The organism is Candidatus Pelagibacter sp. HIMB109 (assembly GCF_052048155.1).
In the GTDB taxonomy this organism is placed as follows: Bacteria; Pseudomonadota; Alphaproteobacteria; order Pelagibacterales; family Pelagibacteraceae; genus HIMB114.
The window spans coordinates 108686-221897 of the sequence record NZ_JBNAIK010000001.1 but is presented as its reverse complement, the minus strand read 5'-3'; the positions used below and the strand labels follow the sequence as shown (position 1 = coordinate 221897).

At 30.9% G+C, this 113212-nt stretch carries 128 protein-coding genes and 1 tRNA gene (2 of these 129 cut by a window edge); 70 read left to right on the top strand and 59 right to left on the bottom strand.

Features of this window, described 5'->3' with window-relative positions:
- The 3 genes in view from rsmG to mnmE are tightly spaced (at most 45 nt apart) and all read right to left on the bottom strand, a layout consistent with a single transcriptional unit that may run on beyond the window.
- On the bottom strand, window positions 1-57 hold the beginning of the coding sequence (rsmG, locus tag ACTTAQ_RS01375) for a 16S rRNA (guanine(527)-N(7))-methyltransferase RsmG (RefSeq protein ID WP_440694882.1). It extends 561 nt beyond the left edge of the window; 57 of the gene's 618 nt are visible here — the first part of the coding sequence; it begins with the start codon at window positions 55-57; the stop codon falls past the left edge of the window.
- Window positions 58-1917: a tRNA uridine-5-carboxymethylaminomethyl(34) synthesis enzyme MnmG gene (gene mnmG, locus ACTTAQ_RS01370; RefSeq protein WP_440694880.1), complete on the bottom strand. Its 1860-nt coding sequence runs from the start codon at window positions 1915-1917 to the stop codon at window positions 58-60.
- 45 nt (window positions 1918-1962) lie between these two features.
- Entirely contained in the window at window positions 1963-3300 is a 1338-nt protein-coding gene (gene mnmE / locus ACTTAQ_RS01365) for a tRNA uridine-5-carboxymethylaminomethyl(34) synthesis GTPase MnmE (protein ID WP_440694878.1), read from the bottom strand.
- Between the two features lie 18 nt (window positions 3301-3318).
- Between mnmE and ACTTAQ_RS01360 the strand changes: the two genes are divergently transcribed.
- Entirely contained in the window at window positions 3319-3585 is a 267-nt protein-coding gene (locus tag ACTTAQ_RS01360) for a methylated-DNA--[protein]-cysteine S-methyltransferase (protein ID WP_009373087.1), read from the top strand.
- Here the strand turns inward: ACTTAQ_RS01360 and ACTTAQ_RS01355 are convergent.
- Window positions 3574-4665 (bottom strand): hypothetical protein, encoded by a 1092-nt coding sequence (locus ACTTAQ_RS01355; protein WP_440694876.1) that lies wholly within the window; start codon window positions 4663-4665, stop codon window positions 3574-3576. The two genes, ACTTAQ_RS01360 and ACTTAQ_RS01355, sit on opposite strands and share 12 nt — an antisense overlap.
- Window positions 4666-4727: 62 nt before the next feature.
- Between ACTTAQ_RS01355 and ACTTAQ_RS01350 the strand changes: the two genes are divergently transcribed.
- Both ACTTAQ_RS01350 and ACTTAQ_RS01345 read left to right on the top strand, forming a co-directional pair.
- The gene (locus ACTTAQ_RS01350; protein ID WP_440694874.1) at window positions 4728-6860 is read left to right on the top strand and encodes a DNA translocase FtsK 4TM domain-containing protein; all 2133 of its coding nucleotides are present in this window, start codon (window positions 4728-4730) and stop codon (window positions 6858-6860) included.
- The gene (locus tag ACTTAQ_RS01345; protein ID WP_440694872.1) at window positions 6860-7423 is read left to right on the top strand and encodes a LolA family protein; all 564 of its coding nucleotides are present in this window, start codon (window positions 6860-6862) and stop codon (window positions 7421-7423) included. The genes ACTTAQ_RS01350 and ACTTAQ_RS01345 overlap by 1 nt, the downstream gene beginning before the upstream one ends.
- Here the strand turns inward: ACTTAQ_RS01345 and ACTTAQ_RS01340 are convergent.
- The 7 genes from ACTTAQ_RS01340 to hisB are packed head-to-tail and all read right to left on the bottom strand — an operon-like array spanning window position 7420 to window position 11303.
- Window positions 7420-7917: a GNAT family N-acetyltransferase gene (locus ACTTAQ_RS01340; protein WP_440694870.1), complete on the bottom strand. Its 498-nt coding sequence runs from the start codon at window positions 7915-7917 to the stop codon at window positions 7420-7422. The genes ACTTAQ_RS01345 and ACTTAQ_RS01340 overlap by 4 nt on opposite strands.
- A 2-nt stretch (window positions 7918-7919) precedes the next feature.
- On the bottom strand, window positions 7920-8297 hold the full coding sequence (locus ACTTAQ_RS01335) for a histidine triad nucleotide-binding protein (protein ID WP_440694868.1): 378 nt from the start codon (window positions 8295-8297) through the stop codon (window positions 7920-7922).
- Window positions 8294-8605, bottom strand: coding sequence for a phosphoribosyl-ATP diphosphatase (hisE, locus tag ACTTAQ_RS01330; protein ID WP_440694866.1), 312 nt, complete (start codon window positions 8603-8605; stop codon window positions 8294-8296). The genes ACTTAQ_RS01335 and hisE overlap by 4 nt, the downstream gene beginning before the upstream one ends.
- A 1-nt stretch (window position 8606) precedes the next feature.
- Window positions 8607-9365, bottom strand: a complete 759-nt coding sequence (hisF, locus tag ACTTAQ_RS01325) for an imidazole glycerol phosphate synthase subunit HisF (RefSeq protein WP_440694864.1) — start codon at window positions 9363-9365, stop codon at window positions 8607-8609.
- The gene (hisA, locus tag ACTTAQ_RS01320; RefSeq protein ID WP_440694862.1) at window positions 9358-10074 is read right to left on the bottom strand and encodes a 1-(5-phosphoribosyl)-5-[(5-phosphoribosylamino)methylideneamino]imidazole-4-carboxamide isomerase; all 717 of its coding nucleotides are present in this window, start codon (window positions 10072-10074) and stop codon (window positions 9358-9360) included. Before hisA ends, hisF begins: the two co-directional genes overlap by 8 nt.
- Complete coding sequence (gene hisH / locus ACTTAQ_RS01315; RefSeq protein ID WP_440694860.1) at window positions 10074-10709, bottom strand: imidazole glycerol phosphate synthase subunit HisH; 636 nt, start codon at window positions 10707-10709, stop codon at window positions 10074-10076. Before hisH ends, hisA begins: the two co-directional genes overlap by 1 nt.
- Before the next feature lie 6 nt (window positions 10710-10715).
- Entirely contained in the window at window positions 10716-11303 is a 588-nt protein-coding gene (gene hisB, locus ACTTAQ_RS01310) for an imidazoleglycerol-phosphate dehydratase HisB (protein ID WP_440694858.1), read from the bottom strand.
- Window positions 11304-11382: 79 nt separating this feature from the next.
- Between hisB and hslV the strand changes: the two genes are divergently transcribed.
- The gene (hslV, locus tag ACTTAQ_RS01305; RefSeq protein ID WP_440694856.1) at window positions 11383-11934 is read left to right on the top strand and encodes an ATP-dependent protease subunit HslV; all 552 of its coding nucleotides are present in this window, start codon (window positions 11383-11385) and stop codon (window positions 11932-11934) included.
- Between the two features lie 17 nt (window positions 11935-11951).
- Window positions 11952-13253, top strand: coding sequence for an ATP-dependent protease ATPase subunit HslU (gene hslU, locus ACTTAQ_RS01300; RefSeq protein WP_440694987.1), 1302 nt, complete (start codon window positions 11952-11954; stop codon window positions 13251-13253).
- Here hslU and ACTTAQ_RS01295 read toward each other — a convergent pair.
- Together ACTTAQ_RS01295 and ACTTAQ_RS01290 are read right to left on the bottom strand one after the other, a co-directional pair.
- On the bottom strand, window positions 13248-13682 hold the full coding sequence (locus ACTTAQ_RS01295; protein ID WP_440694854.1) for a Smr/MutS family protein: 435 nt from the start codon (window positions 13680-13682) through the stop codon (window positions 13248-13250). The genes hslU and ACTTAQ_RS01295 overlap by 6 nt on opposite strands.
- Window positions 13660-14274 carry a Tim44/TimA family putative adaptor protein gene (locus tag ACTTAQ_RS01290; protein WP_440694852.1) on the bottom strand — a complete coding sequence of 205 codons (615 nt, stop codon included), beginning with the start codon at window positions 14272-14274 and terminating at the stop codon, window positions 13660-13662. Before ACTTAQ_RS01290 ends, ACTTAQ_RS01295 begins: the two co-directional genes overlap by 23 nt.
- 38 nt (window positions 14275-14312) lie before the next feature.
- On the opposite strand from ACTTAQ_RS01290, the gene ACTTAQ_RS01285 reads away from it, so the two are divergent.
- A complete protein-coding gene (locus ACTTAQ_RS01285) occupies window positions 14313-14735 on the top strand; it encodes an FxsA family protein (protein ID WP_440694850.1) in 423 nt (140 codons plus the stop codon).
- Window positions 14719-15162 (top strand): protein-export chaperone SecB, encoded by a 444-nt coding sequence (locus tag ACTTAQ_RS01280; protein ID WP_440694848.1) that lies wholly within the window; start codon window positions 14719-14721, stop codon window positions 15160-15162. The genes ACTTAQ_RS01285 and ACTTAQ_RS01280 overlap by 17 nt, the downstream gene beginning before the upstream one ends.
- On the opposite strand, the gene dnaQ is transcribed toward ACTTAQ_RS01280, so the two are convergent.
- Genes dnaQ through ACTTAQ_RS01255 form a run of 5 tightly spaced genes read right to left on the bottom strand, consistent with a single transcriptional unit; the run spans window position 15155 to window position 18580 of the window.
- Complete coding sequence (gene dnaQ / locus ACTTAQ_RS01275; protein WP_440694846.1) at window positions 15155-15826, bottom strand: DNA polymerase III subunit epsilon; 672 nt, start codon at window positions 15824-15826, stop codon at window positions 15155-15157. The two genes, ACTTAQ_RS01280 and dnaQ, sit on opposite strands and share 8 nt — an antisense overlap.
- Window positions 15823-16395, bottom strand: a complete 573-nt coding sequence (gene coaE, locus ACTTAQ_RS01270) for a dephospho-CoA kinase (protein ID WP_440694844.1) — start codon at window positions 16393-16395, stop codon at window positions 15823-15825. Before coaE ends, dnaQ begins: the two co-directional genes overlap by 4 nt.
- Window positions 16388-17179, bottom strand: coding sequence for a shikimate dehydrogenase (gene aroE / locus ACTTAQ_RS01265; RefSeq protein ID WP_440694842.1), 792 nt, complete (start codon window positions 17177-17179; stop codon window positions 16388-16390). The genes coaE and aroE overlap by 8 nt, the downstream gene beginning before the upstream one ends.
- Window positions 17176-17763 (bottom strand): Maf family protein, encoded by a 588-nt coding sequence (locus tag ACTTAQ_RS01260; protein ID WP_440694840.1) that lies wholly within the window; start codon window positions 17761-17763, stop codon window positions 17176-17178. Before ACTTAQ_RS01260 ends, aroE begins: the two co-directional genes overlap by 4 nt.
- Window positions 17756-18580: a pyruvate, water dikinase regulatory protein gene (locus ACTTAQ_RS01255; RefSeq protein ID WP_440694838.1), complete on the bottom strand. Its 825-nt coding sequence runs from the start codon at window positions 18578-18580 to the stop codon at window positions 17756-17758. The genes ACTTAQ_RS01260 and ACTTAQ_RS01255 overlap by 8 nt, the downstream gene beginning before the upstream one ends.
- Window positions 18581-18932: 352 nt before the next feature.
- Here ACTTAQ_RS01255 and rho point away from each other — a divergent pair, with 352 nt between their 5' ends.
- Entirely contained in the window at window positions 18933-20201 is a 1269-nt protein-coding gene (rho, locus tag ACTTAQ_RS01250) for a transcription termination factor Rho (protein ID WP_009373109.1), read from the top strand.
- Here the strand turns inward: rho and ACTTAQ_RS01245 are convergent.
- Window positions 20198-20368 carry a Trm112 family protein gene (locus ACTTAQ_RS01245; protein WP_440694835.1) on the bottom strand — a complete coding sequence of 57 codons (171 nt, stop codon included), beginning with the start codon at window positions 20366-20368 and terminating at the stop codon, window positions 20198-20200. The two genes, rho and ACTTAQ_RS01245, sit on opposite strands and share 4 nt — an antisense overlap.
- Window positions 20368-21024 (bottom strand): LON peptidase substrate-binding domain-containing protein, encoded by a 657-nt coding sequence (locus ACTTAQ_RS01240; protein WP_440694833.1) that lies wholly within the window; start codon window positions 21022-21024, stop codon window positions 20368-20370. The genes ACTTAQ_RS01245 and ACTTAQ_RS01240 overlap by 1 nt, the downstream gene beginning before the upstream one ends.
- Before the next feature lie 54 nt (window positions 21025-21078).
- On the opposite strand from ACTTAQ_RS01240, the gene ACTTAQ_RS01235 reads away from it, so the two are divergent.
- From ACTTAQ_RS01235 to ACTTAQ_RS01225, 3 genes are all read left to right on the top strand, one after another.
- Window positions 21079-21153, top strand: a tRNA-Gly gene (locus ACTTAQ_RS01235).
- 5 nt (window positions 21154-21158) lie between these two features.
- The gene (locus ACTTAQ_RS01230; RefSeq protein WP_440694831.1) at window positions 21159-22052 is read left to right on the top strand and encodes an alpha/beta hydrolase; all 894 of its coding nucleotides are present in this window, start codon (window positions 21159-21161) and stop codon (window positions 22050-22052) included.
- On the top strand, window positions 22052-22393 hold the full coding sequence (locus tag ACTTAQ_RS01225; RefSeq protein ID WP_440694829.1) for a 4a-hydroxytetrahydrobiopterin dehydratase: 342 nt from the start codon (window positions 22052-22054) through the stop codon (window positions 22391-22393). Before ACTTAQ_RS01230 ends, ACTTAQ_RS01225 begins: the two co-directional genes overlap by 1 nt.
- Here ACTTAQ_RS01225 and purH read toward each other — a convergent pair.
- From purH to ACTTAQ_RS01205, 4 genes are all read right to left on the bottom strand, one after another.
- A complete protein-coding gene (gene purH, locus ACTTAQ_RS01220) occupies window positions 22383-23939 on the bottom strand; it encodes a bifunctional phosphoribosylaminoimidazolecarboxamide formyltransferase/IMP cyclohydrolase (protein ID WP_440694828.1) in 1557 nt (518 codons plus the stop codon). The genes ACTTAQ_RS01225 and purH overlap by 11 nt on opposite strands.
- A gap of 21 nt (window positions 23940-23960) precedes the next feature.
- Window positions 23961-25466, bottom strand: a complete 1506-nt coding sequence (locus ACTTAQ_RS01215) for a heparinase II/III domain-containing protein (RefSeq protein WP_440694826.1) — start codon at window positions 25464-25466, stop codon at window positions 23961-23963.
- 135 nt (window positions 25467-25601) lie between these two features.
- On the bottom strand, window positions 25602-26258 hold the full coding sequence (gene rpe / locus ACTTAQ_RS01210) for a ribulose-phosphate 3-epimerase (RefSeq protein ID WP_440694824.1): 657 nt from the start codon (window positions 26256-26258) through the stop codon (window positions 25602-25604).
- Window positions 26259-26299: 41 nt separating this feature from the next.
- The gene (locus ACTTAQ_RS01205; RefSeq protein WP_009373127.1) at window positions 26300-26590 is read right to left on the bottom strand and encodes a hypothetical protein; all 291 of its coding nucleotides are present in this window, start codon (window positions 26588-26590) and stop codon (window positions 26300-26302) included.
- Window positions 26591-26613: 23 nt separating this feature from the next.
- On the opposite strand from ACTTAQ_RS01205, the gene ACTTAQ_RS01200 reads away from it, so the two are divergent.
- A complete protein-coding gene (locus ACTTAQ_RS01200) occupies window positions 26614-28074 on the top strand; it encodes a DUF294 nucleotidyltransferase-like domain-containing protein (protein WP_440694822.1) in 1461 nt (486 codons plus the stop codon).
- The gene (locus ACTTAQ_RS01195) at window positions 28058-28729 is read left to right on the top strand and encodes a 3'-5' exonuclease (RefSeq protein WP_440694819.1); all 672 of its coding nucleotides are present in this window, start codon (window positions 28058-28060) and stop codon (window positions 28727-28729) included. Before ACTTAQ_RS01200 ends, ACTTAQ_RS01195 begins: the two co-directional genes overlap by 17 nt.
- On the opposite strand, the gene ACTTAQ_RS01190 is transcribed toward ACTTAQ_RS01195, so the two are convergent.
- The 3 genes from ACTTAQ_RS01190 to ACTTAQ_RS01180 all read right to left on the bottom strand — a co-directional run bounded on the left by ACTTAQ_RS01190 (window position 28730) and on the right by ACTTAQ_RS01180 (window position 31212).
- Window positions 28730-29065, bottom strand: coding sequence for a hypothetical protein (locus ACTTAQ_RS01190; RefSeq protein ID WP_440679284.1), 336 nt, complete (start codon window positions 29063-29065; stop codon window positions 28730-28732).
- A gap of 66 nt (window positions 29066-29131) precedes the next feature.
- On the bottom strand, window positions 29132-30958 hold the full coding sequence (locus ACTTAQ_RS01185; RefSeq protein WP_440694817.1) for a sodium:solute symporter family protein: 1827 nt from the start codon (window positions 30956-30958) through the stop codon (window positions 29132-29134).
- Window positions 30958-31212: a DUF4212 domain-containing protein gene (locus ACTTAQ_RS01180; RefSeq protein ID WP_009373137.1), complete on the bottom strand. Its 255-nt coding sequence runs from the start codon at window positions 31210-31212 to the stop codon at window positions 30958-30960. Before ACTTAQ_RS01180 ends, ACTTAQ_RS01185 begins: the two co-directional genes overlap by 1 nt.
- Window positions 31213-31364: 152 nt before the next feature.
- Between ACTTAQ_RS01180 and ACTTAQ_RS01175 the strand changes: the two genes are divergently transcribed.
- The gene (locus ACTTAQ_RS01175; protein ID WP_440694814.1) at window positions 31365-31988 is read left to right on the top strand and encodes an esterase; all 624 of its coding nucleotides are present in this window, start codon (window positions 31365-31367) and stop codon (window positions 31986-31988) included.
- A 1-nt stretch (window position 31989) separates the two neighbouring features.
- On the opposite strand, the gene ACTTAQ_RS01170 is transcribed toward ACTTAQ_RS01175, so the two are convergent.
- Complete coding sequence (locus tag ACTTAQ_RS01170) at window positions 31990-33900, bottom strand: sodium:solute symporter family protein (protein WP_440694813.1); 1911 nt, start codon at window positions 33898-33900, stop codon at window positions 31990-31992.
- Between the two features lie 106 nt (window positions 33901-34006).
- On the opposite strand from ACTTAQ_RS01170, the gene ACTTAQ_RS01165 reads away from it, so the two are divergent.
- Window positions 34007-34309 (top strand): DUF1674 domain-containing protein, encoded by a 303-nt coding sequence (locus tag ACTTAQ_RS01165; protein WP_440694811.1) that lies wholly within the window; start codon window positions 34007-34009, stop codon window positions 34307-34309.
- Here ACTTAQ_RS01165 and acs read toward each other — a convergent pair whose 3' ends face one another.
- From acs to tsaD, 3 genes are read right to left on the bottom strand one after another with little or no spacing between them, the layout of a single operon-like run.
- Window positions 34310-36430: an acetate--CoA ligase gene (gene acs / locus ACTTAQ_RS01160; protein ID WP_440694809.1), complete on the bottom strand. Its 2121-nt coding sequence runs from the start codon at window positions 36428-36430 to the stop codon at window positions 34310-34312. It lies immediately after the preceding gene.
- Between the two features lie 20 nt (window positions 36431-36450).
- Entirely contained in the window at window positions 36451-36867 is a 417-nt protein-coding gene (locus ACTTAQ_RS01155) for an EVE domain-containing protein (RefSeq protein WP_440694807.1), read from the bottom strand.
- On the bottom strand, window positions 36864-37940 hold the full coding sequence (gene tsaD / locus ACTTAQ_RS01150; RefSeq protein ID WP_440694805.1) for a tRNA (adenosine(37)-N6)-threonylcarbamoyltransferase complex transferase subunit TsaD: 1077 nt from the start codon (window positions 37938-37940) through the stop codon (window positions 36864-36866). The genes ACTTAQ_RS01155 and tsaD overlap by 4 nt, the downstream gene beginning before the upstream one ends.
- Window positions 37941-38006: 66 nt before the next feature.
- On the opposite strand from tsaD, the gene ACTTAQ_RS01145 reads away from it, so the two are divergent.
- From ACTTAQ_RS01145 to ACTTAQ_RS01135, 3 genes are read left to right on the top strand one after another with little or no spacing between them, the layout of a single operon-like run.
- Window positions 38007-39104, top strand: coding sequence for a mechanosensitive ion channel family protein (locus tag ACTTAQ_RS01145; protein WP_440694804.1), 1098 nt, complete (start codon window positions 38007-38009; stop codon window positions 39102-39104).
- Entirely contained in the window at window positions 39101-39388 is a 288-nt protein-coding gene (locus ACTTAQ_RS01140; protein ID WP_009373147.1) for a YggT family protein, read from the top strand. Before ACTTAQ_RS01145 ends, ACTTAQ_RS01140 begins: the two co-directional genes overlap by 4 nt.
- Window positions 39385-40245 carry a bifunctional 5,10-methylenetetrahydrofolate dehydrogenase/5,10-methenyltetrahydrofolate cyclohydrolase gene (locus ACTTAQ_RS01135; RefSeq protein ID WP_440694801.1) on the top strand — a complete coding sequence of 287 codons (861 nt, stop codon included), beginning with the start codon at window positions 39385-39387 and terminating at the stop codon, window positions 40243-40245. Before ACTTAQ_RS01140 ends, ACTTAQ_RS01135 begins: the two co-directional genes overlap by 4 nt.
- 387 nt (window positions 40246-40632) lie before the next feature.
- Here ACTTAQ_RS01135 and ACTTAQ_RS01130 read toward each other — a convergent pair whose 3' ends face one another.
- The 4 genes from ACTTAQ_RS01130 to ACTTAQ_RS01115 are packed head-to-tail and all read right to left on the bottom strand — an operon-like array spanning window position 40633 to window position 43751.
- A complete protein-coding gene (locus ACTTAQ_RS01130; RefSeq protein WP_440694799.1) occupies window positions 40633-41016 on the bottom strand; it encodes a phosphate-starvation-inducible protein PsiE in 384 nt (127 codons plus the stop codon).
- A complete protein-coding gene (locus ACTTAQ_RS01125; RefSeq protein ID WP_440694797.1) occupies window positions 41017-42204 on the bottom strand; it encodes an argininosuccinate synthase in 1188 nt (395 codons plus the stop codon).
- A complete protein-coding gene (locus ACTTAQ_RS01120; protein ID WP_440694795.1) occupies window positions 42205-42714 on the bottom strand; it encodes an invasion associated locus B family protein in 510 nt (169 codons plus the stop codon).
- On the bottom strand, window positions 42705-43751 hold the full coding sequence (locus tag ACTTAQ_RS01115; protein WP_440694794.1) for an aldo/keto reductase: 1047 nt from the start codon (window positions 43749-43751) through the stop codon (window positions 42705-42707). The genes ACTTAQ_RS01120 and ACTTAQ_RS01115 overlap by 10 nt, the downstream gene beginning before the upstream one ends.
- 46 nt (window positions 43752-43797) lie before the next feature.
- On the opposite strand from ACTTAQ_RS01115, the gene ACTTAQ_RS01110 reads away from it, so the two are divergent.
- Together ACTTAQ_RS01110 and ACTTAQ_RS01105 are read left to right on the top strand one after the other, a co-directional pair.
- Window positions 43798-44373: a YjbE family putative metal transport protein gene (locus tag ACTTAQ_RS01110; protein WP_440694792.1), complete on the top strand. Its 576-nt coding sequence runs from the start codon at window positions 43798-43800 to the stop codon at window positions 44371-44373.
- A gap of 79 nt (window positions 44374-44452) precedes the next feature.
- Window positions 44453-45211, top strand: coding sequence for a Bax inhibitor-1/YccA family protein (locus tag ACTTAQ_RS01105; RefSeq protein ID WP_440694790.1), 759 nt, complete (start codon window positions 44453-44455; stop codon window positions 45209-45211).
- A 36-nt stretch (window positions 45212-45247) separates the two neighbouring features.
- Here ACTTAQ_RS01105 and ACTTAQ_RS01100 read toward each other — a convergent pair whose 3' ends face one another.
- The 3 genes from ACTTAQ_RS01100 to ACTTAQ_RS01090 are packed head-to-tail and all read right to left on the bottom strand — an operon-like array spanning window position 45248 to window position 46246.
- Window positions 45248-45382, bottom strand: coding sequence for a DUF2256 domain-containing protein (locus tag ACTTAQ_RS01100; protein WP_440694788.1), 135 nt, complete (start codon window positions 45380-45382; stop codon window positions 45248-45250).
- Complete coding sequence (locus tag ACTTAQ_RS01095) at window positions 45379-45708, bottom strand: DUF2794 domain-containing protein (RefSeq protein ID WP_009373163.1); 330 nt, start codon at window positions 45706-45708, stop codon at window positions 45379-45381. Before ACTTAQ_RS01095 ends, ACTTAQ_RS01100 begins: the two co-directional genes overlap by 4 nt.
- Window positions 45701-46246, bottom strand: coding sequence for a septation protein A (locus tag ACTTAQ_RS01090; RefSeq protein WP_440694787.1), 546 nt, complete (start codon window positions 46244-46246; stop codon window positions 45701-45703). The genes ACTTAQ_RS01095 and ACTTAQ_RS01090 overlap by 8 nt, the downstream gene beginning before the upstream one ends.
- On the opposite strand from ACTTAQ_RS01090, the gene ACTTAQ_RS01085 reads away from it, so the two are divergent.
- The 22 genes from ACTTAQ_RS01085 (at window position 46245) to ACTTAQ_RS00980 (ending at window position 66262) form a co-directional block, all read left to right on the top strand.
- Window positions 46245-46973 (top strand): DUF3108 domain-containing protein, encoded by a 729-nt coding sequence (locus ACTTAQ_RS01085; protein WP_440694785.1) that lies wholly within the window; start codon window positions 46245-46247, stop codon window positions 46971-46973. The genes ACTTAQ_RS01090 and ACTTAQ_RS01085 overlap by 2 nt on opposite strands.
- A 34-nt stretch (window positions 46974-47007) precedes the next feature.
- On the top strand, window positions 47008-47340 hold the full coding sequence (gene hspQ / locus ACTTAQ_RS01080; RefSeq protein ID WP_009373166.1) for a heat shock protein HspQ: 333 nt from the start codon (window positions 47008-47010) through the stop codon (window positions 47338-47340).
- A gap of 158 nt (window positions 47341-47498) precedes the next feature.
- Complete coding sequence (locus ACTTAQ_RS01075) at window positions 47499-48200, top strand: heme ABC transporter permease (protein ID WP_440694783.1); 702 nt, start codon at window positions 47499-47501, stop codon at window positions 48198-48200.
- Window positions 48200-48643 (top strand): cytochrome c maturation protein CcmE, encoded by a 444-nt coding sequence (ccmE, locus tag ACTTAQ_RS01070; protein ID WP_440694781.1) that lies wholly within the window; start codon window positions 48200-48202, stop codon window positions 48641-48643. The genes ACTTAQ_RS01075 and ccmE overlap by 1 nt, the downstream gene beginning before the upstream one ends.
- Window positions 48633-50495 (top strand): heme lyase CcmF/NrfE family subunit, encoded by a 1863-nt coding sequence (locus ACTTAQ_RS01065; protein WP_440694779.1) that lies wholly within the window; start codon window positions 48633-48635, stop codon window positions 50493-50495. The genes ccmE and ACTTAQ_RS01065 overlap by 11 nt, the downstream gene beginning before the upstream one ends.
- Complete coding sequence (locus ACTTAQ_RS01060; protein ID WP_440694777.1) at window positions 50473-50991, top strand: redoxin family protein; 519 nt, start codon at window positions 50473-50475, stop codon at window positions 50989-50991. Before ACTTAQ_RS01065 ends, ACTTAQ_RS01060 begins: the two co-directional genes overlap by 23 nt.
- Window positions 50988-51341 (top strand): cytochrome c-type biogenesis protein, encoded by a 354-nt coding sequence (locus tag ACTTAQ_RS01055; RefSeq protein WP_440694775.1) that lies wholly within the window; start codon window positions 50988-50990, stop codon window positions 51339-51341. The genes ACTTAQ_RS01060 and ACTTAQ_RS01055 overlap by 4 nt, the downstream gene beginning before the upstream one ends.
- A complete protein-coding gene (locus tag ACTTAQ_RS01050; protein WP_440694773.1) occupies window positions 51328-51849 on the top strand; it encodes an NUDIX domain-containing protein in 522 nt (173 codons plus the stop codon). The genes ACTTAQ_RS01055 and ACTTAQ_RS01050 overlap by 14 nt, the downstream gene beginning before the upstream one ends.
- Window positions 51850-51888: 39 nt before the next feature.
- Window positions 51889-52371, top strand: a complete 483-nt coding sequence (locus ACTTAQ_RS01045; RefSeq protein WP_440694771.1) for an acyloxyacyl hydrolase — start codon at window positions 51889-51891, stop codon at window positions 52369-52371.
- A 9-nt stretch (window positions 52372-52380) separates the two neighbouring features.
- Window positions 52381-53529: an alpha-hydroxy acid oxidase gene (locus ACTTAQ_RS01040; protein ID WP_440694769.1), complete on the top strand. Its 1149-nt coding sequence runs from the start codon at window positions 52381-52383 to the stop codon at window positions 53527-53529.
- On the top strand, window positions 53529-54689 hold the full coding sequence (locus ACTTAQ_RS01035) for a pyridoxal phosphate-dependent aminotransferase (protein WP_440694768.1): 1161 nt from the start codon (window positions 53529-53531) through the stop codon (window positions 54687-54689). Before ACTTAQ_RS01040 ends, ACTTAQ_RS01035 begins: the two co-directional genes overlap by 1 nt.
- Before the next feature lie 10 nt (window positions 54690-54699).
- Entirely contained in the window at window positions 54700-56187 is a 1488-nt protein-coding gene (locus ACTTAQ_RS01030) for an FAD-linked oxidase C-terminal domain-containing protein (protein WP_440694766.1), read from the top strand.
- Window positions 56187-57389, top strand: coding sequence for an FAD-binding protein (locus tag ACTTAQ_RS01025; RefSeq protein WP_440694764.1), 1203 nt, complete (start codon window positions 56187-56189; stop codon window positions 57387-57389). The genes ACTTAQ_RS01030 and ACTTAQ_RS01025 overlap by 1 nt, the downstream gene beginning before the upstream one ends.
- Entirely contained in the window at window positions 57389-58693 is a 1305-nt protein-coding gene (gene glcF / locus ACTTAQ_RS01020) for a glycolate oxidase subunit GlcF (protein ID WP_440694762.1), read from the top strand. The genes ACTTAQ_RS01025 and glcF overlap by 1 nt, the downstream gene beginning before the upstream one ends.
- On the top strand, window positions 58690-59646 hold the full coding sequence (locus ACTTAQ_RS01015; RefSeq protein WP_440694760.1) for a 2-hydroxyacid dehydrogenase: 957 nt from the start codon (window positions 58690-58692) through the stop codon (window positions 59644-59646). Before glcF ends, ACTTAQ_RS01015 begins: the two co-directional genes overlap by 4 nt.
- A gap of 140 nt (window positions 59647-59786) precedes the next feature.
- A complete protein-coding gene (locus ACTTAQ_RS01010) occupies window positions 59787-60950 on the top strand; it encodes a TRAP transporter substrate-binding protein (protein ID WP_440694985.1) in 1164 nt (387 codons plus the stop codon).
- An 80-nt stretch (window positions 60951-61030) separates the two neighbouring features.
- Entirely contained in the window at window positions 61031-61615 is a 585-nt protein-coding gene (locus tag ACTTAQ_RS01005; protein WP_440694757.1) for a TRAP transporter small permease subunit, read from the top strand.
- A gap of 10 nt (window positions 61616-61625) precedes the next feature.
- Window positions 61626-62978, top strand: a complete 1353-nt coding sequence (locus tag ACTTAQ_RS01000) for a TRAP transporter large permease (RefSeq protein WP_440694984.1) — start codon at window positions 61626-61628, stop codon at window positions 62976-62978.
- Between the two features lie 8 nt (window positions 62979-62986).
- Window positions 62987-64327 (top strand): amidase, encoded by a 1341-nt coding sequence (locus ACTTAQ_RS00995; protein ID WP_440694755.1) that lies wholly within the window; start codon window positions 62987-62989, stop codon window positions 64325-64327.
- Window positions 64320-64544 carry a hypothetical protein gene (locus ACTTAQ_RS00990; RefSeq protein ID WP_440679243.1) on the top strand — a complete coding sequence of 75 codons (225 nt, stop codon included), beginning with the start codon at window positions 64320-64322 and terminating at the stop codon, window positions 64542-64544. Before ACTTAQ_RS00995 ends, ACTTAQ_RS00990 begins: the two co-directional genes overlap by 8 nt.
- Before the next feature lie 9 nt (window positions 64545-64553).
- Window positions 64554-65459 carry a DMT family transporter gene (locus ACTTAQ_RS00985; RefSeq protein WP_440694753.1) on the top strand — a complete coding sequence of 302 codons (906 nt, stop codon included), beginning with the start codon at window positions 64554-64556 and terminating at the stop codon, window positions 65457-65459.
- A gap of 2 nt (window positions 65460-65461) precedes the next feature.
- The gene (locus ACTTAQ_RS00980; protein ID WP_440694751.1) at window positions 65462-66262 is read left to right on the top strand and encodes an alpha/beta hydrolase; all 801 of its coding nucleotides are present in this window, start codon (window positions 65462-65464) and stop codon (window positions 66260-66262) included.
- Here ACTTAQ_RS00980 and ACTTAQ_RS00975 read toward each other — a convergent pair.
- Genes ACTTAQ_RS00975 through dapF form a run of 4 tightly spaced genes read right to left on the bottom strand, consistent with a single transcriptional unit; the run spans window position 66252 to window position 69583 of the window.
- Window positions 66252-66593 carry a tRNA-binding protein gene (locus tag ACTTAQ_RS00975; protein ID WP_009373208.1) on the bottom strand — a complete coding sequence of 114 codons (342 nt, stop codon included), beginning with the start codon at window positions 66591-66593 and terminating at the stop codon, window positions 66252-66254. The two genes, ACTTAQ_RS00980 and ACTTAQ_RS00975, sit on opposite strands and share 11 nt — an antisense overlap.
- A 1-nt stretch (window position 66594) precedes the next feature.
- Window positions 66595-67512 carry a signal recognition particle-docking protein FtsY gene (gene ftsY / locus ACTTAQ_RS00970; protein WP_440679240.1) on the bottom strand — a complete coding sequence of 306 codons (918 nt, stop codon included), beginning with the start codon at window positions 67510-67512 and terminating at the stop codon, window positions 66595-66597.
- Window positions 67513-67517: 5 nt separating this feature from the next.
- Window positions 67518-68771, bottom strand: coding sequence for a tRNA (N(6)-L-threonylcarbamoyladenosine(37)-C(2))-methylthiotransferase MtaB (mtaB, locus tag ACTTAQ_RS00965; RefSeq protein WP_440694748.1), 1254 nt, complete (start codon window positions 68769-68771; stop codon window positions 67518-67520).
- Window positions 68771-69583, bottom strand: coding sequence for a diaminopimelate epimerase (dapF, locus tag ACTTAQ_RS00960; RefSeq protein WP_440694746.1), 813 nt, complete (start codon window positions 69581-69583; stop codon window positions 68771-68773). Before dapF ends, mtaB begins: the two co-directional genes overlap by 1 nt.
- Window positions 69584-69754: 171 nt before the next feature.
- Between dapF and ffh the strand changes: the two genes are divergently transcribed.
- The 19 genes from ffh (at window position 69755) to lpdA (ending at window position 90614) form a co-directional block, all read left to right on the top strand.
- The gene (gene ffh / locus ACTTAQ_RS00955; RefSeq protein ID WP_440694744.1) at window positions 69755-71116 is read left to right on the top strand and encodes a signal recognition particle protein; all 1362 of its coding nucleotides are present in this window, start codon (window positions 69755-69757) and stop codon (window positions 71114-71116) included.
- A gap of 17 nt (window positions 71117-71133) precedes the next feature.
- A complete protein-coding gene (rpsP, locus tag ACTTAQ_RS00950; protein WP_440694742.1) occupies window positions 71134-71619 on the top strand; it encodes a 30S ribosomal protein S16 in 486 nt (161 codons plus the stop codon).
- Window positions 71620-71626: 7 nt separating this feature from the next.
- On the top strand, window positions 71627-72322 hold the full coding sequence (trmD, locus tag ACTTAQ_RS00945) for a tRNA (guanosine(37)-N1)-methyltransferase TrmD (RefSeq protein ID WP_440694740.1): 696 nt from the start codon (window positions 71627-71629) through the stop codon (window positions 72320-72322).
- 3 nt (window positions 72323-72325) lie between these two features.
- The gene (rplS, locus tag ACTTAQ_RS00940) at window positions 72326-72829 is read left to right on the top strand and encodes a 50S ribosomal protein L19 (RefSeq protein WP_440694738.1); all 504 of its coding nucleotides are present in this window, start codon (window positions 72326-72328) and stop codon (window positions 72827-72829) included.
- Between the two features lie 7 nt (window positions 72830-72836).
- On the top strand, window positions 72837-74243 hold the full coding sequence (gene leuC / locus ACTTAQ_RS00935; protein ID WP_440694736.1) for a 3-isopropylmalate dehydratase large subunit: 1407 nt from the start codon (window positions 72837-72839) through the stop codon (window positions 74241-74243).
- A complete protein-coding gene (gene leuD, locus ACTTAQ_RS00930; protein ID WP_440694734.1) occupies window positions 74236-74844 on the top strand; it encodes a 3-isopropylmalate dehydratase small subunit in 609 nt (202 codons plus the stop codon). Before leuC ends, leuD begins: the two co-directional genes overlap by 8 nt.
- On the top strand, window positions 74837-75937 hold the full coding sequence (gene leuB, locus ACTTAQ_RS00925; RefSeq protein WP_440694732.1) for a 3-isopropylmalate dehydrogenase: 1101 nt from the start codon (window positions 74837-74839) through the stop codon (window positions 75935-75937). The genes leuD and leuB overlap by 8 nt, the downstream gene beginning before the upstream one ends.
- Before the next feature lie 64 nt (window positions 75938-76001).
- Window positions 76002-76370 (top strand): succinate dehydrogenase, cytochrome b556 subunit, encoded by a 369-nt coding sequence (gene sdhC, locus ACTTAQ_RS00920; protein ID WP_440694730.1) that lies wholly within the window; start codon window positions 76002-76004, stop codon window positions 76368-76370.
- Window positions 76370-76699 carry a succinate dehydrogenase, hydrophobic membrane anchor protein gene (sdhD, locus tag ACTTAQ_RS00915; protein ID WP_440694729.1) on the top strand — a complete coding sequence of 110 codons (330 nt, stop codon included), beginning with the start codon at window positions 76370-76372 and terminating at the stop codon, window positions 76697-76699. Before sdhC ends, sdhD begins: the two co-directional genes overlap by 1 nt.
- The gene (gene sdhA, locus ACTTAQ_RS00910; protein ID WP_440694727.1) at window positions 76696-78474 is read left to right on the top strand and encodes a succinate dehydrogenase flavoprotein subunit; all 1779 of its coding nucleotides are present in this window, start codon (window positions 76696-76698) and stop codon (window positions 78472-78474) included. The genes sdhD and sdhA overlap by 4 nt, the downstream gene beginning before the upstream one ends.
- A 2-nt stretch (window positions 78475-78476) precedes the next feature.
- The gene (locus tag ACTTAQ_RS00905; protein WP_440694725.1) at window positions 78477-79259 is read left to right on the top strand and encodes a succinate dehydrogenase iron-sulfur subunit; all 783 of its coding nucleotides are present in this window, start codon (window positions 78477-78479) and stop codon (window positions 79257-79259) included.
- Window positions 79260-79272: 13 nt separating this feature from the next.
- Window positions 79273-80766 (top strand): CoA-acylating methylmalonate-semialdehyde dehydrogenase, encoded by a 1494-nt coding sequence (locus ACTTAQ_RS00900; RefSeq protein WP_440694723.1) that lies wholly within the window; start codon window positions 79273-79275, stop codon window positions 80764-80766.
- Between the two features lie 50 nt (window positions 80767-80816).
- Complete coding sequence (asd, locus tag ACTTAQ_RS00895; RefSeq protein WP_440694721.1) at window positions 80817-81935, top strand: aspartate-semialdehyde dehydrogenase; 1119 nt, start codon at window positions 80817-80819, stop codon at window positions 81933-81935.
- Between the two features lie 75 nt (window positions 81936-82010).
- A complete protein-coding gene (gene mdh, locus ACTTAQ_RS00890) occupies window positions 82011-82970 on the top strand; it encodes a malate dehydrogenase (protein WP_440694720.1) in 960 nt (319 codons plus the stop codon).
- A 3-nt stretch (window positions 82971-82973) separates the two neighbouring features.
- On the top strand, window positions 82974-84134 hold the full coding sequence (gene sucC / locus ACTTAQ_RS00885; protein WP_440694718.1) for an ADP-forming succinate--CoA ligase subunit beta: 1161 nt from the start codon (window positions 82974-82976) through the stop codon (window positions 84132-84134).
- Entirely contained in the window at window positions 84135-85010 is an 876-nt protein-coding gene (sucD, locus tag ACTTAQ_RS00880; protein WP_440679221.1) for a succinate--CoA ligase subunit alpha, read from the top strand.
- A 17-nt stretch (window positions 85011-85027) separates the two neighbouring features.
- Window positions 85028-87961 carry a 2-oxoglutarate dehydrogenase E1 component gene (locus ACTTAQ_RS00875; RefSeq protein ID WP_440694717.1) on the top strand — a complete coding sequence of 978 codons (2934 nt, stop codon included), beginning with the start codon at window positions 85028-85030 and terminating at the stop codon, window positions 87959-87961.
- The gene (gene odhB, locus ACTTAQ_RS00870) at window positions 87961-89217 is read left to right on the top strand and encodes a 2-oxoglutarate dehydrogenase complex dihydrolipoyllysine-residue succinyltransferase (RefSeq protein ID WP_440694715.1); all 1257 of its coding nucleotides are present in this window, start codon (window positions 87961-87963) and stop codon (window positions 89215-89217) included. The genes ACTTAQ_RS00875 and odhB overlap by 1 nt, the downstream gene beginning before the upstream one ends.
- Complete coding sequence (gene lpdA / locus ACTTAQ_RS00865) at window positions 89217-90614, top strand: dihydrolipoyl dehydrogenase (protein WP_440694713.1); 1398 nt, start codon at window positions 89217-89219, stop codon at window positions 90612-90614. Before odhB ends, lpdA begins: the two co-directional genes overlap by 1 nt.
- On the opposite strand, the gene fsa is transcribed toward lpdA, so the two are convergent.
- A complete protein-coding gene (gene fsa, locus ACTTAQ_RS00860) occupies window positions 90615-91271 on the bottom strand; it encodes a fructose-6-phosphate aldolase (RefSeq protein ID WP_440694711.1) in 657 nt (218 codons plus the stop codon).
- A gap of 36 nt (window positions 91272-91307) precedes the next feature.
- Between fsa and priA the strand changes: the two genes are divergently transcribed.
- The 6 genes from priA (at window position 91308) to atpC (ending at window position 98153) form a co-directional block, all read left to right on the top strand.
- Complete coding sequence (gene priA / locus ACTTAQ_RS00855; RefSeq protein ID WP_440694709.1) at window positions 91308-93278, top strand: replication restart helicase PriA; 1971 nt, start codon at window positions 91308-91310, stop codon at window positions 93276-93278.
- Between the two features lie 79 nt (window positions 93279-93357).
- Window positions 93358-93906 carry an ATP synthase F1 subunit delta gene (gene atpH, locus ACTTAQ_RS00850; protein WP_440694707.1) on the top strand — a complete coding sequence of 183 codons (549 nt, stop codon included), beginning with the start codon at window positions 93358-93360 and terminating at the stop codon, window positions 93904-93906.
- 9 nt (window positions 93907-93915) lie between these two features.
- Window positions 93916-95448: a F0F1 ATP synthase subunit alpha gene (atpA, locus tag ACTTAQ_RS00845; RefSeq protein ID WP_440694705.1), complete on the top strand. Its 1533-nt coding sequence runs from the start codon at window positions 93916-93918 to the stop codon at window positions 95446-95448.
- Window positions 95449-95450: 2 nt separating this feature from the next.
- The gene (locus tag ACTTAQ_RS00840) at window positions 95451-96332 is read left to right on the top strand and encodes a F0F1 ATP synthase subunit gamma (RefSeq protein WP_440694703.1); all 882 of its coding nucleotides are present in this window, start codon (window positions 95451-95453) and stop codon (window positions 96330-96332) included.
- A gap of 12 nt (window positions 96333-96344) precedes the next feature.
- Complete coding sequence (gene atpD / locus ACTTAQ_RS00835; protein ID WP_440694701.1) at window positions 96345-97766, top strand: F0F1 ATP synthase subunit beta; 1422 nt, start codon at window positions 96345-96347, stop codon at window positions 97764-97766.
- A gap of 3 nt (window positions 97767-97769) precedes the next feature.
- The gene (gene atpC / locus ACTTAQ_RS00830) at window positions 97770-98153 is read left to right on the top strand and encodes an ATP synthase F1 subunit epsilon (RefSeq protein WP_440694699.1); all 384 of its coding nucleotides are present in this window, start codon (window positions 97770-97772) and stop codon (window positions 98151-98153) included.
- On the opposite strand, the gene ACTTAQ_RS00825 is transcribed toward atpC, so the two are convergent.
- The 11 genes from ACTTAQ_RS00825 to gloB all read right to left on the bottom strand — a co-directional run bounded on the left by ACTTAQ_RS00825 (window position 98146) and on the right by gloB (window position 105967).
- Window positions 98146-98613 carry an RNA pyrophosphohydrolase gene (locus ACTTAQ_RS00825; protein ID WP_440694697.1) on the bottom strand — a complete coding sequence of 156 codons (468 nt, stop codon included), beginning with the start codon at window positions 98611-98613 and terminating at the stop codon, window positions 98146-98148. The genes atpC and ACTTAQ_RS00825 overlap by 8 nt on opposite strands.
- Complete coding sequence (locus ACTTAQ_RS00820) at window positions 98610-99752, bottom strand: S41 family peptidase (protein WP_440694695.1); 1143 nt, start codon at window positions 99750-99752, stop codon at window positions 98610-98612. The genes ACTTAQ_RS00825 and ACTTAQ_RS00820 overlap by 4 nt, the downstream gene beginning before the upstream one ends.
- Entirely contained in the window at window positions 99752-100174 is a 423-nt protein-coding gene (locus ACTTAQ_RS00815; protein ID WP_440694693.1) for a 23S rRNA (pseudouridine(1915)-N(3))-methyltransferase RlmH, read from the bottom strand. Before ACTTAQ_RS00815 ends, ACTTAQ_RS00820 begins: the two co-directional genes overlap by 1 nt.
- A complete protein-coding gene (rsfS, locus tag ACTTAQ_RS00810) occupies window positions 100174-100518 on the bottom strand; it encodes a ribosome silencing factor (RefSeq protein WP_009373264.1) in 345 nt (114 codons plus the stop codon). The genes ACTTAQ_RS00815 and rsfS overlap by 1 nt, the downstream gene beginning before the upstream one ends.
- A 4-nt stretch (window positions 100519-100522) precedes the next feature.
- On the bottom strand, window positions 100523-101104 hold the full coding sequence (nadD, locus tag ACTTAQ_RS00805; RefSeq protein ID WP_440679206.1) for a nicotinate (nicotinamide) nucleotide adenylyltransferase: 582 nt from the start codon (window positions 101102-101104) through the stop codon (window positions 100523-100525).
- On the bottom strand, window positions 101101-102360 hold the full coding sequence (locus ACTTAQ_RS00800) for a glutamate-5-semialdehyde dehydrogenase (RefSeq protein ID WP_440694690.1): 1260 nt from the start codon (window positions 102358-102360) through the stop codon (window positions 101101-101103). Before ACTTAQ_RS00800 ends, nadD begins: the two co-directional genes overlap by 4 nt.
- Window positions 102357-103463, bottom strand: a complete 1107-nt coding sequence (gene proB / locus ACTTAQ_RS00795) for a glutamate 5-kinase (RefSeq protein ID WP_440694688.1) — start codon at window positions 103461-103463, stop codon at window positions 102357-102359. The genes ACTTAQ_RS00800 and proB overlap by 4 nt, the downstream gene beginning before the upstream one ends.
- Window positions 103460-104431, bottom strand: coding sequence for an Obg family GTPase CgtA (cgtA, locus tag ACTTAQ_RS00790; RefSeq protein ID WP_440694686.1), 972 nt, complete (start codon window positions 104429-104431; stop codon window positions 103460-103462). Before cgtA ends, proB begins: the two co-directional genes overlap by 4 nt.
- A gap of 43 nt (window positions 104432-104474) precedes the next feature.
- Complete coding sequence (gene rpmA, locus ACTTAQ_RS00785) at window positions 104475-104729, bottom strand: 50S ribosomal protein L27 (RefSeq protein WP_009373271.1); 255 nt, start codon at window positions 104727-104729, stop codon at window positions 104475-104477.
- 14 nt (window positions 104730-104743) lie between these two features.
- Complete coding sequence (gene rplU, locus ACTTAQ_RS00780) at window positions 104744-105133, bottom strand: 50S ribosomal protein L21 (RefSeq protein ID WP_440679202.1); 390 nt, start codon at window positions 105131-105133, stop codon at window positions 104744-104746.
- Between the two features lie 63 nt (window positions 105134-105196).
- Window positions 105197-105967, bottom strand: a complete 771-nt coding sequence (gene gloB / locus ACTTAQ_RS00775) for a hydroxyacylglutathione hydrolase (protein WP_440694684.1) — start codon at window positions 105965-105967, stop codon at window positions 105197-105199.
- Between the two features lies 1 nt (window position 105968).
- Here gloB and ACTTAQ_RS00770 point away from each other — a divergent pair, with 1 nt between their 5' ends.
- Entirely contained in the window at window positions 105969-106676 is a 708-nt protein-coding gene (locus ACTTAQ_RS00770) for a methyltransferase domain-containing protein (RefSeq protein ID WP_440694683.1), read from the top strand.
- A 1-nt stretch (window position 106677) separates the two neighbouring features.
- On the opposite strand, the gene metW is transcribed toward ACTTAQ_RS00770, so the two are convergent.
- Together metW and metX are read right to left on the bottom strand one after the other, a co-directional pair.
- Window positions 106678-107274 carry a methionine biosynthesis protein MetW gene (metW, locus tag ACTTAQ_RS00765; protein WP_440694681.1) on the bottom strand — a complete coding sequence of 199 codons (597 nt, stop codon included), beginning with the start codon at window positions 107272-107274 and terminating at the stop codon, window positions 106678-106680.
- Window positions 107258-108397, bottom strand: coding sequence for a homoserine O-acetyltransferase MetX (metX, locus tag ACTTAQ_RS00760; protein ID WP_440694679.1), 1140 nt, complete (start codon window positions 108395-108397; stop codon window positions 107258-107260). Before metX ends, metW begins: the two co-directional genes overlap by 17 nt.
- Window positions 108398-108551: 154 nt before the next feature.
- Here metX and hisC point away from each other — a divergent pair, with 154 nt between their 5' ends.
- Both hisC and ACTTAQ_RS00750 read left to right on the top strand, forming a co-directional pair.
- Window positions 108552-109625 carry a histidinol-phosphate transaminase gene (gene hisC / locus ACTTAQ_RS00755; RefSeq protein ID WP_440694677.1) on the top strand — a complete coding sequence of 358 codons (1074 nt, stop codon included), beginning with the start codon at window positions 108552-108554 and terminating at the stop codon, window positions 109623-109625.
- Window positions 109625-110497, top strand: a complete 873-nt coding sequence (locus ACTTAQ_RS00750; protein WP_440694675.1) for a prephenate dehydrogenase/arogenate dehydrogenase family protein — start codon at window positions 109625-109627, stop codon at window positions 110495-110497. The genes hisC and ACTTAQ_RS00750 overlap by 1 nt, the downstream gene beginning before the upstream one ends.
- Here ACTTAQ_RS00750 and ACTTAQ_RS00745 read toward each other — a convergent pair.
- The 3 genes from ACTTAQ_RS00745 to argH all read right to left on the bottom strand — a co-directional run.
- On the bottom strand, window positions 110494-111180 hold the full coding sequence (locus ACTTAQ_RS00745; RefSeq protein ID WP_440694673.1) for a lysophospholipid acyltransferase family protein: 687 nt from the start codon (window positions 111178-111180) through the stop codon (window positions 110494-110496). The two genes, ACTTAQ_RS00750 and ACTTAQ_RS00745, sit on opposite strands and share 4 nt — an antisense overlap.
- A 1-nt stretch (window position 111181) precedes the next feature.
- The gene (gene lysA / locus ACTTAQ_RS00740) at window positions 111182-112414 is read right to left on the bottom strand and encodes a diaminopimelate decarboxylase (RefSeq protein WP_440694671.1); all 1233 of its coding nucleotides are present in this window, start codon (window positions 112412-112414) and stop codon (window positions 111182-111184) included.
- A gap of 116 nt (window positions 112415-112530) precedes the next feature.
- Window positions 112531-113212 carry the end of an argininosuccinate lyase gene (argH, locus tag ACTTAQ_RS00735; RefSeq protein WP_440694669.1) on the bottom strand. 707 nt of this gene lie beyond the right edge of the window, so 682 of the gene's 1389 nt are visible here — the last part of the coding sequence; the start codon falls outside the window, past its right edge; its stop codon occupies window positions 112531-112533.

Sequence of the window (113212 nt, the reverse complement as noted above, 5' to 3'; positions counted from 1 at the left end):
TATTTTTCCTAATGTTTCACGTGAAACACTCTTATCAAAATAATTTGATCGAATCATTTAAGCAGTATGCTTAAAATTATACCTTTTAGAATACGTTAAAAGAAGATTTATAGCTGCTGGAGTAATACCCTCAATTCTTGAGGCCTGACCGAAAGTTTTAGGCCTTATAAGCTCTAATTTCTGCCTGATCTCATTAGAAAGTCCGCTAATTGCTGAATAATCAATATTTTCTGGGATTTTCATGTTTTCATCCTTTTTAAATATCTCAATGTCATCCTCTTGCTTAGCGTAATATCCGGAGTAATGATTATCTATCTCAATTTGCTCAATAACATCTTGATCGTAATCACCAAGACCAAAAATTGGTTTTAATTTATCAAAAGTAACCCCTTTATACCTTAAAAGCTCTAGACCATTCCTTTTAATACCGTCCTTTGAAATCTTTATGCCATGTTTATCAGCCTCATTAGGGGTGAAAGACCTGGAAGATAATTGAACTTTAAGTTTATTAATATTTTCGAGTTTTTTTTCAAAATTTTGCAATCTTGAATCACTTAATATTTCTAAATCTTTCGCTATAGAAGATAATCTTAAATCCGCGTTATCAGAACGTAAAGTTAATCTATATTCAGCGCGTGAGGTAAACATACGATAAGGCTCAGCAACACCCTTTGTTATAAGATCATCAATCATAACACCTATGTATGCTTGTGACCTATCTAAGGTAAATGGTTTTTTATTTTTACTTTGAAGTGCTGCGTTAATGCCAGCAATCAAACCTTGAGCTGCAGCTTCCTCGTAACCAGTGGTTCCATTTATCTGACCAGCTAAAAACAAAGATTTAATTTTTTTTAATTCTAAAGTAGCATTGAGCTCTCTTGGATCAACGTAATCATACTCGATAGCATAACCTGGTCTAATCATCTTAACATCAGATAAACCATTGATTTTAAACAATAATTCCTCCTGTGCGTCTGCTGGTAGGGACGTAGAAATGCCATTTGGATAGACAGTATGGTCATCTAATCCTTCTGGTTCTAAAAAAATTTGGTGTCTAGATTTGTCTTTAAATTTTACAATTTTATCTTCAATAGAAGGACAATATCTGGGGCCAACACTTTTGATGCTACCACTATACATTGCTGAACGTTTTAAATTTTTTTCAATAATTTTATGAACTTCATCATTCGTATAGGTCATAAAACATGAGACCTGATCTGCATTAATTTTTTTTGTATCTACTGAAAAAAAATAGGGATCATCATCTGCTTTTTGTTCTTCTAAATTTTCAAAATTAATTGTACGACCATCTAACCTTGGTGGTGTTCCGGTTTTTAATCTTGATAAATTTAAATTAAATTTTTTTAACTGTTCACTTAAACCAGTTGTTGGATCTTCACCATGTCTTCCCCCTGGTTTCATTTCATCGCCAATATGGATGACGCCATTTAAAAAAGTTCCTGTTGTTAAAACTATTTTTTTTGCTCTTAATTCTTTTCCAGACTTTAAAATCACACCAACAATTTCATTTTTATTAAAAATAAATTGAATTACAGGATCATAAAAAATGCTTAGATTACAATGACTTATTAGACATTTTTTCATGTATTTTTTGTATAATTTACGATCAGACTGAGTTCGCGGTCCTCTAACAGCTGGTCCTCGACTACGATTTAATAATCTAAACTGAATACCGGATGCATCAGCAACTTTTGGCATGACACCATCGAATGCATCAATCTCTCTAACAAGATGTCCTTTGCCCAATCCACCTATAGCTGGGTTACAAGACATTTCACCAATTGAATTTTCATTTGTTGTAACTAAAGCAGTATTAACTTTCATACGCGCAGATGCAGCAGCAGCTTCACAGCCTGCATGACCAGCACCAATTACAACAACGTCAAATTTTTCCATTGCTGGAATCTATTACTGAGAGATTTTTTTACAAGAGAGATTCGACTATTTTCCTATGCAGAAATCTTGAAATATTTTTCCTAATATTTCCTCTACACCAATAAAACCTACAATATGACCAAGGTTATTCGATGCTAATCTAAGCTCTTCTGCAGCTTTTTCTACTTCATCTGATTTACTAATTTTAAGAAAATCATGAAGTCTATTTGAGCATTTTTTTAATAGCGCTCTATGTCTTGCTCTTGAAATTAAAGTTGTTGATTGTGCAGTATCTATTTCAGATACAATTTTTTTTAATCTTGAATTTAATTTATTAATTCCAGTTTTATCTTTAATTGAAACTTCTATTAAGTCTTTAAATTTATACCCTTTTAATTCTTTGATGATTTTTTTTGCATTAAAACTTTTTTTATCTTTTTTATTAAGAATAATTAGCGTCTTAGCTGTAATCAATTTTTGAATATTTTTTGGTATTTTCTTTTCAGTTCCATCTAGTATCAAAATGTCTAAATTGGCCTCTATGCTGGCATTAAGAGCCAATTCTACACCTGTTTTTTCAATTTTATTTTTAGTATTCCTTATCCCTGCTGTATCCGTCAGAATTACTGGATAATTATTAATATGATATTTAACCTCGATAATATCTCTTGTGGTTCCTTTAATACTTGAAACTATTGCAGCTTGTCTTTTAACTAATAAATTTAAAAAACTGGATTTTCCGGCATTTGGTGGTCCTATTATTGCTATTTTAAAACCATCTCTAATTATCTCTCCCATAGTTTCATCTAACATTTCATCAATATCAGAAACGATAGATTTAATTTTTTCTTCATTATTTTTTAGAATTCCTTCTGGTAAATCTTCTTCTGAAAAATCTATAGATGCTTCCGTCTTACTTAAAACATCAAGAATAGTTTCTCTCCACTCTAAAAATTTAGGACTACTATTTTTAAGTCTAAGGGCTTGTATTCTTTGTGCTTCTGTTTCAGCTTGTAAGAGATCTGCAATAGACTCTGCTTCATAAAGGTTTATCCTATTATTTTGATAAGCAGTTTTGGTGAATTCTCCTGGTTCAGCTAATCTACAATCTTTTCTATCACCTAAATCCTCTAATAACTTATTAATAACTGCTTTACTTCCGTGTGTGTGAATTTCAATTAAATGCTGACCCGTATAGCTTTGACCTTCTGGATACCAAATTAAAATTCCTTCATCTATTAGTTCGCCTTCTTGATCATAAAAAGATTTTAGTAATGCTGATCTTGGTTGATCAATAACTGTCCGTGTTATTTGATTTGCAATTTGTAAAGCGCTATCTCCAGAAACACGAATGATAGCTATGCCTGATACACCAGGAGGAGTTGATAAAGCATAGATATTCATGATAAAAATATATCAAATATGAAACTAAAAGGAACTCCACTTCAAGTTAAAGTTTGGAAATACCTAATGAAAATTCCAAAAGGAAAAACTAAAACATATTTAGAAGTTGCTAAAGCAGTTGGAAAACCAAAAGCGGTAAGAGCGGTAGCAAATGCAATAGGAAAAAATCCCTATCCTATAAAAATTCCATGTCATAGAGTAATTCGCTCAGATGGTGGGTTAGGAGGGTATTCAGGTCCAGGTGGAGTTAAGACGAAAAAAAAATTATTAGCTTCAGAGCGATAAGCCTTCATCAGCAAATTTTATTATTTCATTTTTTAAATCTGGAAATTTATCTAATTGCCTAAAACCACTTTTTCTTAAATTTGATATTTGGTTATTATTGAATTTGAAAATTCTTCTTATTAAATCAATTGAAGATGCAAAGATAAAATTATTAATTTTTGTTTTTTTCTCATATTCCTCGAGCAATGAAAAGTCTCCAAAATCATAACCATATTTTTTCTTATTTTGATAGACATCATAAAGTTGCTTGATATCTCTCACCGTCATATTCCATCCTTGGCCAGCAATTGGATGAATACGATGACTTATATCTCCTATGTTAATCTTTCTGGGTTCAATTCCACATGTTAAAAAATTAAATTTTAAGGAAAAACTTTCAATTTTTGAATTCAATTTAACATTTTTATAAATCAAAAAATTAGAATTTAGATACTTCTCCAAAGATAATTTTGAATTAACTATTTTTCTCATTTCAGAATTTTTAGATAATGACCACACAAGTGAGGTGTTATTTTGATTTATGGGTAAAAAGGCTAGGGGACCATCATTTAAAAAAAATTGTCTTGAGCAGTTATTTAAAAGTTTTTCATGTTTAATGATAAAAGTAAAAGCATCTTCTTTATAGTCCCAACTTAAATCTTTTTTCTTTGTATCATTATAAACAGTATTAATAGTTAGGGCGTATTTGTTAGGTGAAAAAACTTTTTTAATTTTTAGATTTTTAATTTCTCCAGAAAGCTCATCATAAAGTTTGTCTTTTAAAACAATATAACTCAAAGGAATTTTTTTTGTTTTGTTATAGAAAATACTATCTGGATCTAAATAATCTTTATGGTTTTCATATAACTTAATTGAATTGATAGGATTACTAATTTTTTCCAAATTTTTTAATTTTAACTTTTTTAAAAAGTTAAAACTATCATTTGAGATAGATATCGAGGCAACAGAAGGCTTAGGCATTAAACCTTTTTTTCCAACTAGCTCCACAGGATAACCCAGTCTAAATAAGGCAAGTGCAACAAGATTGCCTGTTAAACCATCACCAATAATACCAATTTTTTGAATAATTTTTTTATCCATTTTTTATCAATCTTATAAAAAATGTTAAAAAGTAACAAAGGTTGATTCGTTAAATTTTAAATATGCTACAAAAAGTACTAAATTTTTTAAAACTAAGACTTATTGAAGTCTCAGGTCTTGTTATATTAACATTTTCTATATTTTATCTTTATTCAGTTGCAACTTACTCACCAGAAAACGCTACACTGATTACGCCAGGCAAAACTGAAGATTTGATTTTGTTAAATTATAGTTTTTATATATCAGACTTTTTATTACAGGCTTTTGGCCTTTCTTGTTTTTTGCTTTTTGTAAATTTTTTTATTTGGAGTTGGTTAATCATTATACAAAAGTCTGTATCTAGTATTACTTTCAAATTTTTATTTATCGTTATTTACCTTTCGTTTTTTTCACTTGGCCTAAAAATATTATTTGATCAAAGTTTTTGGTTACCTGACAATGGTAATGGGGGATTTTTAGGTGGTTACCTTATTAGTTTTATTCCTTTGGATTTTTATACCTTTAATTCAATTATTGCTTATTCATCTTTAACTGTTGGAACAATTTTTTTTATATTAAGTTTAGGTTTAAATTTTTCAGAATGGGTGAGTGTTTTAAAAAAAATTGGTTTAATTTTAATAGCGCCTATTAAATTTTTAAAAATAATATTTAAAAAGGCAGGAACAATTGATCAACCTGTTGTTCAAGAAGAACCTGAAGAATTAATTCCTACAATTAATAAAAGCTTTAAACCAAAACCGATGGAGACACAGGCAAGTCTTCCCTTGGATACAAAAGAGAATTTTTCATTTAAGTCTGGAGAATACAAACTGCCACCAACTGATTATTTGAACCAGTCAAAAAGTAATAAGAATTCTGATGCTTTAACGGATGACCATAAAGAATTATCTAAATTTTTAGAAAGCACACTTTTAGACTTTGGCATTATGGGTAAAATTAAAAAAGTAAGTCCAGGTCCAGTTGTTACTCTCTATGAATTTGAACCTGCTGCAGGAATTAAAACTTCTAAAATTGTAAATCTTACTGATGACATCGCAAGAAGCACTAGCTCAATATCTACGAGAATAGCTCCCGTCCCTGGAAAAAATACGATAGGTATAGAAATACCAAATAAAGAAATTGATCCTGTAAATTATAGACAAATTATCGAAAGCAAAGAATTTGCAAATCCAAATATCAATATTCCAATTACTTTAGGAAAAACTATTGCAGGGTACCCAATTGTTGGTGACCTAGTAAGTATGCCTCACTTACTTATCGCTGGAACAACTGGATCTGGAAAATCAGTTTGTATCAATACATTAATTTTGTCTGTACTTTATCGACATACTCCTGAAACATGTAAACTTATTTTAATTGATCCTAAAATGTTAGAATTATCGGTTTATCAAGGTATTCCTCATTTATTATCTCCAGTTATTACTGAACCCAAAAAAGCAACTTCAGCATTGAAATGGACTGTAAGAGAAATGGAAACGCGTTACAGAAAAATGACCGAAGAAGGAGTCAGAAATATTTCAGGGTTTAATGAGAAAGTAAAAAAAGAAGGTAAAAAAGTTATGCCTTACATCATTGTTGTTGTTGATGAGATGGCAGATTTGATGATGGTATCTGGAAAGCAAGTTGAAAATTATATTCAACGTCTTGCACAAATGGCTCGGGCTGCAGGTATTCATATTATTATGGCCACTCAAAGACCAAGTGTTGATGTGATTACTGGTACAATTAAGGCTAATTTTCCAACTCGAATTTCATTCCAAGTGACATCAAAAATAGATAGCCGTACTATTTTAGGTGAACAAGGAGCTGAACAACTATTAGGAAAAGGAGATATGTTATTCATGTCGTCAGCAAGCAGAATGATAAGAATTCATGGGCCTTTTGTTTCAGACTCCGAGATTGAAAAAGTAAGTACCTTTTTAAGATCACAAGGATCACCAACCTATATTGATGATATTACTAAAGTTGAGGATAATGACAATGTATCTGAGGGTGGACTAGATTCATCTGATAAAGATGAGCTTTTTAATCAAGCAGTTGAGTTAATAAAAAATGAAGGCAAAGCTTCAACCAGTTTTTTACAAAGAAAATTACAAATTGGATACAATAGAGCTGCAAGAATTATTGATCAAATGGAAGAAGCAAAAATTATAAGTCCTGCAAATCATACTGGTAAACGTGAAATTTTACCGTAATGAGATTTTTCATTATTTTATTTTTAATAATATTTTATCCATTTAATTCTTTTTCAAATATTACTGATGATATTGCAAAAAAACTAAACGAAACCAATAATCTCATTTTCTCATTTGAACAGAAATCTAATAATTTAAATGAAAAGGGTGAATGCTACTTGCTCTTTCCCGGTAATTTAAAATGCATTTATAGTGGTGAAGAAGGAAAAGAAATTTATGTAAAAAATAATAGCTTATATATTATTAAACATAAATTTAAGAGATCTTATAGATACCCAATAAAAAACTCTGCTTTTAATATTGTACTAAATAAAAATAAAATCTTGGAAAATCTCAAATCTATTGATCAATCAAAAATAGGATCTCAAAATGATAATTATTTTTACGAGATTAATACAGATGAAGGTGTATTTGTGAAAATATTTTTTAATAAAAAAACAAAACTTTTAAAAGGGTGGGAGACCATCAGCTATAATCAGGAACCTGTGAAATTTACTATTATAAATCCTAAAATAAATACTGAATTTAATGAGAAATTTATTTTACCAAGTTACGGTTTTTAAACTCTTACTTTTTCTTTTTTAAAAATATTCATGCCCCTTGCTATATAATTTCTTAAGGCGTGAGGATGATCCAAGGTACAAGTGTGGACCCATATACGATTAGGCTTATGATTCCATCCAGATCTTAAAGCATGAGTTAATAAATAACCGCCAAGTCCTTTTCCAAAGTATTCTTTAAAAATTCCAAAATAAGATATCTCTACTTCTTTTATATCTTCATGGTTTAAGTACTCATAAAATCCAGCTACATCTTCACCAACTTTAGCTACACAAAACTTTAATTTAGATTGATTTAGATAATTCTCCCATTCTTTTAAGGACCAGGCCAATCTATCTTTCCAATAGAAATCTTCTCCAATTTTTTGATATAAAAATTTGCAAAACTGAGGGTCTTTTTTTTCACTCTCTTCGATTTTTAAATTTGCTATTCCACATTCTGCAGGGATTAAATCTAATTTAGAGTTTGTTTCTAAAAAATACCTTTGAATATTCACTACTAAACTTTTCTTAAACCTCTTAGACCCATTGGTTCACCACCCATAACATGATAATGAAAGTGAGGCACCTCTTGACTGCCATCTGGTCCTGTATTTGCAATTAACCTAAACCCATTTCCACCTTCAGTCAAAGATACTTTAGTAGTTTTACAAACCTCAGCTACAGCTTGCATTAATGAAGCGATTTCATCTTTAGATGCATTTTTAGAAAAATCGTCAACATCTGTGTAAGCACCTTTTGGAATAACCAAAACATGTACCTTAGCCTGCGGACTAATATCATTGAATGCTAAAGCATGATCATTTTCAAATACTTTATCACAAGGAATTTCACCTCTTAATATTTTTGCAAAGATATTATTTGTATCGTAACTCATTGTTTTTTTCTGTTAGCTTTTTCTACAAGGCCAGACACACCTTCTCTTTTCTTTAATTCATTCATTACATCTTCGACTTTCACATTGTTTGCCTCTAACAAAACAAGAATATGATACATAACATCAGCTGCCTCGTGCACTTCATTTTTATTCTCATTTAGTGCATCGATAAGTTCTTTGATTTCCTCCATGACTTTCTCGCGGCAAAGGCTGTTATTATCTAATAATTTTTTTGTATAAGACTCATGTTCTGATGAGTTTTTTCTTTCTCGTATTGTTTTAATTAAACCTTCTAAGACTTCAAACATCCTATAATCTTACAGGAACATTTTCTTTTTTTAAATACTCTTTTGCCTCTTGAATTGAATATTTTCCAAAGTGAAATATGGAGGCAGCCAATACTGCACTTGCACCACCATCTAAAATACCATCTTTTAAATGCTGAAGGTTACCAACTCCACCTGAAGCTATAACTGGAATATTTAAACTACTTGATATTTTTTTTGTTAATTCAATATCATAACCCTCCTTGGTTCCATCTCTGTCCATAGAGGTTAAAAGAATTTCTCCTGCGCCATTTTTTTCTGCTAATTTAGCAAACTCTACTGCATCAAGCTCTGTTGCTTCTCTTCCACCATGAGTAAACACGGTCCATTTGTCTTGTGCAGTTTTTTTTGCGTCGATCGCAACAACAATACATTGTGAACCAAATTTATTTGAACTTTCTTTTATTAGCTCAGGATTTTTAATTGCTGCTGTATTAATAGAAACTTTATCTGCACCAGCTAGTAAAAGTTTTCTAATATCTTGAATTGATCTTACACCACCACCAACCGTTAAAGGCACAAAACAACACTCGGCCGTTTTTTTTACCGTATCTAATAAAATATCTCTTTTATCACTTGATGCTGTAATATCTAAAAAACAGATCTCATCAGCACCGTTTTTGTTATAAACTGAAGCTTGTTCTACAGGATCTCCTGCATCAACAAGATCAACAAAATTAATACCCTTAACAACTCTTCCATCTTTGACGTCTAAACAGGGTATAATTCTTTTTTTAAGCATTAAATTTTACCAATTCATTTAGATCAATTAAGCCATCATAAATTGCTTTTCCAACAACAACACCTGAGATTTTTTTTTGTGACTTGATCAGCTTAATATCATCAATACTTGATACCCCGCCAGATGCTGTTACCGGGATTTTTGAACTCTCAGCCATCTTAAGTGTATCTTCAATATTAATTCCTTGTTTCATTCCATCTTTATTAATGTCAGTAAAAATAATGCTTTTTAAAGGAAGATTTTTAATAGTTTCTAAGAAATCAAAACATGAAATTTCTGTTTGATCTTTCCATCCTTTTAAAGCAATCATTTTATCTCTAACATCAAGGCCTACTGAAATTTTATTTTTATACTTTTGAGATATTTCAATTAATAAATCTGGATCATTTACTGCAGCGGTTCCCATCACTGCATTCTCAACTCCAAGATCAATTATTTCTTCAACAGTATCTTTTGTCCTCAATCCACCACCAACTTGAACTTTTAAACCAGTGCTTTGAATAATTTCTTTAATTGTTTTTAAATTAGATTTTTCTTTGTGAATTGTACGGTCAAGATCAACTACATGCAAAAATTCAAAGCCTTTATCCTCAAAAGCTTTAGCTTGTTCAATAGGAGACCTTGAATAAACTGTTTGTTGTTCAAAATCACCCTTGGTTAATCTTACACACTTTCCGTCTTGAAGATCTATAGCTGGATAAATAATCATTATAATTTAACAAAATTTTCTAATATTTTTATACCATTTGCCTGACTTTTTTCTGGGTGAAATTGAGTCCCAAAAATATTATCCTTTTCAACTGCTGATACAATTGCAGTTGAATAATTAGTTGTAGCAGAAATAAATTGGTCATTTTCAACGTCAAAGGCAAAGCTATGAACAAAATAAAAATGGCTTTCATTTTCAATTCCTGAAAATAATTTTGATTTTTGATTAATGCTAATATTATTCCACCCCATATGGGGTAATTTCAAATTCTTATCTGTTAAGTTAATTTTGTTTACTTTACCTTTTATCCAATCAAAGCCTTTACTTCCTCCATCCTCTTCTCCAAATGAAGAAAATAATTGCATACCAACACAAATACCCAAAATTGGTTTTTGTTTTTCTAAAACAGCGCTGGTTAGCTCGTCTACAATGCCATCTATTGATAAAAGAGATTGATAGCATTGTTTAAATGATCCTTGACCGGGTAGCACTATTTTATCAAAGTTTTTTAATTCATTTGCTGAATTAATAATTTTAACATCAGATTTATTAAAAATATTATTTGAAGCTAGTTCAACTGCTTTTGAGACCGACTTTAAATTGCCAGACTCATAGTCAAAGATAGCTATTTTCATTAATTGCTAAATAGTACCTTTGGTCGATGGTATAATATTTTCAGCTCTAGAATCGACTGTGACAGCTTCTCTTAAAGCCCTAGCTAAACCTTTATAACAAGACTCTATAATGTGGTGAGAATTATCACCGTAAATATTTTCAACATGCAAAGTGATACCTGCGCTTTGTGAGAATGCGTGATACCATTCTTTAAATAATTCAGTATCCATCTCGCCAAGTTTTTCTACAGCAAGTTTTACTTTCCAAACTAAATAAGGGCGATTTGATAAATCCAAAGAAACACGACTTAATGTTTCATCCATTGGTATGGTCGCACTTGAATACCTTTTAATACCTTTTTTATCACCCAGAGCTTTTTTCAAAGCTTCTCCAAAAGCTATCCCACTGTCTTCTGTTGTATGATGAAGATCAATGTGTAAATCGCCTTTAGCCTCTAGATTTATGTCTATAAGAGAATGTTTGGCAATTTGTTCCATCATGTGATCAAGAAAACCAATGCCTGTATTAATCTTAGACTGACCAGTACCATCTAAGTTTACTTCAACATTAATTGAAGTTTCTTTTGTTTCTCTTTTAATTGAACCTTTTCTCATACTTTACTGAAGTATTTACCTCATTAAGAATTAAATTAACACCTTGAAGATAAAAGAATAATAACCACATATATTGAAAATGGAGCAAAATAAAGACAGGCTAGATTGGCACGGAACAACGATCGTTCTCATAAGAAAAGGAAACGATGTTGTTGTTGCAGGTGACGGACAAGTAAGTATTGGCAATACTGTGATGAAAAGTACAGCTAAGAAAGTTCGTAAAATAGAAAAAAGAGATGTCATTGCAGGATTTGCCGGATCAACTGCGGATGCGTTTACATTATTTGAAAGATTAGAAGCAAAATTAGAAAAACATGGTGGTCAATTAACTAGAGCTGCTGTTGAATTGGCTAAAGACTGGAGATCAGATAAATATTTAAGAAGATTAGAAGCTTTGATGGCCGTAGCCGATAAAGAAAGTAGTTTTATTATTAGTGGTAATGGAGATGTTTTAGAACCAGAGCACGGTATTATTGCAATTGGATCTGGTGGAAATTATGCTTTAGCTGCTGCTAGAGCAATGATTGATGATCCTAAAAAAACAGCCGAAGAGATTGCAAAAAAATCTATAGAGATCGCAGCTGACATTTGTGTTTTCACAAATCACAATATTACAACCGAAAAACTTTAATGGAAGAAAATCAAAAAATCGTTTCATTCTCACCTAGAGAAATTGTCTCTGAACTTGACCGATTTGTAATTGGCCAATCAGAAGCAAAAAGAGCCGTTGCTATAGCTTTGAGAAATAGATGGAGAAGACAAGAATTACCTGAAGAAATTCGTGAAGAAGTTTTGCCAAAAAACATTTTAATGATTGGGCCAACTGGTGTTGGTAAAACTGAAATTTCAAGAAGATTATCTAAATTAGCTGAGGCACCGTTTATCAAAGTAGAGGCAACAAAATTTACGGAAGTCGGATACGTTGGTAAGGATGTCGAGCAAATTATCAGAGATTTAATTGAAATTTCAATTGCATTAGTAAAAGAAAGAAAACGAAAAGAAGTTTTAGCCAAAGCTCAAATGTCTGCTGAGGAAAGAGTGCTTGAAGTACTAGTTGGTAAAAATGCTAGTAGTGCAACTAAAGAAAGTTACAGAAAAAGATTAAGGGCAGGTGATTTAGATAACAACGAGATTGAAATTTCTGTTCAAGACAGTCCCCAAATGCCATCTTTTGATATTCCAGGAATGCAGGGTAGCGTTGGAATGGTAAGCATTGGAGATATTTTTGGAAAAGGCATAACTAAGAAGAAAAAGAAAAAAATGACTGTTAAAGAATCGTACGATTACCTTATTGAAGAAGAGTCTGACAAATTAATGGATAACGATCAGGTTTTAAAAGAAGCAAAATTTGCAGCTGAAAATAACGGAATTGTTTTTCTTGATGAGATCGATAAAGTTTCTGCAAGATCAGATGGTAGATCTGGAGCTGATGTTTCAAGAGAAGGAGTACAAAGAGATTTACTTCCATTAATTGAAGGGACAACAGTAAACACTAAACACGGCCCTATAAAAACTGATCATATTCTTTTTATCGCTTCTGGTGCATTTCAATTAGCTAAGCCTTCTGATCTATTACCAGAATTACAAGGAAGGCTTCCAATTAGAGTAGAGCTTAATGCATTAACTAAAGAAGATTTTATTAAAATTTTAAAAGAACCTGATAACAGTTTAATTAAGCAATATACTGCACTACTTGGAACTGAAAAAGTAACACTTGAATTTACAGATGATGCAATAGAAGCCATCGCAGAAATTTCTACTCATATCAACTCTACAATCGAGAATATTGGAGCAAGAAGACTTCATACAATTTTAGAGAAAATTTTAGATGATATCAGTTTTGAAGCGCCAGATAAAAGTGGTGAAAAAGTTTTAATTAATAAAGCTTATGTTGATAAACATTTAGGTGATATTGCTAAAGATAAAGATTTATCAAAATTTATTTTATAATTTTTTTAAAAACACAATTATCGATCCTGACCCACCAAGTTTGATTGGACTTTGTTCAATATTAATAACATGATCAGAAAAATTATTTTCGATATGTTCGGGAACAGCATATCTAAGTAAGCTTAAATCCTTAGAAGCATATGGATCTTGTTCTTTATTAGAGTGAAGGCCCTTTCCTGTAATAAATAATATCTTTCTAACTTTTCTCTCAATTGCATCGTTTATAGTATTAGATACAACGTCTAGGGCTTCGTGCATTTTAAGACCATGAAGATCTTTTCGAATATCAAATAATCTATCATTATTTTTTTCTATAATTGAATTGTCGAGAGGAGCGTCTTTATCTTCTATACTATTAATATTTTCTATAAAAGATTGCCAATCTTTAAGGTCTTCTTCTGTTGGCTTAATGTTTGGTTTCTTCTTCACTTGATAACTCTGTTAAATACCAAGTTGGATCATTATTTTTTAAATCTTTTTCGAATACCCAAACATCTGTAACTAATTTGATTTCTTCTGGGTTTCCTTCAATTATTTCACCTTTATCACTCTTTAAACAATTTACAATTTCACTTACAAACTTTGTTTTTACTTTGTAAAAAGTATCTTTGTTATCAATATCTAATATTTTAGTCTCTTTAATTCCAATGAACGACATCTGAGAAGTGATTTTTTTACTCTCTCTTTCTTTAATCACACCTTCAAAGTTTTTATATAAATCTTTCGTAAGCAAAGGTTTTAAAGCCTTTCGATCTCCTTTAGCAAAAGCATTAATTATGATTTCATAAGCTGCTTCTGCTCCTTTTATAAAAATTTTTTCATCAAATTTTGTTGTGTCTTGTTTTATTTCATCTTCAATAATAGGTTTGGTAAACTCTTCATTAGATTGGGCTTGGGTAAATCTTGCTTTCATAGGCATATTGTCAGCTCCTTTGCCTAATGTGCTTCTTAATCTCAATAAAATAAATCCCGCCATTATTGCGAGAAGTATTATGTCAATATATCCAAAATTTTCGCTCATTCTTGTAATTTCTTAAAAAGTAATTATTTCAATAATAAATGCAATTTACAATACTATTTTTAATAATTGTTCCATTAATTGAAATATATTTCATGATTAAGATAGGTGCTGTTATTGGAGCTTTCAATACCATACTAGCAACTTTATTGACTGCAGCTGCCGGCCTATATTTTGTTAAACTGCAAGGAATCTCAACATTATATTCAGCTGTAAACAGTATAAGAAATGATCAAACTCCATTTAAAGAAATACTAAGTGGTTTTTGTTTGATTATAGCTGCTCTATTTTTAATTATCCCTGGTTTTTTTACAGACACCATTGGGGTTTTACTGCTCATACCTTTTACTAGAAATATAATTTTAAAGATATTTGTTAACGAAGAAAATTTAAATAAATCGAATAACCATGATGTAAACACGATAGAAATAGAAGCGGAGGAAATTAATGAACAAGACAAATAATGATCAAAAAAAATACGAAATAGTTGCTAAATATATTAAAGATATTTCGTTTGAAATTCCTTCACCTGATAGTTTCGTCGACGCCGCACAAAATCTTGGCTCATATGCCACTAAACTAGATTTAAACAGCAATCCTTACAAAAATAATTTAATTGAATTGAATTGTAAATTTTTGCTAGAAGCCCCTGAAAATATTCAAAACAAAATTCATGCGGAAGTATGTATATCAATTGTTTTCAAACTAACTGATTCAAAGATGACAGCAGATGAAGTTAAAAAAACTATTTTAGTTTCAATACCAAGTGAACATTTTGAATATATGAAAGATATCGTTACTTCACTGTTTCAAAAATCTGGTTTTAAAAGTTTTAATTTTAATAAAACAATTAATTTTGAAGAATTATATAAACAGCAATTTGCTAATTAAGCATAGACGATTTTGGCAATTCTTTTTGAAGAAATTCTTTGTGTAATCTTTTTTCCTCATCCGTAATTTGAACTATAATTTGTTTTCGATCTTTTATACTTTTAACATTTTTAATAGATTCATCTTGTGCGTCTAAATCGAACTCAAAAGTGGGTTCTTTCTTTTCAAATAGTTCTATGTAAACTTTAGCCAATAATTCACAGTCTAAAAGAGCGGAATGTTTTTGTCTTCTTGAATTATCGATCTTGAAACGTTTACACAGCGCGTCAAGGCTATTTTGTGCTCCAGGAAACTTCTCTCTAGCAACGTTAAGAGTATCAACGATATTATCTTTTGAGATTTGTTTCTCACCGACTTCTTTAAGTTCTTTATTTAAAAAAGCCAAATCAAACTCAGCATTGTGGATCACTAGCTTTTTGCCATCTATAAATTTTATAAAATCTTTAGCTACATCATTAAATTTTGGCTTATCCTTTAAAAATTCTTTTGAAATACCATGAGTGTCATAAGCACCTTGGGATATTTCCATTTCTGGGTTTAAAAAAACATGAAACTTTTCACCTGTAGGGATATGGTCTTCGATTTCTATACAAGCAATTTCTATAATTTTATCATTTACTGATGATAAACCTGTTGTTTCTGTATCTAATAAAACCTCTTTCATATAATTACCTTATCTATTAAATTTTTAGCGTCTTTTTTAATCTTTGCACTATTAAAATTATTTTTAACCACAAAGTCTGCTTTTTCTTTTTTTAAATCCAAAGGTAATTGTGCTGATTTTAGTAGTGTATATATTTTTAAATTAAAATTTTTTCTTTTTTTTAATTTAGTCATCATTTTATTTTTTGTAGGATCTATAAAGACTAAAATATCTGTATTTAAATTTAATTTATTTTCTAAAAACAAAGGTATATCTAAAACAACAGCTTTTTTATTTTTATTTTTTTTTAAAAATTTATTCATTTCCTTTCGTACTAATGGGTGCACAATTTTTATAATTTTTTTTAAATTAGTTGGGTTTTGATTTATAATTTTTACTAAATCATCTTTATCAATTGGAAATTCAGAAATATATTTTGGAAATGATTTTTTTAGTTTAGCATACAAATCTCTACTACTTTTGTATAAGTCAAAAACAGTATTATCGGCATTAAATAAAGGTATATTCAATTGTTTAGCAAAGAAAGACTTGCCTGATCCAATATCGCCCAAGACTGCAATTCTAATCATTTAAAGTTTTTATAACCTCATCAGTAATAACGGGCTCGACACCAGTCCATATTTTAAATGATGCTTGTGCTTGGTATAAAAACATCATTTTTCCGTTTGCAATCCTATTATTATTTTTTTCCGCTTCTTCCAAAAAATTTGTTTTTTTAGGATTATAAATCACATCATAAAATAATTTATTCTTAATATCAGATAAATCCAAATTTAATTTATCGTTTTTGTTTAATCCTACACTTGTCGCATTTATATAAACATCGGCATTCTTTATCTTTTCCCAGCCAATAATTTCTAAATTTTCATATAAATCAGATAGTTTGTTTAATTTATCTTCTGATCTATTAGTTACAATAATTTTACCAATGCCCAAATTATTTAACGCTTCTATTATTGATGGTGATACACCACCTGCTCCTATTAAAAAAGCTGATTTATTTTTAAAATTAAATTTTAAATCCTCTAAAGATTTTTGGAAACCCATGACATCAGTATTGTGACCAATAATTTTACTTCCTGATTTATACAACGTGTTAACAGAATTAGTTTTAAGCGAAACCGAAGATAACTCGTCTACAAATTCTATAATATTTTGTTTAAATGGAACAGTGACATTACAACCAAAAAGGTTATCATCTTTTAATTCTTTGATAATTTTTTGTAAGTCTTCTTTTTCTAATAATTTTTTTTCATAGATAAAATCTAACTTATTTTGCTTTATCCAAATATTGTGAATTTTTGGGGATAGTGAATGTTCTATTGGGTTTCCTATTACACAAAGTTTTTTCACGATAGTTTATCAAGATAAGGTTTAAGTTGTTTCATTGGCAATCCTTGAATTGAATCAATATCACCATCAATTTTTTCAAACAAATTTTTTCCTGGGCCTTCGATTTGATATACTCCATATTTTAACATGGTTTCTAATTTAATTTTTTCTAAATAATTTGATATTTCTTTATCAGATAATTTCTTCATTTTTAAAAGGCATGTATCGTGAAAGTGAGAAATCATGCTACCCGCTCTAGATACACAAATTGCTGAATGAAGCATATGGGTTTGATTATTTAGGTTATGTAAAATATTTTTGGCATCTTCTAAATTTTTTGGTTTATCAATATTTTTTCCATTCAGATCTAAAGTTTGGTCTGCGCCAATTACAACGTCATTTAAAAACTTAGAACTTACTCTATTTGCCTTAAGTTCAGCTAAGTTTTTCGCAATTTGTAATGGGGTGGCGCCATTATAAATTAATGATAATTTAATTTCATCTTCATCCACACCGGATGAATATTGTTTCACATCGTAGTTATTGTTTTTTAAAATTGTAAATCTAATTCCACTATTAGAGGCTAAAATTAACTTATTAATCATTAATTTTTTGTTTTTCAATTTCAAAAATTTTAATAATTGAAGCAGCACTTTCTTCTACAGATTTTCTTGTTACGTCAATCATTGGTATTTTTTTCGAATTAAACAATTTTTTTGCTTCATCTATTTCTTTTTCAATATTACTCATATCAGCATAAGTTGACGATTTTTTATCATTCAAAATTGTAATTCTTGTTTTTCTTACATCTGAAAGTCTTTTTGGATCAATTGTTAAACCAACCTTTACAGCTTTTGATTTATAAATATCTTCGGGTAAAATTTGATGAAGAACAAGTGGTATATTAGAAACCTTATAACCTCTTTCACCTAAATAAATAGAAGTTGGGGTTTTACTAGTTCTGCTTACTCCAAAAATTATAATATCTGCGTCTACGGCTGTATCTAATCTTTGTCCATCATCATGTTGCAGTGTAAATTGCATTGCTTCTATTTTTTTATAATATTCTTTATTTAATTGATGTTGCCCGCTTGGTTTAAGAGTGGCTTTCTGATTAAAAATTTTTTCAAACTCTGGAATCAAATAGTCTAATAGGCCAAAACATGGAATGTTAAATGTTTTGCATTCGTTAATGATATGATTTGTGGTTTGTTTTTCTACAAGTGTATAAAGAATAATGGGGTTTTCCGCTTTTTTACATGCTTCAATTAATGTTGCCGTTTGAGTAGTTGTTCTCATGAAAGCAAAATGATGAATTTTATAATTATTGTCTGGAAACTGAGCTTTTAATGCTAAATAAATTCTATCAAGAGTTTCTCCTGTAGAATCTGAAACTAAGAAAAAGTTGAAAGTTTTGTTCATAAATATGTTTATAAAGATTTTATAACAACTTTATATCAATAGAGTTAAAAAAATTTAAATTTTATCTATAAACGTTACAATTTTAACAATAAATTATTAGACTTAAATTTTTATATCCGATTATATTGAATTAAGTGAGTAAGTATAAAATTCCCTTAATTTTAATATCTATATTGTTTATAAATATGTATATCTAGTTATTAAATAATTAACCCCGTTATAAACATTACCTAATAATAAAACTAACTTATATAAATATAATTATTATATTATTGTTTAATTGTTTATCAGATATTGCAAATTATTAAAAAATTAGTTATAAAAACATTTCACCACAATAAAATTTTCCATTATGAATTTACAAGAACTTAAAGATAAATCACCTGCTGATCTAATTTCAGAAGCTGAAAAGCTCGGTATTGAAAATCCAAGCACGCTTAGAAAACAAGAAATATTATTTGCAATATTAAAAAAACTTGCTGAAAAGGGAGAGCAAATAACTGCTACAGGTGTGTTAGAAACTTTACAAGATGGGTTTGGTTTTTTAAGAGCCATGGAGTCAAATTACTTGCCTGGGCCTGACGATATTTATGTAAGCCCAAGTCAAATAAGAAGATTTGGTCTTAGAAAGGGAGACACCGTTGAAGGAGAAATTAGAGCTCCAAAAGATCAAGAAAGATATTTTGCATTATTAAAGGTTAATAAGATTAATTTTGAAGATCCTGAAAAAACTAAACATAAAATTAACTTTGATAACTTAACGCCATTATATCCAGATGAAAAAATTAAGTTAGAAATTGAAAAAACAAAGATAGAAAAAAAGACAGACGTAACCGCTAGAGTTATTGATTTGGTTTCGCCAATCGGAAAAGGGCAAAGATCTCTAATAGTTGCCCCACCAAGAACAGGGAAAACAGTAATTTTACAAAATATTGCGAATTCAATAACCGCAAATCATCCAGAGATATATTTAATAGTATTGCTAATTGATGAAAGACCAGAAGAAGTTACAGATATGCAAAGAACAGTTAATGGTGAAGTTGTAAGTTCTACATTTGATGAACCAGCTCAACGACACGTTCAAGTTGCTGAAATGGTGATAGAGAAAGCAAAAAGACTTTGTGAACATAAAAAGGATGTTGTTATATTGCTAGATTCAATAACAAGATTGGGCAGAGCATATAACGCTGTTGTTCCAAGTTCAGGTAAAGTTTTAACTGGTGGTGTTGATGCAAATGCACTTCAAAGACCTAAAAGATTTTTTGGTGCCGCTAGAAACATCGAAGAAGGTGGTTCCTTAACTATAATCTCAACTGCTTTGATTGAAACAGGCTCAAGAATGGATGAAGTTATTTTTGAAGAATTTAAAGGAACAGGTAACTCAGAAGTGGTTCTTGATAGAAAAGTTGCAGATAAAAGAACTTACCCAGCAATTGATGTTGCCAAATCTGGCACGAGAAAAGAAGAATTGTTGTTTGAAAAAGATGAACTATCTAAGATGAACGTGCTAAGAAGAATTATTAATCCTATGGGATCTATGGATGCTATAGAATTTTTAATAGGTAAATTAAGAGAGACAAAAAATAATGGAGAATTTTTTGACTCTATGAATAAAGGTTAATCGATTTTTTTAGCCTCTTCTATTAACATTATAGGAATTCCATTTTTTATTGGATAAGCAAGCTTAGAAGTTTTGGCAATTAAACAATTGTTTTTTTCATCGTAAATTAATTTTTCTTTTGACTGAGGACAAACAATTGTTTTTAATAAATCTTTATCAAATTCCATTAATGAATATTCCTATTTTCGTCATTATTATTTCCTAAAATATAAAAATTAATAATTTGATTAAGAACATCATTTCTATCTTTAATATCTATCGTTTCTAGCAATCTCTGTTTTTCGCTAATTGTAAAAGGACATATCATTGCCAGTGAGTTAATTAACTGGGAAGGCTCTACTTTTTCAACTATTTTCCAGTCCGTAATTAATTGATGCTTCTCAAAAAGCTTTTTTGTTTTATCAATTAAATCTATAGTATTTATATTGATCTTTTCCTCTTCACCAAAGTCTTTTGTAAAATCTTCATAGTCAACTATGAATTTTCTATACAAGTTATTTGTATTAATTTCATTTTTAATTTTAAATCTAGTGATGCCTTTAAGGTTAATCAAGTAACGACCGTCAGGCGTCGAGGAATGGTATTCTATGTAACCAACGCACCCAACAGAATAGACTTCTGGCTTTCCATCTAAATCTTTTTTTAAATTTGATTGAACCATTCCTATTAAATTATTGCCATCAATTGCATGTTCTGTCATTTGTTTGTACCTTGGTTCAAATATATTTAGAGGTAAAAGGGTTTTGGGAAAAAAAATTGCATTACTTAATGGGAAAATTGGTATTTCAGTCGGTAAATCTGATATGTTAAATTTTTTTTTCATTATTTATCTATTGAAAAACTTTAACATAAATAATAATTTAAAAAAAATATAAAAGCGGGTGTAGCTCAGTGGTAGAGCGAAACGTTGCCAACGTTTAGGTCGTGGGTTCAATTCCCTTCACCCGCTCCAAAAAAATGTTCTCAGGATTTAAAAAGGAAACAATTACTGTTGAAGACCAAGGTTTTGGAAAAGCAGAGATAGTTTGTAGACATGGAGGCAAAGGTGAGCCGTTATTATTATTACACGGCAATCCCATGTCACATATCACGTGGCACAAGATAGTTGATGATCTAAAAGATAAATTTTATGTAGTTGCCTCTGATCTTAGAGGTTATGGTGAAAGCATTGGTCCAGAAGAGGGTGGAGATAATCATATAAATTATTCATTCAGAGCAATGGCAAGTGATCAAATATCTTTAATGAAAAAATTAGGTTTTGATGAATTTAAATTAGTTGGTCACGATAGAGGAGCCAGAACCTCACATAGAATGTGTTTAGATTTTCCAGAAAAAATAAAAAAAGTTGGAATATTTGATATTATGCCAAACAGACACATTTGGACTGTACAAAAGAAAAATTGGGCAATGTCAAAATGGCATTGGTTACTAATGATGCAGCCTTATGATTTGCCAGAGAAATTGTTATCATCTGTTCCAGCAAAATATTATATGGAAAAAAAATTATCTAAAAGAGGCGCAACTTTAGAGTTTTGTAAGGAGACATTTGATGAGTATGTCAGGTGCTTTAATTATAAAACTATCAGAGCGTCATGTGAAGATTATAGAGCCTCACCATCTTGTGATCTTGATCATGATAATGAAGATTTTGAAAAAAATAATAAAATTAAATGCCCAATTTTTATACTATGGGGTAACAGAAGTGATACTGGAAAAGTTTGGGGGGATGTGCTAAATGTTTGGCAGAATTATAGTGATCAAAAAGTTCAAGGAGAGGGATTAGATTGTGGTCATTATTTACAAGAAGAACAACCAAAAAAAGTTTTAGAATGGTTTAAAAAATTTTTATAATGAGTGATTTATCTAAAAAAAAATGCATACCGTGTTCTGGTGAGATCCCAGCTTTTACAGAAGAGCAAATTAATGAATTTAAAACTCAAGTAGAAAACTGGAATATAATGAAAAATGATAAAGGTCATTTCTATTTATCAAAAGATTTCAAGTTCAAAAATTTTGAAACAAGTTTAAATTTTATCAACAAAGTTTCACAAATCGCTGAAGACGAGAATCATCATCCTGACCTAAAGTTTGGATGGGGATATGCCAATATTATTATTATGACACATGCTATAAATGGGTTAGCTGAAAGTGATTTTGTTTTGGCGGCTAAGATCGACGAAATCAGTGTTTAAAATTTCTTACTCCTGTAAACACCATTGATATGCCAGCTTTGTCAGCTGCATCGATAACTTCTTGATCTCGTATAGATCCACCCGGTTGAATTATAGATTTAACACCTGCCTGGATAAGATTTTCAAGACCATCGGCAAACGGAAAAAAAGCGTCTGAAGCCGCAGATGATCCTGCGATTTCTTTTGGAAAAAATTTTAAAGCATTTTTACATGCAATTTCGGCAGAACCAACCCTACTAGTTTGGCCAGCTCCAACACCTAGAGTTTTATTATCTTTAGTAATAACAATTGCATTTGATTTCACGTGCTTGCAAACTTGATTTGCAAACAAAAGATTATCAATTTCTGTTTCTGTTGGTTTTGCTTTGGTTACAATTTTTAAATCTTTTTTTGTTAAAGATGAAAAATTCTCATCTTGAAGTAGAAAAGTCTTTTGCATAAAAGCTACTGAAAATGAGGGGCTATTTTCTATCAACTCATACTCTAAAACCCTAAGGTTTTTCTTTGATGATAATATTTTTTTCGCTTCATCACTAACCTTTGGTGTTAAGATCACCTCATAGAAGGTTTTTACAATTTCAGTAGCAATGCCTTCGTCAATGTTATAATTGAACGCCACAACCCCTCCAAATGCGCTTGTAGGGTCACCTGAGAGGGCATTTAGATAGGCTTTTAGTCCATCTGTATCTGAAGCACACCCACAAGGGTTATTATGCTTAATTATGGCACAAACCTTACTTTTTTTGTCAAAGTCATTTACTAGTGAGTAGGCATTAAATGAGTCTAGATAGTTATTATGACTAAGCTCTTTTCCTTGAATTTGATTTAAATTTGAGAACCCTTTTTTATTATTAACAATTTCAAATACTCGACTTTCTTGATGAGGGTTTTCACCATATCTAAGTTTTTGTAAAATTTTACCAGGAATAGTTTTTTTATCTAAAAACTTAATACCATTTTGCTCTGACATCCAATTTGATATCAAGCTATCGTAATAAGCTGTTTCGCTAAATGTAATAGCTGACATTTTTTTTCTAAACTCTATGGATGTCGAACCTTTATTTTGTTCAAATTCTTTTAAAAATTCATCATAGTATTTTGGAGAAGGTAGTACGGTGACATGTTTGAAGTTTTTTGAAGATGATCTAAGCATTGATGGACCTCCGATATCAATATTTTCGATCATTTCTTCAAATGATACGTCGCCTTCTAATAATTTATTTTCAAATGGGTAAAGATTAACAATGACAAGGTTGATTTCACTAATTTGATTTTCTTTCATTTGATCTTGATGATTTTTTTTATCAATATCTCCTAACAAGCCACCGTGTATTTTAGGATGAAGTGTTTTAACTCTGCCTTCTAATATTTCAGGTGAACCGGTGTATTGAGAAATTTCAGTGCATTCAAAACCCTTATCTGTTATGAACTTAAAGGTTCCACCTGTACTTATAATTTCAACATTGTGCTTTTTTAAAGCACCAAGAACGGCCTCAAGGTTTGTTTTGTCTGAAACTGAAATTAAAGCTTTAGTAATTTTATTCATTGGATGTTTTCTTATAGTCTATTAATTAGTTTTTTCCAAAGCCCAGTTGATGTTATTCACCTTATCTTTCAAAGTGCCTTCAACAAGAATACATTTTGACTCTAAAATTTTGTCATAAGAAGCAAAATAAAGACTATCTTCGATTTTTATAGGGTGTGATGATTTAAATCTCCAGCCCTGATTATCCACACTTAATAATATATCTCCACCTTGAGTTTGTATAAGTTTACCCTCAGGTGTGATGTGAAATCGAAGAGAAAAATTTAGGAAAGCCAAATTTTTTTTTGCAACAATTACAAGTTCTTCTCCAGTCAACTTATTTTCATTTTCATGAATAACTATTTTTCTTTCATACATAGTATTATACTTTTTTTGATAACCATTATGACCAGAAATAATTGAAATAGTATCTTTGTCAGTGTTTAGATCTTTTTTATAAACTTTTAATTTTTGTATAAGAGAATTTCCATAAAACGTTCTAACTAATGGGTTTTTTTGAAATAAGCAGGAAGAGGTGTCATTTATTGTTAATGCAGAATGTGCTGCTGTAGTTTGACTTAGATATGGTAAATCACCATTAAAATTGTGAGCTGACCCACAATTTGAAATTATTTTTTTTCCATTATAAAGAAATTCAAAAGATAAACATCCTGCTTGGTAATTTTGTGAATTTAAATCAGACGGTGGATCATTGGCATCGACAGCTATTTCAAACTTTTTAATTTTTGAAATTAAGTAAGAATGAGTTTTTGTTTTTTTATCAAATTTATAGTTTTTGACTTTTAAAAATTTATTAAATTCAGTGGCATCTCTATTTTTAGCTCCATTAAATAGTGGGAGAAAATTATTTGATAGTAATAATCCTTTATAATTATCTCCAATTTTTTGAATATTTTGGTCTAAAAATTCAGGTACAGTATTTTGTGAGAAGATTAAAAATTCTCTAACTAAAATTAAATGGTGCAATAACCAGAATTGATCCTCTGGGTTTTTACTTTCAACAAAGCCATTGCGATCAATAATGTTTTTAATTTCACTTGATAAATTTTTTATCGTACTTTGAAATAATTTTTGGTTACCTTCAAAGGTAACACTAACTAAAATTAAAGAAGCAAGGACGAGTATTTTTTCTAATTTGTTATGTATAAATGTAAGGTTTCGATTTAAGTGAAGAGCTTGTTTTACAATATTATTTGTTATAGTCGCTCTAAACACCATATCATCGTTTCTTATTGTAAAATGAGAACAACATATCCAAAAAATTAATCGATTGGCTGTGATAAGATGGTTCCAATTTTTTTCATTATAATTTTGATTTTTTCTTAACCATTCAACCATGATATTTTTAGCAAGTATTTTGTGATTTTTTATATCGAGTTGAGATAACCAAGAAAATTTATGTAGCTCTGATAAATGTTTTTGCCCAATATTATCAAGTTTCCAAATATTTTTTTGAAATCGCTTAATCAATTCGATTCTTTTATTATTTTTATCCTCGAGCTCTAAAAGTAAAGGAACGTTATTCATGTCATAACTTCTAGAAGGAGGAGTAACCTTTAAACTATTGTTATAATATTGGGTGGTAAAATATATTTTCCTAATTTTCTCTAAAAAAAGATTAAATAATGAATAAATAAATAACCTAATGAATCTAAGATTCATTTATTGCTTTCTTAAATTTTTAATATTTTCAGAAATATTATTTTCACCTTTAAAGATAGTTGTTCCTGAAACCAAAATATTTGCACCTGCTTTTATTGCTAGTGGTGCAGTTTCAAAATCTATACCACCATCAATCTCAATATCGATATTAAGATTTTCTTTTTTAATTTTAGATCTGAAAAATTTCACTTTTTCTAAAACTTCTGGCATAAATTTTTGTCCTGCAAATCCAGGGTTAACGCTCATAATCAAAATTAAATCAATTTCTTTAAGATAATTTTCTATAACAGTGCTTGGTGTTTCAGGATTTAATGAAATACCTACTTTTTTTTTACAGGATTTTATAACATTGATAGTTCTTTGAATATTGTCAGTTGCTTCAGGATGAAACGTTATGATGTCAGCACCTGCATCAGCATAATCTTGAATATATTTTTCCACTGGAGATATCATTAAATGAACATCAAATGGAAGTTTCGAGCATTTTCTTATTTTGCTAATTACTGGTGGTCCAAAAGTTAAATTTGGAACGAAATGGCCATCCATAACATCAATATGTATTAAATCAGCTCCTGAATTATTTAGTTTCTTAATTTCACTACCAATTTCACTGAAATCACAAGATAGAATTGATGGAGAAATTTTGATTTGGTTCATAATTATCTTTTAACTTATTTTAAAAATTTGAAAAATTCTTTTTAAGAACCAGTGGCTAAAATTATATCGATTAAGACTGTAAATAGCATGCAAGTTGCAATAAATAAGCAAACGTGAAGTGAATAGTAAATCATTACTAATTTGTCTCGAAAATTTTTTGATTTTATAATCATAAGCTCTCTATTTTTTTCTGACTTTTTAAAATCATATGAAAGCATCCAAAAATTATTTGAATTCAATCTGTTATCTATATAACCTATCTTCATAATATTTTTTTTGATAAATTGTATGACTAAAACTAATACAAAAATACAAAATAAAATTTTTATCATTTAAAATACTATTTTATTACGAAATGAATGAAAAAAAAACTATTGAATTATTTACAAAAAAATCTGGTGATTATGCATCTTCAAATTATATTTGTCTAAATGAAAATGATTTAGTTGTAGATGCTGTAAAAAGAGCGGTTGAAAAAAACAAAGAAACAATTCTTGCCCAAAATAAAAATGACGAGATTATTGGTATTGTAACACTTAAAGATATTTTTAAAAAATTTGTTACAAAATTTGGCCAAAAAATCAAAATCAAAGACATCATGACTTCACCGGTAATTTATGTAAACATGAGTGATTTACTTTTTCATGCGGTAGGAATAATGAGAAAAAACAATTTTACGCATATTCCTGTCTTAAATGATCGCAACAAAGAAGTTATTGGTATTTTAAATTTATCAGATGCATTGTTTGCTGAGTTAGGTAATACCATATCGCATATTGATTCACTGACCCAGGATGAAAATGATATTCAAGGATTGATCAATATTAAAAAATACCAACCAATCTTAGTTGAGAATCTGCTTCAGCAAAATGTAGCGCCCGGTGATATTGCTTATCTGTTAAGTTTTTTAAATAACTTGATTTATTTAAGATCAGTTAATATTGCAAAAAAAGAAATATCACAAAAATTTAAAAATTTTACTGTTCCAAATTTTAGTGTCATTACCATGGGATCCGGCGGAAGAATGGAGAGCTTTTTGCATCCTGATCAAGATAATGGAATCATTTATTCTGGAGATGAAAATAAAGAAACAGATTTATATTTTGAAGAACTATCAAAACATTTTACAAAAATTTTAGACGATTGTGGCATTCCATTTTGCAAAGGTAACTTAATGGCTTCAAACCCTCTTTGGAGACACAGTCTAAATGGTTGGAAAAGCCAGCTTGAAAACTGGACTAAAAATTTATCACAACAGTCCATGCGTTATATTGAAATGTTATATGATTTTAGATCGGTATATGGTGATGCTAGTTTAGCGCAAGATTTAAGAAAATTTTTATTAAATGTTTTAGATAATAAGTATCTCCAAAAGTTTATGTATAAAAATGAAGAAAATTCTGATGCAGGACTAAACATATTTGGAAACTTTGTTTTAGAAAAAGATGATGAAGAAAATAAAGGTTTATTTAACCTCAAACATACAGGAACACTCCCCCTAGTAGAGTCTATAAGACTTTACTCTGTTAAGTACCAAATCGAAGAAATTTCAACGCAGGAACGTTTGGATAAATTAAAAAGTTTAGATGTCTTTACTGAAAATGAGTTTGACTTTTTTAGTAATGCACACAAATTTTTATCTTTAATCCTATTAAAAAATCAGTTTGAAAGAGCTAAACAAAATCTATCAGTGCGTAACTATATAGATGTTTATAAACTTACAGACAGAGAAGTTAGAATGTTAAAAATGTATTTAAAAAGAATTAAAAAACTTAAAGACAAGGTGAGAGTAGATTTTAGTGAGGAATATTTTTAGTCCAATTAAGAAGTTAATAAATACTGAATTTGTAAATAAGATTGATATATCTGACGTTACTTTTTCTGTATTTGATACCGAAACTACAGGTCTTAATTATAATAGTGGTGATAAAATTATTTCAGTATCAGGTGTAAAAGTACAAAATTTTCAAATTGATACAGAGGGAAAATTAGATGAATTTTGCGATCCAATGATTGAGATTACACCCGAGAATGAGCAGATACACCATATTTCAAATAGAATGGTTAGAGGTAAACCTAATATTTATGATTTAGAAAGTAAGTTCAGAGGTTTTTTTAAGAGGTCTGTATTAGTTGCACATAATGTGAAATTTGATTGTAATTTTCTAATTAGTAATCTTTCTCATACTAAGCTTGAGAGTCGAATAAGAGAGGCGGTAAAGTTAGATACCGTTTTATTTTCTGCGGGTGTTTATCCCGATTTAAAAAGTTACGAATTATCTGCACTTTGTGATGAATTAAATATAACTCATCATGATCAACTAAGGCATTCTTCTTTAGGAGATTCAATTATTACTGCAAGATTATTTATTCATTTATTAAAAAAATCTAAGGCGCAAAATATTAAAGAAATTTTGAATATTTCAAAATTTGGACAAAAGGTTTTATTGAATAAAACTATTAATAATTAATTATTTATTGAATAAATTTGATAGCGATCTTGCAATTTCACTTTCAAGAGGAAATGATAGCATCCCCATAACCGAATAGCCTAATAAATAAGGCATAACATAAAATCTAAACATATAAAAAAACCACGCAACATATAATGGAACAAGCGGCTTGATTAAAAAGGATGGTGTAACTCTATCAAACATTTTAATAAATGGATTGGTTAATTGGACAAACACCTTCATAAAAAAGAAATTACTATCTTCCTTTTGAAAGATGTTCATGGCAACTCGACCAATTAAGGTCCACATAATTAAACCTAAAAAGTAGTCTATTAAAATTACAATTGGGGACATTTAAAATAACACGGGCGATACTATAAAATATCGCCCGTGAGTAAATAGTTATTTAGTGCGAATGACCTATAGGACAGTTCTTCCTGAAGGTATTCTCACTTCGTCGACCATTGCTTGCGTTTTCGCATCTGGTTCAGGAGTCATTAAACTCACTACTACCATCGAAATCAAGCAAACAGGTGCACCAATTAGACCAAATCTTAAATGGTCAATACCAAGAATTGGAGGTTGGCCCATGAATGCAGGAGCTACATAAATTAAATATGCAGTTCCAGCTCCAAGTCCAAGCAACATTCCTGCGATTGCACCTTGTCTAGTTGCTCTCTTCCACCATACTCCAAGAACTAACGGGAAGAATAGTCCTGACATTGCAAAGTCGAATGCCCAGGCTACTGATCCTAATATTCCTGTAAGTCTCATTGATGCGATGTAGGCACCAAAAGCACCTGTCACAACAAGTAGAATACGAGCTACGATTAACCTCTTAGCAACGTCTGCTTTCGGGTCTACTATTTTGTAGTAAACGTCGTGAGACAGAGCGTTAGAAATTGCAAGAATTAATCCATCCGCTGTAGACATTGCTGCAGCCATACCACCGGCAGCAACTAGTCCAGAAATTACGTATGGTAATCCTCCCATTTCAGGTGTAGCTAAAACGATCACATCACCTCTCATGAACCATTCGTTCAATTGAAGTATTCCGTCACCGTTAAAGTCAGCTATGTAAGCTTGTTTTACCGCAATCCATTCTTTAACCCATCCAATAGACTGTACATCAGCAATTGACTTACCAATAATACCAGTTGCTAAGTTTGGATCTAAGATTGAGATTTTAGCAAGTGTCGCTAAAGCTGGTGCTGAGAAGTACAACAAGAAGATAAAGAATAGTGACCAAGCCACTGATCTTCTAGCTGATTTCACACTTGGAGTAGTAAAATATCTCATCAAGATGTGTGGTAAAGAAGCAGTTCCTACCATCATACAAATTGCAAGTGAGATAAATTTCCAAGCAGCCATTCCGCCTTCAGCAACGCCAGAGTGTGACACAGAGATAGATTTTAATCCACCAGGTACACCAGCTGATTTTACTGCTGCAGCAGAGTTTTTAACTAGACCATATTGTTGTTCAAGTTCACCTAATCTAGCAACTTCATCTCCCAACATAAATTGTGGGAAGAATCCGAAACCAAACTTATTTGATAACCAGAATATTGGTAGTAAATAAGCTATGATTAGAACGATATACTGAGCAACTTGAGTCCAAGTTACGGCTCTCATTCCACCTAACATAGAACATAATAAGATACTTACTAATCCTACCCATACACCTAATTCAAAAGGAATTCCTAAGAATCTAGATGCAATTGTACCAGTAGCGTTAATTTGAGCTGTCACGTAAGTGAACGATGCTAATACTAATACTAACACTGCACAGGCTCTAACGAAGTTTCCACCGTATCTAGTTCCGATAAAATCAGGAACTGTATAGCAACCAAACTTTCTTAAGTATGGTGCTAGTAGTGAAGAAACTAGAACGTATCCACCTGTCCATCCAACTAGAAATGCCATATAAGTGTAACCACCGTAGAAGATACCTCCTGCCATTGCTACGAAAGATGCACCTGACATCCAGTCAGCTGCCGTTGCCATTCCGTTAAATACGGTTGGCACTTGTCTTCCTGCAACGTAGTAAGCATCGGCCTGCATTGTTCGTGATAAAATTCCGATCAACGCGTAGATTGCGATGGTAAATACTAAGAATAGGATACCAATTGTTTTCGCTGATACACCATTAGCTTCTAATAGTGCCATCAACAAACAAAATACTAAAAATCCACCAGTATATGTACCGTAGATTTTAGGTAAGTTGTCAATAAAGTTACCTTTAAACATTAGTCGTCCTCCCCATATCCATGCTCTTCGTCAATTTTATTTTGACGGCCAGATGACCAAAAAATTAAAATAACGAACGCACCTAAAGAACCCTGTGCACACATGTAGTATGCTAATGGGTAACCAAGGAACGAAGCATTGTTAAGAGAACTTCCAAACATAAAGATAACGATTGAGAAAAAGAACCATATCGCTAATGTTAAAAACATCAGAGACCTGGTTTTATTCCAATGCGCTTCGGCTTTGTTTGCCATATTTTTTCTCCCTTTGATTGTTAAGTTATAACTTGGGTCCGAATACTACTTACTGAGTGTTAAAAATCTAGTGTAACGTCTTACCAAAAATCATTATTTGGTGGTATATTTTTGCACCGCAAAACTATATATCGTTATAAAATTAAAAAAAAATGAAACTTAAAATTGAAGATATAAAAAAAGGATTTGATGCAACAAAAGAGTACCTTCTTCATCCAATTGCCGCTTTGTTTCAATCAAAAAAAATTTCAAATAATAAAGAATTAGCCCAGTACATAAGAAACGAGTCTGCAAAAGTTGTTCAACAAACATTGTATGAGTATGTGAGAAATAGAATGGGTACACTTTATGTAAAGATGCATGATGATCAAAAATTTATAGACTCTTTAAATATCGCTACGTGGAATATTTACACAGTCGCACTTCAGGACCTTACTTTATATTCACATTCTGTAATTGAAAATCTTTATAAAAAAGAATTTAGTAATTTAGAATTAGAAAATTTTTACAAAGAGATTTTAGATGCTGAAATTGAAAAAGGTTTAAAGCAAGAACTTCTAGATGATAAAATTAAAGAGTTTCATTTAAGATTACAAAGTACTGACTTGAGATCTTTTTTTCAAAACAAACCATTTAAAGAAAGTTCACTTGCTTTGTACTATTGGGCTCCAATAGCAGATGAATTAAAAAAACAGGATCGAAATATTGTTCTTAATTCAATTCATCTTAAGTGGAAAAATATTGAAAAAGAGTTCTCTAAATTATTAAATCTTTAATTTATTTCTGACCATAATCATCAGATAAAGAAACAACTTCTTTATCAGACTCAGTTGATAACTCTAGTTTGTAAGCAAGAAACCATGTGTAACCAACAAAGAAAGCCCAAAATAATATTTGCCATACCCAAATAGAAGGTAAACCAAATGACCAGGTTGAAGGATCATCTGGAATTCCAAACAGGCTATTTCCTATAGAAGCTCCTGGTCCAAATCCAAATAATATTAAAAAGACTCCAAGTGTTAAAGCAGTGACCATTAAATGACGATTAGAGTGGGCGATGCCCGCCTGGTCCTCAATATAATCAAAGTATTTCTGACGATGAACTCGGTCAATTGGGTTTTGTTTTATATAGGTAACTCCAACCACTAGACCTAAATTTACCATTAATGCCCAAATCGATGAATGAATTGTTAGTGGCCATGGCCCCCACGGCAAAAATTTACCTAATATTAAATGACCTGCTGGATCTGTAAGAATTAAAATAAAAAAACTTCCTATCAGTCCTGACAAAACCGCTTCTTTGGTAAACCAGGGTACGTAACAAATGGCAATCAATGGAATTAACATCTGAGCAGCAAGTGAAATAGAAAAACTATTTAATACCCAGATTATCTTATCAGCAAAAGTTACAAGTATTAGGGATACTATAGCTATTAATAGAATAGACAATCTCGTTACCAATATTTCAGATTGAGGCGAAGCTTTAGGGTTAAATATTTTTTTGTATACATCTCTAGAAAAAATACCAGCTGTTGTTGAAATGAATGCGGCTGCTGTTGATTGAAGAACTGCAAATGCGCTTATGACTAAAATTGAAAATAACCATGGTGATGTTTCTTTTATTGTCATGCCGTAATTTGCGAATAAATTTAAATCAAAATTATTTTTTTCAATATTCTCTGATAAAAATTTAGAAACATTTATTCCCACATCATTCACAATTGAATTTGATCCAAGAATATGTGCACTAACGCCTACAAAGGTAACAAAAAATATTAAGATAAAACCTATTAAAAAAGTAGTAACCCAAACTTGTTGACTTGCAAAAGGTTTAGGACTTTCGCTTGAAAAACACCACATCGAAAAAGCAGGTGAACAAAAAATACCAATTGTTGAAACAACAAACCCAAATATTAAAGAGCCAGACCAGTTTATTTTTTCATTTTCTAAATTATAACCAGAGCCAGAATTTATGATTTCAGGAATATAAAATAATGATATTGTATTTGCTTCACCGCTTTCTTTTAATTGAGATAGCTTAGCTAAAGTTTGGTTTAATGACATAAAACCTCCGGATAGATTATAGGAGATAAGACCTAAAATAATTAAACCAAAAATTATGATTATAAATTTGAATGCATTATTATGCGCAACTGAATTAGTCCCGCCCAAACCAACATAAATACAGATGATAAGTCCTATTATCCATGATGAAATCACAGGGCTTAATAAATTTTCTGTAATGATGCTAAGTAGTTTTCCGCTTAAAGACAATTGAAGTCCAACAAATGGAATGATAAAAAAAATTGAGATTAAAATAATGATGTATTGAAATAATTTACTTTTAAAATAGTCGCCATACATTTCTGCCGGAGTAATATAGCCAAACCTTTTACTTAAAACCCACTGTTTCTTCATAAAAAATATACTAACTATTGATGTTATAATTACAGTGAATGCGAGATAGGAACCCATAAAACCTATATCTAGATTTAAACTTGACTGGCTAAAAAAATTTACATTCGTGATCAGGATCGATGTAATTGCAAAAATAAAAATAAAAAAACTTAACTTTCTCTTACCAATTAAAAAGTCAGAAACATTTTGCTCAGAACTTTTAAATTTCCATCCTATTGCAATAGATGCTATCCAAAAAATTGATAAGAACCCAAATATCCAATAATTCATATTAATTACACTTTTATTAGTTTTGATTAATATCTTTTAGTCAAAAAACCAGCAACATATAAACTTTTATTTTGATGAATACAGCATTTCATTATAAATAAGAAGAATGTCCAATAACTTTGATGATTTAGCTAAAATTGCTTTAAATGAGGCTTCGTCTAGAAAACAAAATCTATCTTTGGGTGAGTTAGAAAATAAATTAAAGGAGCTTAACGAAACTATAAGCAAGTATCCTGTCCCAATTTCAAAGTGTGATGCCCAGTTTAATGCGCTATTAGAGCAGAGAGAAAATGTAATGAAAGAAATTACTAAGTTAATGCAAACTCAAAAAGAATATGGAGGGCCCGAAGGCCCTGAACCAACTCGTTATGGAGATTGGGAAAAAAAAGGAATCGTTTCCGATTTTTAACTATCTATTTAATCTATTGTCGACTAAACTTTGTACTACTGAAGGATCAGCTAAAGTCGAAGTATCTCCTAAATTGCTATAATCATTTTCAGCAACTTTTCTTAAAATTCTTCTCATAATTTTACCTGATCTTGTTTTCGGCAAACCCGGGGTAAAATGAATTAAGTCTGGAGTTGCAAGTGGTCCAATATTTTTTCTAACCCATTGCTTTAATTCTTTGATTAATTCATCTGAACCTTCTTCTCCTGCATTAAGTGTAACATAACAATATAGTCCGTTACCTTTAATGTCGTGAGGATAACCCACCACTGCAGCTTCTGCTACTTTTGGATGAGCAACAAATGCACTTTCTATCTCTGCAGTTCCAAGATTGTGACCTGATACAATAATCACATCATCTACTCGACCTGTGATCCAGTAATATCCATCTTTATCTCTTCTACATCCATCACCAGTAAAATACATTCCGTCAACGGTTGAAAAGTATGTATCAATAAATCTTTGATGATCACCATAAACAGTTCTCATTTGACCTGGCCAAGAGTCTTTCATGCAAAGTCTTCCTTCACAAGCTCCTTTCAGTTCGTTTCCTTTATCGTCAACAACAGCTGGCTGAACACCATAAAATGGTTTTGTTGCAGAACCAGGTTTTAAATCTATTGCACCAGGTTGGGCTGAAATTAAAATTCCACCCGTTTCTGTTTGCCACCAAGTATCAACAATTGGACATCGAGAGTCACCAACAACCTTGTGGTACCATAACCAAGCTTCTGGGTTAATAGGTTCTCCAACTGAACCTAAGACTTTTATTGATTTTCTGCTTGCTCTTTTGACTAAATCATCACCTTCACGCATTAGAGATCTAAGAGCAGTTGGTGCAGTATAAAAAATATTTACATTATGTTTGTCACAAACATCCCAGAATCTTCCAGCATCAGGATATGTCGGAACACCTTCAAATACTAAAGTTGTAGCACCATTTGATAGTGGACCATAAACGATATAACTGTGACCAGTTACCCAACCAACATCAGCTGTACACCAATAAACATCTCCGTCTTGATAATTAAAAATATATTTATGCGTCATTGATGCGTAAACAAGATAACCGCCACTTGTATGCATTACACCTTTTGGTTTTCCAGTTGATCCAGAAGTATAAAGAATAAACAATGGATCTTCAGCGTTCATTTCCTCTGGTTCACATTCAGTAGATGCAGTATTTGTAATATCATGATACCAAACATCTCTTCCTTCCTTCATCGTAACATCTGACCCTGTATGTTTTAACACTACGCATTTTTGAACGTCGGGACAATTTTGCAAAGCTTCATCTGTAGTATTTTTAAGAGGAATAGCTTTTGCTCCTCTAACACCTTGATCAGCCGTAATTACAAATTCAGATTTACAATCAATAATTCTACCTGCTAAGGAGTCCGCAGAAAAACCACCAAATACAACCGAGTGAACGGCGCCAATTCTGGCACAAGCTAGCATTGAATACACTGCTTGGGGTACCATTGGCATATAGATTGTTACTCTATCACCTTTTTTAACTCCAATATCTTTTAAGCCATTTGCTAATTTACAAACTTCGTCTTTAAGTTCTTGGTATGTAATTTTACTGTCAACGGTAGGCTCATCACCTTCAAAAATTATCGCTGTATCATTAGCCTTATGAGGTAAATGGCGGTCTATACAGTTATATGATACATTTAAAGTTCCGTCGTAAAACCATTTAATATCAACTTTCTCTTTACTATATGTGACGTCCTTAATTTTAGTATAAGGTTTTATCCAATCTATTCTTTTTCCTTCTTGTGCCCAGAACTCTTCGTTACTTTTAATAGACTCGCTGTATTTTGATTCGTACCCTTTTTTATCTATTAATGCATCTTTTGCCCAAGAGGATGAAACTTTAAAGACTTTTTCACCATTAGTTTTTTTAGTTGATTTATTTTGCGTTTTTTTCTTCTTCGCTTTTTTTACGGATTTCTTTTTTTTATAAACTTTCTTCTTCTTCGCTTTTTTTACGGATTTCTTTTTTTTATAAACTTTCTTCTTCTTCGCTTTTTTTACGGATTTCTTTTTTTTAGAAACTTTCTTCTTCTTTTTCGCCACTGTGCCCCCTTAAATTTTTTTCAAATTTTACCCAACTTACATATTATTTTCCAGCTTTTAGAGTCTATTGGCATTACCGACAGTCGGCTTTGCTTTATCAAAGCTAGGTTAGAAAGCTCTGTGTTTTGCTTGATATTTTCTAAACTTACTGGAGATTTTAATTTTTGTTTAAATTTTAATTGCACCGCAACAAATCTTTTTTCTTTATCCGTTGGATCTATGAAGTGTTCTTTGATGACCTCTACAACTCCAACAATTTCTTTTCCAATATTAGAGTGGTAAAAAAAACATAAGTCACCTTTCTTCATTGCCTTAAGGTTATTTGCTGCTTGATAATTTCTCACGCCATCCCAAACTGTTCCTTTTGATCCTGACTTTTTTTGTTGATCAATTGACCACACATTTGGTTCAGATTTTACTAACCAATAGTTTTTCATAGAATTAAACCTGCACCTTTCATGAATGGCGCTTTTTGATCTAATGGCCATCTTGGTTGTGAAATTATTTTTAGGTTGGGTTTTTTTCCAGCTTCGTAATTTTGTAGTCCTGCCCAGGCAATCATTGCAGCATTATCAGTGCATAAATTTAATGGTGGAAAGTGAGTATTAAATTTTAATGTAGAAGAAACTTGTTTGATCGTCTTTCTTATTGATTGATTTGACGCCACCCCTCCAGCTATGACAAAATTTTTATTTTTAACTTTTTTGTGTTTTTCTAAAAACATTTCGATCGCTTTTGCGCATTTTACTTTTAAAATTTGATTTATTGTTTTTTGAAAAGAAGCCGCTAAATCATATTTATCTTGCTTTGATTTAATGTTTTTAGATGCATGCAGCACTGCAGTTTTTAATCCAGCATAAGACATATTACATCCTGATTTATGCAAAATAGGTTTTGGTAAATCAAAACTATTTTCATTTCCAAATTTTGCAAATGTTTCAATCTTAGGACCACCAGGAAATTCTATTCCTAAAATTTTAGCAGTTTTGTCAAACGCTTCACCTAATGCATCATCTATTGTAGTACCTAATCTTTTATATTTTCCCACTCCTTCAACAGATAAAAACTGCGAGTGTCCGCCAGATATTAACAACAATAAGTATGGAAACTTCATAGGTTTGATTAAACCCATAGTAAGTGCATGGCCCTCAAGATGATTAGTTCCAAAAAAAGGTTTTTTTAAAGCGCTGGCGATCGTTTTACCTGCGGTCATCCCCACCATCAGACAAACTAAAAGTCCTGGACCTGCAGTACAAGCCACACCATCTATTTGATCCATTTTGACTTTACTTTTTGTAATCGCTTTTTTTATAATAAGATCTATTTTTTCAGAGTGGGCTCTTGCTGCTAGCTCAGGTACAACACCACCAAATTTTTTGTGAACTATCTCTTGGCTAGATACAATATTGGACAGTATTTTTACTTTTCCATTTTTTGACTTTTTCACTAATGCGGCGGCTGTTTCATCACAACTGGTTTCTATGCCTAAAAAAATTAAATCCTTTTTCATTAACTAAGCTTGTTATTTGAATTTTGTCTTGATTAGAACAATTTACATGTATATTTCAAAATTAACATGGATGTATTTAACAAATTTTTTGCCCTTTTAACTGATGTTTGGAAAGAGGGTGTGTCTGGAGCGAGTTTTACAGATATAGTAATCGCTTTATTTGTTTTTTTTATTTTTCTTCTTTTAAGAAGCTTTGTTTCAAGATTTATTGTTAAAAAAATTGAAATTTATGTGTCTAAAAGCACAAATAATTTTGATAATAGTTTGACCACTTCTCTTGAGGGCCCAATAAAATTTTTTCCTGTTGTATTTGGTTTTTTCTTCGCGTCTACTTTTTTAAACCTTGATGGTAGATCTGCAATCTTCATAGAAAACTTGAATAGATCATTAGTCACAATATTAATTTTTTGGTTTATTCATCAGTTAATTTACCCTGCTTCATTATTAATTAAGAGTATTGAAGAAATTCTTTCTAGAGATTTGCTAAATTGGATTTTAAGAGCGCTTAAAGTTTTAATAGTAATTTTAGGTTTTGCAGCAACGTTAGAAATTTGGGGCATTAAAATTGGTCCAATTATTGCCGGTCTTGGATTATTTGGTGTTGCTGTTGCACTTGGTGCTCAAGATTTGTTTAAAAATCTAATTTCAGGAATTTTAGTTCTAGTTGAAAAACGTTTTAAAGTTGGTGACTGGATTGTAGTTGAGGGAATAATAGAGGGCATAGTTGAAAATATCGGTTTTAGATCAACAGTTATTAGAAAGTTTGATAAATCTTTAGCTACAATTCCAAATTTTCAGTTTGCAGAAAAAGCAGTCATTAATCAAACTGAAACAACCAATCGTAGAATCGATTGGCTGATAGGTCTTGAATACAAAACAACTTCTGAACAGTTAGAAAAAGTAAGAAACAATATTTTAAAATATATTGAAAATAGTTCCGACTTTTTAATATCTACCAAAACTCCACACGCAGTAAATTTAAACCAATTCTCTGCAAGCTCTATAGATATAATGGTCAGATGTTACACTCAAACAAATAGCTATTATGAGTGGTTAAAAGTGAAAGATAAGTTCATAATAGAAATTAAAAAAATTGTTGAGGATGCCGGAGCTTCTTTTGCCTTTCCATCTCAATCTATTTATGTTGAGAAATTTGATAAATGAATTCACTAATTATTTTAATTGATAATATTATTTATCTTTACTCGATTGTTTTAATTGTAAATATCGTTTTATCTTGGCTTACCACATTTGATATTATTAACATTAGCAACAGATTTGTTTATGCAGTTTTAGAAGCTAGTTATAAACTTACAGATCCTTTGCTAAATCCAATTCGTCGTGTGATGCCAAATATAGGTGGGCTAGACTTTTCTCCAGTAATATTATTTTTATTATTAGGATTTTTAAGAAACCTTTTAAGAGAATATGGACTAGGACTGCTATGATAATTGATGGAAAAAAAGTTGCAGAAGAATTAAGAGCAAAAATTAAATCAGATATAAACAAGTTAACAGGTAATCAAAAACCTGGATTAACTGTAATACTCATAGGCGAAGATGCTGCGAGTCAAATATATGTAAAAAATAAAGAAAAGTTTGCAAATGAAGTAGGAATTAATTCTACTGTTATAAGATTTAAAAGTAGTATTTCCGAAGAAGATTTGAAAAATCAAATTAGAAAATTGAACAATGATAATAATGTTCATGGTATTTTAGTTCAATTACCCTTGCCAAAACATATTAATCAAAGAGACATCATTGAAACTATAGATCCTAAAAAAGATGTAGATGGTTTTCATCCAATTAATGTTGGAAATTTGTCATCAGGTAATGACGCATTAGTGCCGTGTACACCGCTTGGCTGTTATTATTTAATTAAAAAAGTCGTACCTAATCTTAGTGGTTTAAATGCTGTTGTTATTGGAAGGTCTAATATTAATGGAAAACCAATGACACAATTACTATTAAAGGAAAATTGTACAGTGACTATCGTTCATTCTAAAACTAAAAATATTGAAGAAATTTGCTGTAGAGCTGACTTAATTATTGCTGCCGTTGGAATACCAAAAATGGTTAAAAGCAATTGGATTAAAAAGGATGCTGTTATTATTGATGTGGGGATTAATAGAATTGAGGTTGATGGCAAAAATAAAATTGTAGGTGATGTTGATTTTGACGAGGTGCAAAATAAAGTAAAAGCTATAACGCCAGTTCCCGGTGGAGTTGGACCTATGACAATTGCATGTTTATTAGAAAATACCTTGAAAGCTTTTAATAAAATTTCGGGGAACGCTCCTCAATAGAGGAGCCCCCTTTATTGTATAGTCTTTCGACCGAATTCATTTAGAAAAATGAATTCATTTTAAGTATTTCAACTTAAAGTATACGGTAAATAAAACCGTTTCTTTAAATTTCAGGTGGTGACATAAACACCTCCTCCAATAATTACTTAATCATCATTTTTTTTTAAACTCAAATTAGCTTAATTTTTTCTTTTATAAAAAAAAATGAAATAAATTCATAAGCATAATAAATATTTAATACTCAACCATTTGTTGCACAGTGAGTTTATTAAGTATTTTTGCGGTTAATTTTTTTAAATCTAAAAATTAAAATTAAATATTTGAATTTTCAGTAACTTAAAATTCTTTTAATTAAATATTAAAGGTTTATTATGTTGTTAATTTTTTTTATAAATCTTCTCTACTCACATTAGTCTTTAACATTTTACTTTTTCTTAGTTTCAAGACTACGATTGCAATAGCAAGCAATAATATTGCACCAGACTCAAAGATTAGTACTGACGCATCAATATCTTTTTTTTGTAAAATAATTAAACGAGCTAATGCAGTAATCGCTATGAATAAAGGATAAGTAAGCCTAATAGATTGATTACTCCAGTAGTTACCGACCATACCCATGACCTCTAAATAAATGAAAAGCAATAGTAAATCAGCTAACTGAATAGTTTGAACTTTATACATTTGAATAATTTCAAGAGTAAATGCTAAAGATGTAGCAACCAAAACTATAGCTGCACCTGCTAACTGAATTCTTCTTATGAAATCTTTCATTTATTTCCTTAATAACTTACAGTGTTTCTTTATAAAATTCTCTACATTTTTTTTGTTAAAAGTTTTGTTTTCCTCAAAACTTACTTTTTTTAGAGAGTATAAAGGGCTTTTTGAAATTCTTGATATAATTGAAATATTACCTTTGTAGAGCTTAAGTTTAATTTTTCCCTTTATCTTCGACCTTTTCTTGTCGATTATTTTTTGAATTTTGAATCTTTCTTTTGAATACCAATAACCATTATAAATTAATTCTGCGTATCTTGGCATCAGCTCATCATTTTTGTGCATAGTTTCTTTATCAAGATTTACTGATTGGATAGCTCTATTTGCAAACAATAATACTGTACCGCCTGGTGTTTCATAGACGCCTCGAGATTTTATACCAATGAATCTATTTTCGACCAAATCAACTCTTCCAATTCCATTTTTGCCAGCAATATTATTTAATTTATCCAAAAGTTTTGCTGGTGACATTTTTTTATTATTTAAACTTATTGGATCACCATTTTTATACTCCAGAGTAATAAAGGTTGGTCTATTAGGTGCTTTTTCTGGAGATACCGTTCTTTGAAAAATATATTCAGGAGCAGCTTTTTTTGGATCTTCTAAAACTTTTCCTTCAGTGGATGTATGCAATAAATTATCGTCAACAGAAAAGGGTGGAGCACCTTTTTTATCCTTAGGAACGATAATCCCATTTTTTTTTGCGTATTTTATTAATGCTGTTCTTGAATTTAGATTCCAATTTCTCCATGGTGCTATAACTTTTATATTCGGACCAAAGTAATAGTAACCTAACTCAAATCTTACTTGATCATTCCCTTTTCCAGTTGCTCCATGAGAAACAGCTTGAGCGCCAAATTTTTTTGCAATTTCTATCTGTCTTCTTGCAATTAATGGTCTGGCAATAGATGTGCCTAACAAATATATTCCTTCGTAAAGTGCATTACCTCTTATCATTGGAAATACATAGTCTTTTACAAATTTTTCTTTTAAATCCTCTATAATAATTTTTTTTACGCCTAATTTTTTAGCATTTGTATAAATTGCTTTTCGATTAATTTCTTGTCCTAGGTCTGAGGTATAACAAATAACTTCTGCTTTATATTTATCTTGTAGCCATTTAAGAATTACTGAGGTGTCTAACCCACCTGAATATGCGAGTACTATCTTTTTTATCTTTTTCATCTATTGATTTTTGCAGTTTTTTCTTGCTGCATTATATGCATCAGTAAATCCCATCATAGAATATGTATCTCTGGTTTTGTTACCTCGTGATGATACGCCTATAACTTGAGCTTTATTTGCTTTTTTCATTGCTCTTATCATTTTTAGCTCGTCATCTAAACTTGTCATCCAAGCAAATTTCCCTTTTGTATTAAACTTAAATTGGGCGTTACCAACATTAACATTAACACCACTTTTCTTTCTAAAAGGATATCCATTGGTAATGCTAATCTCATTTGAAACACCGTCATTTGGTCTAAAAGTTACAAATATTCTACTTTCAGCTCGATTTAGATTTGCAGGGGACATTTTAGTCGGCATTGTCACTGCAAAACAAATTTTATTTTTTCCTTCTCCAGAAAACTGACTTTCCCACATTTTAAATTTCTTTTGAATTTTAATCTGAGCACTTAAGTTGCTTGTAAAAAAAAATGAGAGCAAAAATACTGTTAGAATTTTTTTTATGGACATGGGTTTGAATATATTAATTGTACCTCGTTTATAGCTTGAATTACTTCATCATCAAGTTTGATTTCGTGGCTTTTTAAATTATTTTCTAATTGATCCATTTTCGTAGCTCCAATTATAACTGAAGTTACAAATGGTTGAATTTCACAAAATTTTATAGCCATCTGACATACATCTAGATTAAATCTTTTTGCAATTTTTATGTACTCTTTTATTGCCGGTTCAGAGTTAGGTGTTCTGTATCTTGGGTATCTATCTCCGAAAAGTTTTAATCTAGTTCCGTCTGGTAATTTTCCATCTAAATATTTTCCACTTAGTGTTCCACTTGCTAGAGGGGAATAAGCTAGTAAGCCTACATTTTCTCTAATTGAAATTTCTGAAATTCCAACTTCATAACTTCTATTTAAAAGATTATAGGGATTTTGAACTGAAACTATTTTTTCTAAATTTTTCATTTCTGCAGTTTTAATAAATTCAAAAGTTCCCCAGGCAGTTTCATTAGAAAGACCGATAGTTTTAATTTTTCCCTCATTAACAAAATCGGTCAGACAATCCAATGTTTCAAGAATTGGAGTGACATCATTTGAATCTTTATGATGATATTCTAAACCTGAAAAAACATTTAATGGTCGATCTGGCCAATGTAATTGATATAGATCGATGTAATCTGTATCAAGATTTTTAAGAGATCTATCTAAAGCAAATTGTATTTGTTTTTTATTTAACCTTGTTTCTTCTCCATTATCCCGAAACCAATCCATATTCGATCGTCCTACAATCTTATCTGCAATGACCAACCTATCTCTATTTTTCTTTTTATTAATCCACTTTGAAATAATTCTACTTGTTTCACCTTGGGTGTTAGCACTGGGAGGAATTGGATATAATTCTGCAGTATCAAAAAAATTTACACCATAATCAAAAGCCATATCCATTTGTTGGAAAGCTTCATCTTGGTTATTTTGCTCTCCCCAAGTCATAGTTCCAAGACATATTGAACTAACTTTGATATTAGAATGCCCTAATTTTTTATACAGCATTAAAAATGTTTACCCCATGATCAAACAATTATAAATAAAAATTCTAATGTCTGAACAAATTGCCATTTTAATTCAAATAATTCTTATAGATTTAGTTTTGGCTGCAGATAACGCTATTATAATTGGTATGCTCGCATCTAAATTTGATGCAAATATTAGAAAAAAAATATTTTTTTGGGGTATTACTGCTGCTGTTGTTTTAAGAATAATTTTTACATTATTAACTGCGTATCTTTTACAAATAAGTGGACTAAAATTAGTCGGAGGATTAGTTTTATTGTGGGTTGTCTATAAGCTATATAAAGATGTAATTCAGAAAGAAGAAAAAAAAGAAGTTAACATAAACCCAAAAAACAAATCTTTAATAAGTGCAATTGGTACAATTGCTTTGGCAGATGTTAGTTTAAGTCTAGATAATGTTCTTGGCGTAGCTGGTGCCGCCAAACATCATTATGATCTTTTAATATTTGGTTTAGTGTTATCTATTATCCTTATGGCAACAATGGCAAATGCAGTTTCGAAACTAATAAATAAGTATGCTTGGATTGCTTGGCTTGGTTTGATTGCCATTTTATATGTTGCAATAGATTTAATTTACTCTGACTTAAAAACATTGATTTAAGGGGTTTTTGACACCTTGAAATTGTCACAAAATTTTCTCATATATATGTTAAATTTATAAATAAAATTAAAAGGAGATTATGAATTTAAAAGATAGAATGGCCAGAGTTCAATCATCTGCAACGGTTGCAAATGATAGTGTTCATGAAGGTCTAAGAAGTTACATGCTAAAAGTTTATAACTTTATGGCATCTGGTGTGTTGTTAACTGGTTTTGTTGCACTAGGTTTATTTAAGTTTTCTGTAGTGACTGATCAAGCCGGTAACATTGTAGGACTAACGTCTTTAGGAAATGCAATTTACTCATCAGCTTTAATGTGGGTTATAGCACTTGCGCCATTGGGCATTGTTTTTTACATGAGTTTTGGAATTAACAAAATGAGTGCACAAAGAGCTCAAACAGTTTTTTGGATTTTTGCAGCTTTAATGGGAGCGTCTTTATCATCAATATTTTTGCAATACACTGGCGCTAGTATCTCAAGAGTGTTTTTTATTACAGCAGGTACTTTTGGAGCTATGAGTTTGTACGGTTACACAACTAAAAAAGATTTAACTGGTTGGGGCTCGTTTTTATTAATGGGATTAATAGGAATATTAATTGCTTCATTAGTAAATATTTTTTTAAAATCATCAGCTGTTTACTTTGTTGTTTCGGTTTTAGGTGTTTTAATTTTTGTAGGCTTGACAGCATATGACACTCAAAAAATTAAAAATATGTATTTTGAGAGTGATAGTACAGAAGTTTCATCAAAAAAAGCTGTTATGGGCGCCTTAACATTATATCTAGATTTCATTAATTTATTTATAATGTTGTTAAGACTTTTTGGTCAAAGAAGATAAGTTTTTAAAAACCCTAGTTCTAATAATAATGTTAGACTAGGGTTTTTTATTTGAGCATTTTTTTGAACAATACTTAACGTTCACCCAGTTTTTTTCCCATTTTTTTCTCCAAGTAAAAGCTCGGTTGCAAGTTTTACAAATTTTTTCTGGAAGGTGTTCTTTCTTTTTCACTTAATTAAGCGAATATTTCTTTTGTACAAAACTGAGATGATATTCTTAATTTCATCAGAATATTTAATAACTTTGCCATACTGATCTTTTAATTGATATTTTTGTCCAACTTTACTTTTTAAACTTTTTATAATTTGGAACAAAGGTTTCTCAGTTGCTTTTCTATAAATATCAAAACCTACAATGTTTTTATTTATAAAAATTGCATAATCTTTCCATTCCCCTTTTGAGACCATGGCTCCATATATATTTAAAATTTCTCCTAATTCTTTTTTGTTAAAAAAAATTTCTTCTTTAAAATTTTTGTTTTTTATTAATTTAAACATTTACTTTATATTTTTTAATTAGATTGATTTGAAATATCATAAATATAAACGTGATTGGAATTATACCAAATACTTTAAATTTAACCCAAAAGTCCTCTGTTTGGGTTCTCCAAACAATCTCATTTAGGAAAGCTAAAAAAATAAAGAAAATCATCCATCTTTTATTTAGCAACTCCCAGCCCCTTTCTTCAAGCTGGATAGAACTTTCCAATAAAGATTTTAGTAAATTTTTTTTAAGAAAAAAGCTTCCACAAAATAAAACAGATGCAAAAAGTAAATTCACAATTGTTGGCTTCATATAAAAAAATATTTTATTATCAAAATACAGAGTTAATCCACCAAACAAGGAGACTATCACTGCACTGATAATTGGAACTTTAGGAATTTTTTTTTCGACAAAATACAATATTCCAGTTGCTACTATTGTAGCTATTATTAGTGGCAGTATTGCCTCAGTCATCCCAAATTTTTTGTAATAAATAAAAAAAATTAATAACGGACCAAAGTCTGCTATAAACTTTAAGGTTGATTTATTCATGTGTAAAAAAATTTTATTATTATTTATTGTTCTATGTTTTCAGACTTCGCAGTGTATTTCAAGAGAATATAATTACGAGGCTTATGGTTTAAATTTAAATTTCTTAAATTTAAAGTTAAATATAAAGGATGGAAAGATTTATTCTATAATTCATAGCAAAGGTCTAGCCGGTCACTTTTTTAGTTTTGAAAATATAATTCAGACAACATATGATAAAAACAATTTAGAATATTATTTTAATTTAAAAAAAAAAAATAAAGAAAAAATTTACCAATTTAAAGTTAAAAATGGTGATATTGACCTGAGTAATATTAATCTTAATAAAGGTAAAAATTACAAATCAATAAAAAAAATAGATTTAAGAAATGTATTAGATCCATTAACAGCTGTAAGTGAAATTCTTTATAGTAATAAAATAGATGCTAAATGTAATTTTAAAAATAGAATATATGATGGCGATGATGTGTACGAAATATTTTTAACACCTAAAGAAAAAAATAAATCAAAAATTAAATTTAATAAAAAAGAATATAAAATTATTTTTGTTTGTAGACTAAATTATAAAGCAATCTCAGGACATAAATTAAAAAGAGAAAAAAAATTGAATTCAAGGTATTTAGATATTTATTTTTCAAAATTTAAAAATAATGTATTGCCAACCTACTTTGAGGCAAAATCAAAAATTATTCCCGTGAAAATGTATTTATCAACAGTTTTAAACCCTTGATTTATGAGTAATGATAATTAACTATTAAATACTAATGAAAAATAAAATTCCTCAAAAAGCAAAATTTTCTATTGGAGAAGTTGTAAGACACCGCTTGTTTGAATTTAGAGGCATTATCTACGATGTAGACTTTGAGTTTAATAATTCAGAAGAATGGTATCAATCTATACCAAAAGATGTGAGACCAAGAAAGGATCAGCCATTCTACCATATCTTGGCAGAAAATGATGAAATCACTTATGAAGCTTACGTATCTGAACAAAATTTAGTCTTAGACGATAGAAACGAGCCAGTTGGCCATCCATTGGTGAAAGAGATCTTTAATGGACAAGGAAAAGACGGTCTGTATCTTAGATCCACAAATTAATATTCGCCTAAAATAAAACACTTTTTCTTCAGCAATCAGACATTTTCCTAATCTAAATCAATATTCATAGTCCAGTTTGAAGTTTTTCCCATTCTCCCTCTTCAAACTGGACAGACTAACACATACCAAAATAAATTATTTTCTTTAGTTTTTGCGAAATGTTTAAATATTTAAACACCAAAAACTTTAAAAGCTTTCATGACCATTATCTTTTTTGGGTAAAAATTTTTTTTCTCACTCTAGTAATATTTGGTTTGATACTATCCCTCTTTTTATCTCCTGCAGATTATTTGCAAGGAGATACGGTAAGGATCATGTATGTCCATGTGCCAGCATCTTGGTTGGCTTTACAAATTTATGCAGTGATGTGTGTTTGCAGTTTTATTGCATTAATTTTTAAAAATAGAGTTTTTACAATAATAACAAAAAGTATTGCGCCTATTGGTTTTACTTTTTCATTAATATCACTTTTTACCGGATCAATTTGGGGCCAGCCGACTTGGGGCACTTTTTGGACATGGGACGCAAGATTAACTTCAATGCTTATTTTAGTAATATTTTATATTGCATATATTCTTTCTTGGAAAATAATTACAAATTTTCATTTAGCAGAAAAATTATCATCTATTATTGCATTAATTGGTTTGGCTAATCTACCAATTATTAAATTTTCTGTAGATTGGTGGAATACTCTGCATCAGCCTGCAACAATTAAACTTACAGAAAGTTCTACAATTCATTCATCAATGCTTACTCCTCTTATAGTCATGTTTTTGTCTTTTCTCGCGTTCTCAGTAATTGTTTTTTTAATTAGATTTAAACTTGAAAGTTTAAATCTTAGAATTCATTCAAAAAGATAATGAACAATAAAACAAAACAAAGATTAAGTTTTTTCTTAGTATCAGCCATTGCCTTCATAATAATTGGTAAATTTATTTATGAGTCATTATCAAAAAATACAGTTTATTTTTTTTCTCCAAGCGAGTTATATATTTCCACAGAGTTACCAAATGGATTAATTCGTATAGGTGGAATGGTAAAAAAGGGTTCTTTAATTAAAGAAGGTAACAAGTATTCTTTTATTATCACAGATTTTAAAAATGATATTTCAGTAAATTATATAGGTATCAAACCCAATCTATTTGAAGAGGGTCAGGGTGCAGTTGTTGAAGGAAAATTAAGCACAAGAAATAGCTTAATGGCATCAAAAATATTAGCTAAGCATGATGAAAATTATATGCCGAAAGAAGTTGCCGATGCATTAAAAAAATCTGGTGATTGGAACAAAAATTATGGCAAGTAATTTTGCTAATGGAGTATTAATATTAAGTATTTTTTTCTCTTTTTTAAGCAATTTATTTTTTTTTCAAAAAAAATTTAATTTATCAATTAGATTATTTAATTTTTCTTCAATTTTAATTATTTTTACTTTTCTCTTGCTAATTTATTTTTTTTACTCATCAAATTTTAGTATTGCAGCAGTTTATGAAAATTCACATACATTAAAGCCAATCTTTTATAAAATAGCTGGGACCTGGGGAAATCACGAAGGAAGTTTATTGCTTTTTATAGTTATTATTGCTGTTTACGGTTCTTTATTTTCTATTTTTTTTAACAAAGCAGAAAGTGAGAAATTCAAATCATGGGTAATTTTTTTTCAAAATAATTTATTTTTAATTTTTTTAATTTTTTTAATTACCACATCCAATCCTTTTGACATGATTATTCCTAGACCCATAGAAGGATTGGGTTTAAACCCTATACTTCAAGACCCTTTATTAGTAATTCATCCTCCATTTTTGTATTTAGGCTATGTTGGTTTCTCTTTAACTCTTAGTTTGGTTTTATCTGGTTTAGTAAATAAAAATTTAAATTCAAATTGGGCAATTATTAGCTGGCCATGGGTAATGATAGCGTGGGTATTTTTAACTATTGGAATTACTTTAGGATCAGTATGGGCATATTATGAACTTGGTTGGGGTGGATATTGGTTTTGGGATCCTGTTGAAAATGCATCTTTAATGCCATGGTTAGCGGGCACAGCACTAATTCATTCTATGCTAGTTTTAAAACTAAAGAATCAAATGAAAAGTTGGACAAGTTTATTGGCCATAATTACTTTTTCTTTGAGTTTATTAGGTACGTTTCTAGTGAGGTCAGGAGTGCTCAATTCAGTACATGCATTTGCTAACGATCCAGATCGTGGTGTTTTTATATTGATGATAATATTTATAATTACACTTTCGTCTTTAATAATTCACATTCTTTGTTCAGAAAAAAATAAACCAATTACTAATTATTTTTTATCAAAAGAAAGTTTTGTGAATTTAAATAATCTTTTTTTGTTGTTTTTTCTTTTTGTAGTTTTGTTAGGTACAATTTATCCGATAATTTTATCTATTTTTGATCAAACAATCTCTGTTGGACCAGTATATTACAACACTATACTCGCACCATTTGTTTTTATATTTTTAGTTCTTATGTCCATCGGACCATTGTTAAAATGGTCTAATAAAATCAAACTACAAGCTTTATACATTTATATTTATATTTTTATTTTATGTTTGGTTTTATCTATAATCATAATTGTATTATCAAATAGCTATGATTTGATTTTATTTTTAGGGATAGCCTCATCATTATTCTTAATATTTTCGATTTTGGGCGAAATTTATAAAGGTAGTATTAGAGTTAAGCCTTTTTATTTGCCGAGGCTTTTGTCACATATGGGCGTAGGTATATTTTTCTTATCTATTTTTCTTAACTCTTATTATTCTTACACAAAAGACTTTGAAATAAAAATTAATGAAACAAAAAGTTTTGATAATTTATCTTTAAAATTTGTTGATCAAAGTATTAGCAAAATAGAAAATTATTTAGAAATGAAAACTAAATTTGAAATCAGAAGTGGGAAAGAAGTATTTAATTTAGAACCCTCTGTTAGAAAGTATTTTCAACCAAATCAAATTACCTCTGAGACAAGTATAAAACCAACTTTTTTTTCTAATTATTATTTAGCTATTAATTTTCCAGATTCTCAAAGTGTAATTTTAGGCGCGAGATACTATTATAACTATTTAATTCATGGCATTTGGCTTGGCTTGTTGTTAATTATTTTTGGAGGTTTTTTAAGTGTATTTAAAAAAAGGATTTAAAATATTAAGCTTAATATTAGCTTCAATAATTATTTTTTATTTTTTTTATTATTCTTTATTTAAAGAAAAAAAATTTAATCCAAAAGTTTTGATTGGTAGTCAAATACCAAATTTGCAATCTAAAACATTGTACAAAAATAAAGTTTTGTCGCTTGCAAATATTGTTAGTAATGAAAAGTTTGTTGTTAACATTTTTGCATCCTGGTGTGCACCTTGCAAAATTGAGCATCCTGTTTTGATGCAATTAAAAAATAGTAAAATTAAGATTATTGGTATTAATTACAAGGATAATCAAAAAAATGCCAAAGCATTTATTGAAAAGTATCAAAACCCTTTTGAAAAAGTTTTAATTGATAGCGATGGCGCTTTATCAATTCAACTTGGTGCGTTTGGAGTTCCAGAAACATTTTTAGTTGATAAAAATTTTAAAATTATTGCAAAGCATATTGGTCCAATTGACAATAATTTTGTTAAAAAGGTTATAAATTTAAAATGAAATTTTTTTTAGTTTTTATTATTTCTTGGTTTAGTATTGCATATGCTAATGAGGTTCAGGATAGAACAAATTCAATTACTAAAAATTTACGCTGCCTTGTGTGCGAAGGACAATCAGTTTATGAGTCTAATTCAGATTTTGCGAAAGATATAAAAACCTTTATTGCAAAAAAGATAAAAGAAAAGAATACTGATGAAGATATTTATGAATTTTTGATATCAAAATATGGAGAAGAAATAATATTAAATCCTGATTTTTCTAAAAAATTTATATTTCTTTGGATAGCTCCCATCTTCTTCTTTTTAATAGGTATTTTCTTTATTTTTAGGAGATCAAATGAAATTAGATAAATGTTGTCATATTTATATTTACAAAAAAACTGATTTAGAGCAAAAAAAAAGAAAAGTTTGTAAAAAGTGTGGTTTTATTGATTATAAAAATCCTAAAATTGTAGCTGGGTCCTTAGTTGTTAAAAATAAAAAAATTTTATTATGTAGAAGAGCAATTGAGCCTAGTTATGGAAAATGGACTTTCCCATCTGGATATCTAGATGCAAGCGAAACTCCGGAAGAAGGAGCAATTAGAGAAGCAAAAGAAGAAGTAAATATTAGAATAAAATTAAAAAAATTATTCATTATTTTTACTGTTCGAAAAAAAAATTTAATTCAATTTGTATTTTTGGCTGATCACGTAAATAAAACTTACAAACCTGGCATTGAAACTCTCGAGGCAAAATATTTTAGTTTTGATGAGATACCATGGAAACATCTAGCTTTTCCTAGCGTAGCTTATGCTATTAAAAAATATAAAAAATTGCCTAAAAATTTGCCGATTTTTCACACTTTTGACAAAGATTAGGTCTTTTAATTCAACCTTGAATAATATAGTTACCATTTAATGAAGAAATTATTTCTATCAGGACTATTTGTTTTATTAACTTCATCAGCTTTTGCTAAGGGATTGGCACTATCAACTGGTGTTTTAGATTATAGTGATGATAAGAAAAAAGCTGGATTTTTAGAAGGTACTTATAGTTTTGGAGAAGATAAAGCATTTGAAACTTCTATTGGTAAATTAGTACCAATTACTGGCGCTATGTTAACAGGAGATAATGCTTCAATGGTTTATGCAGGTTACAAAATTGACTATAAAATTGGAAATTTTTTAATTAGCCCAAGTTTTACTCCAGGATATTATGATGAAGGGGATGGAAAAGATTTAGGCCATAACATTGAATTTAAGTCTCAAATCAATCTTGGTTGGAATTTTGGAGACAAAAGTAATTTTGGATTATCATATAGCCATATTTCTAATGCTAGTATAGGTGATAAAAATCCTGGTGCTAATAATATCGCATTCACTTTTTACACACAGTATTAACTTTTAGATATGAAGTTAAACGATTGTCATAACGTAGATGATTTTCGTAAACTTGCTAAAAAAAAATTACCCTCTCCCATCTTTCATTATATTGATGGTGGTGCTGACGATGAGAGTACCTTAAAGAGAAATACAGATTCTTTTAACAAATGTGACTTAGTTCCAAATGTTTTAACTGATGTGAGTAATGTTGATACTTCAACAACAGTACTGGGCCAGAAAATTGATTTTCCATTATTTCTTTCACCAACAGCTATGCATCAAATGTACCATCATGAAGGAGAACAAGCGACTGCAAGAGCTGCAGAGAAATTTGGAACTTTCTTTAGTTTGTCAACAATGGGAACAAAAAGTATTGAAGAAGTTTCAAATATTTCAGGTGGCCCAAAAATGTTTCAATTATATATTCATAAGGACCAAGGTCTTACAGATAATTTGATAGAACGTTGTCAACGATCTGGGTTTAAAGCTATGTGTTTAACCGTTGATACTATTGTAGCGGGCAATAGAGAAAGAGATCATCGTACTGGATTTACAACACCACCAAAACTTACCTTAGAAAGCTTGTTTAGTTTTGCTACTCATCCAGAGTGGAGTCTAAGATATTTGATGGGTCCAAAGTTTAAGTTAGCAAATATTTCTCACTTAACTAAAAAAGGATCGAGTATTGAAATATCAATTATGGATTATATTAATTCTCAATTTGATACGACAATGAATTGGAAGCATGCAGAGTATGCTGCAAAAAAATGGAATGGACCATTTGCTTTAAAAGGAGTTATGTCTGTTGAAGATGCTAAAAGAGCAATTGATATTGGAGCAACCGCAATTATGATTTCAAATCATGGAGGCAGACAGCTAGATGGTTCACGTGCACCATTTGATCAACTAGAGACTCTAGTTGAAGCTGTTGGAGATAAAATCGAAATAATTCTAGATGGTGGAATTAGAAGAGGCACTCATGTTTTAAAAGCTCTGGCTCTCGGAGCAAAAGCATGCTCTATTGGGAAAGCATATTTATATGCATTAGGCGCTGGAGGTCAGCCAGGTGTCGAAAGAGTTTTGCAAAAAATGAAAGATGAAATTACTAGAGGGATGACGTTAATGGGAACACGTAATGTTAATGAATTAACCAAAGACAAGATTGCATATAGATAATGAAGATAGCTGATAATTTTTCAAGATTAGGTACTGAGAATGCTTTTGTTATCTTGGCAAAAGCAAAAAAATTAGAAAGCGAAGGAAGAGAAATTATAAATTTAGGTATTGGGCAACCTGATTTTTTAACCCCAAAACATATTGTAGAGGCAGGAAAAAAAGCATTAGACGATGGGCATCACGGATATACACCCGCTAACGGAACACAAGAACTAAGAGATGGTGTAAGCAGGCATATAAAAAAAATGTATGGTGCTGAAATAGACTCAGCAAGAGTTTTTATTGCGCCTGGTGGAAAACCTTCAATGTATTTTGCGATTATGATGTTTGGACAACCTGGTACAGAAATTATTTATCCAGAGCCAGGGTTTCCAATTTATGAGTCGGTAATTAATTATACAGGTGCAAAAGCAATTCCTATGTATTTATCTGAGAAGAAAAATTTTTCATTTAATGCAGATGAAGTACTTTCGCTAATAAATGATAAAACAAGATTGCTGATAATAAATAATCCGCAAAATCCAACAGGGGGGCTTATTGATAAAAATGAAATTGATAAGCTTGTGCAAGGATTAAAAAAATACCCTGAAGTTGCAATATTGAGCGATGAAATTTACTCAAGACAAATTTATGATGGAAAAAAGATGCCGTCATTTTTTTACTATCCTGAACTCTATGATCGTTTAATTGTTATGGATGGTTGGAGCAAAACTTACGCAATGACGGGATGGAGATTGGGTTGGAGTGTGTGGCCAGAAAGCCTAATTGATAAAGTTACTAGAATGGCAATCAATAGCTATTCATGTGTGTCCGCTGCTAATCAAGTTGCAGCATTAGCAGCTCTAGAGGGACCTCATGATTTTCTAGATGATATGATGGAAAAATTTGATAAGCGTCGAGAGTTAATTGTAAATGGATTAAATAGCTTACCTGGCATTAAATGTAATAATCCAGGGGGAGCTTTTTATACATTTCCTAATGTGAGTGAAACTGGGATGAGTGGAGATACTTTTGCTGAAAAATGCTTATATGATGCAGGCGTAGCGTTAGTTCCAGGTACTAGTTTTGGTAAATCATGCACAAATTTTGTAAGATTTAGCTTTGCAAATTCGTATGAAAATATTGAAAAAGCATTGGAGAAAATAAAAAAAATTCTCTAATATATAAATTATGCCATTAAAATTACCTGAAGCAGACACAACAATTATTCAAGATAAAAAAAATATTGTCCAAGATTTATTTAAAATTACTAAGAATATTATTCATTCAGACGAAGAAATTAAACCTTATGAAACTGATGGTTTGTCTGTCTACAGACAAAAACCTATCGCAGTAGTTTTGCCAGAAACAACTGAGCAAGTTTCCAAAATTTTAAAATATTGTCATAATAAAAAAATTAAAGTTGTTCCAAGAGGTGCAGGTACTGGTTTATCAGGTGGATCAATTCCTCTTGCCGATTGTATTTTGATGGGAATGGGAAAGTTCAATAAAATATTAGAAACCGATTTTGATAATAGGTGTGTCGTAGCACAACCATGTGTAGCTAATCTAGCGATTACTCAAGCTGTTCAACATAGAGATTTTTATTATGCTCCTGATCCATCAAGCCAATTAGCCTGTTCTATTGGAGGCAATGTTGCAGAAAACTCTGGTGGGGTTCATTCATTAAAATACGGTACGACAACAAATAATTTAATGGGTGTTGAAATGGTATTAATGGATGGGACTGTTTTAAAACTTGGTGGAAAGCATCTTGATTCAGAAGGTTATGATTTTTTAGGTCTTGTCACAGGATCTGAAGGCTTGCTAGGTGTTGTGACTGAGGTGACTGTTAGAATATTAAAAAAACCAGAATCTGTAAGAGCTGTCTTGATTGGATTTGATAGTATTGAAGATTCTGGAAACTGCGTTGCAGATATTATTGCAAAAGGCATAGTTCCAGCTGGAATGGAAATCATGGACAAGCCACTAATTATTGCAACAGATAATTATGCTAAAGCTGGGTATCCAAGAGATGTAGAAGCTTTACTGATTGTTGAATTAGATGGAACAACTAGTGAAGTTGATACATTAATTGATAAAGTTTTAGATATCGCAAAAATGAATAAAGCTTCTTACAACAGAGCAAGTAATAGCGATGAAGAAAGAATGAGATTTTGGAAAGGAAGAAAAGCTGCATTCACGGCTTGTGGAGTACTAGCTCCTGACTATATCTGTATGGATGGTTCCATACCTAGAAATAAATTAGCCGATGTATTAAGTTATATTAGCAAACTATCTAAAAAACATAAATTAGACGTAGCAAACTGTTTTCATGCTGGAGATGGAAATTTGCACCCACTAATTATGTTTGACTCTAATGATCCCGTTGAAATGAAAAAAGCAGAAGACTTTGGAGCTGATATTTTAAAATATTGTGTAAAGGTTGGCGGAGTCTTATCCGGAGAACACGGTATTGGAGTAGAAAAAAGAGAATTAATGTGTGAGATGTTTAATGATAATGATATTCAACAACAGCTTAATATTAAAAATGCATTTGATTCAGATAACCTTTTAAATCCAGGAAAAGTATTTCCAATTCTTCATAGATGTGCAGAAGGTGGAAGAATGCATATACATAAAGGTAAAGATAAGTTTCCAGATTTACCAAGGTTTTAATGCCAGATATTTTTTATCCTAAAACTGAACAAGATGTTTCAGATTTTATTTTTGATAATTATAATAAAAGTAACCCGATCGAAATTGTTGGGCATGGATCAAAAAAAATTGGAAGACTTATTCAATCATCCCAAACTCTAAGTCTGAGTAGTATGTCTGGTATTCTGGAGTATTTTCCAGAAGAATTATACATAAAGGTTTTGCCTGGAACATCTCTCTCAGAAATAGAGACTACGCTTAAACAAAAAAATCAGTTTTTTGGTTTTGAGCCAAATGATTTAGGTTATCTTTATGATGGAAAATCAAACCCAGGAAGTATTGGAGGAGTAGTTTCATGCAACCTTTCTGGTCCTGGCAGGTTTAAAAATGGAGCACTAAGAGATCATGTGCTAGGTTTTAAATCAGTAAATGGCTCAGGCGGAAAAGTAAAATCCGGTGGAACTGTTGTAAAAAATGTTACTGGTTATGATTTAAGCAAGATTATAAGCGGTGCTTATGGCACATTGTGCGCAATTACGGAAATAAATCTAAAAGTGTCACCACTACCTGAATTTGAAGAAACATTTTTAGTAAATGACATAGATTATGTAGAAGCTATTGAAATTTTTAGAATAGCATTAGACTCTTCTCTAGAAATTTCTGGCGCATGTTTTTTTCCTGCAGCAAATGCATCTTTTTTGACTCTAAATGATGTAAAAAAAGATACATCTGTTTTAGGCTTGAGAATTCAAGGGCCAAAGGCTTCTGTGATTGAGAGGATGCAAAGTTTGAATAAAATGTTTAAAGACAAAGCAACTTCAATGCTTGATACTTATCAAACTTCAATTTTTTGGAGAGAAATTAAAAATTTTGAGGGATATGCTAATTCTAAAGAGTTTGTATGTAAAATTTCTTTACCAATTACTAACATGGTTAATTTTTTAAAATTCTTTGAAAAAACTAATTTTAAGTATTTTTTAGACTGGGGCGGCAATATTGCTTGGTGTTCTTTAGAAAATCAAAGTGATTTAGATAAAATGAAAATTTTCTGTTTAAAACATGATGGCCACCTAACAGTGTTAAAAGCAAATGATAACTTTAGAAAAAGCGAGGAGTTTTTGACTAATTCAGACTCCAATATAAAAATTTTATCAAAAAAATTAAAAGAAAGTTTTGATCCTAAAGGTATACTGAACCCTAACAAAATGTACGCAGGAATTTAATGCAAACTAATTTTAAAAAAGATCAACTTCTCGATCCTGAAATACAAAATTCAGAAAAAATTTTTAGAAAATGTGTTCATTGTGGAATGTGCAATGCAACTTGTCCAACTTATCAAGTATTAGGGGATGAACTAGATGGCCCTAGAGGTAGAATTTATATGATTAAAGATATGCTTGAGAACAACAAGCCAGCAAACGAAAAAATAGTAAAACATATAGATCGTTGTTTGTCTTGTTATGCTTGTGTCACGACTTGTCCATCGGGCGTAGATTACTTACATCTCGTTGATCATGGCAGAAATCACATTGAGAGAACTTATAAAAGACCATTATTTGAAAGGTTGTTAAGGAACCTATTAGCCTTTGTATTACCTAGGCCGAAATTATTTAAATTTTTAGGAATCATAGCAATATTTACAAAACCTGTTCATTCAGCCTTGCCAAAAAAATTAAAGCATATGATTTCTTTTATGCCTCAATCTTTTCCGAAATCAGAATATCCAGATAATATTGTATTTAAGCCTAGTAAAAAGTCTATTTCAAAAGTAGCATTGTTAACTGGATGTGTTCAAAAGGCAATTTCACCCAACATTAATGATTCATCAATAAATGTTCTTTTGAGACATGGAATTGAAGTTCATGTTTTGAAAGAAATAAAATGTTGTGGATCATTGACCCATCACATGGGTAAAGAAGAAGTTTCACATCAATATTTTATAGAAAATATTAATGCTTGGCACAAATTAATTGAAAAAGAAAAAATAGACGCAATTTTAGTAAACACATCTGGTTGTGGAACAACAATTAAAGATTATGGTTTTATTTTCAAAAATCACTCAGATAAATCGCTTAGAAAAAAGGCAAAAGAGGTTAGTGAAATTGCCTTAGATATAACAGAGTATTTAGAAGAATCGATAAAACTTGATTTCACAAGAACAAATAATTCAAAAAGATATAATATTGCTTACCATTCCGCATGCTCTATGCAACATGGTCAAAAAGTACACAGTCAACCTATAGAACTTTTAAAAATGACCGGTAATAATATTTTAGAAGTTCCTGATGGACATTTATGCTGCGGTTCTGCTGGTACATATAATTTAATGCAAGAAGAAATGGCTTCAGAATTATTAAAAAGAAAATGTGAAAATATCAAAAAGATTAAACCAGATTTAATTGCTGCTGGAAATGTTGGATGTATTACTCAAATAGAAAAAGGTATAGACATCCCAATCGTTCACACGATTGAATTAATTGATTGGTTTACTGGCGGAAAAAAACCAGAAGGGCTAGGGAATATATGAAAAAAATTTTAGTTACAAGAAAACTATTAAAGGAAAATGATGAGAGAATTAAAAATTTGTTTGATGTAAAATTGAATGAAAAGGATCAATTATACTCATCAAAAGAAATAATAGAGCTTAGCAAAGACTGTGACGGCATTCTTTCATTTATTACAACACCACTAAATAAAAATACAATTATGAACCTGCCAGATAGTGTAAAAATAATCTCTAATTACGCAGTTGGTTATGGAAACATTGATGTCGAAGCAGCAAAAAAAAGAGGAATAGTAGTTACAAATACACCTGAGGTTTTAACAGATGCTACAGCGGACATTTCAATCTTATTATTACTTGGTGCTTCCCGAAGAGCTTATGAGGGAAGAAAAGCCGCTGAAAAAGAGAATTGGTTATGGTCAAGTGATTATTTAATTGGAAAACAAATGACTGGAAAAAAATTAGGAATTTTAGGTATGGGAAAAGTTGGGAGAGCTGTTGCAAAACGAGCTAGAGCTTTTGATATGGAAATTCATTATCATAATAGAAATCAGTTAAGTTCAGATCTAGAAGAGGGCGCAATTTATCATAAAGACATAAACGATTTATTTAAAAATAGTGAATTCTTATCAATTAATTGTCCAGGTTCAAAAGATACAGAAAATTTAATTAATGAAGAAACAATTAAAAATTTTCCTGATAGAGTTGTCATAGCAAATGCGGCTCGCGGAGAAGTAATTGATGATGATGCAATGATTAAAGCGATGAAAAGTGGAAAAGTATTTGCTTTAGGTCTAGATGTTTACAGAGGTGAGCCAAAGATAAATAAAAAATATTTGGATTTAGATAATCTATTTTTGTTACCTCACTTAGGAAGCGCAACAAAAAAAACTAGAATTGCAATGGGTGACAGAGCAATTGACAATTTAGATGCCTTGCTTAACAAAAATTCCAAACCAAAAGATAAAGTAAACTAGTCAACCGTAGGTTGTTTAATATTCCTTAAATTTTTTGTTTTAACTTTGCATTTGCAATATTTGTCGCTTGTTTAACTAACTATTTAGATAGACAATTTATGATTGTTTAAGCTAAATTGCCGATGTTAAATTTAACTAACATGGGAGAAAAACACATGTCAAAAAAAAACGTTACGTCAAATTCAAGACGTAAATTTTTCAAAAAAGCAGCAGCAGTTACGGGTGCTACAGCAGCAGCTGTCGCAATGCCTAACGTTGGTGCTTGGTCAGGTTCACACGGAAAAACTGTGAAACTGAAAATGCAAGCTGCATGGGGCGGCGGTATCTTTTTAGAGATGGCGAAGCAATATGGAGACAGAGTAAATGCTATGGGTGGTGGTTCACTACAATTGGAAGTTTTGCCTGTTGGTGCAGTTTTAAAAACTAAAGAAATTGCAGATGGTGTTTCTAAAGGTGTAGTAGACGCTTCTCACTCAGTGACAGCATACTGGTACGGTAAAAACGCTGCTGCTTCTTTATTTGGTACTGGTCCTTCTTATGGATTCTCATCTCAAGAATTAATGGGATGGATTGAAGAAGGTGGCGGAAGAGCTTTATACGAAAAGACTTTAAAGAAAATTGGTCTTGATGTTGTAGGTTTCTTCGCTATGCCTATGCCTGCTCAGCCTTTTGGTTGGTTTAAGAAACACACTACAAAAGTTTCTCAGGTTAAAGGTCTTAAGTACAGAACAGTTGGACTAGCTACAAACGTTCTTCAAAAAATGGGAATGGTTGTAAGACAGTTACCAGGTGGTGAAATTCAACCAGCAATGAAAACTGGTTTGATTGATGCTGCTGAGTTTAATAACCCAACATCTGATAGAGACTTTGGTATGCAAGATGTTTCTAAGCATTATCACTTAGGAAGCTTCCACCAATCTCAAGAGATGTTTGAAATGCAGTTCAATAAGAAGAAGTACAATAGCTTGTCACCACAACACCAAGCTATAATTAAGCATGCTGCTGAAGCTGCAAACACTTCTAACTACTTTATGGCATTAGTGAGATACTCAACTGACCTTGGAAGACTTATGAAGGAGTCTGGGGTTAATGTGCATCAAACTACTGATGAAATCTTAGATGCTCAATTAGCAGCTTGGGATGTAGTTATGAAGGACTTTAGAAAAGATCCATTGTTTGATGAGATCGTGAGATCACAACAAGCATATGCTAAAAAAGTAATGAAGTATCTATTCATGAACCAGCCTAATTACAGACTGGCTTATACTAGAGCCTTTGGAGATCCATCTAAAGTTAAAATTTAGTTTGATCTAATTTAAAAAGGGCCTCTATTGAGGCCCTTTTTTTTTATAGCAAAACTCTAATTATAAATATAAAAAGCGTCGTGGATTTCGTAAATAATTACATCAAGTTTGCAGAAAGTCTAAGCCGATGGGTTGGCAAAGGTTTTGCATGGTGCATTGTAATTTTATGTCTAGGAACTGTTTACGAAGTAACCATGGCGTATATTTTTAATGCCCCAACTCTCTGGAATTTTGATTTTAGTTTACAAATGTATGGTGCTTTATTTTTAATGGCAGGTGCTTATACATTATCGTGTGATGCGCATGTGAGAGGAGATGTAATTTATAGATTATTCTCAATTCCTACTCAGGCAAAAATAGATTTGGTTTTATATTTTCTTTTTTATTTTCCAGGTATTTGTGCCTTAGCGTTTTCTGGAATTGATTATGCGGGTAATGCTTGGCAATCAAAAGAAACAAGCTGGAATAGTCCAGCTCAAATTCAGATTTATATGATTAAAACCTTAATTCCTATTGCAGGTTTTATTCTTATTAATCAAGGTATTAGCGAAGTAATGAGATGTGTGATTGCAATTAAAACTGGAGAGTGGCCAGAAAGACAAGATGACGTTTTAGAGACTGAACAAAAATTAATGCGAGAAGCAAGAGAGAAAGAAGGATTATAAAATGTTTGGAATGACAAATCCAGAAACAGCACTATTTATGATGTGCATTTTCTTGTTCTTTGTTTTGCTTGGATTCCCAATTGCTTTTACGCTTTTAGCAATGGGTGTTGGGTTTGGTTATTTTGCTTATTGGAATCCAGAAACAATGGAAAGCATATTTGATAACAGGATTTTTGATCTTGTTGTTCAAAATACATATTCAGTGATGGACAATCACGTGCTTACAGCGGTCCCGCTATTTTTATTTATGGGTTATTTAGTAGAAAGAGCTGGAATTGTAGCAAAGTTATTTTTTGCCATTCGATTAGCCTCTCATAGGTTACCTGCATCAATGGCTGTTGCTGCATTAATTACCTGCGCATTATTTTCCACTGCAACAGGAATTATTGGTGCAGTTGTTACTTTGATGGGTCTACTTGCATGGCCTGCGATGATTAAAGCAGGTTATGACAAAAAATTTGCTTCAGGAGTGATATGCTCAGGTGGCTGCCTTGGAATTTTGATACCTCCAAGTATCATGCTTATTGTTTACGCAGTAATTGCACAATTATCTCCACTTAGATTATTTGCTGCTGCAATGTTACCAGGATTATTGCTGGCAACTTTATATATTATTTACGCAATAGGCTTAGCGATGTGGAAACCAGAATTAGCTCCAAAACCAAAAGCAGAAGAGATACCCCCTGGAAATGTAATTGCAAAAGAAGTTGTTGTATCATTTTTACCTTTATTTACTTTAATACTTTTAGTCCTAGGTACTATCCTTGCAGGAATTGCAACGCCAGCTGAAGCTGCAGCGGTTGGAGCTTTTGGTTCTTTAGTCATGGCTTATTTTTATAAAACTTTAAAATGGCAGTCTTTTAAAGAATCAGTTTTCTTAACTGCAAAAACGTCAGCGATGATTATGTGGTTATTTATCGGTTCTTGGACTTTTGCATCAGTGTTTTCTTATTTAGGTGGTCATGAGATTTTTGAACATTTTTTTAAATCAATGGATTTAGAACCTTGGCAGTTTTTGGTGATAACTCAAATTATTATTTTCTTATTGGGTTGGCCATTAGAATGGACTGAAATTTTAATTATTTTTGTACCAATTTTCTTACCTTTACTAGAAACCTTTGGAGTAAATCCATATTTCTTTGCAATGTTAATTGCTTTAAATTTGCAAACCTCGTTTTTGACTCCCCCGATGGCAATGTCGGCATATTATTTAAAAGGTGTTCAAAAAAGTAATGTTGAATTAATGGATATATTTAAAGGTATTATGCCTTTCTTAGCGATCGTAATTTTGGCTATGATTATTATGTATAACTTCCCAGGTTTAGCATTATGGCTACCGACAGCATTATTTGGCCCAGCCTAATTTAATTTATGAAAGACCTTTGTTTTTTATCAGCAACTGAGATTGCAAAAGGGTTACAGTCTGGTGACTTAAAATCAGAACAAGTTTTAGAAAGTTTTGCAAATAGAATTGGTGAATTTGAAGAAACTGTAAAAGCTTGGGAACATTTCGATAAAGATTTTATTTTACATAAAGCTAGTGAAGCCGATGATTATAAAAATATTGGAAGACCAATTGGACCTCTTCATGGTCTACCAATTGGAGTTAAGGATATTTTTGGCACAAACGATATGCCGACAAGGTGTGGAACTAATTTAGTTTCAGGAGTTCATACTAAAAATGATGCGTCAGTAGTAAGCTTTTTAAGAAACTCTGGTGCTCTAATTATGGGTAAGACAGTAACTGCTGAGTTTGCATATTTTGATCCAGGAAAAACAACTAACCCTCATGATGAACAAAGAACTCCGGGTGGATCATCCAGCGGTTCAGCTGCTGCAGTTGCATCATACATGTGTCCAGTTGCTATCGGTTCACAGACAAATGGCTCAGTTCTTCGTCCAGCATCATATTGCGGAGTTATAGGCTACAAACCTACTTATGGTTTGGTATCAAGAAACGGAGTTTTAAAACAGTCTCATTTATTAGATCATGTTGGAGTTTTTGCCAGACACATCGAAGATATCGCTTTGATTACAAAAGAGATAGTTAGACATGATTTAAATGACACATCAACTATACCTTATTCAATTTCTGGTATTACTGAAGTTTGTAAAGAAGAACCTCCGTTTGATCCAAATTTTGTTTTTATTAAAACTTCAAAATGGAAAAATATGGATAAAGATGCAGTAAAAAGTTTTGAAGCATTTTTAAAAAAATATAAAAAAAATATAGAAATTGTTGATGCTCCCTCATATTTTGAAGATATTTTTAAATATCATCAAATCATTCATGAAACAGACATGGCTTATGCATTTTCAGACTATTATAAAAAATCTAAAAACAAATTAGGAAAAAAACTAGTTGAGGCAATTGAAAGAGGATTAAAATATAAATCCAGTGAGTATGTTGAGGCTTGTGAGAATAGAGATTATTTCTACAAATTGTTTCAAGAAACATTTCAAGACTATCATGCAGTTTTAACGCCAGCTACTACAGGTGTTGCACCAAAAACTTTGAAACAAACTGGTAGTCCAGAATTTTGTACTATCTGGACTTATCTGGGTATGCCCGCTTTATCTTTACCTTTACTCGAGGGAGAAAATGGAATGCCACTAGGAATTCAAATTGTTGGAGAAAAGTTTGACGATTCAAGGCTATTGAGAACTTCCAATTGGTTAATTAATAAAGTAAAAGGGGATAGTAATGATTAATAAAATAGCAGCAATTCTAGGAACAGGTTTAACAATAATTTTTTTATTGGGCGTAACCATTACTTTGAATGCCTCGAACATGATTACTTTTTTTGATATTTTGCCAGTATGGATAATCATGGGTGCTGCAATTTTTATGATGATGATCGAAGTTTTAGAGATTTTTGATATTCATGTTGCTGACGCAATGGCAAAAAAATTTCTTAAAAAAAAATAATTTTTTAAATTGAAAAATAAAAAAAAGAACATTTCGTCTTTTTTTCAATTTTCGTTATTATTTATTCAGCCTATTTTTATGACGAGCAACATTGCTATTGCTCGCGGAGCATTAGGTAATATTCCCCCAATTTCTTTAGCTTTCTCGAGATGGCTATTAGTTTTTTTGATTATATTCCCATTTATTTATCAATCTATTTTTAAGAAAAAAAAATATTTTAAAGAAGAGTTCTGGAAACTTACTTTTTTGGCATCCACAGGTTATGTGGGGTGTGGTGCACTTCCTTATATTTCGGGGTTAACTACTACAGTTACAAATATGTCAATTATTTATGCCTTATCTCCAATTTTTATCGTTTTGTTATCGGCTTATATTTACAAAGAGAGATTAAAAATTTTCCAATATAGCGGGGTTATATTAAGTTTGTTTGGAGTTTCATTTATTATCTTTAAGGGTAATTTTAATAATTTTGTAAATTTAAACTTTACTACAGGAGATCTTTGGATTTTTGGTGCAGCTGTTTCGTGGTCATTATTTTCAATTTTTTTAATAAATTGGAAAAGCAAATTCAGTATTATAGAGAGATTTACCTTAATGAGCTTTATTGGATCAATTATTTTAGCTCCCTTTTTTATTATTGAGCATTTATATTTTTTACCTACTACATTCGATACGATATATTTAGAGTTTTCATTAGTCGCTGCTTTATTTCCAGGAATTATTGCTTTTTTGATGTACACAAAATTGCAACAGGTAGTTGGTGCTTCAATAGCTGGACTGACAGTTTATTTGATGCCAATTTATGGATCAATTTATGGAATGGTTTTGTTTTCAGAAAATCTTGTTCATTATCATTTTTACGGCGCTTTAATGGTTTTATTAGGAATATTTTTAGCTAAAAAAAAACATAAATGAAAATGATAAAATATTTTTTTTTACTAGGCTTATTATCTTATATTTCAATCTTATTATTTATGTTCTTGTTTCAAAGAACTTTTATGTATCATCCAAATGTTAAAAATTTAGATCCAGTCCCTGCTACATTTGAATATGAAGAAGTATTCATTCCTTCAGAAAAAAACATTGAATTAAGATCTTGGTTTAGTTTTAAGCCAGAAAATAAAAAAACTGTATTATTTTTTCATGGAAACGCCGGAGAACTGAGTGCAAGAGTTTATAAATTGAATAAATTTAGTGAAATTGATGTAAACTTTTTAATTATTTCATGGAGAGGTTTTAGTGGTAATAACGGTAAACCTACTGAGAAAGGTTTGTATCAAGATGCAAAAAAAGCTGTTGAATGGCTTCAAAATAAAGGAATTAGTAAGAAAGACATTATTCTCTATGGAGAATCTTTAGGAACAGGAATTGCGGTAGAACTTGCAAGTAAAGATAATTTTTCAGGAGTAATATTAGAATCACCTTATACTTCTATGGTTGATATGGGAAAAAGATTTTATCCCTTTATCCCTGTAAGTCTTCTTCAAAGAGACCGTTATAACTCCATAAAAAAAATTAAAAAAATCAATTCTCCTATTTTAGTGTTACATGGAAAAGCTGATACACTTGTCCCTTACTATATGGGAAAAAAAATCTATGATAATGCTAATGAACCGAAGTATTCATATTTCCCAACTTTTGATAATCATATGATGGCTTATGATCAAGATATGGTTAATGCATTAAAAAGTTTTTTAGATCTTAGTGCTAAGCGATAGGTAAGCCATTCTTCACTTTTTGAGACGGATGAAACAATACCACCTTACCATCCTCTTCTATTGCACCAAGTATTAAAACTTCTGAATTAATTCCAGCTATATTTCTTGGTGGAAAATTACAAACTGCCATGACTTGCTTATTAATTAATTCATTCGTTTTATAGTAGCTTGTAATTTGCGCAGAAGAAGTTTTTATTCCAATTTTTTCTCCAAAATCAATTTTTAAAACGTAGGCAGGTTTTCTAGCTTTTTCGTTAATTGATGCTTCTAAAATTGTACCGACACATATTTGAATTTTATCATAGTCCTCATATGTGATTTCTTTTTTCATTTTAATTATTCTTTGCCAAAAAGGCTTTTACAAAATCTTTTGCCACAAAAGGCTGGAGGTCATCTACTTTTTCCCCAACGCCAATTGCATATATAGGTAATTTATATTTTTCAGTAATAGACAGTAAAACACCGCCTTTAGCTGTTCCATCTAATTTAGTCATGATTAAACCAGAGAGTTTAGAAATTTTATTAAATTCTTCAATTTGGTTAAGAGCATTTTGTCCCGTAGTTGCATCTAGAACAATAATTGTTTTTTCTGGTGCGTTCTCGTCAATTTTTTTCATTACTCTTATGATTTTTGAAAATTCATCCATAAGATTTTTTTTGTTATGTAATCTACCAGCTGTATCAATTATACAGTAATCATAATTATTTTGCTTTGCCTTTTCCAAAGTTTTAAAAGCAACTGCAGCTGGATCAGTACCAGGATTAGACTTTTCTATATCTATAGAATTTTTTTGACACCAATTATCTAATTGTTCAATTGCAGCTGCTCTAAAAGTATCTGCAGCACCTACAATTACCTTAGAATTATTATCTTTTAAAATTTTACAAAGTTTTCCAATAGTTGTTGTTTTTCCAGTCCCATTAACGCCACACACTAAGATTGTTTTAAGTCCATTTGATTTGTTAAAAATATTTTCTTCTACAGGCTCTAAAATTTCTAGCATTTCATTAGTTAAAATTTCTAAAAAATTTTTTTGATTTAACTCTTCATCACTAAATTTTTTATTTTTAATATTTTGAATAATTTTTTCAGTTAAAGGAAGACCAATATCTGAAGAAATCATAAAGTCCTCAAGATCTTGGAGAATTTCATTTGATGGTTTTGATTTTTTAAAAATATCATTAATTCCGTTACCAAAATTTTTTGATGTTTTTTTTAATCCCTCAGAAATTTTTTGAAAAATTTGCATTAGACTTATATTGTTGCCTCGAGGTGATTAGGGTTGTACCCCGTGATTTGAGCGGGTATGATTTGACCTTCTTTTAAAGAATTTTTACTAGATATTTTTACCTTTAAGTAATTTTCTGAGTAACCAAAAGAATTTTTTTCAGTAAGCACATTCAAAGTTTTCCCTACAGTATCTTTAAATTTATCTTTCATTTTTAATTGACCCTTTTCTCTAAGAATTTTTGCCCGTTCTTTAATTATATTTTTAGGAACTTGAGGCATTTTAGAAGCAGGCGCTTTCTCCATTGGAGAAAAAGGAAAAATATGTAAGAGTGTTAAATCACATTCATCAATAATTTTTAAAGTATTATGAAACATCTCTTCTGTTTCTGTAGGAAAACCAGCAATTAAATCTGCTCCAAATATTACTTCAGGACGTGCTAGTTTTATTTTGTTACAAAAGTCTATGGCATGCTCTCTTTGATGTCTTCTTTTCATTCTTTTTAAAACCATATTATCACCTGATTGCATTGATAAATGAAAATGCGGCATAACCCTTTTTTCTGATGAAAGAATTTCAAATAATAAGCTATCAATTTCTATAGAGTCCAAAGATGATAATCTAAGTCTTTTTAGTTCTTTATTATTTTTTAAGATCGCTTCAACAAGTTTTCCTAAATTTACTTTTTCATCTAGATCAGGACCATATGAGGTTAAATCAACACCAGTAAGAATGATTTCATTAAAACCTTTTTCATTAAGTATTTTAATTTGCTCTATAATATTATTAATTGGCAAACTTCTTGAATTTCCTCTGCCATAAGGAATTGTGCAAAACGTGCATCTATGATCACAGCCATTTTGAATTTGTATAAAGGCCCGCGAATGATTTTCAAAACTTTCAATGAATTGAGGAGCTATCGTTTTAAGCTCCATAATATCTGATATTTTATTTGCAATTTTTTCATTTGAAATTTTTAAAAATGTTTCAAACTCCATTTTTTCTTTATTACCAATTACATGATCAACTTCACTCATGCTAAGAAAAGTTTTGCTGTCTATTTGAGATGCGCAACCTGTCACTATTATTTTTTTATTAGGATACTTTTTTTTAAATTTTCTTATATCGTCAATAACTTTTTTTTTTGCTTCATTTGTGACTGAGCAACTGTTAAACAAAATATAATTCTTTAGGTTTGCTTTCTCTAAATGTTTTTGCATAACTTCAGATTCATAAATATTGAGTCGACAACCATAAGTTATGATATTTTTACTTAACATTATAAGCTAACTTCTATTTCTTTTTTTTCTGATACTGGGCCAGTCATCATCATCGTTTTGTCAGAATTAATTTTAATCTGCAAGTGTCCTTTTTGAAAATGTATATTAACTGGATTTTTAGTAAGTTTTAAATCTGATGCTATATAAGCAGTTGCACATGCTGCAGTTCCGCAAGCTAATGTTTTGCCAGCTCCTCTTTCCCACACATTAATATCTATGTTATCTTCATTTTGTATATCTGCAAAAGTAACATTTATTCTATTTGGAAAATATTTTAAGTTTTCAATTATTGGTCCAATTTTTTTTAATTTTTCATCAGATATTTTTTCAAAAAAAACAATGTGTGGATTTCCCACGTTTATCAAATGACCCTTTAATTTTTTACTATTAATTTCAATTAAAAAAGGATTGTTTTGTACATCATTAGTGACTGGTATTTCTGATAGTTTAATTTTTGGTTTTGGCATTATAACATTAATTAAATTATCAATATTTTTAGATCCGGTATGTACAAAGTTATTAACTTTAAATGTTACATTATCTCTATTTTTTTCTTTTATTAAAATATCCGAGATACATCTGTTGCCATTTCCACAAGCGTCTGCCATTTGGCCATCTGAATTAAAATATTTTATTTCAGCATCAGCTTGAGTTGAATTTTCTATATAAATTAACTGATCAAAACCAATTCCTTTTTCTCTGTTAGAAAGCTTTAAAATTTGTTCTGGATTTAAAGAGATTTTTTGGTTTCTATTATCAATTATTAAGAAATCATTTCCTAAACCATCCATTTTAAATGCTTTAAATTTCATAATTATTTAGTTTTAGACCGTTTTCTTGACTTTATAAACATATCTATGTAGTTTCAGCCCACTTCCAAGAAAAAGGTAGTCTTTTTCTGGTGTCCCTGAATAAGGGAGATCAACACTAGTCAGCGAGTTTTCGCCCACTAGTGCGATACCTGCTGGAAGTAAAGAAAAATTATGTTTGAGAGTTTAACAGATAAAATTGAGTCGGCCTTTTCCTTTTTTAACAAGATAACAAGGCTAGATGAGAAACAAGCTGACGAGGGTCTTAGAAAAATAAGACAAGCTTTATTAGAGTCTGATGTTGCGCTTTCGGTTACTAAAAAATTTATTGAAGATGTAAAACCAAAAATTATCGGCCAAGAAGTTTTAAAATCTGTAACCCCCGGCCAGATGATCATCAAAATAGTAAATGATGAATTAATTAAAGTATTAGGTAGCGAGAAGTCAGAACTAAATTTAGGAAATGTTCCACCAATTAAAATTTTAGTAGTCGGTTTACAAGGTTCAGGAAAAACAACTTCAACAGCAAAATTAGCTCATTTTTTACAAAAAAAATTATCAAAAAAAGTTCTAATGACGAGTTTAGATATCTATCGTCCAGCAGCTCAACAGCAATTACAGGTGCTTGGAAATGATAACGATATTAAAACATTGCCTATTGTTGAGGGTCAATTACCTGTTGAAATATCAAAGAGAGCTTTGAATGCAGTTTCTTTAAGCGGTGAGGATGTGGTTATTTTTGATACTGCGGGAAGAACTCAAATTGATCAACAGATGATGATGGAGCTAAAACAGCTTGAAAATGAAATACAACCACATGAAATTGTGCTTGTTGCAGATTCGTTAACAGGTCAAGACGCAGTAAATATCGCTCAAGAATTTCAAAAAACTGTAAATTTATCATCGATTATTCTGACAAGAATTGATGGTGACGGAAAAGGTGGTGCTGCTTTAAGTATGAAGGCGGTAACAGGATGTCCAATTAAATTTTTAGCTACTGGTGAGAAAATTGATCAACTAGAAGCCTTTCATCCTGATCGTATTGCAAACCGAATCCTTGGCATGGGAGATGTTGTATCATTAGTTGAAAAAGTTGCTGAAGATCTAGAGCAAGAAAAAATTGAAAAAATTGAAGAAGATATAAAAAAAGGATCTTTTACCTTTGATACATACCTTCAACAAATAAGACAGATGAAGAAAGTAGGAGGTATGAGCGGAGTACTTAGTATGATGCCAGGTGTTTCAAAGATGAAAAAGCAAATTGATGAATCAAATCTAGATGAAAGCTTACTAAATAAACAGGAGGCAATCATTTTATCAATGACGCAAAAAGAGAGAGATAATCCAAAAATTATTGGAGGCTCAAGAAAAAAAAGAATTGCAAATGGATCTGGTACAGACATTTCAATGGTAAATAAACTTCTCAAACAACACAAGATGATGACAAATGTTATGAAAAAAATGTCAAAAGGTGGAAGAGGAGCTTTACAAGGTTTGGATGGTATTCCACCGGACCTTTTAAATAACTTAAAATAAAAAAAGAAAGGAACACAATGTTAAAAATAAGAATGTCTAGAGGAGGTGCAAAAAAAAGACCAGTTTATAAAATTGTAATTGCAGACTCTAGAAAACCACGTGATGGAAGATTTATAGAAAAAGTTGGCTTTTTTAATCCTCTGTTACCAAAAGATAAAAAAGAAAGATTAAGTTTAGATATTGAGAGAATTAAATATTGGTTAGAAAAAGGTGCAAAGCCATCTGATCGTATTGCAAGGTTTTTAGGTGAAGCGAATGTAATCCCTAAGCCATCACAAAAGAATAACCCAATTAAAGCTAAACCAAAAAAGAAAGCTCAAGAAAGATTAGCTGCAGCAGAAGAAGCAAAAAAAGCTGCTGAAGAGGCTGCAAAAGCAGAAGCTGAGAAACCGGCTGAACCAGCTCAACCCGAGAATGAAGCTAAAGCTGAAACAGAGGCGCCTAAAGAAGAAAAAGCAGCCGAAGCTCCAAAAGCTGAAAGCAAAGAAGAAGATAAAAAATAAACTAGATATGTTCTCAGCTAATATTTTTACATTGTATCCTGAAATTTTTCCTGGAGCTCTTGGTCATGGAATTTATCAAAGAGCTTCAGAAAAAAAAATATGGGAATTAAATGTTAAAAATATTCGTGATTATGCATATGATAAGCATGCCACAGTAGATGATAAACCTTTTGGTGGTGGTAGCGGCATGGTTTTGAAAGCTGAAGTGCTTAATGAATGTTTAGAGAAAAATTCAAACGATTATAAAACTTATTATTTATCTCCAAGGGGCAAAGTATTTAATCAAGAACTTGCCAATGAATTTTCAAAATTGAAAGGAATAAACTTATTATGTGGTCACTTTGAAGGAGTTGATCAGAGAGTATTGGATCACAGAAATATTGATGAAATTTCTGTTGGTGATTATGTTCTCTCAGGTGGAGAAAGTGCTGCAGTTGTTGTGCTTGATGCTGTTATAAGATTATTACCAGGTGTTCTTGGTAATGAAAATTCAACTAAAGAAGAGAGCTTTAATAATCATTTACTTGAATATCCTCAATATACTCAGCCAAGAAAATGGCGAGATTTAGAGGTTCCGGAGGTTCTATTATCCGGGAATCACGGGGAAATAAAAGACTGGCGTTTAAATCAATCACAGAGTATAACTCAGCGCCTTAGACCAGATTTATGGACTAAGCACTGTAATAAAAGTAATAAAAATTAAAAAATGAATAGAATTGAAGAAATTGAAAAGAAACATTTAGAACAAGTTTCTGCTGGAAAAAAAATAACAGAATTTTTTCCTGGAGACACAATTAAAGTAAACGTTAGAATTGTAGAAGGAAAGAGACAAAGAGTTCAGGCTTTTGAAGGAGTTTGTATAGCTAAGAAAAATGGCGGAATTAACTCTTCATTCACAGTCAGAAAAGTTTCTTTTGGCGAAGGTGTTGAAAGAGTGTTCCAATTATATAGTCCAAACCTAGACTCTGTTGAATTGATACGTTCTGGAAAAGTAAGAAGAGCCAAACTTTATTATTTAAGAGACAGAAGTGGTAAATCTGCTCGTATTAACGAAAAAATCAAAAAGAAATTAGGTATAGAAGTAGTTCAAGAAGCTACAATAGAGCAAGTAGCTAGCGAAAATTCAATAAAAGACGAAGTAGAAAAGCAATCTACTCCAACTGAAACAAAATCAGAAAATCCTAAAGATACAAATCAAGAAAAAAAATAATCTTATAATGGCTCAAACATTATACGACAAATTATTCGATAATCATTTGGTGGCAAAACAGGAAGATGGCACATGTTTATTATATATTGATAGACACTTAGTTCACGAAGTAACTAGCCCACAAGCTTTTGAAGGCTTGAGAATGAATAATAGAAAAGTCAAGCACCCTGAGTATACATTGGCTGTTGCTGATCACAATGTTCCTACAACAGATCGTAGCAAGCCGATTGAAAATGAAGATTCAAGAATTCAATATGAAACTTTAGATAATAACTGCAAAGAATTTGGTATCGATTTTTTTGGTTTAAATGATATTCGACAAGGAATTGTTCATGTGATTGGGCCAGAGCAAGGTTTAACACAACCTGGTATGACAATAGTTTGTGGCGATAGTCATACAGCAACGCACGGTGCATTTGGCGCTTTAGCATTTGGAATTGGTACATCAGAAGTTGAACACGTATTAGCAACTCAAACTTTGATTCAACAAAAATCTAAAAACATGAAAATTGAAATTCAAGGTAAACTTCCAACAGGAGTAACTGCTAAAGACATTATCTTAACAATAATTGGTAAGATAGGAACGGCGGGTGGAACTGGTTTCGTAATTGAGTATTGTGGTGAGGCAATTAAGAATTTAACAATGGAAGAAAGAATGACAGTTTGCAATATGTCGATTGAGGCAGGCGCAAGAGCTGGAATTATTCAACCAGATGAAAAAACAGTTGAATTTTTAAAAGATAGACCTTTATCTCCAAAAGGTGAAAATTGGGAGAAAGCAAAAAACTATTGGTTGTCATTAAAATCTGATGAAGGTGCAAAATATGATGAGACACTAATTTTAAAAGCAGAAGAAATTATTCCTTCCGTAACATGGGGAACTAGTCCTGAAGATGTATTGCCAATAAATGCTTCAGTGCCAGGGCCAGAAAAATTTTCTGATCCTGATAAAAGAAAAGCGGTAGAAAGATCTTTGGATTATATGGGATTAAGCCCTGATACTAAATTAGATGAAATTTCTATTGATAAGGTTTTTATTGGATCATGTACAAATGGAAGAATTCAAGATTTAAGAGCAGCGGCAGAAATTTTAAAAGGTAAAAAAATTGCAAAGAATGTTACTGGCTACGTTGTTCCAGGATCTGGATTAGTTAAAAAACAAGCAGAAGAAGAAGGATTAGATAAAATATTTATAGACTCTGGACTTGAATGGAGAAATGCAGGTTGTTCAATGTGCTTAGGTATGAACCCTGATCAGTTAAAACCCCAAGAAAGATGTGCGTCTACATCAAATAGAAATTTTGAGGGAAGACAGGGAAGAGGCGGAAGAACTCATTTATGTAGCCCTGCAATGGCAGCAGCAGCAGCCATTGAAGGAAAATTAACTGATGTAAGAAAGTTTTATAATGGATAAGTTTACTCAAGTTAAAAGTATTCCTGCGTATCTACCAATTGTAAATGTTGATACCGATATGATCATTCCAAAGCAGTTTTTAAAAACTATTAAAAGAACCGGTCTTGGTAAAAGTTTATTTTTTGAATTAAGATATGATGAGCAAGGAAATCCTTTAAAGGAATTTGTTTTAAATCAAGAACCTTACAATCAATCTAAAGTTTTGATTGGAGAAAAAAACTTCGGCTGCGGGTCATCAAGAGAGCACGCTCCATGGTCATTACTTGATTTTGGTATTAAGGTTGTTATTGCACCATCTTTTGCCGATATTTTTTACAATAACTGTTTTAAGAATGGAATTTTACCTATCGTTTTAAAAGATGAAGAAATTAAAGAATTAGCTGAGCTATCAAAGGAAAAAAAGGAAATTACAATAAATTTAGAAGAACAAAAAATTGAAAAAGGAGATAACAGACCTTTCGATTTTGATGTTGAACCATTTAGAAAAGAATGTTTGATGAATGGTTATGATGATATTGCCTTGAGTCTTAAAAAAACAAGCGATGTTGAGAACTATATAGAAAAACAAAAAAAAGCTACGCCTTGGTTATTTAGTGCCTAAAAATTTATTACTACTTGCTGGAGACGGTATCGGTCCAGAAATAATGGACGAGGTAAAAAAAATTATCTCTTGGTTAAATTCAAATAAGAATTTAGAGCTAAATGTAACAGAAGAATTGGCTGGCGGAGTATCATATGATAAACACAAAACTCCATTGACAGATAATGTTCTTTATAAAGCAATGGATAGTGATGCAGTTTTGCTAGGAGCTGTGGGTGGCCCGAAATATGATCAGCTTGAATTTTCTAAAAGACCAGAAAGAGCATTATTAAGATTAAGAAAAGAATTGAGGCTGTTTGCAAACCTAAGACCAGCAATATGCTTTTCTGAACTTGTAAGTGCTTCAAGCTTGAAACCAGAAATTGTTTCTGATCTGGATATCATGATTGTAAGAGAGCTGACCGGAGGAATTTACTTTGGTGAGCCTCGTGGAGTTGAACCTATCGCTAATGGAGAAAAAAGAGGTGTTAACACACATGTTTACACTTCGAAAGAAATTATTAGAGTTGCAAAGGTAGCTTTTGATCTTGCCAAAAAAAGAAATAAAAAAGTAACATCAGCTGAGAAATCTAATGTGATGGAAGCTGGAATGCTTTGGAAGGAAGAAGTTCAAAAATTTTATGATGAAAATAAAAATTATAAAGATGTTGAACTAAGCCATATGCTGGCTGATAATTGCGCAATGCAACTTGTTAGAAATCCAAAACAATTTGATGTGATTGTTACTGATAACTTGTTTGGAGATATGCTTTCGGACGAAGCTGCAATGTTAACTGGATCTTTAGGAATGTTGCCTTCTGCTTCATTAAGTGAAAAAGATAAAAATGGAAGAATTAGGTCAATGTATGAACCTTGCCACGGCTCTGCTCCTGATATTGCCGGTCAAGGAATCGCAAACCCGCTTGCAATGATCCTTAGTTTTGCAATGGCTCTTAAATACTCGTTAGATTTAGATGATGTTGCTGATGAAATTGACTCTGCTGTGAAGGCAGTTTTAAAAGATGGTCTTAGAACACCAGATATTATGGAAGATGGAAAGCAAAAAGTTTCAACTTCTGAAATGGGATCGGCAATCATCGATAAATTAAAGTAATTTAATTTAAATTGAGACATATTGTGATTTTGAATAATTTTTATTTTCAGTTAGATTAATCTTTATGAAATTCGAAAGTCCTTTGTCTCCACACTTACAAGTTTATAAATGGCAGTTGTCATCTCTACTATCCATTACACATAGAATGACGTCTATATTTAACTTAATGGGTATGATGTTTTTTGCATTGTGGATCTTCATGCTTTTTTTGGGAGAGGATGTTTATAAATATTTTGAAATTTTTTCTGCCACAGTTATCGGTAAGTTTATTTTTGTGGGCATAACTTGGTCTTTTTCTTATCATTTATTAAATGGTATCAGGCATTTATTTTGGGACATGGGCTATGGTTATGAAATCAAAACAGCAAATTTAAGTGGTATTTTAGTGCTATTATCATCGTTTATTTTAACTTTTTTGGTTTGGGTGTTTTAATGAATCACGTTGTTTCAAAATGGTTATTACAAAGAGTGGCAGCAGTTATTTTATTACCATTTTTAATTTGGTTTTTATTTCATTTTGATAATTTAATGGCATTTAGTTATTCAGATGCAGTGATGTTTTTAAATAATAAGATTTATGTAGGCATATTAAGTTTGATATTTCTTTTAGCATTTTTTCATATGAGAATTGGAATGGGAGAAATATTCGAAGATTATATTCATAATGAAAAAGTAAAAAAAATAGCTAGTGGTTTAATATTATTAATTTCTTTAATAATTCCTATTGCCGCTATCTCAGCAATGGTTATATTAGGATTATGAGTTACGACGTAATTAATCATGAATACGATGTAGTTGTAGTGGGTGCGGGAGGCTCAGGTCTTAGAGCTGCCGTTGGTTTGTCTGAGGCTGGTTTAAAAACTGCATGTGTTTCAAAAGTATTTCCAACAAGAAGTCATACAGCAGCAGCACAAGGTGGGATTTCAGCTGCTCTAGGAAATATGTGTGAAGATGATTGGCGATGGCATATGTATGACACTGTAAAAGGTGCTGATTGGCTTGGCGATCAAGATGCAATTGAATTTTTATGTAAGGAAGCGCCTCAAGCAGTTATCGAACTAGAAAAATATGGAGTTCCATTTAGTAGAACTGAAGAAGGTAAAATTTATCAAAGACCATTTGGCGGAATGACAAAGAACTACGGAAACGGTGTGGTTCAAAGAACTTGTGCGGCAGCAGATCGAACAGGTCACGCTATACTTCATACTCTTTATGGACAAGCTCTTAAAAGAGACACTGAGTTTTTCATTGAATATTTTGCGCTTGATTTAATTATGGAAAATGGAAAGTGCCAAGGGATTATTGCATGGAATTTACAAGATGGAACTATTCATCGCTTTAGATCAAAGATGGTCATACTTGCAACAGGTGGTTACGGAAGAGCTTATTTTTCAGCAACTTCTGCTCATACTTGTACAGGTGATGGTGGTGGAATGGTACTTAGAGCAGGACTTCCTTTGCAAGATATGGAGTTCGTTCAGTTTCACCCAACAGGAATTTATGGTGCTGGATGTTTAATTACGGAAGGCAGTAGAGGCGAAGGTGGCTTTTTAGTAAATTCAGAAGGTGAGAGATTTATGGAAAGATATGCTCCTTCAGCAAAAGATCTCGCTTCCAGAGATGTTGTTTCAAGATCAATGACAATTGAAATTAATGAAGGCAGAGGTGTTGGAAAAAATAAAGATCATATTTTTTTACACTTAAATCATTTAGATGCTAAAATCTTAAAAGAAAGATTACCTGGTATATCAGAATCCGCAAAAGTTTTTGCCGGAGTTGATGTTACAAAAGAGCCAATACCAGTATTACCTACGGTTCATTATAATATGGGCGGAATTCCCACTAATTATTTTGGTGAAGTTTTAACTAAAGACGCAAATGGTTCAGATACTATTGTTGATGGCTTAATGGCTGTTGGTGAAGCTGCGTGTGTTTCAGTACATGGAGCAAACCGTTTAGGTTCAAATTCTTTAATTGATCTTGTGGTGTTTGGTAAGGCTGCAGCGGTAAGAGCTGCTGAAAAAGTAAAGCCTAATTCTAAACATGAAGATATTTCAGATGCAGAAACTCAAAAATGTTTGGATCGATTTGATAAAATGCGAAATGCTGATGGCGATACACCAACTGCAATTTTAAGAGACAAAATGCAAAGAACTATGCAAAGTAAATGTGCGGTCTTTAGAACTGACAAGACATTAAAAGAGGGTTTAAATGAAATTCAAGAGCCTTGGCAAGGATTAAATAATATCTCTATCAAAGATAGATCTTTAATTTTTAACACCGATTTAGTCGAAGCGTTAGAATTTGATAATTTAATTAGACAGTCACAGGTGACCGTTGCTTCTGCTGAGAATAGAAAAGAAAGCAGAGGAGCTCACTCTAGAGAAGATTTTAAAGAAAGAGATGATGAGAATTGGATGAAACATACTTTAGCATGGCATGAAGATGGAAAGGTAAATCTAAATTATAGAGATGTTCATAATTATACTTTAACCAATGATGTTCAATATTTCCCTCCGAAAGCAAGAGTATACTAGTTATGGTACAGTTTAATCTTCCAAAAAATTCAAAAATAAAAAAAGGCAACTATTTTAAATCAGATTCTGATTCAAAAAATATTAAAAAAGTAAATGTCTACAGATGGGATCCAGACAAAGATGAAAACCCTCGCGTAGATACTTACGAAGTAGATATGGATAATTGCGGTCCAATGGTTTTAGATGCGTTAATAAAAATTAAAAATGAAATTGATTCAACTGTAACCTTTAGAAGATCATGTCGGGAAGGTATCTGTGGATCTTGTGCAATGAATATTGATGGATCAAATACACTTGCATGCACAAAGTCAGCCAAAGAGATTGATGGTGATATTAATATTTATCCATTGCCTCATATGCCAGTAATTAAAGATTTGGTTCCAAACTTAAAGCAACTTTATAAGCAATATCAATCCGTTGAACCTTGGATGCAATCAAGCAAAAGTTTAAACGGAACAGAAAGCCTACAAACTGTTGAAGATCGATCTAAATTAGACGGTTTATATGAATGTATTTTGTGTGCATGTTGTGCAACTTCATGTCCTAGTTACTGGTGGAATGGAGATAAATATTTAGGTCCAGCAGTTTTATTACAAGCTTATCGATGGATCGTTGATAGTCGAGATGAGGAAAGACAAAAAAGATTAAAAAAAGTAGCTGATGAATTAAAGTTATTTAGGTGCCATACTATTATGAACTGCACAAATGCCTGCCCAAAAGGATTGAATCCAGCTAAAGCAATTGGTTCTATTAAAAAAATGCTGGTGACTGAAAAGTCAGCATAGTAATATTAAAATTATGAAAAATATTTTCCACTTTGTGGATGGAAAAGAGTTTAAAGGTGAAAGCAAAAGATTAGCTGATGTTTTTAATCCAGCAACTGGTGAAGTGCAGGCCAAGGTTAATTTGGCATCAAAATCTGATGTTGATGCAGCAATAAAAGTTGCATCACAGGCTTTTCCAGAATGGGCAGATACTCCACCAATTACGAGGGCAAGAATATTATTTAAATTTAAGGAACTGATCGAAAAAAATTCAGATGAACTAACTAAGCTTATAGTTGCTGAACATGGAAAAGTTTATGACGATGCAAAAGGTTCATTAACACGAGGCTTAGAAGTTGTTGAATTTGCTTGTGGTATCCCTCATCTTTTAAAAGGAGAGTTTACGGAAAATGTTGGACGAGGAGTAGATAGCTGGTCTATGAGACAACCTTTGGGAGTTTGCGCTGGTATTACACCATTTAATTTTCCAGCTATGGTTCCAATGTGGATGTTTCCAGTGGCTATAGCATGTGGAAATACTTTTATATTAAAACCATCAGAGAAAGACCCAAGTTGTTCAATGATGCTAGCTGACTTATTAAAACAAGCAGGTTTACCTGACGGAGTATTTAATGTTGTGAATGGTGACAAGGAATCTGTTGATGCACTTTTAGAGCACAAGGATGTAGCTGCAGTTAGTTTTGTAGGATCAACAGGAATAGCAAAATATATTTATGAAAATGCAGCAAAATTTGAAAAAAGAGTTCAAGCATTAGGCGGGGCAAAAAATCATTGTGTAGTTATGCCAGACTCTGATCTTGATCAAGCAGTTAATGGATTAATGGGAGCTGCATATGGTTCTGCTGGTGAAAGATGTATGGCTCAGTCAGTAGCAGTTGCCGTTGGAAATGTAGGTGACGAGTTAGTAAAAAGACTTTCTCAAAAAGTTGAAGCTTTAAAAGTTGGACCAGGTATGGACAAAACATCTGAAATGGGACCACTGGTAACCAAAGAACATTTAGATAAAGTCAGAAGCTATGTAGATCTAGGCATTGAAGAAGGCGCAAAACTAGTTGTTGATGGTAGAAACTTAAAATTACAAGGATATGAAAATGGGTTTTATATTGGAGGATGCTTATTTGATCATGTAACTGAAAATATGAGAATTTATAAAGAAGAGATTTTTGGTCCAGTTCTATCTGTTGTGAGAGTTAAAGATTTTAACACTGCTGTTGATTTAATAAATAATCATGAATATGGAAACGGAACATCTATTTTCACTAGAGATGGAGACAGTGCTAGAACTTTTACAAACAAAATTAAAGTGGGAATGGTAGGAGTTAACATACCAATACCAGTTCCAATGGCATTTCATAGCTTTGGCGGGTGGAAGCGCTCTTTATTTGGCGACCAGCATATGCATGGACCTGAAGGAGTAAGATTTTATACAAAATTAAAAACTATTACTTCAAGATGGCCTTCAGGAATAAAAGATAATCCTGAATTTACAATGCCAACAATGAAATAAAGATTTCTAATTTTTTAACATTTTTTTAAAAATTGGTTTATAGTTAATTTATGAGCATTACACGTGTTGGTTTTGTCGGCTGGAGAGGAATGGTTGGTTCTGTTTTAATTAACAGAATGATCGAAGAAGGCGATTTTAAAAAGATTAAAGAGCCAGTTTTTTTTAGCACTTCGCAGTCCGGCAAAGAAGGTCCTGATATTGGAAAAGGTAAAAATTTTTTACAAGATGCTTTCGATATTGAGTCTCTAAAAAAAATGGATGTCATTTTAACTTGTCAAGGTAGCGATTACACAAAAAAAATTTTTAAAGATTTAAGAAATAATGGATGGAAAGGTTTTTGGATTGATGCCGCATCCAGTTTAAGAATGGAAGAGTCGAGTACAATTGTATTAGATCCTATTAATAAAAACCTTATTGAAGACGCATTAAAAAAAGGAAAAAAAGAATTTATTGGTGGAAACTGCACTATTAGCTGTATGTTGATGGGTGTTGGGGGGTTGTTTAAAAGTGGTTTGGTAGAATGGGCAACTTCTATGACTTATCAGGCCGCCTCGGGAGGAGGAGCTCAAAATATGAGAGAGTTACTTAATCAGATGGGCCACTTACATAATGGCGCGAAAGATCTTTTAAAAGATCCAGCTTCTGAAATTTTAGAAATTGATAAGCAGGTTCGTAGTGAAATGAATTCTAAAAAATTTCCCATTGATTATTTTGGAGTGCCGCTGGCAGGTAGCTTAATACCATGGATTGATTCAAAATTAGATAATGGCCAGTCCAGAGAAGAGTGGAAAGCTTTTGCTGAAACTAACAAAATTTTAGGAAATTCAAAACCTGTACCAATTGATGGAACTTGTGTAAGAGTAGGTGCAATGCGTTCTCATAGTGCGGCATTAACCATAAAACTTAATAAGAATTTACCGTTAAATGAAATTGAAAATATTATTGAACAAACCAGCGAATGGACCAAGTTAATCCCAAATGAAAAAGAAATTACAATTAAAGAATTGAGCCCAGCAAAAGTAAGTGGCTCATTAACCATTCCTGTTGGTAGAGTAAGAAAATTAAATATTGGCAATGACTATCTTAACGTGTTTACCGTCGGTGACCAATTATTATGGGGAGCTGCTGAACCTTTAAGAAGAATGTTAAATATAGTTTTGCATCATTAAACTTCATAGAAATATACATTTTTACTGCTTCAATTTAGTCTTTGATTTTTATTATCCATTAAATATATATCCCGCATGAAAAAGATTTCTCTTATAGGTGCTGGTCAAATAGGTGGAACTTTAGCCCACCTTATTGGGTTGAAAGAACTTGCTAATGAAGTTGTTCTTTTTGATGTTGCCGAAGGTGTTGCAAAAGGAAAAGCTTTAGATATTGCCCAATCATCCGCAATAGATGGTTTTGATGTTAATTTTGTAGGAACAAATAATTATGATGATACAAAAAACTCTGATGTTGTAATTATAACTGCTGGCATTCCAAGAAAACCTGGAATGACTAGAGATGATTTATTAGGTACTAATTTGAAAATTATTAAACAAGTTGGAGAAGGAATTGCAAAATCATCTCCTAATGCTTTTGTTATTTGTATTACAAATCCTCTAGATGTTATTGTGATGGCCTTGCAAAAATACTCTGGGCTTCCAAAAAACAAAGTTGTGGGCATGGCTGGCGTGTTAGATACATCAAGATTTAAATTATTTTTATCAAAAGAGCTTAATGTACCTATTAAAAAGATAGACTCTTTCGTTCTTGGTGGGCATGGAGATACAATGGTTCCTGTTCCAAATAGGACTACAGTAGATGGTAAAAATTTAATGAATTTTATTAAAGATGGAAAATTGTCAAAAGAAAAATTAGACTCTATTATTGATAGAACTAGAAAAGGTGGTGCGGAAATCGTTAAATTTTTAGGAAATGGTTCCGCTTTTTATGCACCAGCTGCCTCTGCTATTGATATGGCAGAATCATATTTAAAAGATCAAAAGAAAACATTGCCTTGTGCAGTTTATTTAGAAAATAAATATGGAGTGAGTGATCTTTATGCAGGTGTACCGGCAGTTATTGGATCAAATGGTATTGAAAAAGTAATTGAGTTAGATTTAGATGAAGAGGAGAAAAAGAACTTTGATATTTCAATTGCGGCAGTTAATGAATTATTAGATGCTGCAAAAAATATCGATCCGTCTTTAAAATAAAAATTGAATATTCACGAGCATCAAGCAAAAGAAATTTTAAAAAAATTTGGAGCACCAGTTCCAAATGGTTGTCCAGTATTTAGTTTAGATGAATTAGAAGCGGAAGCAAAAAAAATTACTACAAATAAAATTGTTTTAAAGGCCCAAATCCATGCGGGCGGTAGAGGAAAAGCTGGGGGCGTAAAGTTAGTAAATAATTTAGATGAATTAAAAAAAGAAGCTAAAGAGCTGTTTGGAAAGGTGCTAGTTACTCATCAAACAGGTCCGCAAGGCAGAGAAGTTAAAAGGTTATATTTAGAAGACGCCTCTGAAATTGATCAGGAGTTTTATCTATCTTGTCTTGTAGATAGAGCTACTTCAAAAATAGCTTTTATTTCCAGTGCAGAAGGAGGAATGGATATTGAAGAGGTAGCAGCTAAAACACCTGAAAAAATTATCACTACACGTGTTGGCATCGAAGATAAAGTGAATGATAAAGATGTATTAGATATTTTAAAACCATTCAATCTTGATGGAAACGCTTTAGAAGATGGAAAAAAAATTGTTCAAGCATTGTATCAGTCATTAATTAAAACTGATGCAAACTTAATTGAAGTAAATCCATTAATCTTAACCAAAGATAATAAAGTTATATGCTTGGACGCTAAAATTAATTTTGACGACAATGCTTTATTTAGACATCCTGAAATCTTAGAATTAAGAGATCTAAATGAAGAAGACCCAATGGAAATTGAGGCTAGCAAGTATGATTTAGCTTATATTAAATTAGATGGTCAAATTGGATGCATGGTTAACGGTGCGGGCTTAGCGATGGCGACAATGGATATTATTAACCTTTATGGATCTGAGCCAGCAAACTTTTTAGATGTTGGCGGTGGTGCCTCAAAAGAAAAAGTTACAGCAGCATTTAAAATTATTTTATCAGATAAAAATGTAAAAGGGATTTTAATTAATATTTTTGGAGGAATAATGAGATGCGATGTAATTGCTGAAGGTGTAATTGCAGCTGCAAAAGAGACAGAATTAAATATTCCTTTAGTTGTAAGATTGGCTGGTACAAATTTTGAAAAGGGGAAAGAAATATTAAATAATTCTGGTTTAAAAATTATTCCTGCAGATGATTTAAATGATGCTGCTAAAAAAATAGTAGAGGCTATTAAATAAATGTCAGTACTCGTTAATAAAGATACAAAATTGATATGCCAAGGTTTTACTGGTGCAAATGGTACGTTCCATTCTGAACAAGCTTTAGCCTATGGTACAAATTTAGTTGGCGGTGTTACACCAAAAAAAGGTGGTCAGGTTCATCTAGGAAAACCAGTTTTTAATACTGTTAAAGAAGCAGTTGACGAAACAGGGGCAGATGCAACAATGATTTATGTTCCAGCTAAATTTGCAGCATCGGCAATTATTGAAGCCATAGATGCAAAAATTCCTTTGATTGTATGTATCACTGAAGGAATACCAATTCTTGATATGATTAAAGTTAAAGAAAAATTACAAGATTCTAACTCAAGATTAATAGGACCAAACTGTCCGGGTATTATAACTCCTGAAGAATGTAAGATTGGTATTATGCCAGGACATATTCATAAAAAAGGAACTGTTGGTATTGTATCAAGATCTGGAACTTTAACTTATGAGGCGGTAGCTCAAACAACAGCAGAAGGTTTAGGCCAATCAACGTGTATTGGTATTGGTGGCGATCCAGTTAATGGAACTAACTTTATTGATTGCTTGGATCTATTTTTAAAAGACGAAAAAACTGAGTCTATTATTATGATTGGTGAAATTGGTGGATCTGCAGAAGAAGAAGCTGCTGAATTTTTAAAGAATAATCCAATAAAAAAGCCAACGGTTGGATTTATTGCAGGCATTACTGCTCCTCCAGGAAGAAGAATGGGTCATGCTGGTGCTATCATCGCAGGAGGAAAAGGTGGCGCTAAAGACAAGATTAAAACTATGCAATCTTGTGGCATAACTGTTACAGACTCCCCAGCTGATATTGGAAAAACATTGAAATCAGTATTAAATGGTTGATATAATACCAATTAATAATGTCAGCTTCTAAAAATAAAATATTTGAAACTACTTCTTTCTTAAGCAAATCGAATTCTTCTTATATAGAATTGATGTATGAGAAATATAGTAACAGCCCAGATAATGTTCCTGAAAGCTGGAGACAATATTTTGAAGGAATTAATGATAATCAAGATTTAGTAAAAAAAGAGGTTTTTGGAGCATCATGGACACCAAAAAAACTTAAACATACTTCTGATGTTGATCCAGATATTTATGAAAAATTTATTCCAGAAAACTTAAATTATTCCCTCGAGAGCAAAATTGTCAAAGAGAAACCGCAAAGCTCTTCAAGTGATATCGAAAGCAGTACCAAAGATTCTGTTAGGGCTATAATGATGATTAGAGCTTATCGTATTAGAGGACACCTTCAATCTGAGCTTGATCCTTTGGAATTAACAAAAAAAGAATATGCACCAGAACTTGATCCCAAAACTTATGGATTTACTGATTCAGATATGAATAAAAAAATCTTTTTAGATGAAGTGCTAGGATTGAAGTATGCCACTTTGAAAGAAATATTAGATATTCTTAAAAGAACTTATTGTTCAAATATAGGTTTTGAATTTATGCATATGAATGATCCAGAGGAAAAAAGCTGGATACAAGCTCGTGTAGAAGGAAAAGATAAAGAGATACATTTTACCGAAAGAGGAAAAAAAGCAATATTGAATAGATTAATAGAAGCCGAAGGCTTTGAAAAATATCTTGCAAAAAAATATGTTGGAACCAAAAGATTTGGATTGGATGGATGCGAGTCTCTTATTCCAGCAATGGAGCAGATTATTAAAAGAGGAGGCGCATTAGGTTGTAAGGAAGTAAAAATTGGTATGCCTCACAGAGGAAGATTAAACATACTTACAAATGTGATTCAAAAACCATTAAAAAAAATTTTTAAAGAGTTTGGTGGAGATCCTGGAATAGCAAGTGGTGGAGTATCTGGTGATGTAAAATATCACTTAGGAGCATCTGCAAATAGAGAGTTTGATGGAAATTTAGTTCATGTGAGTTTAACAGCAAATCCTTCGCATTTAGAAGCTGTAAATCCTGTAGTGTTAGGTCAAACAAGAGCAAAACAAGATTTTCATAAAGATAAAGATAGGAAGCAAGTAATACCAATTTTACTTCATGGAGACGCGGCTTTTGCAGGACAGGGTATTGTAGCTGAGTGTTTTGCTATGTCAGGGTTAACAGGTCATAATATTGGTGGAACTATTCATATTATTGTGAATAATCAAATTGGATTTACTACACAGCCTGAATTTTCAAGATCTTCGCCTTACCCATCAGAAGTAGCTAAAATGGTTCAAGCTCCAATATTTCATGTTAACGGAGATGATCCTGAAGCAGTCACTTACTGCGCAAAGATTGCAACAGAGTATAGACAAAAATTTAACAGAGATGTTGTTATAGATATTTTTTGTTATAGAAAATTTGGACATAATGAAGGTGATGAGCCATCATTTACTCAGCCATTAATGTACAAAAAAATCAAAAAACATGAATCTACTTTGTCAAAATATTCAAAACAATTAATTGATGAAGGTAGTATATCTGAAGAATATTTTAAAAATGAATTAGCAAATTATCAAAAAATATTAGATGAAGAATTTGAAGCTTCTAAAAATTATAAATCAAATGAGTTTGATTGGTTCACTGGAGTATGGTCAAAATTTACTTCTGAATTAGGACAAGATAGAAGAGGTATTACTGGTGTTGATATTGAAAAAATAAAAACATTAGGGAGAAAATTAAGTACAATTCCTACAACATTTAATCCTCACAAAACAATATCCAGGATATTTGAAAATAGATTAAACATGCTTGAAACAGGAAAAGAAATCGATTGGGCGCTTGCTGAAACACTGGCATTGGGGACTATTTCTGATGAGGGTTATGGAGTTAGATTAGTTGGACAAGATTCTGTAAGAGGAACTTTCAGCCATAGGCATGCAGGTATAAATGATCAAAAAACTGGCGAAAGGTATTATCCGATCAAAAACCTATCTTCAAATCAAGGAAAAGTAGAAATTATAGATAGTTTATTATCTGAAATGGGAGTTTTGGGTTTTGAATATGGTTACTCTTTAACAGATCCTGATACGTTGGTTTTATGGGAAGCTCAATTTGGAGATTTTGCAAATGGCGCTCAGGTAATTTTTGATCAATTTATAAGTTCTGGAGAAAAAAAATGGACTCGTGCTAGTGGACTTGTAATGCTTTTACCTCATGGATACGAAGGTCAAGGACCTGAACATTCTTCGGCTAGAGTCGAAAGATATTTACAGGCATGTGCTCAAGAAAATATTCAAGTAGTAAATTGTACAACACCAGCAAATTATTTTCATGCACTAAGAAGGCAGCTTCATCGCCCTTTCAGAAAACCATTAGTAATATTCACACCAAAATCATTATTGAGACACAAAAGGTGTATTTCTGAAATTGAAGATTTTACAAAAGAAAATTCATTTCATAGGGTGCTTTCAGATAAAGCAGAATACTCTCAATACAATATGATACCATTGGCAAAGGATGAAGAAATTGAGAAAGTTATTTTGTGTACTGGTAAGATTTATTATGATTTAGTTGATGAAAGAGAAAAGCAAAAAGCAAACAAAGTTCAACTAGTTAGAATTGAACAACTTTATCCTTTCCCAGCTAAAACCTTGGCAAGGCATTTGAATAGATTTTCAAATGCAAAAAGTTTCGTATGGTGTCAAGAAGAGCCTCAAAACATGGGCTGCTGGAATCATGTTGAGCGATATATAAATCGTACTTTAGAGTATATAAATGTAAAGTCTAAAACATTAAAATATACTGGGAGGAAGCCATCAGCTTCACCAGCAAGTGGCTACCTCAAAAAACATCTTGCCCAACAGCAAGAAATTGTTACAACAGCGATTACAATATAATGAGTACCCCAATCTTAGTTCCTACACTTGGAGAATCTGTTACAGAGGCCACAGTTGCAAAGTGGATTAAAAAAACTGGAGACAATGTAAATGAGGATGAGCCATTAGTTGAGCTTGAAACAGATAAAGTTAGTGTTGAAGTAACTTCACCAACATCAGGAGTGTTATCTGAGATAAGTATTAAAGAAGGAGAAACAGTTGGAGTGGGTACAAAACTTGGAGAGATTGGTGAAGCAGGATCGGTTTCTGCTGCCCCAGTAAAAAAAGAAGAAAATAAAGTTAAAGAAATTAAAAAAGAAGAAATATCAGATATATCAAAAAAAGAAGAATTAATTTTGGAGAAAGAAGCCCCTCAAAAAGAAGCGGCAAAAGTTGTTCCAATTAACTTAGAGAAAAAATCAGTTGACCCATCTCCTGCAGCAAAAAGAGTAATTGTAGAAAATAATTTAGATGTTTCAAGTATTCAAGGGACGGGAAAAAGAGGTCAAATTTTAAAAAGCGATTTGATTGGATTAATGGGAGTAAACCCTGGTTTAGATAAAAAATTCCAAGACAAAGGTCCTGAAGAGCGAGTTAAAATGTCAAGGCTAAGGGCAACAATTGCTAAAAGGCTTAAGGAAGCACAAAATACTGCAGCAATGTTGACGACTTTTAACGAAGTAGACATGTCAATGATAATGCAAATTAGAAAGGATAACAAAGAGGAGTTTGAAAAAATTTATGGTGTAAAACTTGGCTTTATGTCCTTTTTTGTAAAAGCATGTGTAAATGCATTGCAAACATTTCCAGCAGTGAATGCAGAGATTCAAGGCGAGGAAATAGTATATAAAAATTATTATAATATTGGAGTGGCTGTTGGTACTGACAAAGGTTTGGTTGTGCCAGTAGTTAGAAGTGCAGATCAAATGTCATTTGCTGATATTGAAAAAGAAATTATTAATCTTGGTGGCAAGGCTAGGGATGGTCAATTATCTATTGAAGAACTTCAAGGTGGAACATTTACAATTACAAATGGCGGCATTTATGGCTCAATGTTATCAACACCAATTTTAAACCCGCCCCAGTCAGGTGTTTTAGGGATGCATAATATAGTCCAGAGACCAATTGTAATTAATGGAAAAATAGAAATTCGTCCAATGATGTATTTGGCTTTATCATACGATCATAGGATTATTGATGGCAAAGAAGCAGTTTCTTTTTTAGTACGTGTTAAAGAAATTTTAGAAGATCCAAGAAGATTATTTTTAAATTTATAATGGAAAATTTTGATGTAATTGTAATCGGTGGTGGTCCAGGCGGATATGTATGTGCAATTCGTGCGGCACAACTAGGACACAAAACAGCATGTATTGAGTCGAGAGGTTCTCTTGGTGGGACATGTTTGAATGTAGGATGCATACCTTCAAAATCATTACTTCATTCCGCAGAGATGTTTCATAAAGCTAATAAAGAATTTGATAAAATTGGAATTACGACTAATGGCTTATCTTTAGATGTATCTAAGATGATGAGTCATAAGTTGAAAACTGTAGACGGATTAACAAAAGGTATAGAGTTTTTGTTTAAAAAAAATAAAGTTACATACATTAAAGGACACGGTAGTTTTGCATCAAATAATACAGTAAATATAAAAAATTCAGACGGATCTGATAGCCAAGTAACAGGCAAACACATAATTATAGCTACAGGATCATCTGTAGCTACATTACCAAATATAAATATTGATGAAAAAGTTATAGTATCATCAACTGGTGCCTTAGCATTAGAAAAAGTCCCAAATAAAATGGTTGTGATTGGTGGTGGAGTTATTGGTCTTGAGCTTGGATCTGCATGGATGAAATTAGGTGCTGATGTAGAAGTTGTTGAGTATATGGATCATATTCTTCCAGGAATGGATAGGGAAGTTTCAGATAGCTTTCATAAAATTTTAAAAAGACAAGGAATGAAATTTAATCTTTCATCAAAAGTTAATAAAGTTAATAGTGATGGGTCAAAAGCCACTATAGAGTTTGAAAAAGATGGTTCAAATAATATTTTAGAGGCAGACGTGGTATTAGTTTGTGTTGGTCGAAAGGCTAATACAGACAGCCTTGGGCTAGAAAATGTAAATATTGAAAAAGATGAAAAAGGAAGAGTAAAGATTGATAAGCATTTTAAAACAAATGTTGAAAACGTATATGCAATTGGTGATGTTGTAGTTGGACCGATGTTAGCTCACAAAGCCGAGGAAGAAGGTATTGCTGTAGCTGAGATGATTTCAGGTAAATATGGACATGTAAATTATGATGTAATTCCTGGGGTAGTTTATACACATCCAGAAGTTGCTTCTGTTGGAAAAACTGAAGAGGAATTGAAACAAGTTTCAATTGAATACAAGGTAGGAAAATTTCCTTTTATGGCAAATTCAAAAGCTAAAGTTAATGATGAAGCTGATGGATTTGTAAAAATATTAGCTGATAAAAAAACTGATAAAGTTTTAGGTGTTCACATTGTAGGTCCTGATGCAGGAAATCTAATTGCTGAACTTGCATTAGCTATGGAGTTTGGTGCAAGCTCTGAAGATATTGCTAGAACGTGTCATGCGCATCCTACTTTAACAGAGGCTGTTAAGGAAGCTGCGTTAGCAGTAGATAAAAGACCAATCCATATGTAATTAACTAATCTTTTGATTAGTGCTATTCCAATCATCTAAAAAAATTTTCAATCCTTTATCAGTAAGTTCATGCTTATACATTTCATGAAATACTTTAGGAGGTATTGTTGCAATATCTGATCCAGCTTTTGCAACTTCTTTTACATGATCAACGTTTCTGATTGATGCAGATAAAATTTTTGTTTTTAAATCCTTATAATTATCAAATACTTTTCTAATATCTTGTATTAAACCAACTCCACTTTTTCCAATATCATCGAGACGTCCAATAAAAGGCGATACATATGTTGCCCCACTTTTGGCTGCCATTAATGCTTGAGTGACAGAAAAACATAAGGTTACATTTGTTTTAATTCCTTTTGCTGAAAGTTCTTTACAGGCTTTCAAACCCTCAAAAGTTAGTGGAAGTTTGATTACTATATTTTTTGCAATTTTTTTTAAAATTTTAGCTTCTTTAAGCATTCCTTCACAATCTACTGCAGTTACTTCTGCGCTTACAGGGCCTTTGATTTCGTTACATATTTCTTTTAAGATTGTTTTTATATTTTTATTTTGTTTTGCAATTAATGAAGGATTTGTTGTAATTCCATCCACTAATTTTGTTTTATTAATTTCTTTGATTTCTTTAATATCTGAAGAGTCTATGTATATTTTCATAAATAAAAATAAAAATTTCTAATTAACAAATTTATTATGCTAGTTGATGTTCTATTGCCATTAAATTTTGATCAAACCTTTACATATAAAATAGATCAAAAAGCAGAAGTTGGGAACATAGTATTAGTATCCTTTAAAAATAAGGAAATTATTGGCGTTATATGGAGCCTTAACTCTGAAAGTTTAAAAAAAGGGATTAAAATAAAAAAAATTATTAAAATTTTAGATCTTCCTACGTTTTCAATAAATAAAATTAACTTTATTAAACAAATGTCAAATTACAATCTTATTAAAAAAGGATTGGTTCTAAACTTATTTTTATACAAGAACGGGCTCAAAAGTTTTGAAAAAGGATTAAAAAAAATTAATGATTTTTCAGAGTTTAAACCAAAAATTAATTTAAATAAAAATTTAAATTCTGAGCAAGAAGATATTTTAAAAAATATTGAAAAAAAAATAGATTTTAAAAAATATTCAACAAATTTACTTCAAGGAATTCCAGGGTCGGGAAAAACTCATATTTATTTTGAAATTATCAAAAAAGCTCTAGAAGAAAATTATCAAGTTTTAGTTCTGCTTCCGGAAAAGGGTTTAAGTGAGCAAATTGCAAAAAGATTTAAAGATTTTTTTCAATATGAGCCTGCTATTTGGCATTCTGGAATAAAAGATAAAATTAAAAAAAAAATTTGGAAAGGTGTTTTTAAAAATGAAATTAAACTTATCCTTGGTGCTCGATCAGCATTATTCCTTCCTTTTCAAAATTTAAAGTTAATTATCATTGATGAAGAACATGACGCCTCATACAAACAAGAAGAAGGTATATCTTTCAATGCAAGAGATATGGCAATCTTGCAGGCTTCAATAGATCAATTTCCTACTTTTTTAGTTAGTGCAACTCCATCAGTTGAAACTTTTTATAATTCAAAAAATAAAAAATATAATTATTTTTCTTTAAAAAATCGCTTTAACCAATCTGAGTTGCCAGAGATTCAAACTATAAAATTAACTAAAGAAAATATATCTGAAAATAATTTTATTTCTGAATTGGTAGTTAAAGAAGTCAAAAATTATCTCAAAACTGGTGATCAAGTTTTGTTTTTTTTAAATCGAAGAGGTCACTCAACATTTGTTTTTTGCTACAAATGTATGAAAAGATTAGAATGTCCAAAATGTTCTGTTGGATTGGTTTATCATAAAAGAGATAATACTGCTCTATGTCATTATTGTAATTATTCAACTAAACTTGAAAGACAATGTAAGGATAATTCGAAATGTAACTTTAAGTTTTATGGTTTAGGGTTAGAAAAAGTATTTGAAGAAATAAAAAATAAATTCAAAGGTTATAATGCAGATATTCTTTCAAGTGATTTAACTGAATACAATATATTTTCAGATAAATTAAAAAATATCGAAGAAAATAAAACCAAAATAATTGTAGCAACGCAGATTGTCTCAAAAGGTTTTAATTTTAAACACTTGAATTGTATTGTGGCCGTAAATTGCGATAGCGCATTTCTTGGAAATGATATAAGGTCCTCAGAAAAAAATTATCAATTATTATATCAATTATCTGGAAGGGCGGGTCGTTTTAATAAAAAGTCCAAAATTTTTTTACAAACATTTGATGATAAAAATAATATTTTTGAGTCTTTAAAAAAATTTAATTCAGATAATTTTTATAAAAAAGAGATTGATTTTAGGAAATATTCTAATTTGCCTCCTTTTTATAAATTTATATCTATTGTTGTTTCGGGCAAAAATAGTTTTCACGTTCAAAAATATGCAGTTCAATTAAAACAAACTTTGCCCAAGAATGAATTCATTGAAATATACGGTCCAGTTTCAGCAGTGATTTCAAAAATAAAATCAGATTTTCGCTTTCGATTATTAATTAAATACAACCCTAAAGTTACCCCACAAGCGCAAATTAAAAAAAAACTTGAACTTGCTCAATTACCTAAGAATTTGAAACTACAAGTCGACGTAGATCCGTTAAATTTTGTTTAATTATGACATCTTGTCCACCAGATCTGGCTTGATATGGCTATTCCTCAATGGTAATTATCAGCCCAAAAAAGGGATAATTTTGACTCAAAATACACGTAATTTTGCAGATGCAGCTGGGCGATATGCACTATCCTTGTTTGAGATAAGTAGTGAAGAAAAAGTTTTAGATCAAATTGAGCAAAATCTAAAATTTATTGATATTGCTTTAAATCAGTCCAATGATTTTAAGAAGTTTGTGAAAAATCCAACATTAAAAAAAACTGATAGATTAAAAGTTATAGAGGAGCTTGGCAAAAAAAATAATTTTAACAATCTATTTGTAAATTTTTTAAAAATCTTAGTCGAGAAAAATCGTTTCTTTTTTTTAGAAAAAATTGTTAAAGATTTTAAAAATATTTTATCTGACTTCAGAGGCGAGTTAAATGCAATCGTTTCGATGCCAACTAAAATGTCAGATGCTCAAATTAAAGAAATTGAAAGTATGCTTAATAACGTTCTTAAAAAGAAAGTTAATCTAGATTTTAAATTTGATCCAAGTTTAATTTCTGGAGCCAAACTTCAAATAGGTAGCTTGATGGTGGATGATACTGCCAAAGCTAAATTTAACAAAATATTAAATAACTTGTAGGAGATAAAAATGGATATTAACCCTTCTGAAATAACAAAAGTAATAAAAGATCAGATAAAAAACTTTGGTAAAGACGCTGAAGTTTCTGAGGTTGGACAGGTGCTATCTGTAGGAGATGGTATCGCGAGAATTTATGGATTAGATAACGTTGAAGCTGGAGAAATGGTTGAGTTTTCTGAAGGAACAAAAGGTATGGCTCTTAACCTTGAAACAGATAACGTTGGTGTAGTTATTTTTGGAGATGACTCTCATATCAAAGAAGGAGATACCGTAAAAAGAACAGGTGAAATTGTTGACGTTCCTGTAGGAAAAGAATTGTTAGGAAGAGTTGTTGACGGCTTAGGAAATCCAATTGATGGAAAAGGTCCAATTAATTCAAAAGAGAAAAAAAGAGTTGAAGTTAAAGCACCAGGAATTATTCCAAGGAAATCAGTTAATGAGCCAATGCAAACAGGATTGAAAGCAATTGATAGTTTGATTCCAATTGGAAGAGGTCAAAGGGAATTAATTATTGGTGATAGACAAACTGGAAAAACTGCTATCGCAATTGATACTATTATTAATCAAAAAGAAATTAATAAATCAGATGACGAGTCCAAGAAATTATATTGCGTATATGTAGCAATTGGTCAAAAAAGATCGACAGTAGCACAAATCGTTAAGACGTTAGAAGATGCTGGTGCAATGGAGTATTCAATTGTTGTAGCCGCAACTGCTTCTGATCCTGCTCCACTACAATTCTTAGCTCCATATACTGGTTGTGCCATGGGTGAGTTTTTTAGAGATAACGGAATGCATGGTTTAATTGTTTATGACGATTTATCTAAACAGGCTGTAGCTTATAGACAAATGTCACTGTTATTAAGAAGACCTCCAGGAAGGGAAGCTTTCCCGGGGGATGTGTTTTATTTACACAGCAGATTGCTAGAACGAGCAGCGAAACTAAATGATGAAAACGGCGGTGGGTCTTTAACCGCATTACCAATCATTGAAACTCAAGCGAGTGACGTTTCTGCTTATATTCCTACAAATGTAATTTCAATTACAGATGGTCAAATTTTCTTAGAAACTGAATTATTTTTCCAAGGTGTTCGACCAGCAGTTAACGTAGGTATTTCAGTATCTAGGGTTGGTTCAGCTGCACAAATTAAAGCTATGAAACAAGTTGCGGGTACTATTAAGCTTGAGTTAGCACAATATCGAGAAATGGCGGCATTTGCTCAGTTTGGTTCTGATTTAGATGCATCGACTCAACAGCTTTTGAACAGAGGATCAAAATTAACTGAACTTCTTAAACAAGGTCAATACTCTCCTTTGAAAGTTGAAGAACAGGTTGTGTCAATTTTTGCTGGAGTTAAAGGTTTTCTGGATGATATTGATAATTCAAAAATTAAAGATTTTGAAGATCAACTACTAAGTTCAATTAAATCTCAAGCGCCTGATATTTTGAGCAATATTGTATCTTCTGGAAAATTAGACGAAGCTAATGAAGCTAAGTTAAAAGATTTCATTACAAACTTTAAAAAGGAATTTTTAAAATAAAAATGCCAAGTTTAAAGGATTTAAGAAATCGAATAACTAGCGTTAAATCTACGCAAAAAATTACCAAAGCTATGAAAATGGTTGCTGCTGCAAAGTTGAGAAAAGCACAAGAAAATGCTGAAAAAGGAAGAGCATACTCTGAAAAAATGAATCAGATTATTAACAATCTTAAAAGTTCAATAACTGATGCTTCATCTGCTCCCAAACTTCTTGCAGGTACAGGTAAGAGCGATGTTCACCTTTGTTTGGTGATGACAGCTGATAGAGGTTTATGTGGAGGATTTAATACTAATATAGTTAAAAAAGCGAGGGAGCATTTTAACCAAGTAATAAATTCTAATCAAAAATTAAAAATTATTACTGTTGGTTCAAAAGGTTCTGATCAACTTAGAAGAAACTTTAAAGATTATATAGTAGAAAAAATATCTTATAAAAATTTAAAGACTATCTCTGTTAATGAAGCTTCTGAGCTAACAAGCAAAATTATAACAATGTTTAATAATAATGAGTTTGATGTTTGTACGATTTTTTACAATAAGTTTAAATCGGTGATTTCTCAAGAGCCACAAGCTCAACAAATTATTCCAGTAGAAAGTTCAGATACAAAAGAAATAGAAGAAACTAATGATACTCAATATGAATTCGAACCAGATGAAAATGAAATTTTGGAGCATTTACTGCCTCAGAATATTACAACACAAATTTTTAAAGCATTTTTAGAAAATGCTGCTAGTGAGCAAGGATCCAGAATGTCTGCAATGGACAATGCAACACGTAATGCAGGCGATTTAATAGATAAACTAACAATTAACTATAACAGAAGTAGACAGGCCGTCATCACTAAAGAGCTGATTGAAATCATCTCTGGTGCGGAGTCATTATAAAAGGAGCTAAATATGCAAAATAAATTTGGAACAATCACTCAAGTTATTGGAGCGGTAGTTGACGTAAAGTTTGATGATCACTTACCTGAAATTAACTCAGCTTTAGAATGTGATAACAATGGCAATAGATTAGTTTTAGAAGTTGCCCAGCACTTAGGTGAGGGTACAGTTAGAACAATTTCAATGGATACAACAGAAGGTCTAAAAAGAGGCGATAAAGTTACTGATACTGGTGATGCAATCAAAGTCCCAGTAGGACCAGAAACATTAGGTAGAATTATAAATGTGATTGGTGAAGGTATTGATCAAAAAGGTGATGTAAAAACCAAAGAACAATGGCCAATTCATAGACAGGCTCCAGAATTTGTTGAGCAATCAACTGAAACGGAAGTATTAGTTACAGGCATTAAAGTGGTAGATCTTTTAGCTCCTTACGCAAAAGGTGGAAAGATTGGTTTATTTGGTGGTGCCGGTGTTGGAAAAACAGTCTTAATTATGGAGTTAATTAATAACGTTGCGAAAGCCCATGGTGGTTATTCTGTATTTGCTGGTGTCGGAGAAAGAACACGTGAAGGTAATGATTTATATCACGAGATGATCGAATCTGGCGTTATCAAAACAGATGGCCCTGGTTCTAAAGCTGCGTTAGTTTATGGACAAATGAATGAGCCTCCAGGAGCTAGAGCAAGAGTTGCTTTAACAGGATTAACAGTGGCAGAATATTTTAGAGACAAAGAAGGACAAGATGTTTTATTTTTCGTAGATAATATTTTTAGATTCACCCAAGCAGGATCTGAGGTGTCGGCATTATTAGGACGTATTCCATCTGCCGTTGGTTATCAACCAACTTTAGCTACAGATATGGGAAATCTACAAGAGAGAATTACAACAACAACTAAAGGATCAATTACTTCAGTTCAGGCTATTTACGTTCCTGCAGATGACTTAACTGACCCTGCGCCTGCAACATCATTTTCACACCTTGATGCAACTACAGTTCTTTCAAGGCAGATTGCAGAACTTGGAATTTATCCTGCTGTTGACCCGTTAGACTCAACATCTAGAATTCTTGATCCAAGAATAGTAGGTGATGAACATTATCGAGTAGCAAGGGAAGTTCAAAGAATTTTGCAAACTTATAAATCTTTACAAGATATTATTGCTATTTTGGGTATGGATGAATTATCAGAAGAAGATAAGCTTGTCGTAGCTAGAGCGAGAAAAATTCAAAGATTTTTATCTCAACCATTCTTTGTTGCTGAAGTATTTACAGGCTCACCTGGTAAACTTGTAGAACTGGATGCGACGATCAAAGGTTTTGACGCTATTTGTAAAGGTGAATACGATCATTTGCCAGAAGCAGCTTTTTATATGGTTGGAACTATTGAAGAGGCTATAGAAAAAGCAGAGAAGATGGCGAAAGAAGCAGCGTAAACCATGCAAGTTGATATTGTTACTCCAGAGAAAGTTCTTTTTTCTGAAAAAGATATTTCAATGGTTACAATACCAGGTATTGAAGGTCAGATGGGTATACTAGATGATCATTTACCAGTTGTAACCTTTTTGAAGCCTGGAGTAATAAATGTAGAAAAAAGTGAAAATAAATACTTTTTTACAACTGGCGGCGTAGTTGATTTCAAGAATAACTCTCTAAGTATACTTTGCCAAGAAGTGTTTGATGTTAAAGATTTTTCAGATGAACAAATCAATAACCTAAAAGAAAGAGCTAGCAAAAAATTAGAAGATATAAATTCTACTGATCATGATGTTTTTATCTCTAATGCATTGATTGATGAGTTAAATCTTCTTAAAACTAAATAGAAGTTCGAAATTCTTTAATTATAGATTCGTAAAGTTTTTTTTTAAAAGGCACTATTAGCCTTGGTAATTCATCTAGATCTACCCATTTCCATTCATTAAATTCAGGGTGCTTTTGATTGATATTAATTTCACTATCTGGTCCTAAAAATTTCATTAAAAACCATTTTTGCTTTTGACCTTTGTATTTACCTTTCCAAATTTTTCCCAAAAGATGATTTGGAAGATCATATATAAATTCTTGATTTGAACTTTGAACAATTCTTATTGATTGAATTCCAGTTTCTTCAAATAACTCTCTTTTAGCTGCAGTTTCAAAGTCCTCATTTCTATCAACACCTCCCTGAGGCATTTGCCACGCTTCTTGATTATCTATTCTTTTGCCGACAAAAATTTTTTTTTGATCATTAAAAATCATTATACCGACACCATTGCGATATGGTAAATCATTTAAATTTTTCATGAATCTTCTTTTAAAAGATTAATAGCGTATTTGAGCTGGTTATCTGTTTTTGTATTAATTTTAAAATTGTCTTTATTTCTTTTAACCGTAATGTCTGGTTCGACCCCTTTTTCATGTATAGACTCACCAGATGGCAAATAATATTTGGCTGTAGTAAGTCTTAGACCACCTCTATTTTTTAATGGAATAATTGATTGAACTGATCCTTTGCCAAAACTTTTTTCGCCTAATAAAATTGCTCTTTTATGATCTTTTAATGCACCTGAAACAATCTCAGATGCAGATGCGGATCCTTGATTAATAAGAACAATCAAAGGTTTTTTATTAATTTTGTCACCTTTTCTAGCATTATAAATTTTAATATCATTTTTATCTCTTCCTCTGGTAGATACTATTTCACCTCCATCAAGAAAAGTTTCTGTAATTTTAATTGCTTGAGATAGTAGTCCGCCCGGATTATTTCTAAGATCTAAAATATAACCATTTAGTTTTTTGTTGGGCAATTTATTTAACTGTTTTAACAACTGATTATGGCTTTGTTCATTAAAAGCACGTAATCTTATATAACCAACATTTTCCTTAACTTCTACAGTCACCTCTCTAATTTTTATAATGTCTCTTGTAATTTGAAATTTTAACTCATCTTCAACATCAACTCTTCGAACTGTAATTTCAATTTTTGTTCCAACTTTCCCTCTCATGAGTTTGACAGCATCTAACAGCGTCATCCCTTTTACTTGTTTATTATCTATTTTGACAATGAAATCACCTGCTTGTACACCTGCTTTATCAGCAGGCGTTCCTTCAATTGGGGTTATAATTTTTACAAGACCGGCTTCCATAGTAATTTCAATACCCAATCCACCAAACTCTCCTTTAGTATCATCATTCATATTTTTAAATGACTCTGGACTCATGTATGCGGAATAAGGATCAAGGGATTGAAGCATTCCATTTATCGCTGAATCAATAACTTCACTTTGATCCACTTCGTCGACGTATTCTTTTTTAAGTGTATTTAAAACATCACTAAATAAATCTAACTTTTCATAAAGTTTATCACTTGGATTGGCTTTTACAGGACCCCATAGCAGTATGCTAAAAGAAAAGACTAAAATATATTTTAAAAATAAATTCATTAACTTTTATGATAAGGGTGATTTGTTAATATTGTAGCACATCTATAGATTTGTTCACACAAAATAACTCTGGCTAAGGAATGTGGAAAGGTCATTTTGCCTAAAGAAATTTTTTCGTATTTTTCATAATTGTTAGAAAAACCTTCAGGTTTACCTATATAAAAATTTAATGATTCTATTCTATTGTTGTTTAGTGTTTTTATCATTCCAACTAAGTCCATAGTATTTATATTTTTGCCTTTCTCATCTAAAACTAAATTTTTAGTATTTTTACTATTATTTGTTTTATTTGGCTTATTCTTTATTTCTAAGTTTAGTATTCCACTTTTTTTTAATGAGAGGGTTCTTTTGATGTAGATATTACATAATTCATTTTCGAGCCCTTTGTTTAAACGGCCTTCACACAAGATGGAGATTTTCATTAAACAGTAATTTGCTGTTTTGGCAAAACATCTTCCCACATTTTTTCAAGATTATAAGAAGATCTTTTTTCTGGATGAAAAATATGAATAATAACTTCAATGGCATCAATTAGCTTCCAATCATTACTTTCTTGCCCTTCGATTCTGCAATTATCAATTCCATAGGACTTTAGTTTTTGTGCTGTTATTTCTGAAATAGCTTGAATATGCCTTGAAGATGTCCCGCTTGCTATAACCATATAGTCAGCAATTGAACTCTTATCTTTAAGGTCTATTATAACAATATCTTGAGCTTTGTTATCGTCTAAAATTTGGTGAACTTTATCTATAATTCTATTTTTCAAATTATTAATCTGTCTTTAATTTATATAATCTATTTTTAATATTTGATGAAGATATTTTTACACCTTTATCTTTTATATAAATCCATGCTTTTTTAGGGAAAATATCATTAGCTTTATAATTTTTTATTAAATATTTATGATTTTTTCTATAAAAAACCGTTTTTTTAATTTCTTTCAGATAACCTGGTCTGCTTATTATAACAAGAGTACTAGTATTTAGAATAGATGATAATTTTTTCCATTTATGTAAAAATTTAATATTATCTGAACCAATAAGAAAAAAAAATTTTTTATCTTTATATTTCTTTTTTAAAGTGTTTAATAATTGATAAGAATATTTTTTATCAAAATCATTTATTTTTATATTTTTAATTTTACTCGTTATTTTTTTAGATAAAATTTTTCTTTGCCTAAAATTATAAAAATATTTTTTTTTTACCAAAGGATTTTTTTTAGATACAGACCATATTAATTTATTAAGCTTTAATTTTTTTATAAATAATTTCGCTATGTGAAGATGTCCTTTATGAGGAGGGTCAAAAGATCCTCCAAAAATTCCTATTCTCTCTTTTTCCCTTTTATTCAAGGACGTATTTGACCTTTACCGTTAACTACATATTTGTAAGTAACAAGCTGTTCTAATCCTACTGGTCCTCTTGGATGCATTTTATTTGTAGAAATCCCTACTTCTGAGCCAAGACCAAATTCATATCCATCAGCAAATTGTGTAGAGGCATTTGTCATTACAATTGAGCTTTGAATTTGCTTAGAAAATTTAATTATGTTTTTTTCGTCATTAGAAATTATACATTCTGTATGGTTTGTTCCATATTTTTTTATGTGGTTGATTGCTTCATCAATATTATCAACAATTTTTACTGAAATTTTTGAATCCAAGTATTCTGTACTCCAGTCTTTTTCTTTTACCGGCAATGTAAATCTAAATATTTTTTTTATATTTTTATCACCAATAATTTTACAACCATGATTATTAAGTTTTTCTAAAATATGTTTAATATCATTTTTTTTAACGGACTTATGAATTAATAGAGTTTCAGCCGCACCACAAATACTTGTTCTACGTAACTTTGAATTAAATATAATTTTTTCTGCTTTTTTTAAATTATAAGATTTGTCCAGATATACATGACATAAACCTTCCAAATGTCCTATTGTAGGTACACTTGATAAGTCCAAAACTTTTTTAACTAGTCCTTTTCCTCCACGAGGAATTATGATGTCGATATAGGCAGACATTTGGGAAAGCATTAGATCTACTAATTTTCTATCTGTATTATTTACTAATTGTATACAATCTTGGTTAATCTTATTTTTTTTTAAACTAGTTCTAAATAAATTAGAAATTGCAATATTTGATCTAAAGGCCTCTTTGCCACCCCTTAAAATAGCAGCATTTCCTGATTTGAAACTCAATACTGATACGTCAGAAGTAACATTTGGCCTTGCTTCATAAATAACACCCAGCACACCTATTGGCATAGTTACTCGGTTTATAACTAATCCATTTGGCCTTTTCCATTTGGCTAATATTTTATTTGTTGGGTCTTTAAATGATATAACTTCTTCAATTGAAGCTAGGATAGATTTGATTCTATCTAAATTTAACATGCTCCTGTCTATTAAATTATCCTTAAGCTTATTTTTTTTGCTATTAATAATATCAATTTTATTTGCATTTAGAATTTGCTTAGTATTATTTTTAATTTCAGAGTAAAAAGTTTTCAGTACAGCATTTTTTTTCTTATCATTAATATTAGATAACTCTTCCGAAGCTTTTTTTGCTTTTCTTCCTAATGTTTGAATATATTTTAATTTACTCATTTATTTAGCACCATATTATCAATATGTATCACTTCACCTCTAGAAGTGTATCCTAAAATATTTTTAATATTTTCACTTTTCACTCCTTTGATTTTTAATATTTCTTCACTTGAGTAAGAAACAACGCCTGTTCCAATTTTTTTCTTAGATTTATTAATGATTAATACTGTGTCACCTCTATAAAATTTTCCATTTACATCAGTGATTCCTACTGGCAATAAACTTTTACCTTTTTTAATAGCGTTAATTGCTCCAGTGTCAGCTGTAATGGATCCTTTATTTTTTAAACTACTTAATATCCATTTTTTTTTGGCATTATACTTATTAGTAAGTGGTGTAAAAATTGTATAAAATTTATTTTTTTCTAATTTTTGAATAGGATTATTTACCGTACCACGGGTTAATATCATTTTACATCCAGCATTCATGCAAATTTTAGCAGCATCAATTTTTGTAATCATACCGCCGGATCCGTAGTCACTGATACTTTTAGTTGCGCTTTTTATAATATTATTAGTAATTTTTTTTACCTCTCTAATATGTTTTGCATTTTTAAACTTTCTTGGATCTTTGGTGTAAAGTCCATCAATGTCAGAGAGCATAATAAGTGTATCAGCAGACGATATTTGAGCTACACGAGCAGCTAATCGATCATTATCTCCGTATCTTATTTCATTTGTAGCCGTCGTATCGTTTTCATTTACAATTGGAATACTTTTAAACTTAAATATATTTTCGATTGTATCTTTGGCATTCAGTGCCCTTCTTCTGTCCTCTGTGTCTTCAAGAGTTAATAAAATTTGAGCAATTTTTATTTTTTTTTTAGATAAAGAATTTTTAAAAAGATTGATCAACTCAATTTGACCGATAGCTGAAACAGCTTGAAATTCTTTAAGTTTTAAATTTTTCCTATTTATTTTAAGATATTTACATCCTAAAGCAATTGCCCCACTAGTTACAATAATTACATCAATTTTTTTTTTATAGAGATTGGCTATATCTTCTGAAAGTTTATTAACCCAATTTTTATTGATTTTGTTATTTTTAATCAAAAGAGAAGACCCAATTTTAATTACTACTCTTTTTGTTTTATTTAATATCATTTTAATGCTCTTAATAATTCTTTAATATTGTTTTTTTGTAAAATTGAAATTTGAAAAAAATCTTTTTTAAAAGATTTTTTAAACTCCTCAACTTTCTTTTTAATTTCCTCGTCTTCCAGTAAATCTAGTTTATTTAGTGCCACAATTTCTCTTTTGTTAATAAGCTCTGGACTATATTTCTCAAGTTCATTTCTTATAATTTTATACCGATCAAATAAATTGTCTTCATTTGCATCAATTAAATGTAATATACTTTTGCATCTTTCTATATGTTTAAGAAATTTGTCTCCAAGACCAACGCCTTGATGTGCACCCTCAATCAATCCAGGTATATCAGCAACAACAATTTCTTTTTCATCAATACTTAAAACACCCAAGTTGGGGTTTAAAGTTGTAAATGGATAATCTGCAATTTTTGGTTTTGCTCTAGTCGTTAAAGATAAAAAACTCGATTTCCCTGAGTTTGGAAAACCGACAAGACCGATGTCAGCTATAATTTTTAACTCCAACCATATTTCAAACTCTTCTCCCAGAGATCCATTTGTAGTTTTTCTTGGTGCTTGGTTGGTAGAGCTTTTGAATCTTGTATTACCCAAACCTCCTTTACCGCCAGTTGCAATTTTTATTTTTTCTCCTTCAGTAACAAGATCGTGCAAAAGTGTTTTTTTATCTTCGGCATAAACTTGTGTTCCAACTGGTACTTTTAAAATTAAATCATCCCCAGATGCACCTGTTTTATTACTACCTTTTCCGTTCTCTCCTCTCTGTGCTTTAAAGTGTTGAATGTATCTATAGTCAATTAAAGTATTTAGACCATTTACTGCTTCTAGAATTACAGATCCACCATTTCCTCCATCACCACCGTTTGGACCTCCAAATTCAATAAATTTTTCTCTACGGAAACTGCAACATCCATTTCCACCATCTCCAGCTTTAACAGTAATTTTAGCTTGATCTAAAAACTTCATAATAAAATATTAAATTAATTTAAGACTAATGTCTTAATATGATTTAGTGGGGAACTACAGAAATGAAAGTTTTGCCAAATTTTTTCTTTTGAAACTTCACAGTCCCTTCAATTTTAGAAAAAATAGTATGATCTCTTCCCATACCTACATTTTGACCTGGGTACATTTTAGTACCTCTTTGTCTATATATAATATTTCCTGGAATAACTTTTTGGCCACCATATTTTTTTACGCCAAGTCTACGACCTTCACTGTCTCTGCCGTTTTTCGATGAACCACCAGCTTTTTTAGTTGCCATAATTATTTATACCACTACGCACTTTTTTTAGTAGTAGTTTTATCCTTTTTTACTTCAGTTTTTTTTGCTTCAGACAAAAGTTTTCCACCTTTACCAAAGATTTTTGTAATTTGTACAACGCTCATTTTTTGTCTATGACCATTTTTTCGTCTTGAGTTATGCCTTCTTCTTTTCTTGAAAATTAATACTGTCTTATTTTTTGTCTGCTTTACAATTTTTCCTTCAACTTTTGCACCTTCAATTAGAGGAGATCCTAATTCCATATCTTGGTTATTATTAATCAAGAGCACTTCTTTGAACTCTATAGATTTGCCCTCTTCTTGAGGAAGTTTTTCTATTCTTAACTTGTCATTGGCGCTCACTTTGTATTGTTTGCCACCTGTGTTGATTACTGCAAAAGTCATATTTTTAATTTGGCGCAATATAGCCACCACTGTTATTATGTCAAGAAAACAGGGGATACTTAATTAAAAATTATCCTTTAATTCTCTTAGTTTTTTAAAGACCATTTGAGGTTCTGATCCTTTTAAACCAAGTTTTTCAATTATTGTATTTTCATCACATCTAAAAAAAATATTATTCTTTTTTTCATCAGAAATTGTAGTTGGTATTGTTGGCAATCCTTTTTGTCTGAGTTCTCTAACCTCATCTCCTCTCTTTTTTAAATTATGATTATCAGCATCATATGCTAAGCAAAATTTTAAATTGCTTTCCGTGTATTCATGACCGCAGTATATTTTTGTATCTTCAGGGAGAGATTTTATTTTCATAACTGATTTATACATTTGTTCAGGTGTACCTTCAAAAATTTTTCCACATCCAAGAGAAAAAACTACATCTCCCACAAAAGCTAATTTATTTTTTTTAAAAAAATAAAAGATATGTCCGCTAGTATGTCCTGGTGCAAAATTTAATTCAATTTCTTCATCTTCAAAATTAAATATTTCTTTATCTTTAATTTGAATATCGATACCTGGAATCCTGCCAGAGTCATTTTTAAAACCAATTATTTTACAATTATATTTTTCTTTTAATTCATGATTGCCACCAACATGATCAGCATGGTGATGAGTAATTAAAATATACTCTAATTTTAACCTAAGTTTTTCTATTGAATTTATGACTGGCTCAGCTTCAGCTGGATCTACCACAATAGCTTTTTTTGTTATAGGATTAGAAATAATATAAGAATAGTTATCTGATAGACAATGAACTAAATTTACCTGCAATAAACTCATAATGTATTTAGATATTTTAAATTATCAGAAATTTTATGTTAGTGCTATTGGAAAGTTTTTAGCTCATCGTATTGAAAACCAATTAAAAAAATATTGTTACCTATATGACAACCAGAATATTGGATGTTTTGGTTATGCTCATCCTTATTTAAGTTTTTTAAAAGAATACAATCTTTCAATTTCTTACTGTTATTCTAAAAGAATGGGTATATCTGATGAGGCTGTAATCAAAGGTAAAAAAATTTTAATTGATGAAGAAAGAATACCTTTTCAAGATTCTTTTTTTGATCATGCTTTTTTAATTCATTATTTAGAAAATAATCATAATATTAAATTGAGTCTTAGAGAAATATGGAGATCATTATCTCCAGAAGGTAAATTATATATTATTATACCAAATAAAAAATCATCTTGGTATTTATCTGATAAAAGCCCTTTTTCTTCTGGTAATGGATTTTCAAAAAAACAGATTAGCCAATTATTAGAGGAAAGTTTTTTTGACATACAATCAATCGAACGATTAATTTATTTTCCAAACTTAAATATTAAATTTATTAATCATGATTTAATTGAAAAATTTGGCTCGATTTTATTTAAATACTTTAATGGTGTTTATTTTTGTGTTGTTAAAAAAAGAATTTACGCAAATATAAAAAGACAAGATTTAATTAAGTCAAGCTTGGTTAAAAAAGTGATAAAAAAAATATAATCTATTTACTTACAACAAATACACCCAATTCTGAGACTAAATTTTTAATCTCTAAATTATTTGATGTAATATCACTGATTTTATTTGAAGAAATTGAAATTGATTTAATTACATTGATATTATCTAACGAACACAAATTATAAAAATCTTTGATTGAACTCATATGTAAATTTGGAGTGTCATACCAAGAATGTGGTAGTGTTTTTGTAACTGGCATTGTCCCTGTTACCAATAAATTTAATCTCACTTTCCAATAACCAAAATTTGGTATCGTAATTATTGCTTGTTTAGCAATTCTTAGTAATTCATTTAAAACTTTTCTTGGTTCATAAAACTGCTGAATTGCTTGGTTTAATATTGCTATATCAAATGATTGATTTGGATAGTTAACTAAGTCTTTTTCAGCATCACCCTCAACAACTGCAAGTCCTTTAGCTAGGCATTCTTGAACATTTTTTTGATTGATCTCCAAACCTCTTCCGTCAATTCTTTTATTTTTTTTTAGATAAAGTAATAAGTTACCATCGCCACAGCCTACATCGAGCACCTTAGAGTTTATATCAATTAATCCTGCTAGAACATCATCTTGAATTTTCATTTTTAAAGTCCTCATATGTAGAGTCTAGAAAACCTTTTAAGGTTTGGAAAAACTCTGGTTCATTAACTAAAAAAGAGTCATGACCATTATTTGTAACAATATTTACAAAACTAACTTGTGCACCTATAGAATTGAGAGCAATGACTATTTTTTTACTTTCTTCAGTTGTGTAAAGCCAGTCAGTTGAAAATGAAATAATACAAAATTTTACATTAGTATTTTTGAAAGCTTTTGATAAATCGCCATTATTTAATTTATATAGATCAAAATAATCCATAGCTCTTGTAATATATAAATAAGAATTAGCATCAAAACGATCTACAAATGCATATCCTTGATATTTTAAATAGCTTTCAACTTGAAAGTCAGCATCAAATGAGAAGTTCAAACCGTCTCCTTCTTGCAGTTTTCTTCCAAATCTACTTTGAAGCCCTTGCTCAGATAAATAACTAATATGACCAGCCATTCTTGCAACAGCAAGTCCATTTCTAGGAACTTTTCCTGATAAGAAATAATTTCCAGAGTCCCAATTAGGATCCGCCATAATAGCTTGTCGCGCTAATTCATTAAAAGCTATATTTTGAGCAGAGTGACTTGCTGCACATGCAATTGGTACTGAAGAAAAAGTTCTTTCAGGATACAATGAGCAAAATTGCAAAGCCTGCATACCGCCCATTGATCCACCTAAAACTGATAAAGTTTTTTTTATTCCTAAAAAATCTAATAGGTGAGTTTGTGCACTTACCATGTCTTTGATTGTAATTACTGGAAAATCCAGACCATAAGGTTTATTTGTTTTCGGATTAATTTCTTTTGGACCTGTGCTGCCCATACAGCCACCTAGGACATTGGCACATATTACAAAATATTTATCGGTATCTATTGGTAATCCAGAGCCTACAACTTGATTCCACCATCCCTCTCGACCAGTCACATTATTTATACCAGTTACAAATTGATCTCCTGATAGAGCGTGAAAAACTAAAATCGCATTTGATTTAGTTTCATCTAAGTTACCATATGTCTCATAGGCAATATCAAATTTTTCTAAAGTTTCACCACAATCTAATTTAAGAGGTGCATTTATGGTAATTTTTTTAACTTTACTGTAATCAATATTCATTTTTAAAAATCGCTTAGCGATTTCCTCTTTAGCTGTTTGTTATCGCCCGCAATTCGGTAAATCGGCGGTGCCGTTTTGTACTAAAAGGCTGATTCTTTGTCAAACTATCAACTTCTTTTGATTGTATTCTAGAAGTGTTGTAAGTACTTGAAAAATGACTTTACCAAAGCCAAAAACTGTAAATGTAGATTTGTATATTGGTGGACTATCAAATATCCAAAATGTTTCAAATCCAGTTAAATTATCTGCGAATGAGTCTGCTCTTGGTCCTTCGCCCAAGGTTCTAGAGATATTTAAGAGTGGTTTTAATTTAAAAAAATATCCTGATGGCAAAAGTAGCAAATTAAAAGAAACAATTGCTAAAAAATTCTCTATAAATGAAGATCAAATTCTAATTGGCTCAGGTTCTGATGAAATTATAAGTTTAATATGCCAATCATTTTTGAATAAAGATGATGAAGTAATTATGTCCGAAGACTCATTTTTAATGTACAGAATTTACTCGCAATTAAATGGTGCAGTAGTCAGGTTTGCAAAAAATGAAAATAATAAATTTTCTGTTAGCGAAGCTTTAAAGTTAGTAACAAATAAAACAAAAATAGTTTTCATTGCAAATCCTAACAATCCATCTGGAACGTATATTAATTCTGATGAGCTTATGAAATTAAGAAAAAATTTGCCAGAAAATATTTTACTGATGGTTGATGATGCATATGCAGAATTTGTAACCAAAAATGATTATAAAAGTGGTTTAGATATTTTTAAAAATTCCAAAAATACAGTTGTTTCTAGAACTTTTTCTAAAATTTTTGGATTAGCTAATCTAAGATTAGGATGGGGTTATGGTTCCAAAGAAATTATAGAAGCTGCAAACTTATTTCGACCTCCTTTTAATATATCTGGTATAGCTGAAAAAGCTGGATGTGCTGCAATTTTAGATGATGAATGGATTAAAAAAAATGTCGAACATAATGAGAAATGGTCAAAAATTATTTTTGAAAAAATTTCCTCAAAAAACATTATAACAAATGATCCTGTAGCAAATTTTTTCTTATTAAATTTTGATAATGCTAAACTTAACTCAGAACAAGCTTTTGATATATTTATAAATAATAAAATCTTACTAAGAAAAATGAATACTTATGGTATAAAAAATTCATTAAGAGTTACTATTGGTACCGATGAGGAAAATAAAACTTTTTTAGATATTTTGGATAAAAATTTTTAATGAATAATATTACAATAATTGGAATTGGTTTAATTGGCTCTTCTCTTGCTAGAGCAATCAGGCACAATTATTCAAAAGTTTTGATTAACTGTATTGATGTGTCAGAGGATAATCTTAAAAAAAGTAAAAGTTTATCTTTGGCAGATAGTTATAATACTAAAATTAATAAAGACGTTGAGAAATCAGAATTTATTTTTATTTGTACACCAATAAGTGCTTACAAAAATATTTTTAATGATCTTTCAAAACTTAATTTAGATCAAACAATTATAACAGATGTTGGATCATCTAAGGTTGAGGTTATAAAGCTAGCGAATGAATTTCTAAAGAATAAAGTTTTTGTGCCAGGTCATCCGATTGCAGGAACTGAAAAAAGTGGTCCGGAAAATGGATTTAAAGATTTGTTTAAAAACAAATGGTTTATTTCTAATACTTGTGAACTTTGTGACGAAACACACATAAAAAAAATTAATGATATTTGGAAAAATTTAGGATCAAAAATAGAAACAATGAATTCTAAAGATCATGATTCTATTATGGCCATAACAAGTCATATACCTCATTTGATAGCATATAACATTGTAGGTACTGCAAGTGAATTAGAAGATGACATTAAGTCTGAAGTTATAAAATTTAGTGCCAGTGGGTTCAGGGACTTTACTAGAATTGCGTCTTCAGACCCTACTATGTGGAGAGATATTATGTTGAGCAATAAAACAGAAATTATCTCATTGTTAGAAAAGTTTAATAGTGATTTATCTAAAATCTTAGATGCAATTAAAAATAATGATGGAAAGTTTTTATTTGAAAAATTTAAAAAAACAAAAGAAATAAGAGAAAAAATTATTGAAGCAGGTTTAGATAAAAATTAATTATAAAAAGATTCTTCAAGTTTTTTCAAAAACTCTTCTCCTGTCAGATTTGGTTCAATAATATCTTTAAAGATAAAATTAATTTCTCCAGGATATTTTAAAAAATTTTTTTTTGGCCAAACCTTACCAGTATCTAGTTTAATTGGCAGACAGGCTATATTTAAGTTTTCATATATTCTTCTAGCGCCCTTTTTAAGTGGAACATTTTCATTGTAAGGTACTCGAGTTCCTTGAGGAAAAATGATTAACGTTTTTCCATTAGAAATATTTTGCATGATTTGGTCTGAAAAATTTAAGTTATTTTTAGTAGTTTTCCCACGATCAATTGGAATACAATTTAGTTTTTTTAAGCACCAACCAAACACTGGAATACTCATTAATTCTTTTTTAAGAACAAAAAAATTGTTCGGTACTATGTAATTATATACAAAAGTTTCAAACATTGATTGATGTGCAGAAGCAATAAAAAATTTATGTTCAGTTTTTAGTTTTTCAGATCCTATAATATTTACTTTAGTATTTAGTAAAATCTTACACAAAAAAATAAAATACCAGCCTAATAATGAACTTAATTTCCTCAAAAAAGATGATGGTAAAATTAAAAGCGGTATTGCAATTAAACAACAAGTAATAATTCCTAGATATAAAAATATATTAAATATTAAAGATCTAAAAAAAATCACTTTAGATTATATTTTCAATTTTCTGTCTTTTTCTTACAGACTTTAATTTCTTTTTATCTACAATAATTTCTTCTATTAAAGGTCGCATATTATAATTAGAACTTAAAGTTCTTCCGTATGCACCGCAGTTTGTAATGCATACTAAGTCTCCTTCTTTCAGAATTGAATAGTTTTTATAAATTCCAAAAGTATCACTACTTTCACAAATAGGGCCCACAAATTCAATTTTTTTATTGAATTTTTTAGAATTTTTTTCAATTGGTAAAATTTCATGAAAGGCTTCATAGATAGCAGATCTTGCCATATCATTCATTCCTGTATCTATAATAATAAAATACTTTTCTCTTGTTTTTTTTACATAAATAACTTTTGAGATTATTATTCCAGCATTTCCCGTTAAGAATCTTCCTATCTCAAAAATTATTTTAATTTTTTGTTTATTATAAAACTTTGCAACCTCTTTTCCGAATTTTTTAAAATCAAAATTTTTATCATCTTTATAATAAGGAATTCCCATTCCTCCACCTAAATCTACATAATCAACTTCATGATTAGTTTTTCTTAATTTTAATAAAAGTTTAGATATTAATTTCAAAACTTTTTTATAAGCACCTATATCTTTAATTTGACTTCCAATATGAACACTTAATAAGTGGATTTTGATATTTTTGAGATTTTTTTTTGAATTTAAAATTTGAAAAAAATCACTGACACTTACTCCAAATTTGTTAACCTTGGTTCCTGTTGCTATTTTTTTGTTTGTTTTAGCCTTTACGTTGGGATTAATTCTAATACCTATTTTAACGATTTTATTTAATTTTTTTGAAATTTTATTTATTGAAAGAATCTCACTTTCTGACTCAGCATTAATTGACAATATTCCCTTTTGAATAGCAAATTTTATTTCATCCTCAGTTTTGCCGACTCCAGAAAATACTATTTTTTTTGGACTAATTCCCGCTTTTAGTGCCAATTTTAATTCCCCAGCAGATACAACGTCTGCTCCAACATTATTTTTTTTTAATTCTCTTATTACTTGGATATTTGAATTAGCTTTAACAGCGTAGCAAATTAGTGGATTACTTTTCTTTAAAGATGATTGAACTAACTTAATATTTTTTTTTATCTGGTCTGCTGAATAAATATAAAATGGAGTTTTATATTTTTTTACAATTTTTTTTAAATCAAAATTATTTATAAAAAGCTTTTTATTTTTCGTCTTTAAGTAATCCATTTAGATTTAGGATTGTTTTAAAATTAAATTAGTTTTCTCTTGGTAAACAGGCGGTCCCTTTTTTCCACACGAAGTAAACATAAATGATAAAATTAATACTAAGAGAGATATTTTTTTCATTTAAATTCCTTTTTTAATTTCTTTAACATTTTAACTACATTTTTTATTGAAGTTCCACCATAAGAGGTTTTGGAATTAACAGAATTTTCAATTTTTAAAGCTTTTATCACATCAGGTTTGATTAATTTGTCAATTTTCTTAATTTCAGAGAAGCTTAATTCATTTAAAGATAAATTTTTCTTTTCTGCGATATTAACTAATTTTGCAGATTTTTTATGCGCCTCTCTAAAACTTAAACCTTTTTTTACGAGATAGTCTGCAAAATCCGTAGCAGTTGTGTAGCCATAATTTGCAAATTTTTTCATAATTGCTTTGTTGGGAGATATACTTTCTACCAACTCTTTTGCTATTTTAAGATTTAAATTTAATATTTTAAAAGTTTCAAATACCGGCTTCTTATCTTCTTGCATATCTTTGAAGTAAGACAAAGGTAATCCTTTCATTGTAACTAATAGAGAGTTTAAGTTTCCATATATAGCGCCAGATTTACCTCTTAATAGTTCGGCGCCATCCGGGTTTTTTTTCTGAGGCATGATTGATGAACCTGTAAGCATTTTATCGTTAATATTAATCATATTGACAATATCTGAGTTCCATAAAATAATTTCTTCAGCAAGTCTTGATAAGTGCATGGAGCAAAGACTTGATACAAATAAAAATTCTATCGCATAATCTCTA

What these genes read in the sequence shown, in the direction of transcription:
- sdhC (WP_440694730.1), top strand. Translation starts at nt 76,002, where the DNA reads ATGAAATTCGAAAGTCCTTTGTCTCCACACTTACAAGTTTATAAATGG.
- hslV (WP_440694856.1), top strand. Translation starts at nt 11,383, where the DNA reads ATGGAGCAAAATAAAGACAGGCTAGATTGGCACGGAACAACGATCGTT.
- ACTTAQ_RS01255 (WP_440694838.1), bottom strand. Translation starts at nt 18,580, where the DNA reads ATGAACAAAACTTTCAACTTTTTCTTAGTTTCAGATTCTACAGGAGAA.
- ACTTAQ_RS01125 (WP_440694797.1), bottom strand. Translation starts at nt 42,204, where the DNA reads ATGAAAAAGATAAAAAAGATAGTACTCGCATATTCAGGTGGGTTAGAC.
- ACTTAQ_RS01245 (WP_440694835.1), bottom strand. Translation starts at nt 20,368, where the DNA reads ATGGAATTTGATAAAGATTTATTAAAAACAATTGTTTGTCCTCAGTCA.
- hisC (WP_440694677.1), top strand. Translation starts at nt 108,552, where the DNA reads ATGACTTTACCAAAGCCAAAAACTGTAAATGTAGATTTGTATATTGGT.
- rpmA (WP_009373271.1), bottom strand. Translation starts at nt 104,729, where the DNA reads ATGGCAACTAAAAAAGCTGGTGGTTCATCGAAAAACGGCAGAGACAGT.
- ACTTAQ_RS00840 (WP_440694703.1), top strand. Translation starts at nt 95,451, where the DNA reads ATGCCAAGTTTAAAGGATTTAAGAAATCGAATAACTAGCGTTAAATCT.
- ACTTAQ_RS01030 (WP_440694766.1), top strand. Translation starts at nt 54,700, where the DNA reads ATGCCATTAAAATTACCTGAAGCAGACACAACAATTATTCAAGATAAA.
- mtaB (WP_440694748.1), bottom strand. Translation starts at nt 68,771, where the DNA reads ATGTTAAGTAAAAATATCATAACTTATGGTTGTCGACTCAATATTTAT.
- ACTTAQ_RS00815 (WP_440694693.1), bottom strand. Translation starts at nt 100,174, where the DNA reads ATGAAAATCTCCATCTTGTGTGAAGGCCGTTTAAACAAAGGGCTCGAA.
- ACTTAQ_RS01140 (WP_009373147.1), top strand. Translation starts at nt 39,101, where the DNA reads ATGAATTCACTAATTATTTTAATTGATAATATTATTTATCTTTACTCG.
- ACTTAQ_RS01105 (WP_440694790.1), top strand. Translation starts at nt 44,453, where the DNA reads ATGAATTTAAAAGATAGAATGGCCAGAGTTCAATCATCTGCAACGGTT.
- dapF (WP_440694746.1), bottom strand. Translation starts at nt 69,583, where the DNA reads ATGAAATTTAAAGCATTTAAAATGGATGGTTTAGGAAATGATTTCTTA.
- odhB (WP_440694715.1), top strand. Translation starts at nt 87,961, where the DNA reads ATGAGTACCCCAATCTTAGTTCCTACACTTGGAGAATCTGTTACAGAG.
- ACTTAQ_RS01055 (WP_440694775.1), top strand. Translation starts at nt 50,988, where the DNA reads ATGAAATTTTTTTTAGTTTTTATTATTTCTTGGTTTAGTATTGCATAT.
- ACTTAQ_RS00825 (WP_440694697.1), bottom strand. Translation starts at nt 98,613, where the DNA reads ATGAAAAATTTAAATGATTTACCATATCGCAATGGTGTCGGTATAATG.
- ACTTAQ_RS01350 (WP_440694874.1), top strand. Translation starts at nt 4,728, where the DNA reads ATGCTACAAAAAGTACTAAATTTTTTAAAACTAAGACTTATTGAAGTC.
- ACTTAQ_RS00750 (WP_440694675.1), top strand. Translation starts at nt 109,625, where the DNA reads ATGAATAATATTACAATAATTGGAATTGGTTTAATTGGCTCTTCTCTT.
- ACTTAQ_RS00975 (WP_009373208.1), bottom strand. Translation starts at nt 66,593, where the DNA reads ATGAAAAAAGAAATCACATATGAGGACTATGATAAAATTCAAATATGT.
- proB (WP_440694688.1), bottom strand. Translation starts at nt 103,463, where the DNA reads ATGATATTAAATAAAACAAAAAGAGTAGTAATTAAAATTGGGTCTTCT.
- metW (WP_440694681.1), bottom strand. Translation starts at nt 107,274, where the DNA reads ATGAAAATTCAAGATGATGTTCTAGCAGGATTAATTGATATAAACTCT.
- ACTTAQ_RS01065 (WP_440694779.1), top strand. Translation starts at nt 48,633, where the DNA reads ATGGCAAGTAATTTTGCTAATGGAGTATTAATATTAAGTATTTTTTTC.
- ACTTAQ_RS00900 (WP_440694723.1), top strand. Translation starts at nt 79,273, where the DNA reads ATGAAAAATATTTTCCACTTTGTGGATGGAAAAGAGTTTAAAGGTGAA.
- ACTTAQ_RS01010 (WP_440694985.1), top strand. Translation starts at nt 59,787, where the DNA reads ATGGGAGAAAAACACATGTCAAAAAAAAACGTTACGTCAAATTCAAGA.
- ACTTAQ_RS01285 (WP_440694850.1), top strand. Translation starts at nt 14,313, where the DNA reads ATGCAATTTACAATACTATTTTTAATAATTGTTCCATTAATTGAAATA.
- ACTTAQ_RS01155 (WP_440694807.1), bottom strand. Translation starts at nt 36,867, where the DNA reads ATGAAAAACTATTGGTTAGTAAAATCTGAACCAAATGTGTGGTCAATT.
- ACTTAQ_RS01170 (WP_440694813.1), bottom strand. Translation starts at nt 33,900, where the DNA reads ATGAATTATTGGATATTTGGGTTCTTATCAATTTTTTGGATAGCATCT.
- ACTTAQ_RS01335 (WP_440694868.1), bottom strand. Translation starts at nt 8,297, where the DNA reads ATGAGTTACGATACAAATAATATCTTTGCAAAAATATTAAGAGGTGAA.
- ACTTAQ_RS01205 (WP_009373127.1), bottom strand. Translation starts at nt 26,590, where the DNA reads ATGATAAAAATTTTATTTTGTATTTTTGTATTAGTTTTAGTCATACAA.
- ACTTAQ_RS00875 (WP_440694717.1), top strand. Translation starts at nt 85,028, where the DNA reads ATGTCAGCTTCTAAAAATAAAATATTTGAAACTACTTCTTTCTTAAGC.
- ACTTAQ_RS01035 (WP_440694768.1), top strand. Translation starts at nt 53,529, where the DNA reads ATGAAGATAGCTGATAATTTTTCAAGATTAGGTACTGAGAATGCTTTT.
- ccmE (WP_440694781.1), top strand. Translation starts at nt 48,200, where the DNA reads ATGAACAATAAAACAAAACAAAGATTAAGTTTTTTCTTAGTATCAGCC.
- ACTTAQ_RS01175 (WP_440694814.1), top strand. Translation starts at nt 31,365, where the DNA reads ATGAAACTTAAAATTGAAGATATAAAAAAAGGATTTGATGCAACAAAA.
- ACTTAQ_RS01085 (WP_440694785.1), top strand. Translation starts at nt 46,245, where the DNA reads ATGTGTAAAAAAATTTTATTATTATTTATTGTTCTATGTTTTCAGACT.
- ACTTAQ_RS01115 (WP_440694794.1), bottom strand. Translation starts at nt 43,751, where the DNA reads ATGCTGTATAAAAAATTAGGGCATTCTAATATCAAAGTTAGTTCAATA.
- ACTTAQ_RS01360 (WP_009373087.1), top strand. Translation starts at nt 3,319, where the DNA reads ATGAAACTAAAAGGAACTCCACTTCAAGTTAAAGTTTGGAAATACCTA.
- ACTTAQ_RS01025 (WP_440694764.1), top strand. Translation starts at nt 56,187, where the DNA reads ATGCCAGATATTTTTTATCCTAAAACTGAACAAGATGTTTCAGATTTT.
- coaE (WP_440694844.1), bottom strand. Translation starts at nt 16,395, where the DNA reads ATGATTAGAATTGCAGTCTTGGGCGATATTGGATCAGGCAAGTCTTTC.
- mdh (WP_440694720.1), top strand. Translation starts at nt 82,011, where the DNA reads ATGAAAAAGATTTCTCTTATAGGTGCTGGTCAAATAGGTGGAACTTTA.
- mnmE (WP_440694878.1), bottom strand. Translation starts at nt 3,300, where the DNA reads ATGAATATCTATGCTTTATCAACTCCTCCTGGTGTATCAGGCATAGCT.
- trmD (WP_440694740.1), top strand. Translation starts at nt 71,627, where the DNA reads ATGTTCTCAGCTAATATTTTTACATTGTATCCTGAAATTTTTCCTGGA.
- fsa (WP_440694711.1), bottom strand. Translation starts at nt 91,271, where the DNA reads ATGAAAATATACATAGACTCTTCAGATATTAAAGAAATCAAAGAAATT.
- ACTTAQ_RS01290 (WP_440694852.1), bottom strand. Translation starts at nt 14,274, where the DNA reads ATGAGCGAAAATTTTGGATATATTGACATAATACTTCTCGCAATAATG.
- ACTTAQ_RS01190 (WP_440679284.1), bottom strand. Translation starts at nt 29,065, where the DNA reads ATGTCCCCAATTGTAATTTTAATAGACTACTTTTTAGGTTTAATTATG.
- ACTTAQ_RS00990 (WP_440679243.1), top strand. Translation starts at nt 64,320, where the DNA reads ATGATTAATAAAATAGCAGCAATTCTAGGAACAGGTTTAACAATAATT.
- hisA (WP_440694862.1), bottom strand. Translation starts at nt 10,074, where the DNA reads ATGATTATTTATCCAGCTATAGATCTTCAAGACGGAAAGTGTGTAAGA.
- hisH (WP_440694860.1), bottom strand. Translation starts at nt 10,709, where the DNA reads ATGAAAATAGCTATCTTTGACTATGAGTCTGGCAATTTAAAGTCGGTC.
- rpe (WP_440694824.1), bottom strand. Translation starts at nt 26,258, where the DNA reads ATGAACCAAATCAAAATTTCTCCATCAATTCTATCTTGTGATTTCAGT.
- ACTTAQ_RS01130 (WP_440694799.1), bottom strand. Translation starts at nt 41,016, where the DNA reads ATGAAAGATTTCATAAGAAGAATTCAGTTAGCAGGTGCAGCTATAGTT.
- ACTTAQ_RS01135 (WP_440694801.1), top strand. Translation starts at nt 39,385, where the DNA reads ATGATAATTGATGGAAAAAAAGTTGCAGAAGAATTAAGAGCAAAAATT.
- ACTTAQ_RS01075 (WP_440694783.1), top strand. Translation starts at nt 47,499, where the DNA reads ATGTTTAAATATTTAAACACCAAAAACTTTAAAAGCTTTCATGACCAT.
- ACTTAQ_RS01095 (WP_009373163.1), bottom strand. Translation starts at nt 45,708, where the DNA reads ATGTTTAAATTAATAAAAAACAAAAATTTTAAAGAAGAAATTTTTTTT.
- lpdA (WP_440694713.1), top strand. Translation starts at nt 89,217, where the DNA reads ATGGAAAATTTTGATGTAATTGTAATCGGTGGTGGTCCAGGCGGATAT.
- ACTTAQ_RS00980 (WP_440694751.1), top strand. Translation starts at nt 65,462, where the DNA reads ATGATAAAATATTTTTTTTTACTAGGCTTATTATCTTATATTTCAATC.
- ACTTAQ_RS01145 (WP_440694804.1), top strand. Translation starts at nt 38,007, where the DNA reads ATGGATGTATTTAACAAATTTTTTGCCCTTTTAACTGATGTTTGGAAA.
- ACTTAQ_RS01045 (WP_440694771.1), top strand. Translation starts at nt 51,889, where the DNA reads ATGAAGAAATTATTTCTATCAGGACTATTTGTTTTATTAACTTCATCA.
- asd (WP_440694721.1), top strand. Translation starts at nt 80,817, where the DNA reads ATGAGCATTACACGTGTTGGTTTTGTCGGCTGGAGAGGAATGGTTGGT.
- metX (WP_440694679.1), bottom strand. Translation starts at nt 108,397, where the DNA reads ATGAATATTGATTACAGTAAAGTTAAAAAAATTACCATAAATGCACCT.
- ACTTAQ_RS01120 (WP_440694795.1), bottom strand. Translation starts at nt 42,714, where the DNA reads ATGTCCATAAAAAAAATTCTAACAGTATTTTTGCTCTCATTTTTTTTT.
- hisF (WP_440694864.1), bottom strand. Translation starts at nt 9,365, where the DNA reads ATGCTTAAAAAAAGAATTATACCCTGTTTAGACGTCAAAGATGGAAGA.
- ACTTAQ_RS01040 (WP_440694769.1), top strand. Translation starts at nt 52,381, where the DNA reads ATGAAGTTAAACGATTGTCATAACGTAGATGATTTTCGTAAACTTGCT.
- atpA (WP_440694705.1), top strand. Translation starts at nt 93,916, where the DNA reads ATGGATATTAACCCTTCTGAAATAACAAAAGTAATAAAAGATCAGATA.
- ACTTAQ_RS01345 (WP_440694872.1), top strand. Translation starts at nt 6,860, where the DNA reads ATGAGATTTTTCATTATTTTATTTTTAATAATATTTTATCCATTTAAT.
- atpC (WP_440694699.1), top strand. Translation starts at nt 97,770, where the DNA reads ATGCAAGTTGATATTGTTACTCCAGAGAAAGTTCTTTTTTCTGAAAAA.
- ACTTAQ_RS01230 (WP_440694831.1), top strand. Translation starts at nt 21,159, where the DNA reads ATGTTCTCAGGATTTAAAAAGGAAACAATTACTGTTGAAGACCAAGGT.
- ftsY (WP_440679240.1), bottom strand. Translation starts at nt 67,512, where the DNA reads ATGCAAATTTTTCAAAAAATTTCTGAGGGATTAAAAAAAACATCAAAA.
- ACTTAQ_RS01200 (WP_440694822.1), top strand. Translation starts at nt 26,614, where the DNA reads ATGAATGAAAAAAAAACTATTGAATTATTTACAAAAAAATCTGGTGAT.
- ACTTAQ_RS01090 (WP_440694787.1), bottom strand. Translation starts at nt 46,246, where the DNA reads ATGAATAAATCAACCTTAAAGTTTATAGCAGACTTTGGTCCGTTATTA.
- ACTTAQ_RS01050 (WP_440694773.1), top strand. Translation starts at nt 51,328, where the DNA reads ATGAAATTAGATAAATGTTGTCATATTTATATTTACAAAAAAACTGAT.
- gloB (WP_440694684.1), bottom strand. Translation starts at nt 105,967, where the DNA reads ATGAGTTTATTGCAGGTAAATTTAGTTCATTGTCTATCAGATAACTAT.
- lysA (WP_440694671.1), bottom strand. Translation starts at nt 112,414, where the DNA reads ATGGATTACTTAAAGACGAAAAATAAAAAGCTTTTTATAAATAATTTT.
- sdhA (WP_440694727.1), top strand. Translation starts at nt 76,696, where the DNA reads ATGAGTTACGACGTAATTAATCATGAATACGATGTAGTTGTAGTGGGT.
- hisE (WP_440694866.1), bottom strand. Translation starts at nt 8,605, where the DNA reads ATGTTTGAAGTCTTAGAAGGTTTAATTAAAACAATACGAGAAAGAAAA.
- ACTTAQ_RS01185 (WP_440694817.1), bottom strand. Translation starts at nt 30,958, where the DNA reads ATGTTTAAAGGTAACTTTATTGACAACTTACCTAAAATCTACGGTACA.
- rplU (WP_440679202.1), bottom strand. Translation starts at nt 105,133, where the DNA reads ATGACTTTTGCAGTAATCAACACAGGTGGCAAACAATACAAAGTGAGC.
- priA (WP_440694709.1), top strand. Translation starts at nt 91,308, where the DNA reads ATGCTAGTTGATGTTCTATTGCCATTAAATTTTGATCAAACCTTTACA.
- tsaD (WP_440694805.1), bottom strand. Translation starts at nt 37,940, where the DNA reads ATGAAAAAGGATTTAATTTTTTTAGGCATAGAAACCAGTTGTGATGAA.
- ACTTAQ_RS01015 (WP_440694760.1), top strand. Translation starts at nt 58,690, where the DNA reads ATGAAAAAAATTTTAGTTACAAGAAAACTATTAAAGGAAAATGATGAG.
- ACTTAQ_RS01280 (WP_440694848.1), top strand. Translation starts at nt 14,719, where the DNA reads ATGAACAAGACAAATAATGATCAAAAAAAATACGAAATAGTTGCTAAA.
- ACTTAQ_RS00770 (WP_440694683.1), top strand. Translation starts at nt 105,969, where the DNA reads ATGTATTTAGATATTTTAAATTATCAGAAATTTTATGTTAGTGCTATT.
- rplS (WP_440694738.1), top strand. Translation starts at nt 72,326, where the DNA reads ATGAATAGAATTGAAGAAATTGAAAAGAAACATTTAGAACAAGTTTCT.
- ACTTAQ_RS01000 (WP_440694984.1), top strand. Translation starts at nt 61,626, where the DNA reads ATGACAAATCCAGAAACAGCACTATTTATGATGTGCATTTTCTTGTTC.
- ACTTAQ_RS01225 (WP_440694829.1), top strand. Translation starts at nt 22,052, where the DNA reads ATGAGTGATTTATCTAAAAAAAAATGCATACCGTGTTCTGGTGAGATC.
- ACTTAQ_RS01215 (WP_440694826.1), bottom strand. Translation starts at nt 25,466, where the DNA reads ATGAATAACGTTCCTTTACTTTTAGAGCTCGAGGATAAAAATAATAAA.
- sdhD (WP_440694729.1), top strand. Translation starts at nt 76,370, where the DNA reads ATGAATCACGTTGTTTCAAAATGGTTATTACAAAGAGTGGCAGCAGTT.
- ACTTAQ_RS00820 (WP_440694695.1), bottom strand. Translation starts at nt 99,752, where the DNA reads ATGAATTTATTTTTAAAATATATTTTAGTCTTTTCTTTTAGCATACTG.
- ACTTAQ_RS00995 (WP_440694755.1), top strand. Translation starts at nt 62,987, where the DNA reads ATGAAAGACCTTTGTTTTTTATCAGCAACTGAGATTGCAAAAGGGTTA.
- dnaQ (WP_440694846.1), bottom strand. Translation starts at nt 15,826, where the DNA reads ATGAAAGAGGTTTTATTAGATACAGAAACAACAGGTTTATCATCAGTA.
- glcF (WP_440694762.1), top strand. Translation starts at nt 57,389, where the DNA reads ATGCAAACTAATTTTAAAAAAGATCAACTTCTCGATCCTGAAATACAA.
- hisB (WP_440694858.1), bottom strand. Translation starts at nt 11,303, where the DNA reads ATGAGAAAAGGTTCAATTAAAAGAGAAACAAAAGAAACTTCAATTAAT.
- purH (WP_440694828.1), bottom strand. Translation starts at nt 23,939, where the DNA reads ATGAATAAAATTACTAAAGCTTTAATTTCAGTTTCAGACAAAACAAAC.
- sucD (WP_440679221.1), top strand. Translation starts at nt 84,135, where the DNA reads ATGTCAGTACTCGTTAATAAAGATACAAAATTGATATGCCAAGGTTTT.
- mnmG (WP_440694880.1), bottom strand. Translation starts at nt 1,917, where the DNA reads ATGGAAAAATTTGACGTTGTTGTAATTGGTGCTGGTCATGCAGGCTGT.
- leuC (WP_440694736.1), top strand. Translation starts at nt 72,837, where the DNA reads ATGGCTCAAACATTATACGACAAATTATTCGATAATCATTTGGTGGCA.
- cgtA (WP_440694686.1), bottom strand. Translation starts at nt 104,431, where the DNA reads ATGAAGTTTTTAGATCAAGCTAAAATTACTGTTAAAGCTGGAGATGGT.
- ACTTAQ_RS01110 (WP_440694792.1), top strand. Translation starts at nt 43,798, where the DNA reads ATGTCTGAACAAATTGCCATTTTAATTCAAATAATTCTTATAGATTTA.
- ACTTAQ_RS01260 (WP_440694840.1), bottom strand. Translation starts at nt 17,763, where the DNA reads ATGATTAATAAGTTAATTTTAGCCTCTAATAGTGGAATTAGATTTACA.
- ACTTAQ_RS00905 (WP_440694725.1), top strand. Translation starts at nt 78,477, where the DNA reads ATGGTACAGTTTAATCTTCCAAAAAATTCAAAAATAAAAAAAGGCAAC.
- ACTTAQ_RS01355 (WP_440694876.1), bottom strand. Translation starts at nt 4,665, where the DNA reads ATGGATAAAAAAATTATTCAAAAAATTGGTATTATTGGTGATGGTTTA.
- atpD (WP_440694701.1), top strand. Translation starts at nt 96,345, where the DNA reads ATGCAAAATAAATTTGGAACAATCACTCAAGTTATTGGAGCGGTAGTT.
- rho (WP_009373109.1), top strand. Translation starts at nt 18,933, where the DNA reads ATGAATTTACAAGAACTTAAAGATAAATCACCTGCTGATCTAATTTCA.
- leuD (WP_440694734.1), top strand. Translation starts at nt 74,236, where the DNA reads ATGGATAAGTTTACTCAAGTTAAAAGTATTCCTGCGTATCTACCAATT.
- ACTTAQ_RS01165 (WP_440694811.1), top strand. Translation starts at nt 34,007, where the DNA reads ATGTCCAATAACTTTGATGATTTAGCTAAAATTGCTTTAAATGAGGCT.
- rpsP (WP_440694742.1), top strand. Translation starts at nt 71,134, where the DNA reads ATGTTAAAAATAAGAATGTCTAGAGGAGGTGCAAAAAAAAGACCAGTT.
- ACTTAQ_RS00800 (WP_440694690.1), bottom strand. Translation starts at nt 102,360, where the DNA reads ATGAGTAAATTAAAATATATTCAAACATTAGGAAGAAAAGCAAAAAAA.
- hspQ (WP_009373166.1), top strand. Translation starts at nt 47,008, where the DNA reads ATGAAAAATAAAATTCCTCAAAAAGCAAAATTTTCTATTGGAGAAGTT.
- ACTTAQ_RS01180 (WP_009373137.1), bottom strand. Translation starts at nt 31,212, where the DNA reads ATGGCAAACAAAGCCGAAGCGCATTGGAATAAAACCAGGTCTCTGATG.
- ACTTAQ_RS01240 (WP_440694833.1), bottom strand. Translation starts at nt 21,024, where the DNA reads ATGAAAAAAAAATTTAACATATCAGATTTACCGACTGAAATACCAATT.
- ffh (WP_440694744.1), top strand. Translation starts at nt 69,755, where the DNA reads ATGTTTGAGAGTTTAACAGATAAAATTGAGTCGGCCTTTTCCTTTTTT.